This window comes from Cytobacillus gottheilii, from assembly GCF_018582665.1.
Classification (GTDB): Bacteria; Bacillota; Bacilli; order Bacillales; family Cytobacillaceae; genus Cytobacillus; species Cytobacillus gottheilii.
On the sequence record NZ_CP071709.1, the window covers coordinates 2,970,047 to 3,085,389 of the forward strand.

Consider the following 115,343-nt stretch of genomic DNA (forward strand, 5'->3'; position numbering starts at 1 on the left):
AAAGGATTGAGCATCCACTAATTCTTGAATCACGGCTTTAACATCATACGTTCTTGTACAATCAGAAGGAATGATCTCTGTCAGCTGCTTACGATATTCATCAGATTCGTGATAAGGCAATTGTACTGGCTTTTCCGTATGATTTTGCGGCAAATAGCTTAAAAGAGAACGCACCTGTCCAATGACTTCTGCTTCTGTTTCTCCACAAAAATGCGCATTGCCGCTAATATAATTATGAACATATGCACCGCCTAAGTCGTCTGCTGAAATTTTTTCCCCTGTAACGGTTTCAATGACCTTAGGACCTGTAATAAACATTTGGCTGATCTTTTCTGCCATAAATACAAAATCTGTTAGAGCCGGCGAATAAACAGCTCCACCTGCACAAGGCCCCAATATGACAGAAATTTGCGGAACGACTCCAGAATACAGTACGTTCCTTTTAAAAATCTGGCCGTAGCCATCAAGCGCCATTACTCCTTCTTGAATTCGCGCTCCTCCTGAATCATTTAATCCAATAATTGGTGCCCCGTTTTCAGCAGCTAAATCCATTACATGAGCGATTTTCTTGGCATGCATTTCTCCAAGAGCACCGCCAAAACAAGTAAAATCCTGAGAAAATAAAAAAATAGGGCGGCCATTTACCTTTCCATATCCGGTCACTACTCCATCACCTGATATCTTCTGCTGATCTAAGCCAAACTCCTGGCTCCGATGCTCCATAAAAGGATTCAACTCTACTAATGTGCCGGGATCTACTAGTAACTTGATTCTCTCACGGGCAGTAAGCTTCCCTTTTGCCTGCTGGTGGGACAATTGTTCTTCACCGCCGCCTAGCTCAGTTTCTTGGCGGCGCTTGTTTAGTTCGCGGATTTTTTCATAGATGTCAGCCAATGGACGATTTCATTCCTTTCTCTCACATAACTCAACTAATACTCTGCCAGTAGATTGCGGATGCATAAACGCAACAGCAGCTCCCCCGGCTCCTGTTTTTGGCTGGCTGCTGACCATTTTGATTCCTTTTTCATTTATTTCTTCTATTCTTTCTTCAATTGAATCTACCGCAAACGCAATATGATGCATTCCTTCACCATATTTACGAATATAACGCGCTACAGCACATTCTTCATTTATCGGTTCTAAAAGTTCTATTTTTGTTTCACCAGCCGCGATAAAAGCAATCTTTACTCCTTCGCTCTCCACTTCCTCAATATGCAAAAGCTCAAGCTGCATAATGTCTATATAAAAAGGTAATATTTTTTCCAGTGATGACACGGCAATGCCGATGTGATCGATCTTCTTAATCATGTCTAGTCACCTCTTTATGCCAGTTGGAGAAAAAGTTTATTACAATTATGTTAATATGTACCAAAACAGCCAATATCATTCATCCAGACATAAACAGAATAAGTTTTGCCCACAACTCTTGCGATTTTCTCAATACCTAGTAAAATATAATTATCATAATGATAGGAGGATGACCGTTGTCTAAAAAAGCACAAAAAATTATCGTTTACGTTATGATCTTTATCATGCTCGCATCCACATTACTTATGGGATTATCGATGCTATTTTAATAAAGGCAATTTCACTGCCGGAACTAAATGAAAATACTCGTATGTAAGGAGCGTGAATTCACATTTGAATCACGCTTTATTTTTGTTCTGAAATAAAGGAGTGCTGTTATGTTGAATGCACAGGACAAAGTTCAGGCTGAACAAGTATTAAAGCATCTTTTTATGGGGACGCAAGTGGACGGATTACAATTTGGCTTGTCCTCTTCGACAAATAAGCTTTATTTTACAAACTACAAGGAGATTGAGGATATTGGCGGCCAATTATACTTGAATATTGAAACAAAATGGTGCTTATTCGAGAATTCGCCTATAGAATACCCAGCTAATGAAAATGAAATAGAAGATTATACTGAGGCTGAACAATATAATAGGATTTACCAGATCCGAAGGCAGAAAGTGACCAATGTACAATTAGGAGAAACAGCTCCCCATTTGCTGCTTACACTAGAGAACGGCTATACGATTTTTATAAACGGTTGTAATGATATGTATGAATGCTGGCAGGCTGGTGTGGAAGATGAGGAGGAGTTATGGCTTGTTGTTGCTGCACCAGGAAATGAAATTGCCTTTTGGGTTCCAGATCGGTTTCAATGGTAGCTCAGAAAGTGTAACTAAACCCATGATTTTCCGTCTATAAATAGAAGGGAGGGTTCCGTTTGAAAAGCAAATTAATTCTATTGCTTATATTTTGCTCTTTCATTACAGGATGTGGATTAGAAACAAAAACACTTTCCGAATTTTATGAGAACAGTCTGGAAGATGTAAATCAAATTAACATTCTTGATGGAAGTACGGGATATAAAAAAATCATAAAGGATAAAGAATTGATAGATGAGTTTTTAAGTGAGATTAAAGATACTAAGTTTATACCTGATAAAAACCAAGAAGATCGAAGTGGTTTTACGTATTCTTTGTCACTGCATCAAGATGGAGAAGCCCCTTTTATATTTTCGCTTAGTTCAGTAAATGACCATTACTATTATACAGAGCCAGATATATTTCCAATTATAGATGACTTCTATCAAAAACTGGACATTCAAGAAGAGTAAATCTTTACTAACACCTGGTACAAAATTAGAGAAATAAAAAAACCGCTCAGCGTCTCAAGCGGTTTTTTCGTGTGGGATATATGGTATGAACCGAATATACTCTTTATTGCACTTTCATCATTTTATTGCTCCATATTCTCTCGCGATTTCCTCAAAGTCTTTCTCTGCTGAAAGAACCAACACCTTGGTACCTAGAGGCACTACATCATAAAGTGCTTCAACATGTTCATTTTGCAGCCGTATACAGCCTAAAGATGCATATGTGCCGATTGATGAAGGATTATTCGTTCCGTGTATTCCGTATGTTCGCCCATCTGAATTTTCTGCGTCAAAGCCAATCCAGCGAGTTCCAAGCGGATTGTTCGGATCGCCGCCCGGTATATCTTTCTTCCGATAATAAGGATCTGAGGCTTTAACAGTTATCGTAAATAAACCTTCAGGTGTTAATTCCTCTGTTTTGCCTGTGGCAGCACGATATACAGTTTGAACTTTATTTTCATTTATATAAGCGGCTTCATTCGTTTCTTTATTCACAATAATAAAAGGATCGCCTGGGAGCGGATTCTGTCCAAGGGGCCATACAGGTGAAATCACTCCTAATAGTAGCAAGGATGTAAGGAATTTCAACATACGATTTCACTCCATCCATTTTTCTCCTAGTTTGCTTCATTTACCTGTTTTTGATTCAGCCCCTTTTTCATTTTTAACCCTTTAAAATTACTTTTAATGATCAAATATTGTTCCATCTCTTGTGTAAAATGAAGCAAGGCAGCACGTGCTTCAAATTCTTCACGTGTTTTTGGAAGTTCCATATTCTGAAATTGAAGCCTCATGCGCAGCAGCTTTTCGATATACACAATCGCCGTATTGCCTGGATGAATATGCTCTGAAAGCTCTTCAATGAAATCAGCAATCATTTCTCCCTGCTCAAGCTGAAGTGAGATGGAGGTGATGCTTGGCAATACCCGCTCAATAATCTCAAATTGCTTCTCTCTCATACGAAAATAACTATAATATAAATTCTCCTGCTGAATAAATCGATTTTCCGTGTCTCTATTGGCTAGTGCTCGAGCTTCTTCAATCAGGGCATAGGTCTCGGTCAGTTCACTTCCATCCCAATTGCTTTCATTTGTTCGTAAATATTTTACAATTTCGTCAAAAATAATTTTAAAGTTTTCTTCAATTTGCTGCTGATATTCAATCAGCTTTCCATCCAAGCTTGGCATATATAGGTTCGCCAGCAAAGCCACTCCAATACCAATTGTAATAAGACCTAATTCATTGATTAACAGTTCTCTTGTGACTTCACCCGCGTTGTAAATATGCAAAATAATAACTGAGCTTGTAACAATCCCGTCATTTACCTTCATCATGACTGTAACTGGAATAAAGAACAGCAGCAGCAGTCCAATGACTAGCGGATGAAACGCGATCAATTCAAAGAAGAGGGAAGCAAAAACCATTGACATCAGGCATGCAAAAAATCTGGCCCAAGACGCCATTAATGATTTTTTCTTCGTCACTTGAATGCAAAGTATGGTTATAATGCCGGCTGATACATAATTTTCTAACCCAAACATTTGCGCGATCATGATCGCAATTGATGTGCCAACAGCCGTTTTAATCGTTCTGTAGCCAATTCGAAACTTCATAGCAAAACTCCCATATGTTCATTAATGAATGTATTTATGTATTTTATAACTGAAGTCAAATGTCTTGACCACACTTTTTTGCAAAGGATAACCTTATATGTATTTTATGATTAATTACAGAAATTAGCCTATTGTTCAGTTAAAAACCACAATTAATGTTGCGTTGTGGCTAAAAAACGCAAGGCAGTAAAAAGCAAAAAGATGATCATCATCTGACCATCTTTTACTATAAGCATATAACCATTACAACATTTTTTGCAAGAAATCTTTTGCACGATTTGTTGCTGGATTTGAGAAAAATTGAGAAGGAGGAGCATCCTCAACAAGATTGCCTCCATCTAAAAACAGAACTCGGTCTGCAACTTCACGCGCAAATCCCATTTCATGCGTCACAATAGCCATTGTCATACCTGTATGTGCAAGTGACTTCATTACATCTAACACTTCTTTTACCATCTCTGGATCAAGTGCAGATGTTGGTTCATCAAACAGCATGAAATCCGGCTCCATAGCAAGCGCCCGTGCAATGGCAACCCTCTGCTTTTGTCCGCCTGAAAGACGGTTTGGATATTCATTTGCCTTTGCTGCCAAGCCGACTTGTTCGAGCAGCTGGAGTCCTTTTTTTTCTGCTTCTTGCTTGGACTTCCCTTTTACCTTCATTGGTGCATATGTTAAGTTTTCAAGTACTGTTTTATGAGGGAACAAGTGAAAATGCTGAAATACCATCCCTACATTCTCGCGTACCTTCATAATATCCGTTTTTTTGTTTGTAATATCCTGTTCATTGATCCAAATGTTTCCGCTTGTTGGTGTTTCCAGTAAATTAATGCAGCGAAGAAACGTCGATTTTCCAGAACCAGATGGCCCGATAATCGCGACAACTTCTCCATCATTAATCGTTGTAGAAATCCCCTTTAAAACATCCAGAGATCCGAAACTTTTATGCAATTTTTCAATTTTAATCACTGCGCTTCATTCTCCTTTCGACGAGTTTGCCGAGGAAGGTTAACGTAATAACCATAATATAGTAAATCAAACCAGCTAATAATAACGGCTCAATAAATCTAAATTTATCAGCACCAATAATATAAGCTCTGCGCATGATATCCATTACACCAATCGTTGTCACAATAGCTGATTCTTTTGTAAGTGTAATAAACTCGTTCATTAGAGCCGGTAAAATGTTTTTCATTGCCTGCGGCAGGATAATATTCAGCATCATCGGACGATAAGGCACTCCTAGCGCCATCGCCGCTTCGCTTTGCCCCTTGTCCACAGCTTGAATGCCTGCACGAATAATCTCTGAGATATATGCAGCTGAATTCAGTGCAAAAGCAGCTACAGCTGCAGTAACTGGTTCAATTTGATAGCCGAATATTTGCGGCGAACCAAAATAAATAATCATCAGCTGAAGTACTAATGGTGTGCCCCGAAAGATGGATGTATAAATATCTGCGATGACGCCAAGAACCTTAATAGAACTAATTTTAAATAACGATAAAATAATACCGAGTATAAACCCAATTACTCCTGCCAAAAGGACAATTTGAAGCGTGACCAAAATTCCCTTTAAGATAAACGGCAGGGACGGGAGGATAGATGTAAAATCTAATGTCATGTTAATAATCCTCTCATATTGAAATAATGTAATTAGAAATTCTATGACAGCTCAAATCCTATATAAATGCTACATTCGAATTTGCATAGGATTTGAGCCGGACTGTTTATATAGGAATTTCCAAAACCAGCATTCTTTCTTTCAAGGGAAAACGTTCAGAAGAGAAAACTCTCCTGAACGCTGCTGATTATTATTCCCCTTCAAACCATTTTTTAATGATTTCATCAAGTTCACCGTTATCGATCATTTCTTGAAGAGCACCATTAAATTCTTCTGTTAATTCACTATCCTTTGGAAGAGCAATTGCATAACCGCCATCTGCATCTTCTACTGTAAATCCTTCAAGATCTTCATTTTCCTCAAAGTAGCCTTGTGCTACAGTATCTTCAATAATTGCAGCATCAAAGCGGCCCGCTTTGATTTCCTGAATAAGCTCAGGGATACGGTTTCTGCTTTCAATCGTCATATCTACTTCTTCAGCCAGCTCATCCCCTTTGCCCTCCTGGATAGAACCTAACTGTACACCAACCGTCTTACCTGCTAAATCCTCTACTGATTCAATGCCGCTTCCAGCTTGAGATACGATCATATGCTTAGAAGTATAGTAGATTTCACTGAAATCAACACTTTCTTTACGCTCATCTGTTGCTGACATGGCAGAAAGAACAAAATCAACCTGACCAGATTGCAATGCTTGAATAAGACCAGCAAAGTCCATATCTTTAACTGTAAACTCATAACCTAGCTTTTCTGTCACTGCCTTTGCAATATCAACATCAAGACCAATGATATCATCGCCTTCAGCTGTGTCAATATACTCAAACGGCGGATAGTCAGCTGATGTTCCCATAACTAATTCTTTCTTTTCAGCATCATCGCCATTTGTACCGTTGCTAGAATCTCCTTCATCAGTTCCACATGCAGCTAAAATACCTGCAAATAATACGCACATTAGCATTAATGATAATAGCTTTTTCATTATAATTTTCCCCCTAAATATTATATGATTAAAATAATTTTCATGCATAAACATGTAATAAATATTCATCTAAGTGTATTTTAACACATGTTTATATTTATGCAATATAATTTTAATAATATAAATAATAATTGAACATTCAGATAATAGCAAGCAAAATCCTTTCTATTTATATGTTTAAATTTCATCATTTAAGAACTTTTTTCTGATTGGAAATTGAAAGAAGTTGAGAATGAAGGAATGCCTTATAGTCTCTTATAAATGAAAAGTTGACTAGGAATTTTCTACTGTTATGCTTATTTCTGCTTTCTGTAAATGAAATAACAAAAAAAATCTCCATACAGAGATTTTTTTTGTTTACCAATATTAAAGTTCTGAGCAATGTGTTTCAAATGCACTTTGCAGTTTATGCACAACTTCCATTGGCTGGTGTCCTTCGATTTCATGACGCTCAACCATTGTACATAGCTTGCCATCCTTTAATAATGCAAATGATGGTGAGGACGGGGGATAACCTGTAAAATAAGTGCGCGCAAGCTCTGTTGCTTCTTTATCCTGACCCGCAAATACAGTTACCAGATGATCTGGACGCTGATCGAAATGCACAGAATGAGCAGCAGCAGGACGAGCGATGCCGCCAGCACAGCCGCAGACAGAGTTTACCATTACAAGTGTTGTGCCCTCTTTTGCAAACGCCTCTTTTACTTCATCAGGTGTTTTTAATTCTGTATATCCTGCCGCAGCAATTTCTTTGCGAGCCTGCAAAACGACGTCATTCATTAAAAAGTTAAAATCCATATTCATATTTCCAGCACTCCTTTATCCTTATTTACATTATCTATCATACCAATTTAACGACTGTTTTTACAATGAAGAGAGTTTTTTGCCACAAAAGTTTAACATCCTCTTGATCGGGGAAGTATATATGTACATCAAGATCCATACCCCTAATACTCCCTAGATTGACCAGTGCTTGCAGAGGCACTGGTCTTTTTTTTCATTTCATGAAAACTTAAAACGACAAGACAATAGATGAATAAGTTTTTTATTCTAAATTAGCAGATGGGCTGAATCTACTTCTATCCTGCTAAAATAATAAAAACCGCTGCAGAAAGCAGCAGTTTTTCTATTAATAAACAGACGTATTCTCTTTTGAAATGTTTTCAAGAATTTCTTTCACACGCTGTAAGAATCTTCCGCATACAAGGCCATCTAATACACGGTGATCAAGTGACAGACATAGGTTAACCATGTCACGGACAGCGATCATGCCATTGTTCATGACTACTGGGCGTTTGACAATTGACTCAACCTGTAAGATTGCAGCTTGAGGGTAATTAATGATACCCATTGATTGGACAGAGCCAAAAGAGCCGGTATTGTTAACTGTAAATGTGCCGCCTTGCATTTCTGCTGATGTAAGCTTGCCGGATCTAACCTTTCCTGCAAGTTCACCGATTTCACGGCCGATTCCTTTAATCGTTTTTTCATCGGCATTTTTAATAACCGGCACAAACAAAGCATCTTCTGTGGCAACGGCAATTGAAATATTGATATCTTTCTTTTGAATGATCTTGTCGCCTGCCCACATGGAATTCATTTGTGGATATTCCTTCAGTGCTTGTGAAACTGCTTTTACAAAGAAGGCGAAGAATGTTAAATTAAAGCCTTCCTTCTTTTTGAACTCATCTTTAATAGAGTTTCTATATTCTACAAGATTTGTAACATCTACTTCCATCATTGTCCAAGCGTGTGGTGCTTCATGCTTGCTGCGCAGCATATTAGCAGCAATTGCTTTTCTGACACCAGTAACAGGAATTTCAATATCCCCAGGGACAACAGGCACATTGGCTGCTGGTGCTGTTGTTTTTGGTGCCGGAGCAGGAGCTTCTGCTTTTGTCTCTGCAGCCTGCTGTTCTTTCACTTCTTCTTTCGCTGCAGTCTGAGTCTGAGTTGGAATTTGGCCGGATTCAATGATTTTCATTAAATCTTTTCTTGTAATCCTTCCTTCTGCACCCGTACCAGCTACTTGATTTAAGTCAATGCCATGTTCCTGTGAAAGCTTTAAAACGGCTGGAGAATAACGGACCTTGCTTCCAGGAGAACGATCCTGTTTTACAGCTGGCGCTTTCTCTGCTGCCGCTTCCGTTTTAGGTTCTTCCTTTACTGGTTCTGAGTGATTTGAAGCAGCATCTGAACTTCCTGCAGCTTCTGTTTCAATCGTCATAATTACTTGCCCGACTTCATATGTTTCGCCTTCTTCTGCGATAAGTTCTTTAATCACTCCTGCAAAGGATGAAGGCACCTCTGCATTTACTTTATCTGTCATGACCTCTGCTAATGGATCATATTTATTTACTTTGTCCCCAACAGCAACCAGCCACTTGCTGATTGTTCCTTCGGTTACACTTTCCCCTAATTGGGGCATTTTAATTTGTTCGATTGCCAATGCTTTGACCTCCTATGCCGCTTGTATTTGACCTGCATTCCGATTCTATTTAAAATTCAGCTAGCTCTCTCATTGCTTTTTCTACTTTATCTGGGTTTACCATAAAGTATTTTTCCATTGTTGGAGCATATGGCATTGCCGGTACATCTGGACCTGCTAATCGCTTAATCGGTGCATCCAGTTCAAATAAGCAGTTTTCTGCAATAATAGCAGCCACTTCACCCATAATGCTTCCTTCTTTATTGTCCTCAGTAAGAAGAAGCACTTTCCCAGTCTTCGAAGCAGCTTCGATGATTGCTTCTTTATCGAGCGGGTAAATGGTTCTTAAATCAAGAATATGAGCGGAAATGCCGTCCTTAGCCAATCTTTCAGCCGCCTGCAGTGCAAAGTGGACACATAAACCATATGTAATAACCGTTATGTCTTCACCTTCGCGTTTTACGTCTGCTTTGCCAATTGGCAATACATAATCATCAGCAGGCACTTCACCTTTGATCAAACGGTACGCACGCTTATGTTCAAAGAATAAAACTGGATCTTCATCTCGAATGGCTGCCTTGAGCAAGCCTTTCACATCGTAAGGAGTAGAAGGCATGACAATTTTCAATCCTGGCTGGTTAGCAAAAACCGCTTCAACGGATTGAGAATGATATAATGCACCATGCACGCCGCCTCCATAAGGAGCACGGATAACCATTGGACAGCTCCAATCGTTATTAGAACGATAACGAATTCTGGCAGCTTCCGAAATAATTTGGTTAACAGCAGGCATAATAAAGTCAGCAAACTGCATTTCAGCAATCGGACGCATGCCATACATTGCTGCGCCAATCCCAACCCCTGCAATAGCAGATTCAGCCAAAGGTGTATCAATTACACGCTCTTCGCCAAACTGATCATACAATCCTTGAGTCGCTTTAAAAACTCCACCTTTTAACCCTACATCTTCACCTAATACAAATACCTTTGAATCTCTTTCCATTTCTTCGCGGATTGCCATTGTTACCGCATCAATATAAGAAATAACAGCCATGTTTTCTCCCCCCTGCTATTCAGCGTAAACGTATTTTAATGCATCTTCTGGATTTGCATATGGCGCATTCTCCGCGTAATCCGTTGCTTCATTCACCAGTTCCATAATACGGTCATTGATCTCTTTTTCCTTTGCATCATCCATGATGCCATTTTCTTTTAAATACGCACCAAAAGTAATGATAGAATCCTTTGTTTTCGCTTCAGCTACTTCTTCTGGTGCGCGGTAGCTGCGGTCATCGTCATCCGAAGAGTGCGGTGTTAAACGATAAGAAACAGTTTCAACTAATGTTGGCCCTTCTCCGCGGCGTCCTCTGTCAGCTGCTTCTTTTACAGCTTCATAAACCGCTAATGGATCATTTCCATCAACCGTAACGCCTGGCATCCCATAGCCAATAGCACGATCAGATACTTTTTCACATGCCAATTGCTTTTCAATTGGAACAGAAATTGCATATTTGTTATTTTCGCACATAAAAATGACAGGAAGTTTGTGTACACCTGCAAAATTGGCGCCTTCATGGAAGTCACCCTGGTTGGAAGAACCTTCTCCAAAGGTTACGAACGTAACAAGATCTTTGCCTTCCATTTTGCCTGCCAATGCGATTCCGACTGCGTGCGGCACTTGAGTTGTAACAGGCGAAGATCCTGTAACAATTCGATTTTTCTTTTGTCCAAAGTGTCCTGGCATCTGGCGGCCGCCTGAGTTCGGATCCTCTGCCTTAGCAAATCCTGAAAGCATAAGCTCTCTTGCAGTCATGCCAAAAGCTAATACCACGCCCATATCGCGATAATAAGGAAGTGCATAATCTTTTTCACGATCTAAGGCAAATGCTGCTCCAACTTGTGCAGCTTCCTGCCCCTGACATGAAATAACAAAAGGAATTTTACCTGCACGGTTTAAAAGCCACATCCGCTCGTCGATTCGGCGAGCAAGCAGCATTGTTTCATACATTTCAAGAACTTGTTCATCACTTAACCCTAATGCTTTATGACGGTTTTTATCCATTATATAACCTCCTAAATATATGTAATGTCGGTACTAGCCGTGAATAGCCTTGCCTTCAACAGCAAGAGCAGCTTCCCCGATTGCTTCTGATAATGTTGGATGCGGATGAATCGTATGTGCAACCTCCCATGGTGTTGCATCTAATACCATTGCAAGACCAGCTTCAGAAATCATATCTGTCACATGCGGCCCAATCATATGCACGCCTAAAAGATCGTTTGTTTCTTCATCAGCAATGATTTTGACAAAGCCATCTGATTCACCATATACGAGCGCTTTTCCAATCGCACGGAAAGAGAACTTGCCGGTTTTCACTTTATATCCTTTTTCCTTCGCTTCATCTTCTGTATAGCCAACACTTGCCGCTTCCGGTGAACTATAAATACATTTCGCAATCAAACGGTAATCCAGCGGTGAAGGATTTTCTCCGGCAATATGTTCAACTGCAGTAATGCCTTCGTGTGAAGCAACATGTGCAAGCTGCAAGCCGCCGATGACATCTCCAATCGCATAAATATGTGATTCTTTTGTTTGATAGTATTCGTTGACAAGAATAGCACCTTTTTCAACCTGAATATCGGTATTTTCAATGCCGATTCCCTCAGTATTTGCCTGTCTGCCGACAGAAACCAGCAGTTTTTCAGCCGAAAATTGTTTCTGTTCGCCCTTTACTTCAGCAGAGATGGTTACTTGATCACCTTGTGAAAGTGTTTCAGGCAATACTTTAGCATTTGTTACGATTTTAACGCCTTTTTTCTTCATCAGACGCTGCATTTCTTTTGAAATCTCTTTATCTTCTGTCGGAATAATGCGGTCTGCATACTCAATAACCGTCACTTCAGCCCCAAAATCCGATAACATCGATGCCCACTCAATCCCGATTACACCGCCGCCGACGATGATAATAGAAGAAGGAATTTCCTCCAGCTTAAGCGCCTCATCAGATGTCATAACATTTCCGCCAATTTCTAATCCTGGCAATGTGCGTGGACGGGAACCTGTAGCGACAATCACATTCTTAGGAATCAGCATTTCATTTTCTTCGCCATTGTTCATCTCTACGGAAATGGTCCCAGGCATCGGTGAGAAGATCGATGGTCCCAATATACGGCCAAGACCTTCATACACATCAATTTTTCCTTGCTTCATTAAATGCTGAACCCCTTTATGAAGAGTCTCAACAATTTTCCCTTTACGTTCTTGTACTTTGCCGAAATCTACTGTTACATCACTTGTCATAACACCATATTCATCGCTGCGCTTTGCCGTAGCATATACTTCAGCACTTCTTAACAAAGCCTTGCTCGGAATACATCCATTATGCAGACATGTACCCCCAAGCTTTCCTTTTTCAACTAACGCTGTCTTTAAACCAAGCTGAGATGCGCGGATCGCTGCTACATAACCGCCTGTACCTCCGCCAAGAATGACCAGATCATATTCTTGTGCCATGTTCGTTCCTCCTATTTTACAGCCGTTCTGCTTGATATTGTACCAGGATAATCTTTCGCTCTCTCTTCCCCGCGCAATACCCGCAATGCCCCTTCTGCCAGAGCCTGCAGTTCGTTTTCTCCCGGTTTAACAATCACATCTGCAATCCAGCTGATGCGATTGCTTATTTCCTTCACAAAATCCTTGCCGTAAGCCAAGCCGCCTGTAATAATGATGGCGTCAACCTTGCCGCTGAGCACAGCACCGGCAGATCCAATTTCTTTCGCCACCTGATAAGCCATGGCATCATATACAAGCTTAGCCTTTTCATCGCCATTTTTAATCATGTCTTCAACTTTAATGGCATCATTTGTACCTAAATAACCCACAAGTCCGCCTTGACCTACTAACATTTTCATAACTTCCTCGCGGTAATAGCTGCCGGAATAGCATAAAGAAATAAGATCACCAGCCGGCACCGTACCGGCACGTTCCGGGCTAAATGGACCATCTCCATGCAGTCCGTTATTTACATCAATAACCCTGCCGTTTTTATGTGCGCCAACCGTTATCCCGCCGCCCATATGTGTCACAATTAAATTTAACTGCTCATAAGGCTTTCCAAGCTCCTTTGCCACTCTGCGTGCAACTGCTTTCTGATTCAGAGCATGAAAAATACTTGTTCTTTCAATGGGGGAGAAGCCTGAGATTTTTGCAATTGGTTCTAATTCATCCACAACAACCGGATCAACGATAAATGATGGAATATTCAAGCCTGAAGCAATTTCAAACGCTAAAATTCCGCCCAGGTTTGAGGCATGCTGTCCCGCAAATCCTGCACGCAGGTCTTTTAACATTTCGTCGTTAACAGAATATGTTCCGCCCTCAATTGGACGCAATAATCCCCCGCGCCCGCATACTGCGCTAAGCTTGGAAATATTCATTCCTTCGCTATCTAAGGATTCTAATATGGCATTTTTGCGAAATTCATATTGATCTATAATTTGTTCAAACGCACTGATTTGTTCAGTGTCATGCCGAATAGTTTTTTCAAAAATAGATTGATCATTATCGAAAACGCCAATTTTCGTAGATGTAGATCCCGGATTAATGACGAGGATTCGATTTATATGCTCCTGCACGGTTAAACCTCCAATGAATTCGCGGCAATAATCCGCATTTATTTATTCAAAAGACAAAGACGCTGAAATTTAGTTCAGCGCTTTGTATTTTAATCTTGAAGCTAGCCCAATTAGCGACGGCTTAAGATATTGTGGCCATTTTGCAAAAATTGGCTGCGGGAATTACGCATTCTTTCAATTCTTTCTTCCGCCATGCGATCTGCAGCTTTATATGTTGGAATGCCATCACGTTTAGAAATTTCCATTACCTTGGCGATCGTGTCATAAAGACCTTCTACTTTTTTCATCGCACGCTCAGCGTTGTAGCCATATAGCTCATCTGCAACGTTGATAACTCCGCCAGCATTAATAACATAATCTGGAGCATAAACGATGCCCATTTCGTGAATCAGGTCACCATGGCGTTCTTCTTTTAGTTGGTTATTGGCAGAACCAGCAATCACTTTCGCTTTCAGCTGTGGAATCGTTTCATCGTTGATTGTTGCACCAAGTGCACAAGGTGCATAAATATCACAGTCAACACCATAAATTTCATCTGGCTCAACCGCTTTGGCTCCAAAATCATCTACTGCACGCTGAACTGCTTCTTTATTAATATCTGTTACGATTAATTGTGCGCCTTCTTCATGAAGATGCTTGCATAAGTGATAAGCAACGTTTCCAACGCCTTGTACAGCTACAACTTTGCCTTCTAATGAATCTGATCCGAACGCTTCTTTAGCAGCCGCCTTCATGCCCACATAACAGCCATATGCCGTTACAGGAGAAGGATTTCCTGAAGAACCGAAAGCTGGAGAAATACCTGTTACGTAATCTGTTTCTTCATGAATTAAATCCATATCTGCAACCGTAGTACCAACATCCTCTGCCGTAATATAGCGGCCATTCAGTCCTTGAATATAGCGGCCAAAGGCACGGAACATTTCTTCATTCTTGTCTTTGCGCGGATCTCCAATAATAACTGTTTTTCCTCCGCCAAGGTTTAATCCAGCTGCAGCGTTTTTATAAGTCATTCCTTTTGCAAGACGCAATGCATCTTCAATTGCATCTTCTTCGGATGCATATGTCCACATGCGCGTTCCGCCAAGCGCTGGACCAAGTGTTGTATCATGTATAGCAATAATAGCTTTAAGTCCAGATTGCTTATCCTGACAAAAAACGACTTGTTCATAATCATATTTTTCTAGATATTTGAAAATTTCCATTTGTAAATCCTCCCCAGGAAGTTTTATTAAGTATTTAAGAACAAAAAATTGTGATTAATCTTATGTTCAGCAAAGCATTTTAAATTTTATTTTTGTACAGAGCAAATGGCAAGAGCTAATGAATAGAGCTTGCTTTCAGCTGAATCTGCTCTTGAAGTCAGAACAATTGGAGCTTTTGCTCCTGCGATGATGGCGCCAACCTTGGCCTGCGCAAAATAAATAAGTGATTTATAAAGAGTATTCCCAACTTCAATGGTCGGTACAAGCAAAATATCAGCCTGGCCAGCTACACCACTTTGAATGCCCTTTTGTTCGGCTGCCTGCAGTGAAACAGCATTATCAAGTGCCAGCGGCCCATCAATCAGGCAATTTTTTATTTGCCCGCGCTGATTCATTTGCGTTAAAGCTGCAGCATCAAGTGTTGCTTGCATAGCAGGATTGACAACCTCAACTGCTGCAATGGCTGCCACTTTAGGCAATTCAATTCCAATGCTTCTAGCAATACTGACAGCATTATTTGTGATCTGCACCTTCTGGTTTAAATCCGGTGCAAGATTCATTGCAGCATCTGTAACAATTTTTAAAGATTGATACCCTGGCACTTCAAAGAGTGCTACATGGGAAAGAACATTACCTGTTCTAAGACCAAACTCCTTGTTTAATACAGACTTTAAAATAACTGCTGTACTGACATGACCCTTCATGAGCACATCAGCATCTTTTTGGCTTACTGCCCTTACTGCAAGATCTGAAGCTATAGAAGCTGTATCAGCATGAATGATCTTTACCATGTCATTCGTAATCAGCGTGTCGTCTATTTGACGGAGAATATTTGCAATCTTATCTTGATTACCAAAAAGCAAAAAATGAGCAAGGTTCCTTTCAAGCGCATCTGCTACAGCCTGCAATACCTCGTGGTCCTCGGCAGCAGCGACAGCTACAGTTTTCCCTTCAATTTGGGCAGCCTTTGTTAAAAGCACATCCAATTTCAATTGCTTCAACCCCTAACATGAAAATAAGTATCAGTTTTTGTTGTGCATATCTTATGAGAAAAACGAGAGGTTGTTATCACCATTAAAATAATATGCAAGAAGCGTGCCAACTTAAAAATCGTTGAAAACGCTTTATATCCACTTATATTTCCATGAAGTTTTTTGCACGGTATGCAAATTATTGCATGCTATTATTTGCAAGATTATACTTTTCCATCTTGTAATATAGATTACGGACTGACAAACCAAGCATTTTGGCGGCAAGCGTTTTATTGCCATTGGCCTTCGAAAGGGTTAGCTTGATTTGTTTGGCTTCAAAGTCCTCAACAAGCTGTGATAAGGTCAATTTTTGATCAATTGATTCATGATATACTTCTTTGCCCTGAGATTTAGAAAAGCTGACAAGCACGGGAACATGTGAAGCATCAATTTCCGTTTCATGATAACCCATGAAAATAATGGCTCTGCCCAGGATATTATCTAGCTCCCGCACATTTCCAGGCCAGTCATAAGCCATAAGTTTTGTAATGGCTCCCTCTGTCAGTCCTTCAACATTGCGGCCATATTCCTGATTGATCTTTTGCAGCAAATGTTCACATAATTGCGGAATATCCTCTTTTCTCTTTCTTAAAGAGGGAATATGAATAGGCATTCTGTTTAAACGATAATAGAGGTCCTCTCGAAAGGTTCCATTAGCTATGGCTTTTTCCAGATTAACGTTTGTTGCAGCTATGATCCGAACATTAATTTGAATCGGCTTTGTACTTCCTACTCGAGTGATTTCACCCTCTTGCAGTACTCTCAATAGTTTGGCTTGGGTATTGGCTGTTAACTCGCCAATTTCATCCAGAAAAATACTGCCTTTATCTGCCTCTTCAAAAAGGCCTCGCTTTCCGCCTCTTTTTGCACCGGAAAATGCTCCTTCTTCATAGCCAAATAATTCACTTTCCAGCAGTGACTCAGAAATTGCCGCGCAATTGACACGTACAAATTTGTTATATTTCCGATCACTTGCGTTATGTATGGCATGTGCAAATAACTCTTTTCCTGTTCCTGATTCGCCCCTGAGCAGCACAGTTGCAGGAGTTTTCGCCCCCAGCTTTGCCTGTTCAATCGCTATTGTCATTTCCTCAGAGCTCCCAATAATATCCTGAAACGAATACTTGGCTTCCAATGTACGAATCAGCTGTCTTGCTCTTGAAAGCTCTCTGTTAAGATTCTGCATTTCAGATACATCATGAAGGACACCGACACTTCCCTTTAGAACTCCGTCAACAATAACTGGCGCCACGTTCACAACTACTTCTTTTTCCTTCGGTCCAACCCGCATCGCAACTCCTCTAACCGCTCTTCTTGTTTGGAGAACTTTCATATGAACACTTTCTCCTTCAGATATGTCAGCAGTTGCAGGTTTGCCAATGATCTCTGTTTCTGACAGTCCCGTTATTCGGGAATAGGCAGGATTAATCATCATCCCTTTTCCATTCTCATCAACAACAGATATGGCTTCATCGCTAGATTGAATAATCGCCTGAAGCATTGTCTTTATTTCTTTTAAATCCGTTATTTCTTCAGCCAGGCTAACCATCTCAGTAATGTCTTTAAAAATAGCAATGGCACCAATTAATTCTTGTTCGTCACCAATAATCGGAATTCTGGATGTGATAATTTTTTGCCCGTTATTAAGTGTAAATTCCTGATTTACTTCTGCTTTTCTAGTTTTCAGTATGTATGGCAATCGACTTTCTTTAATCACATCCGTTATGTTCTTGCCAATAACGGCGTCCTGCTTAACTTCAGTCATATTGGCTGCACTTTTATTAAAGAGAATGATTTCTTCATCTCTATTGATGACAATCATTCCATTGTCGGTTGAGTTAAAGATTAAATCAAATTTATGTGTTTGATTTTTCAGCCTTGTAATCAAACTTTCTTTTTCTTCCAAAAGCTGCGAAATGAGAAAAGCTACCGTACCGGGAATCAATACTGTATTTCTGCTGCGGGCATCACGCAGATCAGTAAACACCTTTTCATCCCCAGTTACTTCTACAATGATGTCAATATCCTGGTGAATATATGCTTTCCAATCTGTTCCCGTAGAAATATTTTCGCTTTTTGCCAGCAGAATACCCGGTGCATCATGATTCTTATCAATCACTGCGACGACTTGAAGGACACTGAGTGATTTAATCAATTTCAATATGGCTGTTCCGCCTTTACCGGCCCCTACAATCAATACCTTTTGCATAAATGCACGATCCTCCAGCTTGAAATTTTTTTCAAGATGCTGCGCAAATCTTTTCACAGTATATTGTATCCTTTTAGCAGGCACTTGACAAATGACAGCATTGATTTATCATTTTTACTATATAGAAAAATTCTAGATGATAATTGAGGGAAAATCGATATGATCCGAATAATTGCACTTATCGTACTGCTCATACCTGGCGCGTTAGCCGCCTATGGAATTAAACTGATGCGGGATATGGTTTTTGGAATCCTGCAAGCTCCATTTCCGTATTTATGGATGCAGTTTATTGCCGGTCTCATCCTTTTTATACTGGGTCTTGGGTTTGTGGCAGGTTTTATATTGCATCGTGACCGCAAAAAAAATAAAGTTCAAACACGCTTTCAAAGACCTAGCGGGAGGGAACGAAATTCATGAGACCACTGCAAATTAGTCCTGATACTGCCTTAAAGCTGGCTGAAAGACTAAATCTGCCGCTCGAACAAATTATGCATATGCCTCAGCATATCTTAATGCAAAAACTTGCAGAATTAAATAAAGATGCCTCCGAGATAAACGATCGGAAGGAGTAAGATCAAGTTTCACTGCTGACTTTCACTCAAAAGATACAAAAAGCATCATGCTTCCATCAGGAAATGGAGCATGATGCTTTTTTAGTACGTATAAAAATATAAAGACAATTTTTGTGTATGATTAATTCTTACCCTCTCAAGAAGCTTTATGCTCAAGGCGTAATTTATCAGCAACCATTGCAATAAATTCTGAATTCGTTGGTTTTGCTTTGGACATGGATACAGTATAGCCAAATAAGGAAGAAATAGAATCAATGTTACCGCGGCTCCATGCAACTTCAATGGCGTGTCTGATCGCACGTTCCACTCGTGAAGCCGTTGTGTTGTACTTCTTTGCAATATCAGGATAAAGAACTTTCGTAATGGATCCAAGCAGTTCAATATCATTGTAAACCATAGAAATGGCTTCACGCAGATATAAGTATCCTTTAATATGAGCAGGGACACCAATTTCGTGGATGATACTTGTAATGCTTGCATCAAGATTTTTTGGCTTTGCTTCTGTCTGGTGTGAAGAACGGAGTACTGATGAAGGCTTTCTCATCACAGGGCTTGTTTTTCCGCTGACCTGACGGATATGACTCGCAAGATAATCCATGTCAAAAGGCTTTAATATAAAGTAAGAGGCTCCAAGATCAACTGCTTTCTTTGTTACATCCTCTTGGCCGAAAGCTGTCAGCATAATGACATTAGGAAGCGGCTTATTCAGCTCACGCATTTTTTCAAGAACTGCTAATCCGTCTAAATGAGGCATAATGATGTCAAGAACAAGAACATCAATTTCTGTATCTTCAATGATATTTAGACAATCTTGGCCATTATGGGCTACTCCTACCACTTCCATATCTTCCTGTGATGACATATACTCCTCTAATAAAGCGACAAGCTCGCGGTTGTCGTCAACTACGCACACCTTAATATTCTTCACTACTTGTTTCCTCCTCGATCCATTTGTGGTCTCTTTTTTTACACTTTATAAATATTGTGATTAGCAGCGCAGAAGCAAAACTGGGAAGTAGCTAATTTATTTTCGTATAAAGTGCAGTTAAACCTGCACCACTGTTTGAGCAGTAAGCAAAAAGCAGACGGCAAGTTTTTTTATTTATATATTTTATTCTAAAGTACAATTTCGACAATGCAACATAAAATCCTCTAGTTTTTTTATTTTTTCTTAAAAAACCTATAAAATCTTTTATTTCCTTCTATTTTCTCTTATTTTCGACCTTATTCGCTATTTAATTCAAAACGATTGGCGCTTTGTCGAAAAATCTTTATTTCATCATAGCATAGGTGGAATAAATTGAATAGATGCCTGCTGATATAACATCAGATCAAACACCCCATTCTCCTTTGCGATTCCGTGTTCTCACTGAAGTCCACACGTCCACCTAACAGCATATTCCCTAAAAGCAGCAAATTTAATAATGAAATAATAAAAATAACGGGGAATATTCCCCGTTATTTTTATGAAGCCTTTTCTTCAGGCTGTTCGTATATGTTAATGCCTGCTTCATTTAACATCCACTCAATGTGAACACCATACCCGCTTGTTGGGTCATTAACGAATACGTGTGTGACCGCTCCGATTACTTTATCATTTTGGATAATGGGACTTCCGCTCATTCCTTGAACAATTCCGCCTGTCTTATTTAAGAGTTCGTCATCAACAACCTTAATGACCATACCCTTTGTAGCTGGAAATTTCTGCGGAATGGTGCTAACGATCTCAATATCGAAAAGTTTCACTTCATCATTTTCAACAACCGTCAGAATTTTAGCAGGTCCTTCTTTTACTTGGTGTGATAGAGCAATGGGCATCGGCTTATCCATAATGCCATTTTTAATGCCGCGATTCAGTTCACCAAAGATGCCAAACGGACTGTTTCTGACAATGTTCCCAATTACTTCTTTATCTGAGGAAAATCTGGCCAGCTTTTCACCAGGATTTCCATTGCTTCCTTTTTCAATGGATGTGACCGTTGATCGAACAATCTGGCCATCATCAACTACGATTGGCTTTTTCGTATCCATATCAGATATGACATGGCCAAGTGCGCCATATTTTTTTGATTGAGGATGAAAGAATGTCATTGTTCCGATTCCTGCTGCTGAATCTCTTATATAAAGGCCCAGCTTATACAGTTCTTCATTTTCTTCTTTAAGAGGAGTTAATTGTGTTTTTACCTTACCATCTTCTCTAGTTACAATGATCTGCAACGGGTTGCCCGACTTACCGGCTTCTTGAACAAATGGAGCTACATCAGCCATTTTTTCAATTGTTTTGCCATTAATTTCAGTGATAATGTCTCCAACCTTAATTCCTGCTAGTTCGCCTGGAGACGTTTTGCCATTGCTTGTGTTAACCTGGTGATGTCCAACAACTAATACGCCTACCGTATTGAGTTTGACACCGATGGATTGGCCGCCAGGTATTACTTTAAAATCCTTTAAGACGTTTACATCAACTTTTTTAACCGGAAAGCCTGCAAGTTCAAGCAGCATTTCATTTTTGCCGTTTTCCAGCCCATTTATAGCGATTGAATCAGTACTCTGCTCAATGGAGACACTATTTTGTGGCTGTGCCAATGTTCCGGTAACAGGTCTTGCTTTTGAAAATTCCAATTGATCTCCTTCAAACATGGTGATGCTTTTTGGAATTTGAATATACTCCTGAAAGGGTTTAGAAAAACCAATTGCAATTAATGAAACAAGGAGAATTCCACCAACTATTTTTCGCAAAACATCATATGACAATTTAATTCACTCTCCTCGCTTCTAGTCCAACACGAAATGGCTACATCTATAATTTTGCCTGCTTCACTTGCATTTATAACCCCCAAGCCGATAAAAAAAGCTACCCACCTTTGGATAGCTTTTCATGGTATTTTAATTTGACGGGCAAGCTTCAGTAATTCCTTGGCATGTTCCTTCGTTAAATCCGTAATTTCAACACCTGAAATCATTCTTCCAATTTCTTTTACCTTCTCTTCATCAGTTAAAGGCTTTACCGTTGTTTTGGTTCGTCCATTTTTTGTATTTTTCGCAATAAAGAGATGTGTATCTGCCATCGCCGCTACTTGCGGAAGATGAGATATGCAGAGCACCTGTGAGCCAATGGCAACATGATGGATCTTTTCAGCAATCGATTGAGCAACCCTTCCGCTTACACCGGTATCCACCTCATCAAAAATGATCGAGGTAACGCCCTGATGTTTGGAAAAGATGCTTTTTAATGCCAGCATAATCCGCGACAGTTCTCCGCCTGAAGCAATTTTCGAAAGCGGCTTTAAAGGCTCGCCAGGATTTGTTGATATATAAAATTCAGCTTCATCTATGCCATTTTTATAAAATCGGTCTTCTTCATTTGAAAAAACAACCTCAAATACAGTCTTTTCCATATATAACTCTTTTAATTCCTTATGAATTAATTTTGTTAGCTGGACAGCTGCATTTTTTCGCAGTTTACTTAGTTCTGCCGCTTCCACTAAGAGATCTTTTTTAAGCATGGCAGCTTGTTTTTCGAGCTGATCAATATGTGTTTCTTTATTGAGGAGCGTTTCAATTTCTTCTTCAATTTTGGAGGCATATTCTAAAATATCAAGAACACTTTTACCATATTTCCTCTTTAATTGATGAATTTCATTTAATCTTTCCTCAATTTCATTGAGCCGTCCAGGATCAAATTCAAGATAATCCAATTCATTGCGAATGGTTCTGACCGCGTCTTCCATTTGATAAAAACTGCTTGAAACAGATTCTGCTAACTCTTTGTATTTCGGCTCTAATTCAGCAGCAGTCTCCAAATTGCTGACAGCAAGGCTCAGCCAGTCAATTCCTCTTTGCTCTCCCTGCAGTGCATTATAGCCAGTCTGCATGGCATCGTAAATGCTTTCAAAGTTGGCCAGCTTCCTTTTCTCTTCAATCAGTTCTTCATCTTCATTTAATTTTAAATTCGCTGATTGAATTTCTTCTAATTGAAACTGAATTAAATCCAGACGATGGGCCATCTGCTGTTCATTTTCATTCAGACTTTTTAGTCTTTTATTTGTCTCCTCATATGAGTGGTAGATGTCCTCATATTCATGAATGGCTGCACGGATTTTTTCTCCGCCAAATTGATCCAGCAAGTTCAAATGCAAGGATTCGTCCATAAGCTCCTGATGCTCATGCTGGCCATGTATATCAATTAATGCACTTCCGAATTCTCTTAATGTCGAAATCGTCACAAGCTTACCGTTTACACGGCACACACTTTTGCCGGATTTAGAAATATCACGGCGCAAAACAACCATGCCATCGTCAATGTCGATCCCAAATTCGGCTGCTTTTTTGTAGCTGGGATGATTTTTGTCATCGAGAAGAAAGAGTCCTTCAATTTCGGCTTTATCTTCCCCGTGTCTGACAAATTCACTCGAACCCCTGCCTCCAACCAGCAAGTGAATAGCATCAATTATGATTGATTTACCTGCTCCTGTTTCTCCAGATAGTACGGTTAACCCTTTTTCAAACGAAATTTCCAAGCCTTCAATTATAGCAAAATTTCTTATACAAAGCTCATTTAACATGTAACCTCACCCCAAATTACAGCATATCTAAAAAGCGATTTGAAATCGCTTCTGTGTCTTCAGGAGTTCTACAAATGATTAAACACGTATCATCTCCACAAATGGTGCCGAGAATTTCATCCCAGTCTAGATTATCAATTAAGGCACCGATCGCCATGGCATTACCCGGTAATGTTTTCATGACCAGAAGGTGTCCTGCCATATCAATTCGTACAAAAGCATCCATTAGGTTTCTTTTGAGTTTTTGCAGCGGATTAAAGCGCTGATCAGCCGGCAGACTGTACTTGTATCGTCCATCTAACAATGGCACTTTCACAAGATGCAGTTCTTTAATATCTCTTGAAACAGTTGCCTGTGTTACGTTATACCCTGCATTCTTTAATTCATCCACTAAATCATCCTGTGTTTCAATATCATTCATGGTAATGATTTCCCGTATTTTTATATGGCGCTGTCCTTTATTCATGAAACTACCACCTCAAGATTCTTGAAATTTTTCTATATATAAACTGTATTGTGTACAAGTAAAGATCGTTGCCTTTATTACATATGTTAGCCGATTTTAGCAATATTGTACAATAATATTAAAGAACAAGAAGGGAAACTATTCAAGAGTGCAAGATAAAAAAATGGCCGATTGGACAACAGCAAGTTGAAAAAAAGACTTAACTGCTCTTTGCTTTATTTTCTAATTAGAAATTTCATCTTATCCTTATTTTTTCTTATAGCATGAAAAAGGATAAGCCCTAGACGGCTTATCCTTCATCACTCTTCTTCTTAGATTTCAGTTCGTCATGTGCAGTTTTAACTACTTCTTCTACATTTGTCATTAAGTCATTTTGTCCAGTTTCTTTTTCGCCTGACCAATACAAATGAAGCAGAAATTCAATGTTGCCATCTCCGCCCGTAATAGGCGAGAAGGATAATTCCTTAACATCATATCCAATATTTAAAGCGAATTGAATGATTTTTTCAACGACACTATTGTGTACCTTCGGATCCCGGACTATGCCTTTTTTGCCCACTTGATCTCGGCCAGCCTCAAATTGCGGCTTTACAAGAGCCACAACGTCACTGCCCTGAACAAGGAGAGTTTTAAGAACAGGCAAAATGAGTTCCAAAGATATAAATGAAACATCAATAGATGCAAAATTCGGCATTCCTTTTGGAAGGTCAGCAGGGGTCACATAACGGAAATTGGTTCTCTCCATAACATGTACCCGTTCATCCTGACGCAGTTTCCATGCGAGCTGGTTATAACCGACATCTAAGGCATAGGACATAACCGCCCCATTTTGCAATGCACAATCTGTGAATCCGCCTGTTGAAGCACCGATATCCAAAAGAATTTTGTCTTTCACATCTAAATCAAACACTTGCAATGCTTTTTCGAGTTTTAATCCGCCGCGGCTGACATAAGGCATCGCTTTGCCTTTAATCATCAGCGGGATCTCTGAGTCCACTTTTTCCCCGGGTTTATCGAGCCGGGTTTCATTGCTGAAAACAAGACCTGCCATTACTGACCGTTTGGCTTTTTCTCTTGTTTCCGCAAGACCTCTTTCAACAAGAAGTATATCTAAACGCTCTTTTTTATTTTTCATCCGTTAAGCCCTTTTTTGTTTTTTTCCGGCAAGCATCACTAATCTCTTCACTACTTCATCGGTAGTCATGCCAATTTCCTTTAAGAGTTCATTCACACTTCCATGCTCAATGAACTCATCCGGAATTCCAATACGATCTATTTCAGCATGATGGAATCCTTGTTCATGTGCGTATTCAAGCACAGCACTTCCAAATCCGCCCTGCAGCACAGCTTCTTCTATCGTTAAAATTGGCATATTGCTGCCCAATAGCTCGGACATCATTTTTTCATCAAGCGGCTTAATGAATCGTGCATTCACTACTTTAATCGAATAGCCTTGTTTTTCAAGAAGAACTGCTGCTTCCATCGCCATCGGAATTGTCGTTCCAAACGTTAGGATGGCTGCATCTTTTCCTTCCTTCAAAACTTCCCAAGAGCCAATTGGGATTTGCTTTAAGGTTTCGTCCATTGGTACTCCAATGCCGTTTCCACGGGGAAATCTCATTGCAATTGGGCCATCTTCATAGGAAAGAGCTGTATTAACCATATGCTGTCCTTCATTTTCATCTTTCGGCATCATCAATACCATGTTTGGCAAATGGCGCATGAAAGCTATATCAAAGACACCTTGGTGTGTTTCACCATCAGCCCCAACCAAGCCGGCACGGTCAATGCCAATAAAGACATTTAGGTTCTGACGGCAAATATCGTGCAGCACTTGATCATAAGCTCGCTGCAGAAATGTTGAGTATATCGCTAAAAATGGCTTCATTTTCTGCGTAGCCAGCCCAGCTGCAACAGTTGCAGCGTGCTGTTCTGCAATTCCTACATCAAACATTCTGTCAGGAAACTCACTGGCAAACCCTTCTAGCTTTGAACCGACAGGCATTGCAGGCGTAATCGCTACAATTCTTTCATCCTTGCGAGCCAGCTTCCGAACTGTTTCACTGACAAGCTTGCTCCATGCCGGAGGAGGATTTACAGGCTTTACAAAATCACCTGTCTCGATTTTATATGGGCCTGTACCATGCCATGTTCCAACGGTATCACTCTCAGCCGGGTCGTAGCCCTTCCCTTTTTTCGTAATGACATGCAAAAGGACTGGACCTTCAGTTTTCTTAGCATATCTTAAGTTTTCAAACAGTTCTTCATAATTATGCCCGTCAATTGGTCCTAAATAAGTGAAACCCATCTCTTCAAAAAACATACCTGAAACGAACAAGTATTTTAAGCTATCCTTTAGCCTTTCAGCAGTGGAAGCTAATTTCCCGCCAACAGCAGGTACTTTTTTAAGGAGCATTTCAAGCTCATCTTTCACCCAATGATATTTGCCGGCTGTTCTCAAACGCCCAAGCACATTATGAAGCGCTCCCACGTTTGGTGCAATGGACATTTCATTATCATTTAGGATTACAATCATATTCTTTTGTTCATGTCCAATATGATTTAATGCTTCCAGAGCCATTCCGCCTGTTAGCGCTCCATCACCAATGACAGGTATGATGTGTGAATCTTCCTTTTTCAGGTCACGCGCAATGACCATTCCCATTGCAGCAGAAAGTGAAGTTGAACTATGTCCTGTTTCCCATACATCATGCTCACTTTCAACCATTTTCGGAAAACCGCACAGTCCTTTATATTGTCTTAACGTATCAAATTGACCAGCGCGCCCGGTAAGAATTTTATGAACATACGATTGATGTCCAACATCCCATAGAAATTTGTCCTTAGGGCTGTCAAAGCACTTGTGCAGGGCAATCGTTAATTCAACTACTCCCAGGTTGGGGCCAATATGCCCTCCTGTTACAGAAAGCTTTTCAATAAGGAATGAACGAATATCTTCGCTTAACGCCTCGAGTTCCTTAATAGAAAGGTCTTTTAGGAATTTTGGGTCTTTAATGTCTAAAAGATCCATGTATGGATCACTCACTTTCATCATCTTATTCATACAGTATCCGGGCTTCTGCTATTCACTTTTTCATTACGTTGAATAAACAAGTTCCACAGAGTGTTTATATAGATTCAGTATCATTAGATTACATGATTTCGCTTCAATTTCCAAATAGAAACTTTTATACTAGTTGTCTCTTACAGCAATTAAGTCGGTAATGTCTTCGAGATAAGCTGTGTCTAGAGCTGTTTCCTTTAGATATTTTTTCGCTGCACTAATGTGTTCCTCTAGGGCTTTTTTTGCTCCTTCCATTGATAAAAGAGAAGGATAAGTGCTTTTATGGTTATCTTCATCACTGCCAACCGGTTTCCCAATCATTTCTTCGGTTCCTTCGAGATCAAGAATATCATCCCGGATTTGGAAAGCCAGTCCTAAGTGGAAGGAGAAGGATCTTAGCTTATCAATTAAACTGTCATCAGCTTCAGCGAGCAATGCGCCAGCAATTACACTATAAGCAAGCAGCTTCCCTGTTTTGTGTACATGAATATATTCAAGTTCTTCAAGATTTAATTGCTTTTCTTCCCCCTGCATATCGGCTACTTGTCCGCCAACCATGCCTTCAGCACCAGCAGCTTTAGCAAATTCAGCAATTAAAGCAAGTTTCGTGTCTGCAGTTGTCTGCGCAGATTGAATGGTAGAGATTAACTGAAAGCTGTATGTTAATAATGCATCACCGGCCAGAATAGCGGCTGCTTCTCCGAAAACTTTATGATTTGTTGGCTTACCTCTGCGCAAGTCATCATCATCCATACTTGGCAAATCATCATGAATAAGCGAATAAGTGTGTACCATCTCTATTGCTGAAGCTGTCTCAAGACCCATTTTAGGATCCTTATTAAAAGCAGCCAATGTAGCAAAAAGTAAAAGAGGACGGATTCTTTTTCCTCCAGCTTCTAAAGAGTAGATCATTGCATCCTTTAAAATCTGCGGTGTTTCCAGTGTTTGCATTTCTGCCCGGAGATTGCTCTCCAGCAGTTCTTTATATTGTTTAGAAAACTCCTTAAACGTTTCCCCCATAAAACTATTCCTCCTCAGCGATGGCAAATGGCTCTCTCTTTCCATCCTCGGTAATCATTTCTGCTATTTGAGCTTCTACATTTTTCAGCTTATCATGGCATAGCTTAGAAAGCTCCATGCCTTTTTTATAGATGTCGATGGCTTCCTCTAGAGGAACATCGCCTTCTTCGAGCTGTTCGACAATCTCCTCAAGCTGTTCCATTGCTTCTTCAAATGTTACCTTTTTATCAGCTGTCATATGGATTTCCCCTCCGTATCAACGACAGTACACTCTGCCGATCCATCCGAAAATTGAATTTTCACCTTGTCATTCACATTTACTGCCTTTACCGATTTTGCTAACTCGCCGTTTTCAGAATATACGAGACTATAGCCTCTATCCATAATTTTCAGCGGGCTCATCGCCTCTAAAGAGGATAGGATATGTTTAAAGTCCTTCTGCTTAGAATGCAAAATAGCTGTCATATTTCTCGTTAAGTATTTATTTGAGTTTTCATAGCGCTGTTTTGCTTCCTGCAGCAGTTCTTGCGGTCTGGCACGATCTAGCCTTTTAAGGAGGAGCTTTTGTTCTTCCTGTTTTATAAGAAACAGTTTTTCTGCCCCGCGTTTTAGCTGTTCAGCATATTTATCAACTTGCTCTAATTTTTGCTCGTACAACTTTTGAGGATTCCTGAAAGCATAGGATTTACGAATCCTTGTTAGTCTGATATTTTGCCGCGACATGCTTTCTCTCATCGTTCTAATAAGCCTTGATTGCCGATTCCATATTCTTTCAGCCAGCTCATCTATATGCGGAACAGCTAATTCTGCCGCACCTGTTGGTGTTGGAGCCCGAAGATCAGCAACAAAATCAGCAATCGTAAAGTCTGTCTCGTGCCCTACTGCAGAGATTATCGGAAGCTCTGACTTATAGATCGCACGAGCCACAATCTCCTCATTAAATGCCCATAGCTCTTCAATCGAACCGCCGCCTCTTCCAGCAATCAGAATATCAGCTTGTCCGTCTGCATTTGCTTGTTTAATGCAGTTAACGATTGATGGCGCAGCTTGATTTCCTTGAACCAAGGCAGGATACACAATGATTTTCGCAATTGGATAGCGCCTTCTTATCGTCGTTATAATATCCCTTACTGCCGCTCCTGTAGGTGAAGTAATGACTCCTACACATTCAGGGTATTTCGGTATATCCTGCTTCGCTTTTGGAGAAAATAGGCCTTCTGTTTCAAGCTTTTCTTTTAGCTGTTCATATGCTAAATACAATTCTCCAATTCCGTCCGGCTGCATTTCTTTTATGTAAATTTGATATTGGCCGCTCTGCTCATAAACCGTCAGATCGCCCCTAATAAGAACTTTCATCCCGTTTTCAGGCTGAAACTTCATATTTTGATTATAGCGGGAGAACATGACAGCTAAAATCCGTGCTTTTTCATCCTTTAGCGTAAAATACATATGCCCGCTCGAGTGCTGTTTAAAATTAGAAATTTCACCTTTTACAAACACGTCCTGGAGATGAGGATCCTTGTCAAACTTTCTCTTAATATATTTTGTTAATGCAATGACAGTTAAATAACGCTCTGTACCCATCATACCCTCCTGGCATATGAAATGATCGCCTTACCTGGCACAAATTCAGCCCACAAAAGCAGATATTTGGGGTATCATTTTACATTTTTGGCTGACACCCCCAAACATCAGTATACGTGTCACTGCATATCTGCTTTAACTTTTGATAAGACACCATTAATAAACTTAGGTGATTTGTCATCACCAAATAATTTAGCCACTTCAATGGCTTCATCAAGTACTACATTAACAGGAACCGCTTCTTCCGTATATTTGAATTCAAAAATAGCTATTCTTAAGATGTTGCGATCAACAGTTGCCAGCCTTTCAATCGTCCATTTCTCAAGATGCTTCTGAATCAGCTGATCAATTTCATCACGATGTTTTATAACTCCTTCAACAACCATCGTTAAATATTGATCATGAGGGGCTCCATCAAGTACATGTTCAATTGCTTCGTTTATATCCGTTTCACTAACATCTATTTGAAATAATGCCTGTAAAGCTTTTTCCCTTGCTGTTCTTCTTTTCATTTAATATCATTAACCCCTTTTATTTCACATAATTTACGCGTCATCGAAAAAAACACATAACAAGATAATAGCATATGTCACCATTATGCGCACTTATGTACTTAATTTCTCCATGATTATCATTTTTAGCATAGCGTTATTTCTTTAATAACATAATGAAAGCCAAAGACACTATTGGTCCTTGGCTTTCGGGATCTTACATTTCCTGATCGTATTCCGGCTCTTGCTTTTGGTTTTCGAATAATACACCAACAACGTGAATATTTACTTCACTTGCTTCAAGTGCCGTCATATTCAGGAGGGCTTGCCGAATGTTATCTTGAATCTTTTGAGCGACATTTGGGATGGATATGCCGAACTTCATTAAGCAATAAATATCCACCTTAATGCCAGCTTCAGTCAAATCTACTTTGACACCCTTGCCATGATTTTTCTTGCCCAGTCTTTCAACGACACCAGTTGCAAAGTTGCCGCGCATTTGTGCAACTCCTTCAACCTCTGCTGCTGCAATCCCGGCAATTACTTCAATTACCTCTGGTGCAATTTCTACTTTGCCTAAACCCGTATGCTCTTGATTCATTTCCAGCATTTGATTTTCACTCAATCTAAAGCACCTCCAATTATTCTTTACCACCCATTACATCATAAATGTCCAAGAATTTCGTATTAAAATTTCCTTCCACAAATTGGTCATGATTTAAAAGCTTTAAGTGGAATGGAATGGTTGTGTGAACACCTTCAATAATAAATTCACTCAGTGCTCTTTTCATTCGGGATATTGCCTCTTCTCTAGTATCGCCGTAAGTGATCACTTTTGCAATCATTGAGTCATAAAATGGCGGAATCACATAACCAGGATAAGCAGCGGAATCTACACGAACACCTAAACCGCCTGGAGGAAGATACATATCTATTTTTCCAGCTGAAGGCATAAAGTTCTTTTCCGGATTCTCTGCATTGATTCTGCATTCAATCGACCAGCCGGAATACGTGATATCCTGCTGATTAAATGCCAGTTTTTCTCCAGATGCCACTTTAATTTGCTCTTTAATTAAATCTACACCTGTTACCATTTCAGTTACGGGGTGTTCCACCTGAATACGCGTATTCATTTCCATAAAATAGAATTTTCTATTTTTATAGTCATAAATAAACTCGATTGTTCCCGCTCCAGTATAATTAACTGCCTGTGCAGCTTTAACTGCAGCATTCCCCATCTCTTCACGTGTTTCACCATCTAATGCAGGTGAAGGCGTTTCTTCAAGCAGCTTTTGCAGTCTTCTCTGAATACTGCAATCACGTTCTCCTAAGTGAACCGTATTTCCATGGGAGTCAGCAAGCACCTGGATCTCCACATGACGGAAGTCTTCAATGTATTTCTCGATATAAACGCCAGGATTACCGAAGGCTGTAAGTGCCTCCTGCTGGGTGATCGTAATTCCTTTAATAAGCTCCTGCTCATTTTTAGCGACGCGAATCCCTTTTCCTCCGCCGCCGGCAGTTGCCTTAATAATCACTGGATATTCAATTTGATTAGCCAGCGCTATCGCATCTTCTTCATCTTTAATGATCCCGTTTGATCCAGGAACAATAGGAACTCCAGCTTCTTTCATTGTTTCACGGGCAATATCCTTTGTGCCCATTTTTGAAATGGCTTCTGGTGTCGGTCCTACAAATATAATGTTGCACTCTCTGCAAAGTTCAGCAAAGTCAGCGTTTTCTGCTAAAAATCCATAGCCCGGATGAATTGCGTCACAATCCGTCAGCTTAGCTACACTTATAATATTTGTAAAGTTTAAATAGCTGTCTTTAGACAGTGTTGGTCCAATACAGTACGCTTCATCTGCAAGCTGTACATGCAATGCATTCTTATCTGCCTCTGAATATACAGCAACAGACTCGATGCCCATTTCTCTGCAGGCGCGAATAATCCGAACCGCAATTTCTCCTCTATTTGCAATTAATAACTTTTTAATCATTGTATTCATCCTGTCAGCACCCCTTACTCAGGCTTCACTAAAAATAATGGCTGACCGTATTCTACTAACTGTCCGTCTTTTACAAGAATCTCAACAATTTCACCATTAACTTCTGCTTCAATTTCATTAAATAACTTCATTGCTTCAACGATACATACAATCGTTTCTTTATACACTTTGCTGCCGGCACTTACATATGGACCAGCTTCTGGTGAAGAGGATTGATAGAATGTACCAACCATTGGAGAAACGATTTTATGAAGATTACTTTCATTGCCTGCCTGTGTGTTTTGCTGTTCAGCTTCTTTGGCAGGCTGAGCTTCAACAGCTGCTGCAGGCTGTACAGATGGCTGAGTATGTACTTGCGGCGCTTGCGCAATTGGTTTGAAAGACTTGGCAGACACAATCGTTTCGGATGTATTTTTCTTCATTTTTATTTTGGAGCCTTCATGCTCATATACAAACTCATCAATCGTTGAATCGTCAACAAGCTTAATTAATTCGCGAATTTCTTCTACTTTTAACATTTAATGCACCCCTTGTTCACTTGGCACTTCACTTCAATCAAAAGCTTAAAGAAGAAGTGCATAATTTATGACTAGCTACTATAATCATACGATAAGACCTTATGTTAATTCAACTGTATTATTGTTCTCTTATTATTTTCTCTATTTTCTATCATGATTCCTTTGGTGTTTGTAAATTCCTTAATTTATGGTGAATACGGTTTAAATTTGCCTATTTTCTCTTAAACAAAAAGCAGCTGACGCGACCGCCAGCTGCTTTTAAACCATTTTATTTTACTTGAAACTCAACAGCTACTGCTCCTAGATTTTCAATTTCATTCTTTGCTGCACGGATAATTTCATTTGCCGCTGATTTAGAATGCTCTTCAGCTTTTACAGTGATTCTTACTTCTTCACCCTCAGCACGGACGAGCACGTCTTCATAGTTCATGGATTTGATCAGCATTTCTAATGTGTGTTCTTTGGTGGCAATTTCATTCAATTGCTCAATCTGATCCTTCGCTTCACTGATTTGGGCAGTTGTAGCTTCACTTGAAGCAACTACAGCTGTTAATGCCTCTTTCTCTTTGCTTCTTTGGTCATCTAAGTCCAAACGCAGCTGAACAAACATTTCATCTGATTCTACTGTTGAAACAGTTGCATCTGCATTTTCACCCTGCATCTCAGCTTCTTCTTCGACAGTTCCTGTTTCTTCTGCATTTTCTTCAGCATTTTCTGATTCCTCAATTCCTGCTAAATCCTGGCTGCCTTGTTCTGGAGACGTAATGTAATACACCGATAATACCACCACTAAACTTAACATTGTTAATAACCAAACCGTTTGTTTTTTTAATAACATCTATGATTCCTCCTCTTATTTTTTAGGCATTACAGATACTCTATGGCTAGGCACATCAAGTGCTCTTGTTACTGCTTCGATAATCATTTTTTTCACTTGGATGTTTTCGGCTCCTTTGGCAACGATTAGGACCCCTCTGATGGCTGGTTTCTTCGTTTCTATCACAATAGGAACCTCTTTTTCTCCTTCACGGATGATGACGAGCTGTTCTTCCTTAGAAGTATCTTCAACAACCCTCTTTCCGCCTTCGCGATCCGTTTCGTCTGTTGTTTGAGTCTGGCTTGTTCTATTTTTTTCAAGCACTTTTTTCTCTGTTGCATCCACATTGACGACAACTGCTACATCGTCAACCCCTGCAATGGTGTCGAGCGCTTCTTTTATTTGTGATTCATACATCTTTTCATAGTCCGTTATAGCACCTGTACTTTCTCCCTGCTTCTGGCCAAATGTGGCTACATCTTCTTTGCTGCTATCTTCTTCACTGTTATTAAACACCGGAAGCTCTGAGGTCGACTCTTCCTCACTGAAAAACATATTGCTTACCAGCATGATGGCTGCTCCAAAAAGGAGAACAAGCAGTAGATAATGGTATTTTCCAGGCTTTTTATCAGGCTGATTTTCCTTTGAGAGCCATTTTTTCAACAACGATATGGGCCCTTTATCTTTGTCCATTGCTGTTTATGCCCCCCCTTCCACCAATACTTCGATTATTTTTCCATCTACATCCCATGATTCGGAGAGGAGTGAGGCAATACGATCAGAGTTATGATCCTCCGAACGTGAAGGCAGTGGTTTTCCGGTATTGATATCAACCGGTTCTACCGCTTCAACTGCTTCGCTTTCCTCTTGTGCCTGCTCCAGCTGCACAATCAGCTGCTGCAGGACAGGAATGTCGTTTTCATCCTTTTCATCAGATATTATTTCGATATGAGCGATTTGCAGCCCGTATTGTGCCATCAACTCCTCCTCTGCGTCCATTTTCAGTTGGACAGCCATGTTTTCTAAAATATATGCATCATGTGAGGCTTGTATTTCTTTTTTTTTCATTTCTATCGAATTTTCCATATTATTTTCATTTACAGCCTGAAAGGAGGGCACATCAGCAAATGCCTGCTCAAAATCCTTTGATATAAATTGCAGGATTGGAGTAAGGATTATCGCAATTAATAGCAGTCCGGTGACCATCTTCGTATATTTCTGCAGCTTTGTATTCGGCAGCAGCATATCTATGACTGTTGCAATGAGAATAAATAGGATAATATTTGTAATCCACTCTTTAATAAAGTCCATCATCTGCCTCCTTACCGGATCATCATCGTTAAATTTCCTGCGGCAATGATAACGGTTAAACTAAGGAAAAACATTAAAGAAACAACCGCCAATGCTGCAAACACATAAATGACACTTTTGCTGATAATATCCAGACAAGTGATGATTGGCCCACCGCCAAGGGGCTGGAGAATGGCTGCAGCAAATTTATAAATGAAGGCGATCATTAAAATTTTGATTGCCGGAAATGCTGCAATAATAATTAAAATCGCTACTCCTGCGATGCCGACTGTATTTTTCAAAAGAACCGAAGCACTAATCACTGTATCTGTTGCATCTGTAAACATCCGACCAATAACCGGGATAAAGTTTCCAGTGATAAACTTGGCCGTTTTGATCGTAATGCCATCTGTTACTGCTGAAGATGCACCCTGCACAGAAATAACACCTAAGAAAACCGTTAAAAACAGACCGAGCAGACCAATGCTCCAATTACGCAATAAATTAGCCAGCTGTGTTACTTTATATTGATTAGATAAAGCACTGACAATACTTAATATTGCTGATAATAACAACAGCGGCAAAATCACATACTGTATAAGCAATCCGCTGATATTCATTAGAAAGAGAATAACGGGATGAAAAAATGCTGCTGATACAATTCCTCCCGATGTAGCAATCAATGCCAAAAGCAAGGGAATCAGTGCCATGATAAATGAAATCATTGTGCTAATGGCATCTTCTGTGTATTGCATGGCAACATGAAAGCTGTTTAACGCAATAATCATCAGAACCATGAACACGATCGCATAAGCAACCTTGCTGATCGTACTTTGTTCAAAAGCGTTCTGCAGAGATTGCAGAAACATGCTAAAAACCGTTAAAAGGATTAAAGTTCCGAGCAGCTTTCCATTCACAATTAATTCATGAAAAGCAAACTTTAGAGCCCCTTTAGCCCATTCCTGAAAGGAAAACTGCTTGTCCCCTTTAATAAATTCATACAAACTGCCTTTTTGACTCTCTGGCAGAAAGCCTCCGTATGTGGTGCTGATCTCTTCCCAGAATGTCTTTAATTCATCAAGATTCAAAGATTCTATTTGGCTATCAAGCAAGTCTTCAGCATGAATGGCTGCTTCGGCATGATCTGTCTGCGGGGAGGCTTGTACACTCGGAATGAATAGGAAAAAAGCAAAAATACTTAACATCAGCACGTTCCGGATATAGTGCTTCATATGGACACCTCTTTAAAGGAATTACGACTATTGCTGCGTCTATTGGTGCAGTGCTTCAAACTAATTAGGGATCATCTGAACAATTGTTTCGATTAAAACGGTTAAAATCGGAATTGCCATGGCTAATATTAATATTTTCCCTGCCAGTTCAATTTTGCTGGCGATCGCTCCCTGGCCGGCATCCTTTGTCATTTGTGAAGCAAACTCTGCAATATAAGCAATGCCGATGATCTTTAAAATCGTTTCCAAGTAAACCATATTAACGTTTGCATTCACAGCAATCTTTTCAATCATCATGATGATGGCATGTACTTGGTCGATTAAAAATAAAAAAATGGCGCAGCCGGCAAACATAACGATAAAAAAAGCAAAATTGGGCTTTTGCTCTTTAACAACCAGAACTAAAAACGTTGCAACAAGACCGAGACCGACTATTTGAAGAATTTCAATGGCAGCCGCCTCCCTTAGCCCTGGAATAGAAAGACCGATTTAATTTTTTGAAATAGGTTATCGACAATCGAGGCAACCATAAACAAAATATAGATAAAACCAAATAATGTAACCCACTGGGCATATTCCTTTTTGCCAACTTGATCAAGAATGGTATGAAGAAAGGCAACGACAATTCCTACACCAGCAATTTTAAAAATAATATCAACTTCCAAGCCCATTATTTACTCCTCCTAAGCTCTCGCCCTCTTGGTTCATGTAGATGATTTGAAGAATTTTATATTAATAAGATGATAATGAGCAGACCAGAAAGAAATCCAAAGCTTTTGGCCATTCTTTCATATTTCGCCTGTTTTTCATGTGCATCATTGACTTCTCTTTCCAAATGAGCAAGCGCAAGCATGATCTGCTTTTGCTGAGAAATCCGATCATGTCTGCCCAGCGTTTCACCAAACTGTTTCATAATCTCAAATTCCCCTTGCTTTAATGCTGTCTTGCTCCAAATCTCTTTTAAGCTATCCTCCCACGCGTCTCTAACCGTCGTCTCTGTCTCTGTTAACCTATTAGAAAATGACGAGAAAAATGAAGCCAATGGATTAGATAGCTGAGCAGATAGCCTTCTTGCCGCTTCATGCAAAGGCGTATGGCCATACATGATCTCTGCATCCAGCGACTGCAAAGCTGATTTCAGCTGTCTCAGCTGCCGTGGCCTTTCACTAAGATGCCTTGAGGCTTCAAAGCCGATCCATGAGGTAGCAAGTATGATTAAAATGGCACCGATGACCTTTACCATTTTGCCATCGCCAGCTTTTCAGATGTCACAAGCAGACCTTGTCCATCTCTAATTGCCTTAATGCCGCCCGGTCCATGCTTCCGATCCAGTTCAATAAATCGCTCAAATATGCCTGCTTCTATGATCGGGGCTAAGGTAGGACGCTGCCTGATTTCTTTATAGGAGGTGCCATGTGTAGTCATAATCAACTTAATTCCAGCATTTACAGCTTCCATGATCGCTTCTTTATCTTCATGAGATCCTATTTCATCCACGATTAATACGTCTGGGCTCATGGACCGGATCATCATCATCATACCCTCGGCCTTTGGACAGCCATCGAGAACATCAAGACGGTGTCCAAAGGTCATTTCTGGAATACCATTTACACTCCCGGCAATCTCAGATCTCTCATCAACGATCCCCACTTTTTGAGCCTGAAACCGCCCAGAAGGATCTCCACTTGAAATGATCCTTGCAATATCACGGAGCAGGGTTGTTTTTCCGGTTTGCGGCGGACCGATGATCATTGAATGCTGCCAGCACCCGTTATAAATAAAAGGAATTAATTTTTCTGCTATGCCAAGCTGTTCTTTGGCAATCCGAATATTGAAAGAGGAAATATCTCTTATGGCTTTCACCTTCCCTCCTTCAAGAATGACCTTTCCGGCTAGACCAATGCGATGACCGCCTTCGATCGTAATAAAACCTCTCTTCAACTCTTCTTCTAATGTGTAGATCGAATGGTGACTGATTTTATTTAAAAGCTGAACAGCATCATCATGTGTAGCAATATAGGGCAAGAAGCTTGTCTCACCTTTCCAAGTCAATTCCAGCGGTCGATGAATGCGAACGCGTATTTCTTCAAGCTGTGATAGATGGTCTGGAGGAATATGTCTGCAATGATCTGAAATATTATTTGGCAAATAGGCTAGAATGTTTTCCAAAACGCAATGCCTCCCTTTAAAAATTCAACAGCTATTGGACTAGCTTTCATTACTTAAAATGTATGCTGGGGAATGGACTTTATGACCTTGTTTGAATTTTTTTAGGTGGATATTAAGGATAGGCGGTGTTGATGCATTTTTAAACGTAGCAATCCTTCTTATGAGAAGGGGTGTGACTGAAGGCAGAGGAAATTAGAAGATATTCATTAAAGGAAAACAAAGACATCTACCTGAATAAAATAGATAAGACCAACAATACATCACAAGTGGAGGAGAGAGAATGGTATACGGACAATCATTTTATCGGGAAACTGGACATTCTGCTTCAAAGAAACGAATAACGGTTGTCGGCGTGGGAGAATGGAAAATACAGCCGACCGAGGCACAAATCCAGCTGGGCGTGAGGGAGGAACAGAAGACACTAAATGAGGCTCAAGCGATCAGCACATCTACGATGACAAGAATTATACAAGGACTAAAAGAACAAGGTATTCCTGAGGAACAAATTCAAACGGCAAGTTATCAAGTGTTCCCTGTTTATGACTATGATGAAGGCACACAAGTTCTGCGGGGCTATCAAGTTGAACATCTTCTGCAGATTACAGTAAAGGAATTAGAAAAAACTGGAGAAATTGTTGATACAGCTGTACAGAACGGTGCAAATATAGTGAACAGCATTCAGTTTACTTCTTCACTTCCAAATACCTATAAGCAGCAAGCACTTTCCATTGCCGTATTTAATGCTGTTGAGAAAGCAGAAGCTATTGCCAGGAGCATGGGTGTTCAATTGAATCAAACACCGCTGCGTGTCTCAGAACAATTACAAACTGATGGAATAGCCCCTTTCAGCAGTACGACTCTAATGGCTAAAGCAGAAGCAGTTCCAATTCAGCCGGGAGAAATAACAATAAAAAGCAGGATCATCGCAGAGTTTTCTTATTATTCATAAACAGAAAATCCCGAGGGGCAATAACCCTCGGGATTTTTGTCTGATGCTATTGATTATGCACGAGAAACGTAAGAACTATCAGTTGTATTAATGATCAGTTTGTCGCCTTCGTTAATGAAGAATGGCACTTGAACACTTAAACCAGTCTCCATAATTGCTGGCTTTGTACCGCCTGAAGCAGTATCCCCTTTGATGCCCGGCTCTGTTTCAGTTACAACAAGTTCCACTGTATTTGGCAGTTCAATTCCAAGAGATTCGCCTTGGAACATCATAATATGAATTTCCATGTTCTCTTTCAAAAACTTCAATTCGTACTCAATTGAAGTTGCAGGAAGTTCGAGCTGCTCATATGATTCATTGTCCATGAATACATGCTGATCACCGTTTGCATATAAATATTGCATTTTACGGTTATCAATTTGCGCTTTTGCTACTTTTTCTCCACCACGGAATGTTTTTTCCTGGATTGCACCTGTACGCAGGTTTCTAAGCTTTGAACGAACAAAAGCAGCACCTTTCCCTGGCTTAACATGCTGGAAATCCAGTACGCGCCAAATGCCGTTATCTACTTCAATTGTCAATCCTGTACGAAAGTCATTTACTGAAATCATGCAAAAAATCCTCCAATTTTCATTACAAAATAATTAAATCTTTTTTAGAATGAGTAAGCGATTCATTATGATCAGCTGTAATAATCGTATCATCTTCAATACGAACGCCGCCTACGCCTGGAATGTAAATTCCTGGTTCTACTGTTACAACCATGCCCGGCTCTAGAACTACTTCTGATTTACTGGAAAGTCCTGGGCCTTCATGCACTTCAAGACCGATCCCATGACCTGTTGAATGTCCAAAGTATTCGCCAAAGCCTTTTTCAGTAATATGATCACGAGTTAAGGCATCAACTTGTTTTCCAGTAAGACCTGGCTTAATTCCATTCATTCCTTTTAATTGTGCTTCTAAAACCACGTTATAGATTTCAGCAAGCTGATCTGACGGCTGTCCAACAGCAACGGTACGAGTGATATCTGAAATATAGCCGTTATACAGTGCACCGAAATCCATTGTGACAAAATCACCAGTTTCAATGACTTTATCACTTGCCACACCGTGCGGATAAGCTGAACGGTATCCTGAAGCAACAATAATATCAAAAGAAGAAGAAGTAGCACCAGCTTTTCTCATAAAGAATTCCAGCTCATTCGAAACCTCAATTTCCGTTTTGCCTGGCTTAATGAAGTTTAATATATGCGAAAAAGCATCATCCGCGATCTTCGCAGCTTCCTTTAATATCTTAATCTCAGATGCATCCTTAATCAAGCGCAACTTTTCAATAACACCTGAAATCGGTACAAGTTCGGCTGAAACAGCTTTTTCATACGTTTTAAAACTAGCAAATGAAACATAGTCCTGTTCAAATCCAAGCTTTGTTATGCCCAGCTCTTTCACCTGTTCCTCTACTTCAGCAGGGATCACGCCAGTATGCTGAACAATTTCATAGCCTTCGCATTGCTTGCCTGCTTGTTCAACATAACGAAAATCAGTGATAAAAAGTGATTTTTCTTCACTTATTAAAACCACACCAGCACTGCCAGTAAAACCTGACATGTAACGGCGATTATACGAACTCGTAATCAGCATCCCATCAATGCCTAATTCACTAAACTTTGAACGCAATTTTTCAATTTTCCCCATGTTTCTCTCTCCTTTATAAATCCAATAATGCAAGAAGCGCCAGCTCATAGCCTTTTATCCCTAAGCCAGCAATCTGTCCCTTACTTACAGGTGCAAGCACGGACGTATGGCGAAAAGATTCTCTTGCATGGATATTTGATATATGTACTTCGATAACAGGAACTTGTATTCCTGCAATAGCATCCCTAAGGGCATAGCTATAATGTGTATAAGCACCAGGGTTAAAAATAATGCCTGTACACTCAGAGGCGTTTGCTTCCTGCAGCTTATCAATTAAAGCTCCCTCATGATTGGACTGAAATGCAGAAAGCTCGGCTCCATGCTTTGCTGCAGCTTCTTTCATTTGCTCTTCGATCTGCAAAAGAGTGACAGCACCATAAATACCAGGTTCTCTTTTCCCGAGCATATTCAGATTCGGTCCATTCAGCAACAGAATTTTTTTCATTCCCCACACCTCTGCCATACAATTTATACAACACTCTTATTTTATCACAATTATGGCAATTGAATAAAAAAGAAAGTTTGAGACACGAAAGAATGTTCAAAACAGCTATGAATTATTAGAAAGACTACCAGTTGGCATTAGACGGAAACTGAAAAATTACAGCAATAGCTCCAGATTTAAAACGTGCTTATCATTTAGATCTGACCTGTCCTGAAACGATTTTCAGAACAGGTTTTTCTCTGCTTCCAAAGACCTTTAACCACGCGCATCTGCTTCTTCTGCCTTTTGTTCCATTTTCTTTAGCTCGCTATTTTCATAAGAAATTGAATAACCAACAAACACTCCATATAAAATGTATAAACAGCCTGAAGTTATAATTGTATTCCTTTCCAGCTCCCCGAACGGAGGAATCCCTGGAAAAATTGGATTTAACACCAAAAATACTAATAAAAATAAGACAATTCCGTACCCCATTCCGATCCAGATACTGTAGAATCTTCTTAATAGAACATAATAAATGAGAGCAGCTACAATGGAGATCGCTCCCATCATTAAAATAGAGATGACGATTCCCAGCCAGCCGTCTTTCCAATCTCCAATTGTCCATGGCTCTAATATTGTATTTGCAGGTATCTCTGTAAAATTAAAAACATGTGCAATATAACCTACACCACTCCAGAGTATCCCGCCTATCAGGCCAGTTAAAACCGTCATCATTAAAATTGACATCGGCTTTTCTTTTTGATTTTGCTCCAGTTTTTTGTTATCTTTATCAGCCAAAATAAACACCTCCACACCTAGTATGCCCCGCTGCAATTATTCCTTTGCATGCTCAATAGAATTTAATAAGGCATGTGTTTGGTGTGCATGATGATCGGATGACATGAAACGAGCATTAAACCTCTTTTCTTAAACATATTTTTATTTCTTCTAAAGGTTTTGACGCAGGAAAAGAGAATTTATTATAATAACGAATACAACCTTCATTTTTATCGTTTAAAAATGTCTTTTATGGAAAAAATATATAGAAGTATATCGTGCCAAAAATTGTTATGCAAAATAATTTTTGAATAGCAAGTACCTAAGGAGGTGGCATTCTTGAAGAATCGAGTTTCATTTTACGTTGTTGCAGCACTCATTGTATTGGGGGTATTGGGAATTGCCGTCAGTGTATTCTCTGATCCAGCTGGCGTTTTGCGCACAGTCGCCATATCTGCGATTGTCATCGCAATAGTCTATTTTCTGATTACGCGTGTAACCTCCAGTAACTCTGGCAATAAGGAAAACCGTGCGTTTAAACAAGCTGCCAGAAAATCAAAAAAACGGTTTATGAAAAAGGACGCGACTTCAAGTGCAAGCCGCAAAACAAAAACTGCTTCCCTAACCTCTATCAAAAAACCAAAGAAAAAATCATCTGTACAGCTCACTGTTATAGAAGGAAAAAAAAGCAAAAGAAAAAATCGGGCATCTTTATAAAGAAGCCCGTTTTTATGTTTTAATAACTCCACTTTGAAAAAAACTGCTGAGCACACTGTCTACCCAGTTCAAGCAGATCATTTCTTCTTTCCTCTGTCAATTCGAATTCCGTTGCCAGTACGCCATCTGTCGGTATAAAAATAATATTTTGCGCATGTTTCCTGGAGATATAACGAGCATCATGTGCATCCTTCATCGTTTCAAACAATGCTTCATACAACTTAAAAGCATTATTAATTTTCTTAGGCTCACGCTCATTTAAATTATGGCTTAACTTAACGCCAAGTACCGGCCGCACTTTCTTAACATTTTCTTTATCAAAAAGCCACATTGGAAAATTGCTTAATACACCGCCATCTACCATCAGACTTGTTTGATTCTGGGCATGCAATTTAACAGGTTCAAAAAAATAAGGAAGACTGCAGCTCATTCGGATTGCTTTTGCAACAGAAAATGACCCTGGATCGATCCCATAATTCGGGAGATCATCTGGCAAAACAACAAGTCTGCCGTTCGTTAAATCAGACGCAACCACCCGAAGAGCCTGTGGCGGCAAGTCAGAGAACGTCTTAATTCCTCTGATTGCCAACTTTTCTGCCATCCACTTTTCAAGCTCTGCTCCTTTGTAAAGCCCCAATCTCCAATACAAAAAAATCCACTTTGTCACCGCAAACGGAATAAGTGCCTTCCGATCATCCATAAATGTCTTAACATCCAGTTCCTTCATTAATTCAGCGATTTCATCACTTGTATATTGAGCTGCAATTAAAGCCGCCACGATTGAGCCGGCACTTGTTCCAGCTACCCTTTTAAAACGGAAGCCCCGCTTCTCCACTACCTCATAAGCACCAACTAACGCAAAACCTTTAATGCCTCCCCCTGAAAACACGCCATCAATAAACATGTTTGCCACCCCCTGCGCAGAACTCGCCTATTACATCTTTAAGCAGAGGTCATGGAAAATAGTACGATTTTATTTAATCAGCATTAGAGTGATATTTAAATTAAAAATATAAATTGGTTCAGTGGCTTAAGTGAGGAAATCCTAAAGAAAAAGAGAGGCTGGAACATGATCCTCCAGCCTCTCTCGGTTGCTATATTATCTTTTAAAGTTCCACTCATCGCTTTCATATCGTTCTTTTGCAATTTTGTGGACGTATGCCAATTCTTCTTCTGTTAGCTCATAAGGCTCAAGTTCAATATCCAGGCCTTCCTCAAAACCTGCTTTGAATGCTTTTTTCGCCATTTCAATGGTTACGTTCTCTTTAGCAATTTCATTGATTGCTACTGCTTTGCTTTTGAATGCTTTTTGCATTCTTTCTTTTACGCGCTCATTGGGATATTTAAATAAGCTAAAGAGTTTATCTTCATCAAGGTCAAGCAAAATCGAGCCATGCTGGAGGATGACCCCTTTCTGTCTCGTTTGTGCACTTCCAGCTACCTTACGTCCTTCTACAACTAGCTCATACCAGCTTGGTGCATCAAAACATACAGCAGAACGGGGGTTTTTTAATGATTCGCGGTCTGCTTCTGTTTTTGGAACGGCAAAATAAGCATCCATCCCAAGATTGTGGAATCCTTTTAAAATTCCTTCTGAAATAACACGGTAAGCTTCTGTAACTGTTTTTGGCATATCAGGATGTTCCTCTGAAACAATAACACTATATGTAAGTTCATGCTCGTGCAAGACACCTCTGCCACCAGTTGGGCGACGCACAAAACCAAGCCCATGCTGTTTGACCATGTCCATATTTATTTCCTTCTCGACTTTTTGAAAATAACCAATCGATAAAGTCGCTGGTTCCCAGCCATAAAAACGGATAACCGGCGGGATTTTCCCTTCGCTGTTCCAATCAAGAAGCGCTTCATCAAGCGCCATATTAAATGCTGCTGAATGATTTCCTGAATCGATAAACCGCCATACTTCCTTTGCCATTTTAAACCCTCTTTTACGAATTGTTATTTACTTGCTGTCAAACCAAAGTTTAGCAAACTTCCATTTAGAAAAAAAGCAATTGAGTTTCAGATAAAAATTTATCTGTTTTTCTTTACTCATATAGTGATGCCTTATATAATTATACTTGTCTTATCATATGTGTGAAAGGAGAAAGACACATTGGATATCCTTTATTTCTTTTTGATTATGCTTGGTGCGATTGTTGTTTATTCTGTCGTTAACTGGCTAATTCAGAAGAGAATCGTTAAAACACTTACAGAGGAAGAATTCCGGGAAGGCTACCGCAAGGCACAGCTGATTGATGTCCGCGAGCCAAACGAATACGAAGCTGGACATATTCTCGGTGCAAGAAACATCCCATTATCACAGCTTAAAACGAGACTTCAGGAACTGCGTCCTGACAAGCCTGTTTATTTATATTGCCAAAGCGGCATGAGAAGCGGCAGAGCGGCTCAACTTTTAAACAGAAAAGGCTACAAAAACCTTAGTCATCTGCAGGGCGGTTTCAAAAAATGGAGCGGCAAGGTTAAGAAAAAATAAACTCGTGCATATTGCACTTATACTTCATATTTGAAATTTTGTTTGTCAGGAATTTTATTTTTTGAAAGTATAAAACAGCAAGAGGCTGCCTTTTCTGTGAAGGAGCCTCTTTTGCATTTATTTTTTAAAACAGTGATATTGTAATTTCCTCTTCTGAACAAGAACCGAAAACAATCCTAAAGGGGATACTATTGTGCGTTTTATTCGAAAAATCCATCAATTTTTTACCGATAAACCAATTCACAAAGGAACCGTGCTAAACCAGCACTATGAAATATTGAATATAATAGGTGCAGGCAGTTATGGACTTGTGTACTTATGCAATGACCGATTAACACACGAGAAAAAAGTGGTTAAACAGCTGCGTCCAAGTAAATATCAGAACAAAAAGGAAGTAGAACTATTTAAAAATGAGGTTTCTATTTTAGGCCGTCTCGACCATCCTTATATCCCAAAGGTTTATGATACGTTTGCAAGTAATGGCTCTCTGTTTTACGTTATGAACTTAATTGAAGGAGATAATTTAGAGGATCTCATATTTAGGAAAAAAATGACCTTCAATGAAAAAGAATCCCTGCTGGTTCTTAATCATCTGCTTCATTTCATAAACTATCTTCATGAAAAAAACATTTACCATCAAGATATACGGATCCCCAATATCATTCACAACAAAGAGGAGTATTATTTAATCGATTTAGGATTAGCACAGTCACCCAAAAATCACGATGACATGCTGGAAATGAAACTGCAGGATTATTATGATTTAGGAGAAATCCTATTATATTTACTTTATACCACTTACACATCTAAACAAAAAAAGCTCTTCCATGGACAGAAGAACTTTCAATAAAATCGGAAACAACTCTCTTGTTGAAGAGGCTTTTGCAAATTCAGGACCCATACGGAAACATTGCTGAAATCTCTGCCGATCTTCAATTAGCATTAGAAGCACAGACGCCTCCCGATTAACTGCTGCTTCTGCCTTTCCGTTTATAATATTTGCTTCCGCCCAGCGGATTGCGTTTGTAGCCACGGCTGCTGCTGCTTCCCCGGCCAAAGTATTTCCGGTCACTGCTGCTGGAGCGGCGATAATGGCGTCTGCGGTCACTGCTGTCACGGGACATCTTTGTAATCTGCTTTAATATTTTTTTAAACATAAGTACCCTCCTCTTCTGATTGAATGCAGTCTTTGTGTTTTTTCATATTTTATTAGCGGTATACATAGTTAGTCTAAAGTCACTTTATGATATTAGGCAAGTTTTAAGTAGATATACAAGCTCAACTCTTCATTTGTGTTGATCAGTACAGTTCACATATCGATCTCCTGATCACACAACGCCCCTTGTTTTACATATTGAATAATCTTTATACATTCGCTCTTCACACGCTGTCTGCCAATATCACTAAGGAACCAGTTATCTTCCCTTGTATTCTGATCTTCAGCAAAGCACAGGGTGTATTCGATCCAGCTAGGCATATACGTTTTTAACGTTAGATGCAGCCGTCTCATATGCCAAGAAGCTGTGACAACCAGCAGCCGCTTCATTTTATACAGATGAAATTCTCTATTTAATAAAAGAAGTGAGGCAAGAACATTCTCTAATGTATGTACGGACACGTCTTCTACTAAAATATCTTTTTCTGGTATCCCTAATTTAATGGCTTCTTTTTTTAGCATTACTGCTTCTGAATCACTGTTTCCATTCCACTTTACTCCTCCTGCAAAAAGTAATTTATTCGCCCGGCCGGCACGATATAAGTCAACAGCTTTTGGCAGACGATACTGAATTGCCTTGCTGCTGCCTGCTACAAATATACAATCTCCATTTTTCTGATCATCTTCAATACCCGAAAATAACAATTTGGACATTTGAAAATCTGTCAGCTTTTCAGCATCTAATTCGGAAATGAGCATTTGCCACCTCTATTTTTTATAAATTAACATATTTAGTAATTTCAACAATTTTGGCTGTAATCCTTCATTCATCTTTTGACCGCCACTGTAATTATGGATTGGCGAGCAGCTGTATTATACTATTCCCTGTGCCCTAAGCTTTTACTGTTAAAATTCAGGTTGGATATCATTTCCTTTTCAAATAATAGCATTTATAGCCAGACTAGTAGTATACTAATACTTTAAATTAATGGGTATGCTTACTTATAACTAACAAACTATATAAAAAGGGGCATGGTTATGAAGAAAGAGATTTTATCCGTGTACTATCTAAGAGTATTCGCTATGCTTTTTGTGGTATTTGTTCACACTACTGCTCAATATCGGCACTTATTTACAGTAGATTCGATCCAGCATCAGTTTTATCATTTTATGAATAACTTTGTTCGTGTTGAAGTTGGAATTTTTATTATGCTGGTTGGGATTGTTTTTTTCTATATTTATAGAAACAAATCATTTACCCCACAGGAACTTTATAAGTATGGGAAGAAACGTGTCGTCTTTATATTGGTGCCATATATCATTTGGTCCCTTATTTACGAGATGGAGCAAATATATTTGGGCACAAGGGTTTTTGGTATTAATAATATATGGGAGAATATTTTAACCGGGGGCAGCAAGTATCAACTGCATTTTATTTATTTAGTCGTTCAATTTTATTTACTGCTTCCCTTTATGATCATGATTGTGAAAAGATCTCATCTGCTAAAAAAATACCTTTGGCTCATTGGGATTATTCTCGAATTCTTTTTCTTTATGATGAGGATGAATTATGGCTGGGATAATTTCCGTTTTGTTAATTCGTTGGGTGCATTTTTACTTGGGGGCTGGATTGGTCTTCATTATGACGAAATAAAGGCTAAAGTGACAAATAAGAAAATGTGGACCTTCGCGGTTCTATTTTTAGCATGTAGCATATCAGTCATATACATTCGTTACCAAAATTCGTTCATTGAACAGATTGCCATTCCTGATAGTGTCTATAAATTACTTGTTATGGGTTTTTATGTTGGAGGAAGCTTCTTTTTCTTTTACATGTCAGAACGATTCAGTACAGCATTTAGTGAGACCACGACAAAAAGATTTAAAAATGTAGCATCATATTCATTTGGTTTTTACCTGCTTCATCCACTTGTGTTATATCAAGTAATGAATTTTCTCCCAACTAGGGGAACGGGCCTATCTTTTCATATCATGATTCCATTACAATATGCCATTACCGTTATTTTGTGTTACTTAATCATCTTGTTTGTTCATTCATATGTTCCTTTTGCAAACTTCTTATTTGGAAAGCTGCCCCAAAAACAAAAACCAGTTTGGAAAATTAAAACGAAGGAACCAGTAAGTTAATCGTTTTTAGTAAGAATTGATACAGTTCTCTTCTATCCTGTAAAGCCCTGCTGAATCTAACCTCTGCAGGGCTTTTTTATATTCAAATTCAACAAACAGCTTGTTACATAAGGATTTCAGCAAAGAAAAATTACGAAAAGCTAACATGTATGAACGGTTTTTTCATACAATATTTTTAGAGGTGATCACCGTGACAAGAGTGAGGTATACCAGCAAAGACATTGATTTAATTGCAAGAATGATGAGAGCAGAAGCTGAGGGTGAAGGACAGCTTGGAATGCTGATGGTTGGAAATGTTATTGTCAATCGAGCTGCAGCTGATTGTTTAGATTTTAGGGATGTAAGAACGATAAGGGATGTCATTTTTCAAGTTCAAGGCGGCAATTATTCTTTTGAAGCAGTACAAAAAGGCAATTTATTTTATAACCCCGCAAGAGAGGTTGAAAGAGAATTGGCACGCAGAGTAGTGAAAAATTGGCGGCAGCATCCTTCAAAATATGCTCTTTGGTATTTTAATCCTTATGCGCCATGTCCTCCAACATGGTATGGCCAGCCATTTGCCGGGCAGTATAAACAGCATTGTTATTACGAGCCGCAGGCAAATACATGCGAAAGTGCTTATAGATAATTGTTCATTAAGAAGTAGAGGGATGCAGCATGATGCAGCATCCCTCTTTATTATTATTGTTTTACATACTTCAATACTGGTTTTCTGGCTGCAAGCGTTTCATCCAGGCGGCCAATAACCGTTGTATGAGGAGCTTCCTGCACAATTTCCGGATTCTCCTCTGCTTCTCGCGCAATTTGCAGCATTGCATCAATAAAACTGTCGAGCGTTTCTTTTGATTCTGTTTCTGTCGGTTCGATCATGATGCACTCCTCGACATTAAGCGGGAAGTATATGGTTGGCGGATGATAGCCAAAATCAAGCAGGCGTTTGGCAATATCAAGTGTACGTACTCCAAGCTTTTTCTGTCTTTTTCCGCTTAAAACGAACTCATGCTTGCAATGTCTGTCAAATGGCAGATCATAAGCAGAAGACAATCTTCTCATCATATAGTTTGCATTTAATACTGCATATTCCGTAACAGCCTTTAATCCATCTGGGCCCATTGTGCGGATGTACGTATAGGCACGTACGTTAATGCCAAAGTTTCCATAGTAAGGTTTTACACGGCCAATAGAATCCGGTCTGTCATAATCAAATGTAAATACATCATCTTTTTTCACAAGAACAGGCTTTGGCAAATAAGGAATCAGATCTGCTTTAACACCAACTGGGCCAGATCCTGGACCGCCGCCGCCGTGCGGGCCTGTAAATGTTTTATGAAGATTAAGGTGAACGACATCGAAGCCCATATCTCCAGGACGAGCTTTAGATAAAACGGCATTTAAATTGGCTCCATCATAGTAAAGCTTCCCGCCGGCACCATGAATGATTTCAGCCATTTCAAGAATATTTTCTTCAAACAATCCAAGGGTATTCGGATTCGTCAGCATAAGTGCCGCTGTGTCATCTCCCACTACACGCTTTAAATCTTCCAAATCCACTAATCCATGTTCATTCGATTTAACTGTAACTGTCTCAAAGCCAGCAACGGTTGCAGAAGCAGGGTTTGTTCCGTGTGCTGAGTCTGGCACGATCACTTTTGTGCGGTTTGTATCGCCATTTGCTTCATGGTAAGCACGGATCATCATTAAGCCAGTCCATTCGCCATGTGCTCCGGCAGCAGGCTGAAGTGTTACTTCATCCATCCCTGTAATTTCCTTTAAGTGCTCCTGCAGGTCGTACATTAATTCCATTGCACCTTGAACAGAGCTTTCATCCTGGAGCGGATGAACATGTGCAAAGCCATTAAAGCGCGCAACATTTTCATTGATTTTCGGATTGTATTTCATTGTGCAAGAACCTAGAGGATAAAAGCCTGAATCTACACCATGATTCCGCTTTGATAAGGCCGTATAGTGGCGCATGATATCAAGCTCCGAAACTTCCGGAAGATCGGCTTCTTCCACGCGCACGTATTCTTCCGGCAGCATTTCGCTCATATCAACCTCAGGTATATCCATTTCCGGCAAGCTGTAGCCAATACGTCCTGGCTTTGTTAGTTCAAAAATAAGCGGCTGATCTTCCTTATGCATGATAATCCCCCAATTCTTGTACAAAAGTATCGATTTCTTCTTTTGTTCTTAATTCTGTCACTGCAACCAGCATATGATTAGCCATCTCTGAATAATCTCGGTGCAGATCATATCCGCCGATTATTCCTTTTTTCAATAGCTCAACATTCGCTTCTTTAACAGGTTTATTTAGCTTTACCACAAATTCATTAAAGGAAGGTCCTTCGAAAGCAATCTCAAATCCAGCTTTTTTGAATTGATTTCTAGCATAAAAGGCCTTTTGCATGTTCGCGGCAGCCATCTCTTTAATGCCCTTTTTGCCAAGTGCAGTCATGGCTACTGAAGCTGCCAGTGCATTTAATGCCTGATTAGAGCAAATATTAGATGTAGCTTTATCGCGGCGGATATGCTGCTCACGTGCCTGCAATGTTAAAACAAAGCCGCGGCGGCCTTCCTCATCCACTGTCTGCCCAACTAAACGACCAGGTACTTTACGCATTAATTTGCTGCTGACTGCAAAATATCCGCAGTGTGGTCCCCCGAATGCAGTAGGAATGCCAAATACTTGTGCATCTCCTGCTACAATATCTGCTCCAAAGGCACCAGGCGGCTTTAGTGCACCAAGCGCAAGAGGGTTGCTGGATACAACAAACATTGCTTTGTGTTCATGAATGATCTGCTCAAGCTCCTGCATCGGCTCAATTCGGCCAAAGAAGTTCGGATACTGCACGACAACAGCTGCAATTTCATCATTCATCAGATTGCTTAATGCTTCAAGATCTGTCACACCATCTTTATGAGGAATTTCAATTACTTCAACATACTGGCCTTTTGCATATGATTTAACAACTTCCTTGGATTCTGGATGCACAGCACTTGAAACGAGCACCTTTTTGCGGCGAGTTTGCCCTGTTGAAAGCATGGCAGCCTCTGCTAAAGCTGTTCCGCCGTCATACATAGAAGAGTTCGCTACATCCATACCTGTTAACTCACAAATCATCGTTTGAAATTCAAAGATCGCCTGCAGTTCACCTTGTGAAATTTCAGGCTGATAAGGTGTGTAAGCTGTATAAAATTCAGATCGAGACAATACATGGTCAACGATGACAGGCATATAATGATCGTAAACTCCTGCACCAAGGAAACTCGAATGTGTTTTAAGATCAGCGTTTTTTTGTGCCAGTAATGTCAGTTCCTTCATTAAAGCTGTTTCCGGTTTTGCAGGTTTAATATTGTATTCACCTTTAAAACGAACTCTTTCTGGTATATCACTGAATAACTCATCTACTGAATGAACGCCGATTGCTTCGAGCATGGCATTTTTATCTGACTCTGTCATCGGTAAGTAGCGATGTTTCATGTGTTTGGCCCCCTATTATTTCTTCTCTCTTTTATAAAAAGGTGTAGCGGCAACCTGTGCTTTTACACGCTTTCCGCGAATTTCCACTTCTACTTCTTCATTTACAACAGCATGTTCTGTCTGTAATAAGGCTAAGCCGATATTTTTCTTTAATGTAGGTGATTGTGTACCCGTTGTTACTTCGCCGATTTTTTCATCGCCTTTGTAAACAGGGTAGCCATGGCGGGGAATTCCCCGCTCAATCATTTCAATTCCAACAAGCTTGCGCGGGATGCCGTTTTCTTTTTGACTTTTTAGAGCTGCTTTTCCAATAAAGTCAGCTTCTTTATTTAGTTTAACAGCAAAACCGATGCCTGCCTCAAGCGGTGAAATATCTGCGGAAAGCTCTTGCCCGTAAAGTGCAAGATTGGCTTCAAAACGCAAAGTATCCCGGCAGCCTAGTCCGCATGGCAAAACACCATCTTCTTTACCAGCCTCTAAAATATCTTTCCACATAGCAGCTGCATCTTCTGTTTTGCAATATATTTCAAATCCATCTTCACCTGTGTAGCCTGTGCGTGAAACAAGCGCTTGTTTACCATTTACATCGACATTTTCCTGAAATTTAAAAAATCCGATCGCGGATAAATCATCGCTTGTCAGCTTTTGCAGGACTGTTTCTGCAAGCGGTCCCTGCAGTGCCAGCTGTGCGTATTGCTCTGATAAGTTAATAACCTCTACATTTCCTTCTTCATGCTGTTTCAGCCAATCGTAATCTTTATCAATATTTGCTGCATTAACTACCAGCAAATAGTGTTCCTCTTTTAATTTATAAACAAGTAAATCGTCAACTGTTCCGCCGTTTTCATAGCACATGGCTGTATATAAGGCACCATCCGTTTTTAGACGCGAAACATCATTTGTCATCATTTTTTGAAGATAGCTTAGGCTGTCTGGTCCTTTCACTTCAATTTCTCCCATATGGGATACATCGAATAGTCCAGCTTTTGTTCTTACTGCTTCATGCTCTTCTTTAATGCTGGAAAACTGGACAGGAAGATCCCAGCCTCCAAAATCAATTGTTTTCGCACCATATTCCTTATATACATCAAACAAAGGTGTGCGCTTTAATTGTGACATTTACTTGTCCTCCTCTAATTTGAAAGTGAAAACTCAGAAAATTCAGGAACAGCTAAATTCATCAAAAAAGGACAGAAAATCCCCTCATATAATTTGAGAAGACCTCTGTCCTTTCACCTGAAAGTTTAACCATATGTATGGCTGTCCTCTTGGGTGGCCCTTTTATGGACTCTCTCCAGAGATGCGTCAAGCAAGAGTTCTTTTGCCTGAGAGATTCACATGTGGATGCTTGCTCCTTCGGCGCTGCTTAAATAGCAGTCTCTCCCCTTGCTGTCATTCGCATTATAAAAATTTTCCAAGATGGTCATACTGATAGATAAGCAAAAATGTCTCGTATGAAATAACGCTTGCATTAGCATTCTAAATTTCATACTGGTCACTTTAAAGTTGATGGAATCAATCATGATTTCATAAAAAAAGATGTCAGCCATTTTTCATAATGTGACAAATTTCAAAACTTTCAAAGCTATTTACATCCTAACACCTCCATGTAAATTGAGCAACAATTTTATCAGGAGAAATTAAGAAAATCATCCGTAATCTCTTAAATTTATTCATATTTATAGATATCATAACAAATATTAATAGTAAAACACGAACATTTAAATGATAAAACAAATAAATATTCGCGAATAAACTCTCATATATCTATGTTCTTCATCTTTGCTTCATCTGAAAGGAGAGAATAATTTTTATGTCTGTGCAAATTGAGTTTGATACATCTTGGCAAGAAGAATTTTTTAAGAGAATTGATTCTGATGGACCCTGGGGGAATTGGGAACTTTACAAACTAGCAATTGAGGTAGAAAATCATACAACCATTCCGGAATTTGAGGGCTTGCAGGCACCTGAGCATCTTCCGAATTTAACGCCGCTTCCCCATCAGCTGGAAGTCGCCAAGCAGGTTGTAGAAAATATGAATGGCAAAGCAATTCTTGCTGATGAGGTCGGTTTAGGCAAAACGATTGAAGCAGGTTTAATACTAAAAGAATATATGATTCGCGGGCTTGTGAAAAAAGTATTGATCCTAGTCCCAGCTTCCCTTGTATCTCAATGGGCAATCGAGTTGAACAGTAAATTTTTCATTCCTGCCATTGCCCAGAAAAAAAGCTATGTTTGGGAGCAATGTGATGTCGTTGTTTCCTCGATTGATACAGCTAAACGAAACCCCCACCGGGATATTATTAATAATCTTGATTATGATCTCATTATTATCGATGAAGCTCATAAACTGAAAAACAATAAAACAAAGAACTATGAATTTGTACAGGGCTTAAAGAAGAAATTTTGTTTACTGCTGACAGCAACACCTATTCAAAATAGAATCAGCGAGATTTTTAATCTTGTTTCACTCTTGAAACCAGGACATTTAGGCAATGAAGCCGCGTTTTATGAGAAGTATAAGAAGGACGCACGTTCGCTGGACGACCATGATCATTTGAAGGAACTCGTCAATAAAGTCATGATCCGAAACCGCAGAGCAGATACAGGCATTGAATGGACAAAAAGGCATGTGGAAACAATACCCATAGAGTTTTCGGAAAAAGAAAGAGCCCTATATGATGCTGTGTCGGCTATTCGCTCAGATGAAACAATGTCATCCAGCCAGTTCTCTATCATGACGTTGCAGCGTGAGGCATGCAGCAGCAGAGAAGCAGTCTACTACACCCTCAGAAACATGCTGACCAAACAAGAAAATCCATCTGCTCAGTTTCAAGGCAGCATACAAAGACTGGTTTCCATGGTGGAAGCGGTTGATAAAAATTCGAAAGCAGAAAAAGCACTTGAATTAATTCAAAAAATTGACGACAAAGTCATTATTTTTACCGAATATCGCTCAACACAGCTTTACCTGCAATGGTATCTCAAGCAGCATGGAATTACATCTGTACCCTTTAGAGGCGGCTTTAAACGAGGCAAAAAAGACTGGATGAGAGAGCTTTTTCAAAAACATGCGCAAGTTCTTATTGCAACAGAAGCCGGCGGAGAAGGAATTAACCTTCAATTCTGTAATCATATGATCAACTTTGATCTTCCTTGGAATCCAATGCGTCTTGAGCAGCGGATCGGCCGTGTTCATCGCCTTGGTCAGGAAAAAGATGTTATGATCTATAACTTTGCCATTAAAGATACGGTTGAGGAACATATTCTAAAGCTTCTTCACGAAAAGATACACCTATTTGAGAAGGTGGTTGGTGAACTGGACGATATCCTGACGAAACTTGAGTTTGGTAATATTGAAGATCATTTGCTTGATATCTTTGGAAAATCTTCTTCTGAAGGCGAGATGAAGATTAAAATGGATAATCTCACAAGCATGATTCAATTCGCAGAAGATATGAAGGAAGGGAATATACATGCAGCAACATGAAATACATCGTTTCCTCGTTAAGTACTTTCAGGCCAATGAATGCGACATTATTGAGCAGGGTCCTGGTTTTTTACGAGTACAGCTGACGATTGAGCTTGATAAAGAATTAATGAACAGGCCGTTTTATTGGCATTATCTTGAGAAAACAGGCGGAATACCAAATCCTATGCAGCTAACATTAATCACAAATAAAATGCTGGCACCTGAAAATATGCAAGGCGAGGTCATCCATTTTGGCTCGCCTCGCTTGCATCAAATTTTCCAATCAGCCAGAAGCTTAGCTGGCTATATCCGCCTATATGAAAACCATCATCATCAAAATGGGACCCAAATACCGCTGCGTCCATGGCTTGGGATGAACGTCCGTATTTCGTATCAATGTGACCGTAAAAAAGATATCTTCAAATCCATTGGACTGCAGCTTATTAATGGCCAAATGATTGAAAACTTTCATGATAGGCTGCTAACAATGAACTTAACACCTAAAATCCCTGACTATTCTTTCACTCTTTCGCCCATTATTATGCCAAAAAGCGGGATGACAAGAGTAGCGGGTTTCTTACAGAACAGTATTCTGCAAGAAGACCATACATGGGCAGATGAAGCGAGAGAACGGTGGAACAAGGACCTTGATCTGCTCGAGCATTTTTATGAGGATGAGGAAGAAAAAGCTGACAGCTATGAAATTGAAAAAAAGGCACTGCAGGAGCAATATGAACCAAAGATTTCGATATCAATGGTCAATGGAGGATTGTTTTATTTAACAGATCATGCAGTATCATAAGAAAAAGCAAGAATGCTGTTTATGGCATTCTTGCTTTTATATGAAATTCTATTTTTAATACTAATTTTTCCGTTTCGTTTTCAATCCATAATAAAACACATACGGAATGACACCAAACCAGCGAAATAAAAAGGGTTCTTTTTCAACCTTCTTCTGCTGACGATTTTTCTTTCGTTCATCTTTTGGCTGATCCATATATTTAACGAAGGTTTCTGTCATAAACTTCACATAGTCATTGGACTTCATTTTGTCACCTGCTTTGCAGAAATAAATAGTGCAAATTGTTCCCCATATAGTAACAAGTATGTCCACGTCTAATTTTTCTAAACAGCTAAACCATCTTTCCCGGGAAATAGTGGCTAATTTCGCTCAATCCATCTTGTCATCTGCTTTGTATCCTGATCATAATAGCTATAAGCTGTAAGCTGATATTCATCCTCCAAATTCAGTTCATATATTATTCTGAGCTGATTATTGTTCATCTGTTCTGTATGATAGGCAACTCGTCCATGATTAAAAGCAAGAACACCATTCATGTTGTGATTCTTCGTCTGCAATAATTCCTCCACATGATGGAAAGTACGAAAATAATAATATTCCTGCTGCAAAAGTGCATTTTCTTCAACAATGATCCGTTTTTCATTTAAATATAACTCCAAATGCAGAGTAAGCAGAAACGACACTAACAGCAATAATGCTAACGTAAGAGGATACGTAAACCCGTTCTCTTCTCTGATCATTGGGATGCTCCATTAATAAAAGGTGTTATTAAAGTGGTATGTGTTTCATCCCTTGTATCTATCATTCTAATTTCCATACTTTTTCTCTGTTCTTCGTATATTACATCTCCCACATTTTGCAGTACAATTTCGTGTCCAGTTCCATTAACCCGCCTTCTAATATTACTTCCGTATTTTTCATAGCTGATTTGCTGCTGATTCTTTCTTACAATCAATTTTCCGTTTGCAATCTCAATTCCTTCTGATAAGCGCACTTCTTTTTTCAGCTGCTGAACAAAGATATTCCACTCCATTTTGGCAATGATCTTATCTGTCTCGGAACTTTGAATAATATGATTCATGGTTAGGGGAATTAAGCTCATAATAAGCAGAAAAATAGTAAAACCGTATAGAGCATCAACCATTGTAAATCCTTTTTCATTGATGGATTGATTCACATACTTGCCCAGCAGCTTCTCCGTTCCTTTCATAGGACACACACACCTCCCCCTTATTTAAAATTAGGCTGTATACTACACCATCTTTCAAAAAGGTTTCCGAACGGGGAGACATCATTGCAGCCTCACTTTCCATCAAGCTTTCATATAATAGCTTGACCGCTATATGATGGCTTTGAACATTTTGCTGTGACTCATAAATTTTTGTTAATAACGGCATCAATAACGCACCAATAAGAAAAAGAGCTGAGAGGGACAAAAATAAATCTGTTAGAATAAAGCCATCACATTTCCGCAACATAAAATCGTCCTCTCCCGATTAAAAAGGTCATCTTAAAGCTCTTTTCGTTGAAGAAAATATAAAACTGGCCAAATTGATTGACATTCCCATCTGACAAAAAGGAAAAATACAAGTCCATGCTCCCTTCTTGAATGGAAATATCTTTGGAATACTGTCTGCTAAATAGAATTTCTTCACTGTTTTCTATTACGTAATACATATGGTTTTCAGGCTGAATAAACACGCGGATTTGCTTTTGGTGAGAAATAGCGTAGCTTTGAGCGAAGAGGAGATCAGATTTCAGCTGAGAAAAGAACTGCTTCTCTAAAAGTGTGTATGTCATTGGACTGATTTTTACAACTGAAGCTGTTAAGATGATTAATACAATAGAGAATACAATTAATGATTCTATTAAAGTGAAACCAGACTCAGTATGAAGTTTCATGATGAGGGCGATTCAGATGATACTACTCCATCAGCGGAAATGACTATTTCATCACCATTTTGGCACTTTAGCTGATTTTCATTTAAGTATTCTTTATCAGCAAGCTCTTGAATCGTTGCCGGCAATTCCTTTTCATCCATTTCGTATGCTTGGACTTGAGCCTGCACCATCTGAACAAAAGCATCACAGCCTTTAGAATTAATTTTTGAATTATGCTGTGTTACATTTGGTACTGTGATAATTAATAATACAGATATCACCAGCAGAACAATCATCATTTCAATCAGAGTAAAACCACGCTGATTTTTTAACATTAAAATCCCTCCATTAAATGAAACATAGGTAATAAAACCGCCAAATACATAGAAACAAGCAGAAAGCCAATAAAAGAATAAATGATCGGCTGTATCGTTTTAATCGTCTTTTCCACCTTTTCTTCCAATCTCTCCATACAATGCTCGCCAAAAAAAGCAAGCTCCTCTGCCAGCTTTCCGTTTTTCTGTCCATGTGCAATGATTCGGGAAAGCTCAAAGTCAAAAATAAAATACTTTTGAATTAACATTTCAAGCGCTTCCCCTCTTAATAAGCCGCTCTGCAATTCACAACCCAGTTCCTGATAAAGTGGCTGCTTTTCATTCTTTTCGAATAGCTGCAGAGCCTCAAATACAGACAATCCTGCCTGCAGCAAATAATGAAGCTGTACCGAAAAATAATGTGAATAGAATAGTTTTAAAAATATCCCGAAGACTGGAATGGATGAGATCATTGTCTTTTGCTTTAAAAACGTTAAACGTTTAAAGCGAAAGGAATAATAACATAGGAGCACAATGACTAGAAGGAAGGTCACAATCAGCATAATAGGAAATAAGTTACCGAAGCCATACACTATGTTTGTGAAGAAATTAGCCTCCAAATCCAATGACAGAAACAAGGATGAAAACTTAGGAAGCAGGATTTGTATAACAAACAAAAACAGTACAATCGTAACCAATATCAAAAAAATGGGATACATAAGCAGCTTCTTAAGTTTTTGCCAATTTTCATCCCGCTTTAAAATCATCTCACTTCCATCTTTAAATGCATCTGCCAATCCGCCATGCTGCTCTGCAAAATAAACATACCCAATGACATCTTCATTAAATTTAAGTTTTGAGAAGGCATTATATAAGGAATAGCCTTCACGCAATTCTGATAAGCATAGCTCCATTGCCGGCCTTTTGTGATGCGGCAGGTGCAGAATGACTGACTCAATCGCCTCGGATAATGGATAACCTCTTTTCAGAAGGTCACCAATCCATTTTAATAGCAGCCCCTGCTCCTGAAGGCTCCATTTATTCTTTTGCATCATCCATCACCCACCGTTCATATTCCGATCCCTTTACATATCCAAGGGCAATTCCTTTGCGGATATAATCCTTCAATGTCCGATATTCAACTAATGTTCCTCCATCATTCATATGATTGATGACACTATGCAGCGCTTTCCCTGTTAAAAGTTCAAAAATAGTAGCACGTTTTAACTGTCCATAACTCAAGCAATAAGGAGAACACTCTCCCCCGCAATAAGGGCAAGTCAGCTCCACTAGCCGCTGAGCTGTAACAGCAATCAGTGTTTGCTGAATTTCCAGTAAACTCACACCAAACTCCTGCAGTCTTACAATCGCTCCCTGTGCATCTCTTGTGTGCATCGTTGTTAATACTAAATGTCCTGTCAACGAAGCTCGCACCGCTATTTGAGCAGTTTCAGCATCCCTAATTTCTCCAACCATAATAATATCCGGATCATGGCGCAAAATGGCCTTTAAACCGGTGGCATAAGAAACTCCTGCTTTTTCATTTACCTGCACCTGCATAACCTGATCATTTTCTTTTTCAATTGGGTCTTCTAATGTGATTACATTTCGATTGTAGATATGTGAGGTTTCGTTGAGGAGTGAGTATAAGGTTGTTGTTTTGCCGCTGCCTGTAGGACCTGTTAAAATAATCAGTCCATGAGCATGTTTTAATAGTGCCAGCATTTTTCTTGTCGTCTCAGGGAATAATGAAATGTGATAGTAAGGGATATTCTGATGTGCGGGAAGGATGCGGATAACAAGACTTTCTGAAAACCGGGAAGGTAGACTGGAAAAGCGCAAGCCAATCTGATAACCATTCATCGTGTAAGAGCTGGCTCCATTTTGCGGACGTCTCTTTTCACCGATATCCATGGATGCAGTGAATTTAAAGTGAGAGATGAGACGGTCACAATCCTCTCTTGGCAATTGAATTCTGGGGACAAGTTTGCTGGCTAAGCGAAACTGAATCAATGTATCGTTTTTGCGGGGAAGAATATGAATATCTGTCGCCTGTTTTTGGACAGCATCACGGATAATACTTTCTGCGAGCCTTTCAATATTGCTCACCGCTGTTGTACACCACCTTCTTATTTAGGATGATATTAAATTTCGACAGTTTCCTGCCTTTCCCTTCTTTTTTCTTGAGTTTTTTTCAACATTCTTCAAAAAACGTGAAGATGTGAACATTTTCTAAACTTATGGTGAAAACAGTGTTTACTTCAAATGGCTGTATTATAATGGAATAAATACTCAGTCTGAGGTGAATTCTAGTGGAACAAACATTAAAGATCACGAATGTATTATCTGATCCAACCCGCTATTATATATACCAATATATCTCTGAAAAACATCGTGATGTGACGGTGCAGGAGATTGCCGACAATTTTTCCATTCATCCAAACGTTGCAAGACTGCATTTATCAAAGCTCGAAGATGTAAATATGATTATTTCTGAAACAAAGAAAACCGGAAAAGGCGGACGCCCTAGCCGGCTATATCGCCTTTCTGATGAAGTTATTCAGCTTCAGTTTCCTTTCAGAGATTACCAGCTCCTTTCAGAGATTGCACTTGAAACCCTAATGTCACTTGGAGAAGCAGGCAAAGCTGCCTTATATGCGACAGGCAAAAAGTTTGGCCAGCGCTTAATGGATCAGGAAAATCAGCGTCCGCACAGTAATATGGCTATTTCCAGTTTTGATCAAAAGCTGAACTTGATTAAAAACGCAGCAACGCTATCTGGCTTTCACCCTGAATTTGAAGTCAATGAAGATGGAACATCTGTTTATTTTCAAATTTACAATTGTCCGTTCAAGGAAATTGCTGCAGCACATCCAGAGTCCGTCTGTCACATGCATTATGAATTCTTAAATGGAATGTTTTCATCTGTCTTTCCGGATGTGGAGCTAACTGAAAAATCCAATATCCTTAAAGGCTGTGATTTTTGCTCCTACCAGACGGTCTTGACAAACTGATAACATGTTATTTACTTTTATCTAACATTTACCTTATAATAAGATCGTATGCAATTGTATGCGTTTTAAAGGAGGGATACATATGGATCGTATGTACAGAGTACTGGGATTCTGGACTGGCATATTCGCGATAATGTTCTATGTAGGCGATATGTATACTACGTCCTTAATCTTTTTCGGTCAAACAGGATTTTTCCTGCTTCTAAGCTATTTAAAGCTTTCCGAACGTATGTATATCTATGTATTTGGAGCTTATTTAACAGTGTTTTTCGTTGGGTTTACGTACTGGTCAACATTTATGATGATCCCGGGTTCAGGCGGCCACTAATCAGATTGACTTAGTGCGCAGCAATTGAACCGGCAAACTGCACTAATAACTTCGATGGTTACCGTGCGTTATTGCTTTTGTTCTAGCTTCTTTAATCCAAAAAGCACAAATAAAAAAACGATGATGATCTCATCGTTTTTTTATTTGCAGTAAGCTAACCTCGATTAAAATCCGTTTAAAAATGGATTAGAATCCATTTCTTGTCCAATAGTCGTTGCAGGTCCATGTCCTGATAGTACGATTGTTTCTTCCGGCAGTCCCAAAAGCTTATCATGAATACTTTTTATCAGTTGTGCATGGTTGCCGCCCGGCAAATCTGTTCTTCCAATACTTCCTTGAAAAAGCGCATCCCCAGAAACAGCAATTGATGATTCTGGAAAATAAAAAGTCACACTGCCAGGTGAATGTCCAGGTGTCTCAAGTAACTGGAACTTAAAGTCACCAATTTGCATATGTTTTTCTTCTGTAAGGATATGATCTGCTGGCTTCATTCGTATCAATGTGCCAATTTGAAAAAATTGTGAGCCATTTAGAGATGGATCAAAGAGCCATCCTGCCTCTTGTTCATGTATATAGACAGGGATATCAAAGTATTCACGCACCTCATCGAGAGCACCGATATGATCAAAATGGGCATGTGTCAGTAAAATCGCCTGTGGCTGATATTTTTTTTCATTTACAGTGCTGATTAGCCTTTCAGCATCTCCGCCTGGATCTACAATTAAACAGTTTTGATTGTCTATAGCCAAAACATAGCAATTTGTCTGTAAAGCACCTAAAGGAATACAATGCCATTTCATGTTCTCTACCTCCATCTAGTCCGTTTGTTCCCTTCATTTTACACTAGATCATACAAGATGTTAAAGAGAAGCATGCAGATATAAGCGCTCCTCATTAGCCATATATGCCATTAAAACTTTAAAATCCTTCTCAAAGTGACATAATGCATTGCCCTAAAGACAAATAAGTGTCATTTTTAGACCTCGACAAATTCTCGAAAAACTTATAAAATAATAACGAATGCAAAATGATAGTAAGGTAAATACTTCTTAAAAAATGCAGTCATCCATTGCCGTTTTGTAAACGTTTAATTTAAGCTTTCTTCACTGGAATACATTGAAGGAATTATAAACGTTTAGCTATGGCACAAAAAGAGTACATAGTAGAACTGTACAAGGCTTTCGCCTGCTGCAAAAACATAAAGGAGGCTAACTGAATGGGACTTGTAATTATTTTTGCTTTAACAGCACTGCTGGCACTATTTGGAACAATTAGTGCACTAAAAAACAAAAATTTACTTGGAATTGTCTTTGGCGGAGGAACACTAGCTGTTTTTGGCTGGTTCGCGGTTATGACTTTAATCAATAGCGGGTATCCTGCTGTACACTAAGACATTAAAAAGAAGAGGATTGCCACGATGGCAACCCTCTTCTTTTTATTCTTCCAATAAAGACTGAACTCTCTTTACCTTATCCTCCATCTTCCTTTGAATATCACGGCGATCATCAATTCGAATATTAGTAGCAACCCGTTCAATATTATGCTGAAAAGGAGCTTCATGGATTTTTTGAATGACTTCAAACAATACTGGAAGTTCCCCTTCAATAATGGTATTCATCGGCGTCAGCTGGAAATGAATTTTCCCGGCTTCCTGATAGGAAGCAAGGATTTTTTGTATTTCTGCTACATACTTGCTTACACTTGGTGTTTTCGTTCCAATTGGAATGACTGTTACATCAACTATTGCCATTTTATTACGTCCCCTTCTTATAAAATTTCCTCTTTCATTAAAGAGATAATCTCACCGCTCTCCAGGTGGATCAGCTTCTCAAAATAATAACCATACAAACAAGCTTTGCCATCAGGTGAACAGCTGAGCGGCTCATTTTCTGCGTTTTCGAGCAGGATTTCCTTTTCTCCGCTGCTCAATTTTGTGTTGATTAGCTGAAATCCGTCCTGATATAAATCTGCCTCAGAGCTATGTAAAGGCTGGAAAGAGAGGAAAGATTCATTCCCGATGAAGTCAGAGTATGGAATTAGCCAATCTGAATAGTTCGTTAATTGCGGGACAGAAAAGGAGGATAATACTTCAAATTGTTCTGTCATAAACGTATAGACCGCTTCGTCCATTTTACCATTTTCAGCAGATATCGTCATAACTCCTTGATCAAATCCCTTTACTTGAAAAATGTGATCAAGAATCGTTTCATTTTGATCAATAAAAATTGAATGCTTAACTAAGGGTGCAAAAAGAGCTGGGTTTTCTGAACTCCAGTCAAGATATACTACCTCTTCACTATTAAGCCAATGCACAAAAGGTTCATTTAAAGTCAATTCACTTAAGCTTTCTTCTTCGATATTCATTAAATAAGGAGTGAAAGTCCAATCCTCTGAAAAAGCAGAAATGAGAATCAGATTCGAATCATAAGGATTCCATGTATAGGTTAGCTCAGCAGCAGTTAAAGATTGCGAATTCAGGACCTTACCTTGCAGATCAATAACAGTCAGCAGTCCTTCATACGTAGAAACGGATGTGTGTATAAAAAGGTTCTTTTCATCCGGACTGATTAAAACATCTACAATGGGCAGTTCTGATGTGTACAATAATGATTTCTCACCTGAATAGAGGTTATATTCATAGATATCAGCGGTGTTGCCTTTTGATACGGTATAAACAACTTTTTCATTCGATAGCCAACCGCTAATTCCTGAAAATTGTCCGTCGTTCACCTCTATAGGAACCAATTCTTTCTTAGATTCTACTGAATTTTCCGGCGCTGCATCGCCATCTTTTTCAAGTTCGCTGTCATCGTCTTTTTGACAGCCTGCCAAAAGAAGAAGAGAAAAAGCCAGAATCAGAAAAAAGCCCTTACACAGATATGTAGCTGTTACAAAACCTCTCGCCTTTTGCCTCTGATTACCGCTCATCTTCTTTCCCCCTTTAATCCGCTATTTATTTGTACGTAAATATGTTAAAAATGTTTCAATTATTTCAAAAATATTTTAAAAAAACAACAAAAAGCCGAAATCGGCTTTTTGTACTAACAGCGATTATAGTTTTTTGTGTCCGTGTACCCTTGTTTATTTGCTTAACTGGACTAGAGTAATAAGGACTTCAAGCTATTATACTTTTCTTCCTCCCTAAAATACAAGCGTAAATTACATATATAATGAAGCTAGAAAGATTCCCAGCACTTCTTCATATATTTCATCAAACTGGGACAATGGCAGCGGATTAATGCCTTTTCCTAACTCAATTGTAAATCCTGGCTTGCGAAACTCTTGAACAAACCAATCTTTATACCCTGCAAAGCTGTCAATATACTGTACGGATGTATATCCGCTGACTCGTTCAAATTCATCTGCAATGACTTGAGATTCTGGAGGTTCAAGCCCTTCATATCCCCAATAAAATTCTTCTCCTTGTGTATGAAAAGCAAGCATTCTGTCAAATTGATTTTCACGGGCAAACTCTGCCATCGCTACAGCCTCAGGCTCTGTTAATGGTGCAGTTCCCGGAAAGTCTCTTGGAGCAGGCGTTTTTTCTTCTTTGCGTTCCTTCTCTACTTCCCATTTAGCTGGATATTGATTATTTAAGTCTACCCCACGGATATTCGCTTTCCAGCCTGAGAAATCTGTACTGCCATTGTTAATCTGCAGAACCTGATCTCTCATCTGGGCAGGAGGTCCTTTCAACACTAGGTTAACACCATCTGGATTAACCATCGGTACAATGGATAAGCTGACATTCTGATAATATGGCAGCACATCTAATCCTCTGATCGGGCGCATATTAGTGAGTGCAAGCAAATAATTGTTAACTAAAGCCATTAAAATGGGCGTTGTAATCCATTCATTTGCATGGAAGGATGCATTGATTTGCACTTTCTTAGGACCAGTTCCTATTTTTATTTCTTGTATAGGTTTCCCAAGAACACTATTTCCGATTGTGTTTATTTGTATAAAAGGAAAAACTCCTTTTAGGGAAGTCAAATCCGTCTGCAGGGATTCAAATGTATAATTCATGCGCCGATTGAGCGACGGAGCGATCATTCTTTTAGGCAAATTAATTACTGATCCAATAACGAGCTGATTTGGATTGATATTTTGATTCAGCAATAATAATGCATCTGCAGAAAGATGCCGTCCTGCACTTAATTTCCAAAATGTATCCCCTCTTTTGACTGAATAACGTTCTATCGAAAAGCCAGGGATTTGAACTTCCTGCCCTATTTGCAGAGCAGATGGATTTATATTCGGATTAGAATCAATAATTAAATTTAACGGAACCATAAACAGTTGGCTATAGTACCATAATGAGTCACCTGAACGAACAATGATCTTCATTCTACTCCCCCTTTCCATCATTCATACTGTATGAAAGAAAGAGAAGAAAAATGACTATGATCAACCATTGGTGCAGGCACTGCTTATGAGGACAAGTGCTTAGAGCGGATAGATTTCAATTGCTATTTATTATTGTTTGGATAAAATCGAAGCAAATCACCATTTATAATGGAATCTGAATATTCAAGCTCACGTTTGGCCTCTTCAATAAATGGTGCGCACTCTCTTTCTCCAACCTGTTCTCCTGTGGTTTGATCATAACAAGTATTCCGGGTATAGACATACTTTTCGGATATAAAGCTGCCATCCCTTAGCACCGTAAACTGAGAACGGTTTTCTGAAAAAAGATCTGAGCCAAAATTGAACCCATTCTTCGTATCAATACCAAGTAAATGCAGCAGTGTTGGCTTTACATCAATTTGGCCAGAAACCTTTGAAATGGTTTCTCCCTTTTGCCCAGGAATATGAATAACTAGCGGAACCCGCTGCAGCTCCATATTCACGAGTGGAGTTACTTCTTTACCTAAAAATCCACTCAATGTGCCATTATGGTGCTCTGATAATCCGTAATGATCACCATAAAGCACAATGATCGAATCTTCATATAATCCTTCATCCTTCAGTTTTTGAACAAAAGTCTTAACCGCTTCGTCTGTATAACGGACAGTTTGAAAGTAATTATCTACAATACTATCCCCTGAACCATAGGATTCAATCAGCTGATCGCTTTCTTTTAATTCAAAGGGAAAATGATTTGTAAGAGTAATAAACTTAGCCAAAAATGGTGAGGGAATTTCTTTTATATGCTCAATAGATTGCTCAAAAAATTCAATATCTTTTAACCCCCAGCCTACAGAGTTATCTTGATTCACCTCATAAGATGGCAATGAATAAAATCGGTCATATCCTAAAGTGCTATACATAATATCGCGGTTCCAAAAGCTTTTATTATTGGCATGAAAAGCGGCTGTTGTATATCCATGATCTCTCAGTATCTCAGGCATTGCTTCATATTGATTACCCGAATGTGTAAAAAAGACGGCACCCCGGTCCAGCGGGTACAATGATGTATCAATTAAAAACTCAGAGTCAGACGATTTGCCTTGTGCGGTCTGGTGATAAAATTGATCAAAATAGTAACTTTCTTTTATAAAATCATTTAAAAATGGTGTAATTTCCTGTCCTTTAACTTCTTGGTCAACCACAAAGCTTTGGACAGATTCCATCGCAATCAGATAAACATTCTTATTTTTAGCTGCTCCAAATAAATGATCATTTGGGAGATCATAGCCAGCATGAATATAATTATCGATATCAGCAAGTTCGCTTCCATCAGCCATTGCACGCTGTGCAGAAGACTTTGACTGCAGAAACAAATCATATACATGATAATTATACGTTCCAATATTTTTCACAAGCACCTCCCGATCAAAGGTGCGGGTCATAAGATCTGACCATTGTGATTCCGCCAAGCCAATATTAAAGAAAGCAAGTGCTGCTGCTGCAATAAAAAAAGCAGCCCTTTTGATCTTCGAATACTTTTTATATAATGCAAATTTTGGTTTTAAAAGAATGATAAGGGCTATTAGGACAACATCAGTAAAATAAAGAAGATCACTAAAACGAAGCAGTTCATTCACACTGCTGCCAAGGTCACTCATATTGCTTGTCTGAAACAATACGGGAAGTGTTATATAATCATTATAAAATCGGTAAAAGACAACGTTTGCAAAAAGAACAGCCGAGATCAGGAAGCTTGATGTCAAAACATAAATATTTCTCGTCCTCTCTTTAAAAAACAAGCCAATACCTAAAACAATTAACAGAAAGCTCAATGGATTTATAAAAAGGATTAACTCCTGTTTCCAGTTATCAATCTGTATATCAAAACTGGTTTTATAAACGATATATGTTTTGAGCCAAAGCAAAACTACTGCAATTGAGATAATTGACATTGCAGGCATTGTTTTTTTGCTCATATCATGCAAACCTCCTTGCATAAGAAATGATCTCTTAAAAACGTTTTCTTATTTAACTTATTTCGATACTGTGCGGTTTTTTCCAAAATAAATACTTTTTAAAAAATGGCTTAATTAATAGACGTTTGAGACCTTAAAAAGTTTCGAATATTACATCATTAATAAAAATAAATAGGAACCTTCTGGCCTTTATACTTTCCTTTTTCAGTATGAAATAAAAGAAAATGAAAAAAAGCACCTTGATCAAAAGGCGCTTGTCTCTTATAGATTATTTATTTTTTGCCAGCCAAGCTGCACCAATGACGCCTGCGTCATTTCCCAGAATGGCTAAATCAATTGTTGTTGTATTTCTGACCCCTGGAAAAGCGTATTTTTGAAAATGTTCAATTACAGGTTTTAATAAAATATCTCCTGCTTTTGAAACTCCCCCTCCTAATACAATCTTTTCAGGATTTAAGGTATTCGCAATATTTGCGAGAACAAAGCCAAGGTGAAAGGCTGTTTCCTTTAACACTTCCGATGAAAGCTTATCTCCGCTTCGTGCTGTATCAAATACATCTTTTGCTGTAATAGCTCCAGCAGTCTGATAAATCGAGAGCAGCTCGCTTTCCATATTTTCATTGATTTTGATTTTTTCGGTCGCCTGCCGAACAATTCCTGTGGCAGATGCAATCGTTTCAAGGCAGCCGGTTTTACCGCAGTTACACGGGGCACCGCCCTCTGGGATAACCGTTATATGGCCAATTTCGCCCCCGGAACCTGCTACACCTTGTACAATATCCCCGTTGGCAATAACTCCGCCGCCAACACCGGTGCCAAGCGTAACACAAACAAGATCCTTTCCGCCATTGCCTGCACCCTTCCACATCTCTCCTAGAGCTGCACAGTTTGCATCATTATCTACCACAACTGAAAGGCCTGTTTCAACTTCAAGCAAGTCTTTTACCGGATAGTTATCCCGCCACCCTAAGTTTACAGAATGGTATACAATTCCTGCATCAAGATCAACTGGTCCTGGTGCTCCCATCCCAATCCCTTGGACCTGGCTTTTTTCAATACTCCATTCTTCAAGCTTCTCATCAATACTTTTAGCTATATTTACGGTAATGTTTCTTCCTTCTTCACTATTATCAGTCGGAATTTCCCACTTATGCTGAATTTCCCCGTATGTATTTAACAGTGCCAGTTTGGTAGAAGTGCCTCCTAAATCTACACCAATCAACCATCTCTCCATAACCCTACTCACCCTTCTGCTGCTTCTCTTTTAATAGCTGTGCTTCATGCCTTAACAGCAAAATCGCACTTTGGTATTGCTGCGGTTCTATTAGCAAGGAGTCATATAAATCTTGTATCTCTGCTTCCATTAACTCCAAATCAGCGACACGATCTCCTATATAAACAAAGATGCCAAATTTCTTCAGCAGCTGCTGAACATCATAAATACTATTCATAGTTGCTCCTTTACTGGAAAAGTGAAGCGCTTTAAACATTTGCATAATTGAAAGAACTTCATCTGAATAAAAATATAAAAATAACGTTATCTTACCATTTCGTGACAAAAAAACCCTTAAAACAAGCCAACTATCACGTTTACTGCTTACCTTAAAGTATAATCGAAAGCTCCTGTGCTCTCAAGGGTTAGAATCAGCTGCTAAATACTTTTTTCCAAAGTAGTAGATTCCTCTTGATTTTTACAAATGAAAAAACTTCCCTTATATAAAAGAGAAGTTTTTAATCAGCATTTTATTTATCTGTCAGGATCTTTGGGATGGATAACCCTAGGTCTTCTATTTTTTAAAGGAATAGGAGAGCGAATTAGGACATCCCGGAAGGCTCGCAGGTTGAAAGGTATAAACGGCCAAAAATATGGAACGCCAAATGACTGCATTCTTGAAAGCATAATGATCAGCAGGACGACCGCGATCATGAATCCATATTCATGGAATAAGCTTGTCATGAGCAAGAGCCCAATTCTAATAAGCCGGTTTGCAAGACTCATCTCATAGCTTGGTGTTGCAAATGTTCCTATTGCTGCGATTGCTAAGTACAATACCACTTCATTAATTAGGAGACCCACATCAACTGCAACGGAACCAATCATTAATGCTGCAACTAAACCTAGCGCAGTTGCTAGTGAGGAAGGGGTATGGATTGCGGCCATCCTCAGCATATCAAGGCCTGTTTCAATCAGCAGAAATTGCAGCAGCAATGGCAGATGTCCTGTATCCTCTGGCACCAAAAATAGAAGTCCAGCTGGCATTAACTCCGGTTTTACAGCAAGTAAGTACCATAATGGCAGTAAAAAAAGGGACGCAAATACAGCTAAGAATCGTACAGCTCGCAAATAGGCACCTACCAATGGCTTATTGCGGTATTCTTCAGCATGCTGTAGATGATGCCAATACGTTGTCGGTGTAATGATGACACTCGGTGAACCATCGACAATAATACAGACATGTCCCTCGTATAAATGGGTGGCTGCTGTATCAGGTCTTTCCGTATAACGCACGAGCGGATAGGGATTCCAATGCCTTCCCGATATAAACTCCTCGATTGTTTTTTCAGCCATCGGCAGTCCATCTGTATCGATTTTGGCTATAGCATCCTTTACTTCTTTTACAATCGCTGGATCTGCTATATCCTCAATATAACTAACTACGATATCGGTTTTTGATCGTCTGCCTACCTGCATATATTCCATCCGCAAGGTTTTGTCTCGAATCCTTCTTCTTGTTAAGGCTGTGTTAAATACAAGTGTTTCAACAAATCCATCTCTTGATCCCCGGACCACTCGTTCTGTATCAGGTTCCTGCGGCCCTCTGACAGGATATGTACGAGCATCGATTAAAATGATTTCGGGAACTCCATCGACAACGAGTGCGGTTGGCCCAGCCAGTACAGCACTTATAGCTGCATCAAGATCTGTTGTTGTCTCAACCTCTACATATGGGATATACGTTTTAACTAATTTAGATAATGTATCGCCTTCCAGCTGTTTTGGTTCAAGGCCAGAGAGCATTTTCATTAAATAATGGAGAATATCATCTTTCACAAATCCATCCACTAAATAAAGCGCCATTTCCCTTTCCGCATATTCCACATCGAGCTGAATAATATCAAAGCTCTTCTCTACACCTAAAGCTTCTTTTAAATATGCGATGTTCTCTTTAAGATTAGCAGAAACTTGTTTTTTCTTTGTTTCTTCCAAATTCTCCACCTCAATATGATTTTCCAGCATTTTCAATGCATATATTCATCAGCATTGACATACAGAAAAAAAATCATACCATCTACTGGTATGATTCGATAAAATGAGGATTATTTTTAGCAATGTATCAGTTTCCGGATTCATATTGATTGATTTGCTCTAAGAGATTTGTATATAACTCTTCACCATTTTCCAATTCAATCGCCCGTGTCACAAGCTCCTTTGCTTCTGCCACATTATTTTCATTTAAATAAATCAGAGCCAAGTTATAATATGCTTCATGAAATTGATCATTTTTCTCTATAACACCCTGAAGATGCTCTTTTGCTTCTGTCATTTTTCCAGTATGAATCTCCGCATAGGCCAGCTGGAACAACACATTAGCTGATGCGTCTTCAGACTGTGCAGGCTCTTCTAATAGTTCTATGACCTTTTCGTGTTCTCCCGCATCAATGTATTCACTTGCGGCAATCATTAAAGATTGTTCATCGACCACTTTGGAATGATCGCTAAATCCGTACCATAAAAGTGCACCAAAGATCAGCGCTGTTAAAAGCAATGCTGGCACTTGCAAACGCATATTTTTCTTTTTAGGCAGATGGACAATCGCTGCGGCGAGGAAGCCTCCAATCATACCGCCGATATGGCCTGCGTTATCAATTCCTGGTATCACAAATCCCAGTACAAGGTTAATTCCCAATACAACAATGATATTCATCCCAATGGTTCTAAAAAATAATTCTTTATACATAAAGCCAAAATAAATCAATGCACCAAAGCAGCCAAAAATGGCTCCGCTCGCTCCTGCAGAAAGACCGTCGCTAAAAATAAAGCTGGCAAGCGTGCCGGAAAAACCAGCTATCAAATAAATTAGAAAAAAGCGGATGCTGCCAAAAATCCTCTCCACTGCAGCACCTAAATAAAATAATGCGAGTGTATTCATCAATAAATGCACCAAGCCAATATGAAGAACAATCGGAGTGAAAAATCTCCACCATTCCCCTTCAAGAATGAGCGGGTTAAACTTAGCACCATATTGAATTAGAGTGGAAGTGTTTGTACTGCCTCCTTTCCATTCGAGTAAAAGAAACATAAGAACTTGAATGGCGATAAAAGCATAGGTAAACAGAGGTTTCCCAGCCCGAAAAACTGCCTGTTCTTCCTTTTCCTTTTTAACTGCTCCTGCTAGCGTTTTTTGCTTAAGGTTCTCTATGTCTTCAGAATCGGTATGTATCTCTGCAGGAATGTCAAATCGAGAAGAGAATAAGCTATTAAGCTTTGCTGTTTCTTTTTCATAAAGAACTGGAGCCATAATCATTGTTGTAACTTCTGTTTTACTGCCTTCCTGGAGTTGAAAAGGTGCCTCCAACCGATATTCATAATCATCAACAGGAGGGTATGGAGAAACATAAATATTTAAAATGCCTAATTGCTTTTTCGCCAGCTGCTTTCTAATTCTTTCACCGTTTGCAGCTGTATGTTCAATATCCCTTTCCATCCAGCTGCTCCAGTCAAGATCATACCGCAGCAATCGAATCACCTGCAGCTGTTTATTTTCCATTTTTTCAAGCCACAGTTCTTTATCGCCTTCCCCTAACTGAACAATGCGAAAATCATGATCTGAAATAAAATACCATGCTAATCTCCAAAACATATACTCTTCTTGCATAAGATCTCCACCACTCTATGTTAACTTTTCGGAAAAACACATTAGACAAATCTTGAAAGCAGGCTTTGATCCTGCTTTTCGATACAGCTTCTAAAAGAACAGGCTGCATGCTGCCTTCGTGTATGTTTAAACATTTTAATCTTGTATCTATACGGCTAACTTATCCTTTAACTATAGAAAAAAACACTTTGTATTGTAAAGCAATATCACCCTTATATGTCTTTTTATAAATTCAGGAAGAAATTTGGATAAAAATGCTGTCTTTCATTCAAACTAATAAAAAAACAGGAGGTTGGATCATGGGAAAATTTGTTTCGATCTTTGTTATTGGTCTTAGCGGCTATTTATTTTTTCAAAATCGCTATCGATTATTAAACTTTGTCTTAAGCAATGTATGGCTGCGCAGATTCGTTGTTGGCTCTTTTCTAAATATGCCTGGAATGCGCGATCGCATGATGAATTCGGTCTTCCGTTAGAATGTAATCTCTTAAAAGAAAAAGGCCAGTGCGGCCTTTTTCTTTTGTCTAACATTATTAATTGTTTGAAAAGAATGGTTTCATGGTTTTCTTAAGCACTTCAGCTGAGTGTGTAAACTTCTCTTGTTCATCTTGATTTAAGTGAAGCTCGATTACATCGCGTATTCCCTTTCTATTCACAATAGCAGGAACCCCAATGTACACATCACTTTGTCCGTATTTTCCGTCCAAGTACGCAGAAACCGTTAAGACAGAATTTTCATTTTGCAGAATGGCCTTTGTTAGCCTAACCAGTCCCATCGCAATGCCATAGTAGGTTGCCCCTTTGCGTTCTATGATATGATAGGCGGCATCCCTTACATTTAAAAATAACTGATCCAGATCTTCTTGCTTATATTGCTCTTTCTTTTTCACCCAATCAGCGATCGTTTTACCGGCAATATCTGCATGGCTCCATACCGGAAGCTCCGTATCCCCATGTTCTCCTATGATATAGCCATGAACATTTCGGGAGTCCACTTGAAAATAGTCTCCAAGCAAGTAGCGGAAACGAGCAGTGTCCAGAATCGTGCCTGATCCGATGACTCTTTCCTTTGGCAATCCGGAATATTTCCAAACCGCATAAGTTAGAATATCGACAGGATTTGTCGCAACAAGAAAAATGCCGTCGAAGCCATTGTTCATCACTTGGTCGACAATACTTTTAAAAATTTTCGTATTTTTCTCTACTAAATCCAAACGGGTTTCGCCAGGTTTTTGATTGGCCCCAGCACAAATCACAACAATATCTGCGTCACGGCAATCAGAATAATCTCCATACCAAATACTTGTGGGAGAAGGAGCAAAAGGCAGGCCGTGATTTAAATCCATCGCATCTCCCTCTGACTTCTCCTTATTCAGATCAATGAGCACTAATTCCTCTGTAACTCCTTGATTCAGCATCGCAAAAGCATAGCTGGATCCGACAAATCCAGTTCCAATTAAAGCTACCCGATTCACTCTTTTTGACACGATATCTCCTCCTTTATATTTCAATCATTGTATCAGATTATTATTAACTATTTGTAAATTGAAAATATATAAAACCTAGAAGAGCAGCAATAAATCCTGATAGAAAGTTTACTGAATCATTGTTAAGAAAAGCAGACCCTTTTTGCAGACTTGTTTTTGTCTGACAATGCACAGTCTTTTCCATTTGTTTTCCACAAATAGTACAAACATAAACAGCTTGGAAATAGGCTCCCATTACAGTATCGAGTAAGTTGCCTATAAAGCCAAATAAAAAGACAAGCCAGAAGGCAGCTAACTCCAGATCAAATAAATGTAAACCAGCAAACCCAATGACAAAAGATCCTGCAATCCCCGCAAGTGTACCCATAACACTCACTGCTCCAGAAGTACCTGCTTGTGCCTGTTTGAATGTTCTAATTGATATGGGGGCTTGCTTACTGAGGGAACCGATCTCTGATGACCATGTATCCGAATTGGCACTCGCTATGCAAATAAGGAATGCAAGCAGCCATGCTTCATCAGCAGTCTGAAAATAAAGCAGACTGGCCGCTGCAGCAGCACCGCCATTGGCAGCAACCTGCTGCCAATCCCGATTGGAGCCTTTTTGTACAATTTCCTCTATAGCAGCTTTTTTTTGCTTCTTATAAAGAGACAATATGCTAGATGAAAGAAAGAACAGACCAAGGATCAGCAAACCTTCATAACCAAAGCTATAGCCAATACTAATCCCTACGACAACAGCACATATGCTACCTGAAAAGGAAAGAACCTTTAACTTATACCCGCCGATTGATGCGGCGAGAATGATGAAGATGAGAATAAGATCATTAGACATGTGGATTGTAAACCTTCGCATCCGTTATTATTTGCATAACAGACTGATCGTACACATCGACTGGCAAAGTTTTCACGATTTGTTCATCAAATGCAAGCGCAATGGTTTTACCTTCATAAAAGGGAAGAAAACGGTCATAGTATCCGCCCCCAACACCTAGGCGCTCACCGCTCGAAGTAAAGGCAAGACCAGGCACAATTAATAAATCAATCTCTTCCGCTTTTTTTGCCTTTGTCTGCTCTTCAATTGGCTCTAACAATTGAAAGTAAACCCGCTCTAGCTGTTTAAAATCTTTAATGGTACGAAAAATCAACTTTCGCTCTTTTGGTTCACATTTCGGAACAGAGACCGTTTTTCCTTCCTCCCATGCTTTTTTGATGATTGCATATGTATCGACTTCAGGCTGAAGAGAAATTGTAATGCCTATACTTGATGCTTTCTCCCATGCCGGCTGCTGAAAGAGTTTATGAGCAATGATTTCAGAACGCTGCATATATTGAGCTTCTGTTAACTGGGCAAGAGTATTTTTTATATACTTGCGTAAATCTTTTTTTTGCTGGTCCAGTTCCATCCTCCAGTCCTCCTTTTATCTGCTATTTCATTTGTTTTTTTACATACAAAAAAAGCAGCAGGAATGACCCCGCTGCTTATTTTGTCTCACGATGTGTAACAGAACGCTTATCTCTTGGGCAATATTTCTTAAGCTCAAGACGATCTGGATTGTTTCGTTTATTTTTTTTAGAAATATAGTTACGATCTCCACATTCTGTGCAAGCTAACGTAATATTCACACGCATGTAATTTCCCTCCAAACTATAGATGACTAGTTCGTTCATACGACTTTTCTATAATATCACTTTTTAGTTTGAAATGCTAGTGTGTTTTTTAAAAGAACAGAATTTAAGTTTTGTAATTCCGTTTTGCTGCTGCCGCTAATAATCCAAGACTCGCCTTCACATGTTTGCCTTCCGTCAAATTCAATTTCTTTTGTATACAGACTGACAGCATTTCCCTTTACCATCGGAAGATATTTTAATCTTCCGCTAGCTGATTCCGCCCATATATTATCGGTATGAATATTCCAATAAGGCTGGATTGTACATTCGCTCATTTTTTCATTTTCCAGATACCCGTTAACTAAGTAAACAGTTTGATCAGCCAAATGGTATACAAGGTTATCAACAGGAGAAACAAAAGAAACATGTTCTCTAGAATGAGTTTCGTGTTTGTATTGAAGCAATACATTCACTTTTCGTGAAAATGGGTAATGGTTTGTGACATACACTTTGTAATAGCGGACCTTTGAATGAATGTGCAATTCTTTCACATGAATCGATAAGCCGATCTCATGGAGTGTCTGCTGAAGCCCTCCGTTTAGCCAATAGGTGACTCCATCGACCCTAATGCCAGGAAACATTCTCAGCTTTCTATTAACACTTTCATATAGAGGATCATGATCAGTTATTCTAAGAGAATTTGTATTCATTTTAGGACACCTTTTTTATTTATTTTTGTATAATCATTTTGCTTTCAATCAATATTTCTTCGTATACACGCTTCGTCAATTCAGCTGTACGATTCCAGCTGAAAAGGCTGTCTGCTACTCTCTTTCCATTTATTCCGAGTGTGATGGCTTCTTCTTTATCCGACAGAAGGAAAGATGCTTGGGCTATCAAGCTGTCCGGATCACCTGGGTTCATCAATAAACCAGTAGAACCATGCTGCACGATCCCTTTTAATCCCCCTGTATTTGAAGCAATGACTGGCTTTCCTGCCGCCATCGCTTCAAGAGCCACAATCCCAAAAGGTTCATAGTTGCTTGGAAATACGGCCATTTCACACATTGAGAAAAGCTCTGCACGCTGCTGATCACTGATAAAGCCTGGAAAATAAAAGCGGTTCTCCAGTTTATACTCTTTTACTTTGCTGCGATATTCTTCTAATAGCGGACCTCTGCCTGCAATAACAAAATAAATGTCCTTAAACATTGCACAAAGCTCATTCGCTGCCTCAATAATCGTTTCAAACCCCTTTTCCTGTACCATTCTTCCAATGGAAAAGATAAGTCTTCCGTTTTCCTGCACATAAGGCATTCCCATAGCAGAGCATTTAGTCTGATGATGAGATACATGTTCTACGCCGTTTGGAATGATCGTCATTTTGTTTTCTGAATGCTGAAACAGATCAATAACTTCATTTTTCATATATACACTGCAGACAATGATGTGCTCTGAGTGTTCAATCAATTGTTTTTCCTTTTTGTGTATAAAGCTTTGCATCTCCGTAAAAATTCCGCCATTTCTGCCTGATTCCGTTGCGTGAATGGTCGTAACGAGGGGAATATTAAGCAGCGTTTTTAGACTCATTGCACAAGCTCCAACCAGCCAATCATGCGCATGTATTAATGAAAAAGAATGTATGAAGCGTAACTCTCTTGCTTTTCTTTCCATTGCCAGATTTAAACCGCCAATCCATCTTAAAAAATCAGGATCTCTGCTATTTAATGGCTCTACACGGTGAATAAAGACTCCGTTTACTGCCTCTGTTTCAGGCAGTTCTCCTGTATTAGCTGTAAGGACATGAACCTCAAAACCTATTTTTACAAGGCTTTCTGCCAGGGCACCAACATGTCTTGCCAAACCGCCAACAAGGTTAGGTGGATATTCCCAAGAGAGCAGAAGAACCTTTCTCTTTTGTTCCTTTCTTTCCAAATGCACTTCTTTTAAAGGATAAAACCTTTTGTAAGAGGACTTATCTATAGTGAGACCTGTTGAGATTCTTCCAGTTGCATCAAGCCATTCATCAATAAGCTCATCCATCATTGATTCATCTTTATGATATGTGGAGTTTCTCTCAACCAATTGCTCCATTTTGTGAACATATGTCCACGAATAGGCCAAATCTTTCGAAAATAGAGAATGCGGAGTCACTTCAGGCAGAAACGATTGACACAAGTGAACATTCTCTTCAGTTTGAGAAAGGTTTCCCTTTTCACTTCCTTGTAATATAAGATCCATTTTTTCAAGTTCTTCCAATCGTGCCAGAAGAGTAGAAATATCGGAATAGATCACTACTTCTTCAGAAGAAGCAGAAGTTTGAGCTAACCAATCTTTCATCTCTATTCTTTGATTGCTGAATTGCTCTGAGAAATCAGTATGAATAGGAAGGATCGTTAAACCATGAGGTGACTTTACAATGCTTCTTCCCTCATGGATAGGTGGGGGATCAGCAAATTTTATGGTTTCAGAGCTTATAAAAGTATGAGAAAATGCCTGGTCCATTAAAAATAAATCTAGTCCAGGTGCATACATTCCGTAAGGAAACCAGAATCCTTCTGGTTTAATCTGCAAGTGCTTCTGCAAACAAGTTAAACTATTTCTAATCTGCAGCTGTGTTCCAACAGAGGTTGTTGCATAAGGAAGGATACCAGTTGAAGTGGCTAAAACTTGTATGCTCTTTCTTTGCAGCAGTGCTGATATGAGCTTATTAATATTTTTATTAAAACCATGCCAATACTCTAGTACCTCTTGATCTTGTTTTAAGTAGGTGTCCATTTCTTTTTGAAATTCAGGACTTTCAAAGATCTGGTAATATGAAGACGATAAGGCGATTTGGATGTTTACATAGTGTCTAGTATTCTCCAGATGATGAAACAACTGCAGAAGCTTATGAACGAAGGGATAAAGGTCCGGCCAGTATTCCACCTGCTTGGGATAATAATGCACATCAGGCTGAAGTATAATCGTAATTGGCTGCTTGTCCATTGTTTAATTCACCTTCGTTTCCTTTTCGTAATAGCTATATGTGCTCACATGCTCAACCCATTTTGGCATTTCATTACGGTTAAGCAGAAATTGCTGAACATCATGACCTAGGTGTCCAGTCTGCTCCATTCTGTTTCTTGGGGCATGAATAGAATTGGACCTTACAATAGGAAAGAAATATGTATCTGAAAACATTATGCCAATCTCAGCAACATAACAGTGATTAGCCTCCAATTCAGAGATGATCCAATGGGAATCCTTCTCCGAGATTCCAATATCAGTAGTTGAATGGGCATTAGAACCATCATAAATGATGCAGGTGACGTCGTTTAACCTAATAACAAGGTTTAAGTCGTTTGGATGAAAATACTGCTTTACAAGGTCTCTCGTGTTGTCACACACATTCCAATGCAAAAACACTTGCTGAGGTGAAATCAAAGACATGGATAAATAGTTATTATCTATATAACTTTCAAAAGTCTGCTGATCGTCTGCAATCTTAAAATCCTTTTCGCCTTTTTTATGATTGATTAGCTTTACCCACTGATATTGTACCTTACCAACCGTTGTATTAAGTTCTTTTGCAATTTTACGGAAGGATAATCCGCTTCGTTTTAACGCAATAATGTCTTCAATCATTTTTGCACCTCACTCTCATTCTCACTTAGCATGTTTACTATATGAAAAGCTGAATTTATTTTGATTTCTATTAATTTTATTTTGTAAGTTAATGTTATCATCGAACAAGCACACCAGCAATGAACGGAATTTGTCGGGAATTGTATGATAGGCACTCGAGGCATACTATATATGCAAAAATATTTTTAACAAAAATCTATTAGGCTGGAAAAAGAAGTTCTTTCGACTAGATCAGCTATTCAAAACGACAGATTCACCCTTTTTTCTAACTTCATTCGAAAATTGTCGTCTTCATATGATAGAATGTTTTTGTCTATAAAACAGAGAGTGAGTTGAAAAACATTGATATATGTCTTAATTGCCTTACTAGTTTTTTCTTTATTGCTATTCGTAGTGTCAATTTTCTTAAAAGATCCCTATAAAACCTTAAGAGAAGATATTGATCAGCTTACCATGCAGCAGGTCCAGGATATGTATGTGGTTAAAAAGAAGCTAAAGGTACTAGAAGAAGAGCTTTTATTGGATGAACAAGTCATGCCACAAATACTGAACACAGTTAAAGCTCAGTCACCTGCCCCGAAACCAGAAAAGAAAGAAATCCATGATATTATTAAAAATCAAGTTCTTGTTCTTAGTAAACAAGGCTTAAGCATCGACCAAATTGCAAGACAATCTTCATTGACGGAAGAAGAAGTTGAAAACATCTTACGGACAATGAAGCTAAAAGGTGATTTTTATGCATAAAAGAAATGTACGTTCCTTTTCATTTGGCATCTTCTTCTCTGTTCTGGTTATTGCTATTTACACGTTTATAGCCGATCCAGAACGTGAAGAAACTGCCTATACAGACAACGGAGCCAAAGCATACTTAGAAGAGGCAGGTTACACTGTTTTGACTGAGGAAGAATTGAATAATGCGATTGACTCCTCTGAAAAACAGACAGAGCAGCCAGACACTGATAGCAACGACGGCGACGAGGCCGGCAGTAATCCTGATCAGCCACAAGGAGAAGACACAGCTCCTGAGGAACCTCCTGTTTCCTTTGAACTGGAGATAAGCCAAGGGATGAATGTTGGGCAAATCGCATCATTATTAGTTCAAGTTGGTTTAGTAGAGGATGCGAGTGCGTTCACACAATATATGGAGGAAAATGGCTATAGCACAAAGATCCAGCTTGGCACATTTGAAATTAAACAAGGCATGAGTATTGAAGAGATTGCTAAAACCATAACAAAAAGCTAAAGGTCAGTGACCTTTAGCTTTTTTACTTACGAATTTAAATCATATTGACGTCCTTTAACAAGGTAGAAAACATGTTCTGCAATATTTGTTACATGGTCAGCTGCTCTTTCTAAATAACGAGAAGTAAAAGAAAGCTGAGTGATTTGCGGAAGACGATCTGGCATGCTAACGCTTATTTTCATCAGATCCATGATGGTTTCACCATAAAGATCATCTACCTTATCATCCATATCTGCCACTTTTTTCGCCTTTACAATATCTTCTTCATTAAAAGCTTCTAAAGATAGCTTGAGCATCTTGATCATAATTGAATACATCTCTTTGATGTGAACAATTGGCTTAACATGCTCCTCAGAACCGATACGAATCGTTGATTTGGCGATATTTACAGCAAAATCTGCGATTCTTTCAATATCTGTTGCAATCTTAATAGCCACGATAATACGACGTAAATCAATAGCCACAGGCTGCTGTTTCGCAATTAAAAGAATGGCAAAGTCATTAATTTCTTCATAAAGCACATCTGCTTTAATATCATCTTCCATAATTTCAATCGCTAATTCGATATTTTTTGTTTCTAGGGCCAGAATTGATTTTGATAAAGCAGACTCAGCAAATTCGCCAAGCTCAATTAATTTTTGTTGAAGACGGATTAGTTCATCATCAAATTTTTCACGTACAGACATAGCGGCCTCCTATTAACCAAATCTACCAGTAATATAGTCTTCTGTTCTCTTATCAGTCGGATTCGAAAAGATCACATCGGTATCTGCATATTCAATTACTTCACCATTTAAGAAGAAAGCCGTTTTATCTGAAATCCTTGCTGCCTGCTGCATATTATGTGTAACGATAATAATACTAAAATCCTTCTTAAGCTCTTGTACAAGCTCTTCAACTTTTAATGTTGAGATTGGGTCAAGTGCGGATGTTGGTTCATCCATTAGAATAACATCAGGTTCAATTGCTAGACAGCGTGCAATACACAGACGCTGCTGCTGACCGCCAGATAAGCCATATGCATTTTCATGGAGGCGATCCTTAACTTCATCCCAAATCGCTGCGCCACGCAAACTTTTCTCCACAATCTGATCCAAGACTTTCTTGTCGCGAATGCCATGGATTTTTGGACCATACACAACATTTTCATAAATTGACTTCGGGAATGGATTTGGCTTTTGGAATACCATTCCTACATGTGTACGCAAATCTTCTACTTTAAAGTTTTTATCAAAAATACTTTTTTCACGATATTGAATATCACCCGAAATCTTCACAATTGGAGTCAATTCAACCATGCGATTTAATGTTTTAATATAAGTAGATTTTCCGCATCCGGATGGACCGATAATCGCTGTAACATCATTTTCCTGAATCTCAAGATTAATATTTTTAAGAGCATGTGTTTCTCCGTACCAAAGGTTCAAATCCTTTGTATTATATACCATACCCTTTTTACTTTCTGTTTTATCTTTCACTGTATTAGCAGCACTATTAGCTGTAAAAGTTGAAACTGTCATGTTTGAATCTCTCCCGTCGTTAGAATCTTCTCTGGAATTTATTTCTGATCAAAACTGCTATCGAGTTCATTATGAATAACACAAGTAATAGAATAACGATTGTTCCAGCAGCAAGATTAGCATACTCTGCAACAAGGGCAGAATCTAATGTCCAGTAATATATTTGCATTGGCATTACAGTGAACTTGTCAAAAATACCGTCTGGCAGCGGAATCAGCAATGCAGGAATACCAAGAACTACTAAAGGCGCTGTCTCACCGATAGCACGAGAAAGTGCTAAGATGACTCCAGTTAATATACCAGGTAGCGCAGCTGGCAGAACCACATTTTTTATGGTTTGCCATTTAGTTGCCCCCATACCATAGGATGCTTCCCTTAAAAATTGCGGCACAGCACGAATGGCTTCCTGACTTGCAACAACCACAACTGGTAAAACAAGTAAACTCATTGTAAGCCCACCTGCTAATACTATATTACCTAATCCAAGAGCACGGGCAAAAACAGTTAAACCTAAAATTCCAAATACAATGGAAGGAACACCAGCAAGATTGGAAATATTCGTTTGAATAAAGGCTTGCAAACGGCCCTTTTTCGCATATTCCTCAAGATAAATTGCTGTTCCAACACCTAGGATCATCGTAACAGGTGCAACTACAACCATTAACCATAATGTACCAGATATTGCACCCATGATGCCAGCTTTTTCTGGATCAGTTGACAGCTTGTTTGTTAAGAATTCAAAATCAATCCAGCCAATACTGTCAGCAACCACCCGATAAATCAGGATCACTAATACCAATAGACCGAATAGCGTTGCAGCTAAGAAAACATTTTTTGCAACTGTATTTGTTGTTAATCTAGATCCCATTTTCTTTTCAACTAGTTTTGTATCAATATGTTTCATATTAATATTCCTCCCTAAATCTACGAGAAATATACTGTGCAATTAAGTTCATGATTAACGTGAAGACGAACAATGTCATAGCAACAGCATATAAACTGTAATAAAGGGTAGAGCCAGCAGGAGCATCCCCGCCAGTAACTTCAACTATATAAGCTGTCATCGTTTGCATGGACTGTGTAACGTCAAAGGTGAAATTCTTATTACTTCCGCTGGCGATTGTAACGATCATTGTTTCACCAATCGCTCTTGAAATCCCCAATACAAAAGAAGCGATAATTCCAGACATTGCTGCTGGAACAATTACTCTCCAAGTAACTTCTAACTTTGTTGCCCCAAGTGCAAGGGCACCTTCTCGCATAGAATATGGCACTGAACTCATTGCATCTTCTGATAAAGATGCCACCATTGGAATAATCATAATTCCCATCACGATCCCCGGACTGAGGATATTCGTGGGCTCTAAAGAAGGAATGATTGCTCTCAATAGAGGAGTGACAAATGTAAAAGCAAAAAAACCATAAACAATCGTTGGAATACCTGCAAGAATCTCAAGTATTGGTTTCAATGCTCTTCTAACTCTTTCAGAAGCGTATTCGCTTAAGTAAATAGCTGTCATTAAACCGATTGGAATAGCCACAAACATGGCTATTGTAGAAGAAATAATTGTACCGGTTAGCAATGGGAGTACCCCGAATTCCGCATTATCTCCCAATGGCTTTAAGACAGTGCCGGTGAAAAACTCAAAAAAAGGTATAATTTTAAAGAATTCAATTGTTTCGCTTAATAATGTAAATACAATCCCTATCGTTGTTAAGATTGAAATTATAGCGATAACTAATAACACTTTAGGCATTATTTTTTCAAAAATAGCAGAAACGGAACGTGATTGCTTATTCTTCGCAACCATTTCACGTACTGCATTTTTTTCTAACTTGTTATTCAAGTTGTGAAACCCCCTTCACCAAAACCATTCATCCAATTTGGTATTTCATACTTAATCAAACAGATAGGAAGATGAGACTTAAGAGCCCCCATCTTCCTATCACCTTTGTTTAATAGATGTTTATTATTGTAAACCTTCTAAAGCTTCAATGTTAGCTTGGATCTCTTCTTCTGGAATTGGAGCAAAACCAGTTTCAGATGCTACAGTTGCAGCATTTTCCATAGCGTAGATTGCAAAGTCAAGAACTTGTGCTTTTTCTTTTGCCATTTCTGGGTTAAGGTAAGTGAATACCGGGCGAGTAAATGGAGAGTAATCAAACTCTTCGCTTTCACCAATTGTCTCTAAGCTTGGAGCAACCGCGCCATTACCGAAATCAACAGATACAGCAGTTAACTTATCAGTGTTGCTTTCATAGTAACCATAACCAAAGAATGCGATAGCGTTTTTATCTTTTGAAACTAGATCAACTAGAGTAGAGTAATCTTGCTGAAGGTTAACACCTTCTACTAAATCTTGACCTTCAAGAATTTCATCAAAGAAGAACTCATAAGTACCATGGTTTTCGTTAGGTCCCATTGTAACGATTGGCTCATCTGGGAAAGATGGATCAACGTCAGACCAGTTTTTCACGCCAGAGCTTGCAAGGAAAATATCTTTAACTTGTTGCTCAGTAAGTTCAGTAGCCCAGTCATTTTCTTTGTTGATAACAACTGTTAAGCCATCTAAAGCAACTTTTAACTCTAAAGGTTCAAAGCCAACTTCTCCTGCTTTTGCAATTTCTTCGTCTTTGATTGGACGAGAAGCATCATTGAAATCAGTTCCGTCTTCAATTAAGAATTTTTCAAAACCAGCAGATGTACCTGCACGGCTAACTTCAACAGAAACATTTTCTTCTTCGTTAGTCATATAGTTTTCAGCCATTTTAGCCATGAAAGGATAAACAGTACCAGATCCGTCGATTACTACGCTTCCTTCTAAAGCTTCTTCTTCATCAGCTGGAGCAGGCTCTTCAGTGTTTTCATCTGATCCGCCAGCGTTTTCTTCTGGTTCTTCCTCTGATTCTCCACCGCCGCAAGCAGCAATGATTGTCATTACAGCTGCAAGCAATAGTAACATGCTAAGTTTCTTCAAGCTTTTCATCTTCTTAATTCCCCCTAAGAGTTATCAATGTTTTGTCCTACAAGTAATAGAATAAAGGTGTTCTGTTAATCTCGTTTTAATCGAATGTAAATGTTTTGTAAACTTCGTTGATTGTTGTGTAAATATGTCGAAATCCGGTAATAATATGATATTTAGGCAGTAAAATAAGTCGAAGATTGACCTATTAGCAAAGTTTTTAGTATAAAAGATGGTTGCTAAATTGCTAGAGCTGAACCTGGCCTTTATGTAAAACATACAAGAATAGTAATCAATTTGATTACTCATATTGTTTTCAGGTTGAATAATATTATGCATTTCCTCATTTAATCTGCTTAAAAATTATATTCACTAATACATAAGAGCTAATTTCCCAGAAAAAAAGACCCGAAGCCTTAGACAGAAAATCTCCTTTTAAGATATCTGCTAAGTTTACGAGTCTATAAACAATTGTATCACTGATGCCCTGCATCTTTCTGATCCGTAACCATTTTAAACAATTTTACTATATTTTGAATTTATTAAGTACAATTTGCAGCTGTGCAGCCATGTCATTGAGCTTTCTCGCAGAATTAGTTATTTCACCGCTAGAAGCCAGCTGCTCTTCCGCTGATGTTGCAACAGTCTCAGAGTAGGAGGAGTTAATTTTGGCCATTTCGGTCAAAACATTCACATTCTCAGCGACCATTTCTGTACTGTTTGAAAATTCGGCAGCCATATCATTCATGGAAAAGATCGTTTTGTTCATTTCTGTAATGGACTGACTAATATTCTGAAATGAGGCACCAGCTTCATTAACAGCTTTAGTACCATCCAAAACTTCATCTGTACTTTTTTTCATAGCAAGTGATGTTACTCGTATTCCATTTTGAATTTGAGAAATCAGGTCCGTTATTTGATTGCTAGACTCCCGAGATTGTACAGCAAGCTTTCTTACTTCATCAGCAACTACCGCAAAACCTCTGCCATGCTCGCCAGCACGAGCCGCTTCAATGGCTGCATTAAGTGCTAATAAATTGGTTTGTTCTGATATATTCGTAATCACATCTGTAATGGTTCCTATCTTTACAGAGTTCTCTCCCAGTTCATCTATATAAGAGGAAACGTTATGAACTGATTCATTAATTTGCTGCATCTTCGAAATAGAATTTCCGACTACATCATTCCCCAGCCTTGACATGTCAGCTACCTGATCGGCAACAGAATCCAGTGTTTGGACAGATGCAGTTAAGATTTGCAGACGATCTTGCAAGTGTTTTATTGTCTCAATTATTTCATTCACTGTATTAAGCTGCTTGCTTGATGATGCGGCGACTTCTTGGATGGACCCTGTAATTTGCTCGGTGCCTTTCATTGTTTCAGATGAACTTGCTGTCAATTCGTCAGCAGAATCGAGCACATGAGAAGTTGTTAAAGTAGCCTGGTGAATCAGCTGTTTTAAATCAGACACCATCCTATTAATTGAAGATGTTAGATCTCCAAGCTCGTCCTTTGAATAAATCTTAATCTCCGGCTGACTAAAGTCACCCTCTGTAATAGTTTGAATTCTTTCAGAAATACGTTTAATTGATAAATGTATAGACCTTGCAAGTAAAATACCAACTAATATAGAAATAATCGCCATCACAACAGTTAGAATCACTGTCATAAAGGTAACTTTTTTCCCATTTGCCACTATCGTACTGCCCAGCTCAGATACATTGTTTTGCTTTTCATCTGCTAACTGTTTCAAGCTTGCCATTGTATCTTGAGCCTGTTCCTGTTCAGCTCCAAGATTTAATAAAGCTTTATGCTGGTCTCCATCATCATAAACTCCAATGACATTGCTTCGCATAAGATCAGTCCAGCGTGCTCCATAGCTAATCAGCTTATGTATTTCTTCTTCGGTATCTTTCCCTTCCATACGCTGAAGAAGCTCTGTTTCAATCTTTTCACTTTCTGCTGCATTTGCTTCAAAATCTTCAATCGATTGCGGTGAACCCTCGAGCAAATAATTCGTCACAAGGCGCAGTCGCTCGGACATATTAAATCGAATATTTTGCATCAAGTTCAATTCCACAGATTCTGCCAGTATTAATTCTTCCGCAAGTTCATTAGACTTAGCAGTATTAACAATGGAATAAGCGGCAAGACCTCCTGAAATGAGCAGTACTAAACAAAAAGTTAGAATAATTTTTCTTTGGATGGTCATTTTGAATGGAATGGAATATGTCCGATTTCTCGTCTTCTGGTACAAATGTGCTAATTTCTGTTTAATAAATTGCAAAAAGACACGCCCTCTCGCTAAAGTTCCCCTTCCATTATCACAGCTTTTTATTAAGATATTGTAAATTCAATGTGAATTTTATATAAACACAGGCTCTTTGACCTATTTTCTTTTAGGTCTAAAAATCCATATAACAGAAAAAACCGCTCCATAGGCAGGAGCGGCTCTTTCCATTATTCTTCTTCTGTATCATCTTCAGTATTTTCAGCGTCCTCTGTATCAGAAGCTTTCTTATCATTTGCTTTCAAGTCAAAGTACGCATCCATTACACGGTTTCCAATTTTCAAATTGGCTCTATGATCCACACTTCCCTGATAGGCCCAAGGTACCAGAACTGCCATTGCTACTTCAGGATTCTCGGCTGGAGCATAGCTCACAAGACTTAAATTCATAACCTCTGGCGGTTCTTTTCCATAATTACTGCGCAACGGTCCATCATAGAAGGCTTCAGCTGTACCCGTTTTTCCTGCGGGTTTATATGCTTTACTGCCAAAAAAGGAATATGCTGTGCCATCTCTTTCTTGCATAACTCGTCTAAATCCTTCTTGGACTAATTTCATCCATTCAGGCTTAGCATCAATGCGATTTAAAACAACTGGAGAAATTTCTTGAACAAGCGGTCCAAGCTGGTCTTCTTCCATAACAGGTTCACGAATTTCTTTTACCATATGAGGCTCCATCCGATTGCCTCCATTGGCAATCGTCGAAACATATTGTGCAAGCTGCATGTTTGAATACGTATCGTACTGTCCGATGGAAAAGTCAAGCATGAAACCAGGCAGACTGCTCGCACCTTTAAATCCCGTTTGCTCGTTAGGCAAGTCGATGCCTGTTCTAACACCTAGACCAAATTGAGCAAAGGAATCACGAAAAGTACTAAAGCCCTCTTCAGTGTTCAATGGAAGCGGCTGATTCGGCTGATATCTCCCTCCGCCAATTCGAATAGCTGTTTCAAACATATAAACGTTTGAAGATACCTTTAAAGCATTCACATCGCTAATCGGACCAAATGTTTTCCATGATTTTTTGGGAGGTGTGTTTTTAATAAGCAATGGTCTGTCAGTAATGACTGTCCCAGGACTTATAACTCCCTCATTGTATCCAGTTAATATGGTTGCACCTTTGACAGCAGATCCAACATTATATGTTGTCGTAATATTGCCTAAAGCATCATCCTGCAATTCTGTTTTGCCTGTTTGCTCGTTTTTAACAAGCCTTTTTCCGGCCATCGTTAAGATTTCCCCTGTGTGAGGGTCCATTAAGACTACATACGCACGATCAAGCAAAGTCGTGCCAGGTGATGTTTTCGCTGCACGAAGTTCTTCTTCTATAATCTTTTCCACTTCAAGCTGCAGTTCCATATCTGTACTCAAAACAAGATCTTTTCCTCTCTGTCCCTCGCTGATCGGAATAGTTTCCAGTACATTGCCGGCTTTATCCGTTACATTTTTAACCTTTGCCTTTTGCCCGTGAAGCACCTCTTCATACTGAAGCTCAATATAGCTTTTGCCAACACGGTCATTACGGCTGTAATCTCTAGCCAAATAATAGTCAAGCTGTTCTGCAGGCACTCCTTCATCAGAAGAAGTAACCTTTCCCAACACAGATTTTAATGTGTTGTTATAAGTGTAAGCTCTTTCCCAATCCGTTGTAGTATCAACGCCAGGCAATATTTGCAGATTTTCACTTACAATCGCAAATTCTTCATCTGTAACATCTTTATTCTTAACGATTTGCGGTGTAAGGGCATAGCCGCTTGAAAAATCACGGTATATCGCAAGAATTTCAATATCTTCAGGTGTTAATTCAGCAAGATCACCTTCTGTAATACGATCTAACTGCAATTGGTACACTTCATTATTGAGTTCAGTGCCCTCATATTTTTCTGCTAACGCATCTGATTCTTTCTCTGACACTTTTTCTTTCGCACGCTCTGGATTTTTTATGATCCAATAATCCTTTTGATCCCGCTCCGTTACCTTTTCTGTATCTTTGTCAATCATCTTAGCCAGTCTTTCGGCAACTTCAAGCATCTCTTCCTGACTCGCACCATTATTAGTATAAGTAATTGCATTTTGCGGTGTATTATCAACAATAATTTGCCCTGTTCGATCATACATCTTCCCGCGCGGAACAGGGTTGTTTACCGTAACATCCTCAGTCCGTTCAATTTCCCGCTTATAATCGTCCCCATAAACAATCTGTACAAATCCTAACCGCAGAATTAAAACAGAAAATAGACCAAATACAACAAAGAAGAGTAAATTCAGACGAAAAGGAACATGATTCTTCTTTTTATTCTTTCTGTTCAAAATGTAACCACACTTCCCCTAAAAAGTTTCTAGTCTTATTTTATAAGAAGTGAGAAAAAAATTCTATTAATAACTAGTCTTTTTCGATGTAATGTTTTCCATTAAGCAGCCAGGTTCACTTTATGAATAAAATAATAAATAAGCGTATGTCCTGTTCCTAGTATGATGATAAGTACAGGAATGCTATTTTCGGGTTTAAAAATGGAGATCCCAGCTAAAAATGCCAGCACAGAAACAACTCTGCCTATATTTAAATATAGCTCTCTTACCACAATATACTCAATCCTCATCTCCCTGGCCTTCCAGGCTGTGCCGATTACATCATAAGTCATAGAAACGTAAGGAACAAACAGAATCGGATATCCTACCGCAATAATAGCCGCATAGATCATTAATTTAGGGAATGTAATGTTTGCCAAGATAAAAAAGATGCTCACATACAACAGAATTCCACCGATTAATATCGCTTTCTTCCTCTGATGTTTCCTTAGCATTCTAGAGACAATATAATAGGCAACAAAAGAAATGCCTGAATTGACAAGACCAAAAGTTCCGAGAGCAAGCTCACTTCCTGTTGAGATAAAAACAAAGACTGAAACGAGAAAGGCAAATGTTCCTTCGCGCAGCCCCTGAAAAAAGTGGGCATTCGTAATCATACGCCAATTAAAGCTATTTTTTCTCTCCTTGAGGATTCTGGTAAACCAGTACCTTCCGCTTGCGGGTCTCCTTTTTAAGAAGAAGCTTAAAATGACTGCCACTAAAAACAAGGTTAGTGAAATACCGAAAATTATAGAGTATCCTGTAAACTTTTCCATCTTCGAAATGATGAATCCGGCAGCAATTGGTCCAGCCATTCCTGCTACAGAATTTAAAATACCGAGAAACCCATTAAAAAAGTCGCGATTTTCCGGTTCAGTAATCTCAAAGGTTAACACATTAAATGCAAGCCAATAAAAACCATAGCCTACTCCAAGCAAAGCGCCTAATAGAAGCAAATACGCCGATGCATTTCCACCTGCAATCAGTACTGCCAAATAAAAGATGCCAAGAAAAATAACTCCGATTCGAAGAACAATTACACGATCAATCTTTTTCGCCCATCTTCCAGCAATGGTAAATGTAATAAGCTGTAAGACAACAATGGATAAATTGTATAATCCGAGGTCGAAATATTCTCCTGATTGTTTCCAAAGGAATATATTCACAAAAGTATTTGAAAGGGCAATACTTAAAGAATACAATCCTCCAATCAGCAGCAATAAAGTTAAATCCCTTGTTACCTCTATATCACCTAGTATCTTTTTAAATCTGCTCATAAAAAAAACTCCCCTTTGGTTCTAAGGGTAGTTTTTAACATAGGGCAATGCATTATGCAAAATTGCCCTTTAGAATTTAAAAAGCACAGCAGAAAATCTGCTGTGCTTGATTTATCGTTATTATTTTGCAGCGCTATAGCGTTTAGAAACTTCATCCCAGTTTACAACGTTCCAGAAAGAGTTGATATACTCAGGACGACGGTTTTGGTAGTTTAAGTAGTATGCATGCTCCCAAACATCTAATCCTAAGACTGGAGTTTTGCCTTCCATTAATGGAGAGTCTTGGTTTGGTGTGCTAGTCACTTCTAACTCACCATTGTTTACTGCAAGCCAAGCCCAGCCAGAACCGAAACGAGTCGTTGCCGCTTTAGCAAACTCTTCTTTGAAAGCATCAAAGCTGCCAAACTTGCCAGTGATTGCATCTGCAAGCTCACCAGTTGGCTCTCCGCCTGCATTTGGAGCAATTACTTGCCAGAAAAGAGAGTGATTAGCATGGCCGCCGCCATTATTGCGTACAGCAGTACGAGCTGACTCAGGAACTGCATCAAGGTTAGAAATTACTTCTTCTACTGATTTAGAAAGTAGCTCTTCGTTCCCTTCTAACGCATTATTTAAGTTTGTCACATATGTGTTGTGGTGTTTTGTGTGATGGATATTCATTGTTTCTTTGTCAATATGAGGTTCTAAAGCATCGTATGCGTAAGGTAATTGTGGTAATTCAAAAGCCATTTTAAATTCCTCCCTATGTATATGAATAGTTTCAGTCTCAAAGCCACTTTATTTTAAGAAACTTCAAGAACTTCAAAGTTAGATTACCAAAGATAGCCTGTTCTTTCAAACAAAACGCTTTGCTGACAAAGTTAAAATACCCCTTTTTTTCGCAAATATTCTCTTAAAAGCATGAAAACGAGCAAATTTCGCTAAATTGTCAAATATCTACTAAATGTTTACACGGCAATATTCTATGCAAAGAATCGTTCATAAACAAGGTAAAACAGCACCTTAACTGTATTGACACCATGACAACTTTTGCTTTAAATCGAGATATAGCATCCAATAAGGAAGTGACAAAATGTCAGATTTTAATATCTCATTTTACAGCCTGCTGATTCAGCAGTTTATAGCAAATGAAAGAATCGTGCATATCAAGGCAGATACAATTCTTTTTCAAGAAAAAGATCCTGTTGATTATATTTACTTGCTCATGTCCGGTAACCTGGCACTAGGCAGGCACCATATTAAGGGCAAAGAATTTATATTAAAAATATTAAAGGACGAAGAAATAATTATTGAGTACCAATTATTTAAAGATAACCCTTCCTATCATTTTTTCGTTAAGGCACTTAGCGACTGTGAACTTCTTAAAATTAAGAGAGAACAATTTGAGGAATACCTCTTAAATGATAAGAAGCTCCTGGCGAGTTTAACCTCCTGGCTTAGCACCCGTTATCTAAAAGCACAAATGAAATGCCAAGACTTAATTATTAATGGAAAAAAGGGCGGTCTATACTCAATGCTGATCCGACTTGCCAACAGCTATGGAGTTCGAAGGGAAGAGGGAATTTTAATTGACCTCATTCTTACACATCAGGAGCTGGCAAACTTAACATTTGGTACTCGCGAGGTTGTGCAGAGACTTCTGAAGGAATTACGTGAAGATGGAATTATCTCCTATGAAAATCAAAAATTCACTATTAAAGATATGTCTCATTTAAAAAGAGAAGTGGACTGTCAGCACTGCCCAATAGAAATTTGTGGAGTTAATTAAATACTTTAAAATGCAAAAACAGGCAGCGTCAGCATACAGCTGACGCCTGCACGCTTTTCACATTTACAAGACGACAAAAAAGAAATAAATAATCATAATCGCTTGAATAATTCCTTTTGTCACGACACTGCTGACAAAGCCAACAACTGACCCAAATCCGATTTTCGCAGCTTCTTTCAAGTTCTTTCTATGAACAGCGACTTCAGCAATAACGGCACCTAAAAATGGACCAATTAATATCCCCAGAACTGGAATAACAAACGGACCAACTAATAAGCCAATCGTACTTCCCCAAATGCCGGCTTTGCTGCCGCCATATTTTTTTACACCAATTAAATTTGCTGCATAGTCTGCCGTAAAAAGCAAAATGACAAAGAGAATTTGAATACTCCAAAACAGCCAGCTAAACGGTTCAAAAGAAAATAAAAATCCATAAAGCACAAAACCTGCCGCTATAAAAAGAACACTTGGAATAATGGGATATACAAGTCCTACAAATGCAATAACAAATAAGACACCAATAATAATCCAATTGATGGCCTCCATCTGATCAGCTCCCTGCCAATAATATCCGATTTAAAATCTTCCTTATTGTACTATTTCATTCATCAGTTGAAAAGTAAGCAGTAAAAAAAGTGCACAAAAAAAGCAAGAGGACCCTCCTCTTGCTTTTCAAGTAATAAGTATTCACCTTTTTTACTTTGCTTCACCAAGTATAGCTTCAGCAATATTGACGGCATGATCTCCAATTCTTTCGAGATTGCTGACAATATCTACATATACGATCCCTGATTGACCTGTGCATAATCCTTCGTTTAAGCGCTGGATATGCTGCTTGCGGAGTTTTCTTTCCATCTGGTCAATTTGTTCCTCTTTTTTGACTACATCGATGGCAGCGTCTTTATCTTTATGATCTAATGCCTGAAGCGCTTCTTTCACAGTAGAAATAGTTAAGCCGAACATCTCCTGCAAATCATTCATCGCTTTATCTGTAATGGACACTTTATTAGCCTTTTTAAATTCGATCAATTCAATAATATTCTCAAAGTGATCGCCAATTCGTTCAATATCACGAACTGTGTCCATCAGCATGGTATGTTCTTCAGATTCATGTTCTGACAGTGAGCTTGTCGACAATAATACGAGATAATCTGTAATCTTTCTGTCCAGATTGTTAATGGCTTCTTCAAGCTGATAAGCATTGTCAGAATGCTTTTGATGTCCATTTGTCAGGAAATCCTGCGTTTCTTCTAACCCTTTAACAGAAAACTGCCCCATCCTTAAGACTTCTTCTTTAGCCTGTCCCAAAGCAATCGACGGCGACTGCTGAATGAATACAGGATCAAGATGCTTGGCTTTATATTCAATAACTGAATCTTCACCAGGTATAAGCTTTGTTACGATATACGCCAGCACAGCTACAAACGGAAGCTGAATAAGAGTATTTGATATATTAAAAATACCATGCGAGAATGCAATCGTCATTTGCGGATTCAGACCCAGAGCAGATTGTAGAACTTCAATTAAATAGGTAAATGGTGTTAATAAAATCAAGAAAATGGTCGTTCCAACGATGTTAAAAATAACATGGACAGCTGCAGCCCTTCTTGCCGCAACAGATGCACCGATAGCAGCTAAAACAGCCGTAATGGTTGTACCAATATTATCACCAAATAAAACAGGCAAGGCCGCGTCCAAACGGATCAGATCTTCTGCAAATAAACCTTGCAGAATACCGATTGTTGCACTGGAGCTTTGAACGATAACAGTAAATACTGTTCCCACCACTACACCAAGAATTGGATTTGAACTCATGCTGACAGTTAAGTCATGAAATGCCTCTAAGCTTCTCAAAGGCTTCATTCCGCCACTCATCAGCTCTAAACCATAGAACAATGCTCCAAAGCCAAATAAAATTTGTCCAAAATTATTGACCTTTTTATTTTTTATAAAGAATATTAGAATTGCACCTACAGCAAGAATAGGCAATGCGTATTCACCGACATCAATTCCAATAATAAATGCTGTAACAGTTGTTCCAATATTTGCACCCATGATGACACCAATCGCCTGGCGCAGTGTCATGAATCCGGCACTTACTAAACCAACCGTAATAACGGTTGTTGCCGAACTGCTTTGTATTAAAATCGTAACAAGTATACCCGCTAATACCCCCATTAACGGATTCGTTGTAAATCTGTCCAGTAAATCTCTTAATCGATCACCAGCGGATTTTTGGAGTCCATCCCCCATCGTTTTAATACCGTAAAGAAAAATCCCGAGTCCTCCAAGAAATTGGAATATCATTTGCTGAACATCTAGTTCCAAAAATTTCAACCCCTACTTTTAATAATCAATCGACAATATTCTTCAAAACCCCTTACAATTATTATGGGTGTACAACCAAAAGTAAAGAATTATTAAGTTAAATTTACATTAGCTTAACATTCGGTGTTTATATTACAAAATGATTACAAACGTTTCATTATTTAGACATTTCCATTTACTTGTACATCATTAATGAACAAGCTAGAATAGGCAGTGAATACGAAAAAGGGTGTGTTTACAACTAAATGAAGATGAATATTTTTAAACAGTTTATTAAAAGCTTATACTCTCCAAAAGATATTAGTTTATTCCGCTTTCAAGGAATTGGAAAAACCATTTTGTATGTATTTTTCCTCACTTTTATCGCTGTCATTCCGACCATTTATTTTCTTAGCACCTCCATTGTGAATAGTGTTGAAGAAATCAAAAACAGCATTGAGAATGAATTTCCTGACTTTTACATTGAAGATGGAGAGCTTCACTCAGATGAAAACAAACCAATAACAATTCCTGCAGATGATATGACCATCCAATTTGATTCCACTGGAACAATAACGAGTGCAGATATTCGTTCTGACCAAAATACGGTTGCATTGTTAAAAGATGAATTTGTTTTTGTTGCTGGCGGCCAAGTACAAACCTATGATTACAGCATGCTGACTGGAATGACCTTCTCTAAACAAGAAGTTACTGAATATTTAGCGGCAGCTGATTCATTCTTAGTTATTGTACTTCCGATTATGGCTATTTTTATTTATCTGTTCTCAGCTGGCCTGCGATTTATTGAGGTATCTATTCTTGCTTTAATTGGCCTCTTGATCAAACGCATGCTAAACCGCAATTTGCAATATCGCCACACTTGGCGCATGTCTGCATACAGTATAACATTATCAACTGTTTTCTTTACCGTAATGGCTTCACTGCAAACCGTTGTCCCTAACGGAGCAATGATCAGCTGGCTTGTGGGAGTTATTGTGCTGCTGCTTGCAATTAAAGAGGTCCCTCAGCCAAAAAAATCTTAACATATTTGATAAAAACGCGCATTGCGCGTTTTTTTGCTGTTTTTTATGAATAAATGGAAAAGGACGGGCATACATATTGGATAAGCACGAATATTATTCCTGGGGGGCCATCCAATATGAAGAGACTATCAGCTTTCATCCTATCCATTCTTTGTATTTACGCTATCTACTTTGACTTAACAAAAGGTACACTTCCAGATCAGAATAAAGAGATAGCCGTAGAAGCCTCTGCAGCGGATCATCAATCAGCAGGCCTTGAATATTTTGAAGAGCAAGTCGGTCCAGGGGAAACTGTTTTAACTATTATGGAAGCCGAGCTGGGCGGTCCTGTTCCTGTTGCTATCGAAACGGTTGTAAATGATTTCCAAACCTTAAATAACGGCATACAGCCTGAGCAAATACAAAATGGGAAAACTTACAAATTCCCTTCTTATAAATAAACAAATAATATTAAGGCAGTGTTAAACATAAGAGTTTCATTGCATCATTCTTGTCAACTTCAGTCTTTCATTGATACAATAAAGTGAACTTTCTTTTCATAGTTCTTTAAATTTATGAATAAAAAAAGGAGCGAATCTCCATTGACTGAGATGATACATCGTACAAAAACGAGACCAGTAAAAGTTGGTCCTTTAACTATTGGCGGAAGCAACGAATTATTTATACAAAGCATGACAACAACAAAGACACATGACGTTGAGGCGACGGTTGCAGAGATTAAACGTCTAGAAGAAGCAGGCTGTCAAGTTGTCCGTGTAGCATGCCCTGATGAAAGAGCGGCTAATGCGATTGCTGAAATTAAGAAGAGAATTAATATTCCACTTGTTGTCGATATCCACTTTGATTATAAGCTTGCTTTAAAAGCGATCGAAGGCGGAGCAGATAAAATCCGAATCAATCCTGGTAACATCGGCAGACGCGAAAAAGTAGAAGCTGTTGTTAAAGCGGCTAAAGCTAAAGGAATTCCAATTCGAATTGGTGTAAACGCTGGTTCTTTAGAAAAAAGAATTCTTGAAAAATACGGCTATCCAACAGCTGATGGCATGGTAGAAAGTGCCTTGCATCACATCAAAATTCTTGAGGATCTTGATTTCCACGATATTATCGTGTCCATGAAGGCTTCAGATGTAAATTTGGCTATTGAAGCTTATGAAAAAGCGTCTATGGCTTTTGATTACCCGCTTCACCTTGGCATCACAGAGTCAGGAACCCTTTTTGCCGGTACTGTAAAAAGTGCTGCTGGCCTAGGAGCCATTTTAAGTAAAGGAATTGGAAATACCCTTCGTATTTCTTTAAGTGCTGACCCTGTTGAAGAGGTAAAGGTAGCAAGGGAACTGCTAAAAGTATTCGGCCTTTCTTCTAATGCTGCAACACTTATTTCATGTCCTACATGCGGTCGTATTGAAATTGATCTAATTTCAATCGCAAACGAAGTGGAAGAGTATATCTCAACAATTAAAGCTCCAATTAAAGTAGCCGTTTTAGGCTGCGCTGTTAACGGTCCTGGTGAAGCTCGTGAGGCTGACATAGGCATTGCAGGGGCCCGTGGAGAAGGCTTGCTTTTCCGCAAAGGAGAAATTGTTCGTAAAGTACCTGAAGCAACCATGGTAGAAGAATTAAAAATAGAAATTGATAAAATTGCTGAAGAATACTTCGCAAAACAAGCCGAAGAGAAAGCAAAAGCTGAAAAAGAAGAAATCATTACTCAATAAACAAGAAAAGAGCCCGGCTCCAAAGCCGGACTCTTTTTTTATCTGCTGTTTAAAAGAATGGCAATATGAACAGACCTATAATAATGGATACTGCTCCAATTCCTATTGCCCATCCTCCGAGGGTTTTAGAACCCTTTCTGCTTGCAACAAAGCCTAAAACAATTCCCGCCGCTCCCATTAAAACCGGCCAGATGAATAGGGAAAGAATTGAAAGGATTAGGGCTGTATAACCAACACCTTTTCCTTCGCCTGCTTTAGGCTGATCCTTAACCTCTGATCTGCTGCTGCGGTTATAAGTTGTGACAGGAGCAGCAATCTCTGCTGCTGTTTCTTCGGTAAAGTCTCCCGCTCCATAGGCACCATATTGCTTTACTTCTCCAACTTCACCAATATCTGTGCCATATCGATGATTTGTTTTTCCATCGAATTTCTGATCTTGATCTGCCATCAAAATCCCTCGCTTTCCTTATCACTGCTGAAGTGTATCAGGTGAAGCAGTTATTATTATGGCCAATTTTGATCGTTTTACAATGCTAAATACTGGCTGTTTATCCACTTTTGAGCCAATATGAACTGAGTTCTTTCGCGTTTACAAATCATTTGTTAAGATATGAGAGGTACTCATGTCTTAAGAATGCCATTTCTAGTCATGAAACGACAACCCTTATAAGGGTTTCTACTACATATAAAAGGAGCAGTACACAATGAAGAAACGTTTTGGGATAGACATTGATGGCACAGTTACCTGTCCAGCCTCGATGATTCCGTTTTTAAATACCTCTTTTCAGTTGAATTTAACGTTAGAGGATATTAAGCAATATGACTTAATGCCGCTTGTTAATGTAAGCGAAGAAGAATTTGCAGAGTGGTTCACCACAAATGAACCGGTGATTTACGAGAAATCCCCAATGGCAGAAGGTGCCGGGGAAGTCTTAACTAAGTGGAAGGATGAGCATGAATTATATTTTATAAGTGCTAGAGGGAGCCATCTGCTTGAGGTAACCAAGAAATGGTTCTTAGATAAGGAACTAACCTTCCACCATATTGAATTAATCGGCAGCCATGATAAAATTGCAGCAGCAAAAAAACACAATGTGGATATATTTTTTGAGGACAAACACGATAATGCCGTAATGATCCATGAGCAATGTGGAATTCCTGTACTGCTCTTTGATACTCCATACAATCGAGATCCAATTCCAGAAGGAGTAATCCGTGTATACAACTGGCAGGAAGCAGAGGACTGGGTGAAAAATTGGCTTGCTGCTGATAAAGTTTCCCGATAAAAACAAAACAGCATTAACCAAACGGTTAATGCTGTTTTATTCAGCTGCACTCCGGGCATTTCCCATAAATCTCAAATTTATGACCCGAAATATCGTATCCTTTTAAGTTTTCGCTCAAGCCTTCCATAGGACAAGTGCCAATCTCTTTCGTCTTGCCGCAATCTAAGCAAATGAAATGATGATGATGGTGATGATGTGAACACGTAAAGCGGAAATGTTTTTCACCTGAAAGCTCGGTCATCTCAAAAATATCCAGCTCCGCAAATAGAGACAGATTTCGATAAATGGTATCAAAGCTAAGTCCCGGATAGTTGTCTTTCATATGTTCAATCACATCTCGTGCCGTTAAATATTTATTACTGGCAGCAAAGAGCTCAAGCATTTCTTCTCTTTTGCCAGTGATTTTATAGCCTTTTTCTTTTAAAAGATCAAGTGCTTCTTGTGTATTCATAGTAATCACCTCTAAAAAAGCATTTCAATAACCTATATCTATCATATATTAAGCAGACCTTGCTGCCATCATTTTTTTTGAAAAGATTGTTAAGATTAAAATACAGACAGCAATGACAACAATCACTCCGCCTGGTGCCAAATCTGCGTAATAAGAAATAACCAGACCGCCAATGACGGATATCTCTCCAAATAGTATAGAATAAAATATCGTTTGTTTAAAGCCTTTTGCAATTCTCATACTAGCCGCAACCGGAATAGTCATTAAAGAAGACACTAATAAAATCCCCACAATCCTCATAGAAGCAGCAATAACAAGAGCAACCATTACAATAAAAATAAAATGAAGACTTTTCACTGACATTCCGGATGCTTTTGCGTGCTCTTCATCGAATGAAAGCAGAAATAATTCTTTATATAAAAGAACAACTATTAGGATCACAAACACACTTATAACTAAAATGGTCCATAAATCCAGTCTGCTAACAGCACTGACGCTGCCAAATAAATAACTGAATATATCTGTGTTAAAGCCGTCCGCCATTGAAATAAAGATCACACTCAGCCCAATGCCCCCAGATAAAATAATGGGAATCGCGAGTTCCTGATAATGTTTGTAGACACCACGCAGCTTTTCAATGAACAAAGATCCTCCAACAGAAAAAACCATTCCCATATACAGGGGATTAAGTCCTGACAATCCAAGAAACTTTTTTTCCAGAAGCAAACTTGCTGCTATTCCTGCTAACGTGACATGACTAAGCGCATCCGCAATAAGAGAAAGCCTGCGCACCACAATAAATACGCCTAACAGAGGCGCAATAATCCCAATAATGATTCCTGTAAGAAAGGCATTCTGCAGAAATTCATACTGCATTAATCCTTCAATCATGCATGGCCACCTCCATGATGGTGATGATGACCATGATCATGGGAAAGAATTTGAACATCATGTCCATAATATAATGACATATCTTTCATATCTAATTGTTCAAACTCCTCAGTTACTCCATGAAAATGCAGTTTTTTATTCATGCATGCAACATGGGAAACTTTATCAGAGACAGCCCCAATATCATGGGTAACCAATAAAAGTGTGATTTGAAGCTCTTTATTTAAATGTTCCAGCATAGCATAAAAGGATTCTACATTCTGTGCATCCACGCCGACTGTTGGTTCATCTAAGATCAGAATTTGCGGGTCGCTGACCAATGCCCGCGCTATAAACACACGCTGCTGCTGCCCCCCAGAAAGTTCTCCAATATTACGATCTTTAAATTCCAGCAAACCGACAGATCCAATCGCCTGCAGTACTTTTTGCTCATCAGACTTTTTCATAAAACGGAAAAGGCCGATCTTTGTAGTCAGTCCGCTTGAAACTACTTCATATACAGTGGCAGGGAAGCCAGTGTTAAACGAATTTGCCTTTTGTGAAACATATCCAATTTTATGCCATTCCTTAAACCTGGCAATATCCTGGCCAAACAGCTTAATTTTGCCACTTTGCAATTTTAAAAGGCCCAGCAGAAGCTTTAATAAAGTTGATTTACCAGACCCGTTTGGACCTACAATTGCTAAAAAAGAACCAGCCTCTACTGTCAGCTGAATATTCTCGAGCACATTTTCTTTTTCATAACGATATGAAACATCATCTATTACAATAATGGAATCTTTATTCCCCATCTAAATCACCTATTATTTAAGAATCATTACGATTTTTAACAAACCGTAGTATACCCCATGCTCTTTTAAAAGTAAAGAAAACCCGCCGAATGGCAGAAGCGCATACCGAATCACTTCGCTTCCTTATATTTTTTCTATCCAAGTTCCTATTTTAGCTATGCAGCACCTGCACGATAAAATTTGTCACGATTTTCAAGCTTATGTCATAGAGTACATTGGGAGGGATGACATTGAAGCTGTTTGAAAACATTATTAATCATAAATTAAGTAATATTACTGGTGCCGAATTATTAAAATATGCGAATCAATTCCAAATTTCCGTTGCAAAAGCAGATGCAGAGAAGATTGCACAATATTTGCGAGGTAAAAAAATTAATATATTTAACGATACTGACCGTGCAAAAGTTATTAAAGAAATTGCCAAAATCGCTGGTCCTGATACTGCAAAACAAGTAAATAAATTATTTTTAATGTTCTCCAAGTAACCCAATACTTACTTAGAATGGGCATACAGCAGTCTGATACGTTTTTATATCGTATTTTAACATGTCTTTGATGCAAGCCTGCTTCGTTCTTTGATACTTTTCAATGCCAAAAAGAGGAAGCCGTATAAGACGACCTCCTCTTTTTCATTATGACCCCTGAATATCAGTCAGCAGATTTTCATTAAAGGCCTGTTCTCTCAGCATTGCGATTTCATGCTTATAAGGCGCCTTTTTGCTGTTTTTATCTTCCCCGACAAATGGTGTCTCAAGTATTTTCGGTATATGAGACAGCTGCGGGTGATGAACAATATAATTTAAAGCTTTAAAACCGATATGGCCAAAGCCAATATTTTCATGACGGTCCTTACGTGCGCCTCTTTCATTTTTGCTGTCATTAATATGAAGCACCTTTAATCGATCTAAACCGACTATTTTATCGAAGCTTTCCAGCACACCATCAAAATCCTCGACAATATTGTAGCCAGCATCATGGGTATGGCAAGTATCAAAGCAAACGGATAAATGCTCGTTATGGGTAACACCCTCCATGATCATCGCCAATTCCTCAAAGTTTCTTCCACACTCAGATCCTTTTCCAGCCATTGTTTCCAAAGCAATCTGAACCTGTTCTTCCCCATTCAGGACTTCGTTAAGACCTTCAATAATCTTTTTAATCCCCTCTTCCGCTCCAGCACCAACATGAGCACCTGGATGAAGAACGATTTGTCTAGCGCCTAAGGCCTCTGTGCGATCAATTTCTGATCGCAAGAAATTTACACCAAGCTCAAATGTTGCAGGGTTTGTGGTATTGCCGATATTGATGATATACGGTGCATGCACAACAATATCAGCCATCCCGTTTGCTTGCATATGCTTAAGACCTTCTTCAATGTTCAAGTCTTCGATTTTTTTTCTGCGTGTATTTTGCGGTGCGCCGGTATAAATCATAAACGTATTTGCACCATAGGATGCCGCTTCCTCACTAGCTGCCAGCAGCATTTTTTTCCCGCTCATTGAAACATGCGAACCAATTTTAAGCATCTTCTTCTCCCCCCAGCTTACTTGCGTTTAATTCTTCTTTCGCGTTTTTTAATTTTATCCATTTCCCACTTCATTTTCTTTTTATAGCCTGGTTTTACTTTTTTCGGCTTTTGAACAAGGGACTGTGCCTTTTTGTCTGTATCGTCTGTCTGTCTTTGACGATTTTTCCGCTTATTGCGATCGTCCAATTCAGTCCAATTGCCATTTTGCAGATCAACATGCTTAAAGGTAATACCCATTTTTTCCAGCTTGTTTAACGCATCCTCGTTTGCTGGATCATAGACAGTCAGAGCAATTCCTGAAAAGCCTGCTCTCCCCGTACGTCCCACTCGATGAATGTAAAAATCAAGATCTGTTGGAAGCTCATAGTTAATGACATGGCTAATTCCCTGAATATCAATTCCTCTGGCAGCTAAATCAGTCGCCACGATATATTGAAATTCTAAATCAACAATCTGCTTCATCATTTTTTTGCGTTCACGCGGATTCAGGTCACCATGAATTCTTCCGACCTTTAACCCCTTGCTCATGAGCCCATCTGCCACTTCATCTGCTTTTTTCTTCGTATTTGTAAAAACGATCGCTAAATACGGGTTATATGCCTTTAAAGCTTCAAATACAAGGTTAACCTTGTTGCGGTGACGTGAAGGAAGCAAAATATGTTCAATTTTGCTGGCAGCCATTTGTTTCGGCTCAACATGCACAAACTTAGGATTTTCCATATATTTCTTTAAAAATGGCTTTAATTTTTCTGGAATAGTGGCTGAAAAGACAAGCATCTGAAGCTTCTCCTGCATTCTTGCCGCGATCACATCTACATCTTCAATAAAGCCCATATCCAGCATTAGATCTGCTTCGTCGACTACAAGCATATGTGCTGTGTGCACAAACAGCGCATTTTCTTTCACCAAATCTGAAATTCTTCCAGGTGTTCCAATTACAATATGAGGCTGGTTTTTTAACTTCTCGATTGTTCTTTGCTTGTCCGTACCGCCAACATAGCAGCGCGCGGCAATTTCTTCGCCTTCCTTACAATGCTTCGTGATCTTTAGGACTTCCTGATAGATCTGATTGGCAAGCTCCCGTGTAGGAGCCGTGATAATTGCCTGCAGCTCCTTTTTAGAAGGGTCGATTTTTTGCAGCATTGGCAGGACATAGGCAAGAGTCTTTCCTGTTCCTGTCTGAGACTGCCCGATTGCACTTTCCCCTTTTAATATGGATGGGATTAGCCTTTCCTGGATTTCCGTTGGCTCATAAAAACCCAAATCCTTAATTGCATCATTAATAAACGGTGTAAATTGAAAACGTTCAAATTTTGTTGACATTATATAAACTCCTTAAGGTTCAATTCTTCCAAAAACACTTCAACAACATATAATGGCTCTGTAGACACTTCTGAATTACGTTCAGATGCAATTCAGGAGGCTAACTTAGCATTTCTCTGTCTAGCTCCATCGGCTAGCCCCTCGAGGTCATAAGCCAATCTGCCCTAAAGGTTAAAGAACAACCTTTATGCCATCTTGTCTTATGCTTGTCGTGGCTGAACAAGCCGATTCCGCTTTTCTTTGTCCAGCTTCATCGGCGAGCCGATGAAGCATTTCTGGTCATCATGTTATTATAATAAAGTTTTGTGTAAATAACCACCTATTCATTGCATATATATTTATGTTGGTCTATTTCTTGTTTTTTTAACAAGAAAAGCTTTTTTTCCGCTGAAACCTAAACCATTCTCATATTGGCGCATAGTTTATTAAAAAGCAGTCATCTATCACAATAGACGATTCACTCTAATTGCGAATAGAAGGTTTGTGAAAGGGGGAAAAGAAATGTTTCCAGGACAACGCGGTCCTTTTCAGGGAGGAATGCCACGCAGTCCGTTTATGGGCCCAATGGGCGGGCAGCCTCAAATGGGGCAGATGATGAGGGCACCAATGCGCGGCCAAGGCGGCGGTGGCGGTGGATTACTTGCAAAAATTCTTGGCGGTGGCGGCAATAAAGCTGGCGGAGCAGCCGGGCTTTTGGGAAGCAGAGCAGCTGGCGGTGCTGGTGCAGCTTCAAGCGGAGGCTTTTTGCAGACTTTGACAAATCCTGCTGCCATTAGCGGATTTCTGAATAATACGCAGAAGGTGCTTCATACTGCAAATCAAATCGGGCCAATGGTCCAGCAATACGGACCAATGGTAAAGAATCTGCCCGCCATGTGGAAGCTGTATCGCGGACTAAAAGATATGCCAGATGCAGATGATACAGTGGAAGAAACCGAAGAAAAACCGGTGAAAAGCAAACAGACGAAAACTTCACAAAATATTGAATTTGCAGGTGAAGAATCTGCAGATTTCACTTCAGATAAAGTGGAAAGTAAAGGCAATTCTATTCCTAAATTGTATATTTAAATTGAACCGCCCTCTTTTTGGCGGTTTTTATTTTTTCGACTACTTCCAAGCTGAAATAGACGATCTTTGAATTATTGCTGTAAGTTATTATATAATAGTGTAGAATTGATCGGTATCACGTATCTTCAGGTTGGAAGCAGCGATCTGAGAGATAGAACGTTTCACTTGGGGAGGAAATAATATGAATCTTATTAAAATATCACCTCGCGGCTATTGTTATGGAGTTGTTGACGCAATGGTGATTGCGCGCAACGCAGCCCTAGATAAAACGCTGCCGAGACCTATATATATACTGGGAATGATTGTCCACAATAAACATGTAACAGATGCCTTTGAAGAGGAAGGGATTATTACATTAGACGGAAAAGACCGGGAAGAAATTCTGGAGAAGGTTGAAAAGGGAACCGTCATTTTTACAGCTCATGGTGTCTCTCCACAAATTCGCATACGAGCGAAGGAAAAAGGATTAGTGACAATTGATGCGACTTGCCCAGATGTCACTCGAACACATGATTTAATTCGAGAGAAGAAAGACGAAGGCTTCCAAATCATTTATATCGGGAAAAAAGGCCATCCTGAACCTGAGGGTGCGATCGGTGTTGCACCAGACATTGTTCACCTTGTTGAAACCATTGAAGATGTGAACAAGCTGGATCTGCTGGGTGAGAAAGTGCTTGTAACCAATCAGACAACGATGAGCCAATGGGATGTTGGTCATGTAATGGACCAGATCAAGGAAAAATTCCCACACGCTGAATTTCATAAAGAAATCTGCCTGGCAACACAGGTCCGCCAAGAAGCTGTTGCTAAACAAGCTGGAGATGCAGATGTTGTCATTGTTGTCGGAGATCCGAAGAGCAATAACTCTAATCGTCTCGCTCAAGTATCCGAAGAAATTGCAGGCACTAAGGCATATAGAATTGCTGATCTTTCTGAGCTTCAAATTGACTGGATTAAAGACGCTGAGACAGTAGGGGTAACATCTGGTGCTTCTACTCCTACACCTATTACAAAAGAAGTAATCAACTTTATTCAGCAATTTAATCCGCTTGACGAGTCTACATGGGTCACAGAAAAACAAGTTCCGCTCAACAAAATACTGCCAAAAATTAAACAAGTAAAATAATAAAGGTGCCCTGAAACAAGGGCACCTTTTTCCTTTACAAAAACTGGAATGGATCTGTATTCAGAGCGGATGGGAAAATCTTTACATTCCAGCCTTTTAATTCAGCCATCTCAGTAAGCTTTTGTGAAACCCCTTTTTTCATGACTTTTTCAATATTATGGCCTGGATCAACGATATTTAAGCCTGCAAGCATCGCATCATGTGCAACATGGTAATACATATCGCCTGTTACATAAACGTCTGCTCCCTTATGTTTAGCAGACATGTAGTACTTGTTGCCGTCACCTCCGAGTACTGCGACCTTCTTAACCTTATCGTTCAGGTCACCAACGACTCTTACCCCTTTAACCTCTAAGCGGTCCTTCACATACGCTGCAAACTGCTCTAACGTCATTTCTGCTATTTCACCGATCCGGCCGAGACCAAGTGTTTCTCCTTTATTGGCAAGTTCATACAAATCGTATGCTACCTCTTCATAAGGATGAGCTTTAAACATGGCCCGCAGGATACTTTTTTCTAGGTGCTCTGGAAAAATGGTCTCAATGCGTTCTTCAGCAACAGATTCAAGAGTGCCTACTTTCCCGATATGAGGATTTGCATCTCCATTCGGCAAAAATTGCCCCATCCCTGAAGAAGAGAAGGTACAATGGCTGTATTTACCGATGGCTCCAGCGCCAGCATCACCCAAGGCTTGTCTTAAAGAAGCTGCATCTTCAGCCGGAACATACACAACCAGCTTTTTTAAGACAGTTTCATATGTAGGGTACAGCACTTCTGTATTTTGAAGACCAAGCGCTTCAGCCAGAAGATCGTTAACACCGCCGACTGCCACATCTAAGTTCGTATGAGCAGCATATACAGCAATATCATGCTTAATTAATTTTTCAAGCAGCCTGCCAGCAGGCGTATCCATATTTATTGCTTTTAGCGGTCTAAAAATCGGAGGGTGATGAGCAATGATAAGCTGTACATTATTAGCGATTGCTTCGTCCACAACCTCTTCGACAACATCTAAGGCAATCATCACATTTTCCACCGTTCTGCTCAAACTGCCAAGCTGCAGACCGATTTTATCGCCTTCCATCGCATAAGATTTCGGAGAGTATTGTTCAAATAGGCCAATGATTTCATGTCCGTTCACTTTTTTCATTGCTGTATTACCTCCTCTGTGTAGTGGATTTTTTTCTGCAGTGCTTGTTTTTTCTCTTCATTTTCTTCACTGCCGGAAGCTTTTTCTAAATTCACAAGGATTTTGCGCCAGTTCGCTAATTCCCCTTCCCACTTCTTCATAAACGCAGGAGATTTTTCATTCATTAAAAACGGCCCAAAGAGCAATTCCTTTTCTAAGTGATGATATGGTGCTTCAGGATCACCTTTTTCTGCCACAAGAATTTCATAGATCTTTCCATCTTCTTCTAAAATCTCTTCAGCTATAAGCTTCCAGCCATTCTTTAACAGCCATTCACGAATGGCGATCGCGCTAATATTAGGCTGCAGAACTAATCGTTCTTTTCCTGTAAGCTTATCTTTGCCATCTTCTAAAATAGAGGCAATTAACGGACCTCCCATGCCTGCAATAGTAATGCAATCAACTTCACCAGCTTCAATTACTTCTAAGCCGCTGCCTTTTCGCACAGCAATCCTATCTCCAAGCCCTTCGTTCTGCACCTGCTTCTTTGCTGATTGAAATGGACCTTCTACCACTTCACCGGCAACCGCCCGTTTGGCAAGTCCTGTTTTCACCGCATAACAAGGCAAATAGGCATGATCTGAGCCAATATCCGCTATTGCCGAGTCTTCTATTATGTAATTCGCAACTGATTCAAGCCGCTTTGATAACTTATCCGTATTCATTATGCCACCACTTTACTATGTAGTTCGTCTGCTAAGCAGTCCTGTTTCAATCCTATAAATGATCCCTTCTCTTGTCAACCCGCCGCCCGTACATACGCTTTGGAACGCAAAAAAGCCCTTCACGAGAAAGGACTTTTTATTTTGTATCAGGGCAGACAGCATTGCACACTGCGATAAGCTAGACAATGCCTGTCCAAATGATATTCTTAGTCTTACTGCAATTCAGAAAGCCACTCTGCCATAGCTGTTTCATTTCCGGAAACTAACCCGCCAGGCATAGCGCCTTTACCATTTGTTAAAATGTCAACGATTTCATCTTGGGACAGCCTATCACCAACACCCGTTAATGCAGGACCTGCACCACCTTGATATTGATCACCGTGGCAGCCGATACAGCTTTGCTGGTAAATTTCCTCAGGATTTGCTTGAGCAGTTTCCTCAGTTGTTTCTCCACCTTCGCCGCTAAGCTCCGCTGCAAGATCTTCATTGTCACCGATTCCTTTAAATGAAAGCAAGAACATAGCACCAATTCCAATGACCATTATAAGGACGAAAGGAATAATTGGATTACGGTTCATCATTTAACCCCCCTTATGTAAGAAGCACATTCAATAAAGTTAAGCACATACAAACAAACTCTATTTTACTTGAAAATGACGTGAAGGAAAAGACCTAAAGTGAAAGTTGTCACTACTTATTCATAAATTTGACAAAAAAAACTTGCCTAGCGGCAAAGTCTGCAGTACTTACCACCAGGCTTAGCTGCACTTGTACCACATTCCTGGAGGAGCTACTGCGCTCGTGATTTTATCTTTGCTGCTCATTTATAATTTTGTTCGTACAAAAAACTCTACCGTTACCAGTAGAGTTTTCAATTTCCATAAAAATATACAAATTTCAGCAGCCGATTTGACGGGCTATTACCATTCTTTGAATTTCAGAAGTCCCCTCGCCGATTTCTGTCAGTTTCGCATCGCGCATATAGCGTTCCACATGATATTCCTTCATATAGCCATATCCGCCATGAATTTGAACAGCTTGATCAGCTACCTCCATGCTAATTTCCGAGGCATAAAGCTTACACATTGAAGCTTCCTTAGAGAACGGCTTCCCCTGATCCTTCAGCCATGCAGCTTTATATACCATATTTCGTGCTAATTCGATTTTAAGGGCCATATCAGCAAGTTTAAATTGAATCGCCTGAAAATACGAAAGGGAACGGCCAAATTGCTGACGCTCTTTAGCATATTGCAAGGCTTTTTCATAGGCAGCCTGAGCAATGCCCACAGCCATAGCCCCAATTCCAATTCTGCCGCCATCAAGTGTGATTAGAAACTGTTTAAAGCCTTCACCTTTTTTCCCGAGCAACTGCTCAGTCGGTACCCGGACATCTTCTAGCACCAGCTCAGTCGTGTTAGACGCATGCAGGCCCATTTTTTCATAATTATCGATAATTTTAAACCCTTTAGCTTTTGTGGGGACAATAATGGCACTAATTTCCTTGCTTCCATTATGTTCACCAGTTACAGCAGTAAGTGCCAAATGTTCTGCATAGCTAGCATTCGTTATATAACACTTATTGCCATTAATGATATATTCGCCGTCTACTTCAATCGCTGAAGTCCTTGTTCCTCCCGCATCTGATCCAGCATTAGGCTCAGTTAATCCGAATGCGCCAAATGATTCTCCTGTACAAATTGGGACTAAAAATTTCTGCTTCTGTTCCTCAGTGCCAAACAAATTTAATGGAGCACCACCTAACGAGATATGAGCAGAGTATGTAATCCCTGTGGAAGCGCAAGCCTTGCTCAATTGCTCTGTTACGATGGCAAAGCTAATTGTGTCTGCTCCTGCTCCCCCATACTCTTCTGGAAAAGGCAGCCCCATTAGTCCTAAGTCCGCCAATTTCTTAAATATTTCTTCAGGAAATGCTTTCGTTTTGTCCCGCTCAAGTGCTCCAGGAGCCACTTCTTCTTCCGCGAACTCCTTTATCGTTTTATAAATCATTTCTTGTTCGGATGTAAAATCAAAATTCATCTGCGTCCCCCTTAGTTTTTGTATACGCTTTCATTATTATTATATAGGGGAATGATGAATTTTCTCAACATTTAAAAATTTTTAAAAATAGAATATTATATAAAGATAGAAACAAGCACGGTTACAATACCCAGTCCACCAGAGATCGACAAATACACAAGGCGCCACTTCCAGCCAATAAGAATCCAAATAAGGCAATTGCAAATTAGGTTGATATAGAGGGGCAGCGATTGATTCGGAAAAAATGCTGCCGTCAGGTCAACAGAATAAAATAGCAAAATCAATGCCGAAGTTATAATGGGAATATGTAAAATGATTTCTTTTCTAGAAAAATAAAAAAATAAGGCTGCACCTAAAAAAATAAATAAAATAGCAAAGGCAGTTTGCAAAATGATAGATAATTCAGTAAAATATAATAAAAACACAGACATTGGAATAAGCAGCAAGAAAAGAAGGTTAGCACTTTTCAGCAATTTCCCATTAACGTCTTTTCTATCTTCCTTCGGCTGATTCCCTTCAGTGTAAAAGGCAAGTAAATAATCACAATACTGTTCAGGCAAAAGCCTGTTCTTCTTCCAATAATTAATTTCGTTAATAATGATGCTTTTCCTTTTATGCTGCATGATGTACACACCCAATCTACTTTAGCTGTACTGCTTTATTTTCTTAAAAATAAAAATAGTTTACTTCTATTGTAAGAAGTAAACTATTCTAAGGCAATCATAATTTTTTATTGATCAATAGGTGCATTTTCCTATTCTAAGAAGTCCTTAAGTCTTTTGCTTCGACTAGGATGTCTAAGTTTGCGAAGTGCTTTTGCTTCAATTTGGCGGATACGCTCACGAGTTACCCCGAATACTTTGCCGACTTCTTCAAGCGTTCGTGTACGGCCGTCGTCAAGACCAAAACGAAGTCTAAGCACATTTTCTTCACGATCGGTTAATGTATCAAGAACGTCTTCGAGCTGTTCCTTCAATAATTCGTAGGCAGCATGCTCAGAAGGTGAAGTTGCATCCTGATCTTCAATAAAGTCGCCAAGATGTGAGTCATCCTCTTCACCAATCGGTGTTTCAAGTGAAACAGGTTCTTGAGCAATCTTTAGGATTTCACGTACCTTTTCGGGTGTTAAGTCCATATCTTCCGCAATTTCTTCTGGTGAAGGTTCACGGCCAAGATCTTGAAGCAGCTGGCGCTGTACTCGAATTAACTTGTTAATCGTCTCAACCATATGCACAGGAATCCTGATCGTTCTTGCCTGGTCTGCAATCGCACGCGTAATAGCCTGACGAATCCACCAAGTAGCATAGGTGCTGAATTTGAATCCTTTACGGTAATCAAATTTCTCAACAGCTTTAATAAGACCCATATTTCCTTCCTGAATTAAGTCCAGGAATAACATACCGCGTCCGACATAACGCTTGGCGATACTAACTACTAGGCGCAAGTTGGCTTCTGCAAGACGGCGTTTTGCTTCTTCATCGCCTTCTTCAATGCGGTTTGCCAATGAAATTTCTTCCTCTGCAGTCAGTAGGTCAACACGGCCAATTTCTTTCAGATACATGCGGACTGGATCGTTGATTTTCACCCCAGGAGGTACACTTAAATCATTAAGGTCAAATTCCTCTTCACCTTTGGCAAGTTCCTTTACGTTTGGATCTGCATCGTCATTATCACCGACAAGTTCAATTCCCTGATCTCCAAGGAACTCATAAAACTCATCCATTTGGTGTGAATCCAACTCAAAGTTGGCTAATCTTTCTGCTATATCGTCATAGGCGAGAACACCAGTCTTCTTTCCTACCTCTAACACTTGTTCTTTTGCTTGTTCAAGGGTCAATTCTGAATCAACCTCTTTTGAACGGGCCGATTTTTCAGCCATTTGTCCCCCTCCTTCCAAAAATCACACACCGCGATTGTGAACCGCAATGTCTTCATACCATTAATGCCATATAGAAATGAGCTTTCACTCAAAACTTCTTCTACTGTGTTTCCGTAATTGATAAAATATATATTAAACAGCTGATTATAATGACTTTTGCAGCTGAATAATTTCCATGCTGATTAATGCAGCTTTGACATAATCCTTTTGCCTTTCAGCTTCTTTTGCCTCAGCCTTTTTTTCTTTTATCTTTAACATCTTTTGATAATTCAACACCTGCTTAATATAATCAGACAGCTCTTGTTCACTTACTTCATCATTAATGGTCACTAAAGCAATCTCAGCACAAATCTTACGAAGCTTATCATCGTTAATAAAATGTATAAATGCACTAGTATCTGGCGAATGACCGCTTTCAAAGTACCCTAATAAATAAGTGAAAATCGCCTGGTGTTCATCGATATTAAAGGTATTTTCGCCAAGAAGGTTCTGAACCTTAAAAGCAATGTCTGCATCCTTCATCATATGAGAAATGAGATTTCTCTCTGCAGTATGAAAAGCAGGCCTGATTTTAGAGGAAGCTGGAGCTGGATTCAACATGACGGGTGTATTTGAGCGTCCAGCATGCTCTTTTTGAGCTTTGCTGCTGGAGTGCTTCTTTTCCATTCCCGCAAGCTGTTCCTTCAGCGCATCGAGTGAAACAGAAAATTCCTCTGCCAATTGCCTTATATAGAGGTCTTTCTCTACAGCTTTATCAAGCTTGGCAATCTCCTTTAATACTTCTTCTATATAAAGAAGACGATCTCCTTCATCCTGCAGCCTTTTCCCCCTGCGCAAATAAAGAATTTTAAAGGCCATGAGCGTCAAACTTCCATCAATTACTTCATTTCTGAATTTTTCGGCCCCGTTTGCCTGAATATAGTCATCAGGATCTAATCCATCCGGCATCATTGCCACTCTAATTTGAAATCCTGCGTCAGAAAGCATGGTTGAGGCTCGAAAAGCAGCTTCCTTCCCAGCATTATCAGAATCATAACAAATGGTGATGGATTGTACTTGTTTTTTTAATAAGGCAATATGCTCGTCAGTTAGAGATGTTCCCATTGTGGCAACACCGTTTTCTACTCCAGCACGATCGGCTGCAATCACATCTGCAAACCCTTCAAACAGAACGGCTCTCTGCATTTTTTTCATGTGAGCTCTTGCCGATTGAAAATTATATAAAATTTTGCTTTTATTAAAGATTGGCGTTTCTGGACTATTTAAATATTTAGGATCATCGTCCCCTAGTGCTCTTCCAGAAAATGCAATCGTATTTCCGTTTCGATCATTAATCGGAAACATGATTCGATCACGAAAACGATCGAAGTAGCTGCCATCTTTTTCCCGTTTAATGATTAGTCCGGCACGCTCCATTAACCCTTCAGGAAACTTTCTTTTTGTTAAAAACTTATAAACAAAGTCCCAAGAGTTTAGACTGTAGCCAATTTGAAACTTATCAATTGACTCTCTTGTAAAGCCCCTATTCAGCAAGTACTCTAAGGCATGCTGACCGTCTTTTGTATTTACGAGCAAATGATGGTAGAATTTACTTAATAGCTGATGTGCTTCAAACATCTGCTGAAAATCAGGTGACATGGACTTAGCCGCCGCCGCCGGAGCTTCAATATCGAGTTTCACATTGCCTTTTTCAGCAAGTTCCACTGCAGCTTCCTGAAAGGAATATCCTTCAATGTCCATTAAAAACGAAAAGGCATCCCCAGCTGCGTGACAGCCAAAGCAATTATAAATCTGTTTGTCTGTTGATACAGAAAATGAAGGTGTATTTTCACCATGAAAAGGACATAATCCAAAATAATTGCGGCCCTTTTTAGTGAGCTGGACATATTCGCCGACTACATCAACAATATCTACAGACCTGCGAATTTCATCAATTTTTTCTGATGCAATAAGATCTGCCATAAGAACAACTCCTACTAGTTCTAAGAGGTATTCTATAAAAGTTATGGAATCCCTTCAACTTTCGACAAAATTTTTGTTAATGTGTTAATAAAATGTATTCGATCCTGTTTCGTAAAAGGTTTAGGGCCTTTTCCATAGATCCCTTTTTTGCGTGCTTTAGCAGAGAGGTATCTCATATCAAGCATCGTCCGGATATTTGATTCTTCGTACAGCGTTCCTCTAGGAGACAGCACATACATGTTTTTAAGAAGCAAAGTAGAAGCCAGCCCGATATCCTGAGTAATGACAATATCGCGAGATGATGTATGGTTCATTATGTAGAGATCGGCTGCTTCCTGATCACAATCAACGAACCTCCATTCTGCTTCCTGAGCTTCATTCTTCATGTGAGCATATGAAGCAACAAATACAACTTTAATTGAAAAAGCTTTTGCAATTTCGACAATTTCATCTTTAACTGGACAAGAATCTGCATCCACAAAGATGGCAGTTGTGCCTAATGACTTATTAATTCTACATCACTCCGCATTTTCCTTCTTACTGGCTTAATTTTTCAAAAGGGATATTTGTCGAATTTTTTTTCGGCTGGTTCCTTGACATCTTCCTTTAAATAGTTTATTCGTTCACTCTCAACTCTAAACCTATTTAGAAGACATTTTTATCACAATTTTTTATTATAGTACATAATTGCTGGTTTTTCCATTAATAAATAGATGATAATTGCAAATTTCGTCATTTTTTTTAATTTAGACGACTTGATCTTCCAAACTGCTTCACTTCATTAAAAAGAGCACATAATGAATATGTGCTAAGTAGCTGGAAATCTTTTACGATAATGATTCAATATAACATTGGCTGTTTCTTCCACGGCTTTATTTGTTACATCAATGACAGGGCATTGCAGTCTGTT

124 protein-coding genes and 1 riboswitch (2 of these 125 running past the window's edge) are annotated in these 115,343 nt (G+C 39.2%); of the genes, 27 read left to right on the forward strand and 97 right to left on the reverse strand.

The genetic code is table 11. The features are described from left to right. Together J1899_RS14705 and mce are read right to left on the reverse strand one after the other, a co-directional pair. On the reverse strand, nt 1-894 hold the 5' portion of the coding sequence (locus J1899_RS14705; protein ID WP_214474884.1) for an acyl-CoA carboxylase subunit beta. It extends 657 nt beyond the left edge of the window; the window shows 894 of its 1,551 coding nt (coding positions 1-894); the start codon lies at nt 892-894; its stop codon lies off the left edge, out of view. 9 nt (nt 895-903) lie between these two features. After that, nucleotides 904-1,308 carry a methylmalonyl-CoA epimerase gene (gene mce, locus J1899_RS14710; protein WP_214474892.1) on the reverse strand — a complete coding sequence of 135 codons (405 nt, stop codon included), beginning with the start codon at nt 1,306-1,308 and terminating at the stop codon, nt 904-906. A 176-nt stretch (nt 1,309-1,484) separates the two neighbouring features. On the opposite strand from mce, the gene prli42 reads away from it, so the two are divergent. The 3 genes from prli42 (at nt 1,485) to J1899_RS14725 (ending at nt 2,626) form a co-directional block, all read left to right on the forward strand. Further along, entirely contained in the window at nt 1,485-1,577 is a 93-nt protein-coding gene (gene prli42, locus J1899_RS14715; RefSeq protein WP_139785591.1) for a stressosome-associated protein Prli42, read from the forward strand. Nucleotides 1,578-1,688: 111 nt separating this feature from the next. After that, a complete protein-coding gene (locus J1899_RS14720; RefSeq protein WP_214478857.1) occupies nt 1,689-2,174 on the forward strand; it encodes a hypothetical protein in 486 nt (161 codons plus the stop codon). Nucleotides 2,175-2,233: 59 nt separating this feature from the next. Next, nucleotides 2,234-2,626, forward strand: coding sequence for a hypothetical protein (locus J1899_RS14725; protein WP_214474894.1), 393 nt, complete (start codon nt 2,234-2,236; stop codon nt 2,624-2,626). A gap of 117 nt (nt 2,627-2,743) precedes the next feature. Here J1899_RS14725 and J1899_RS14730 read toward each other — a convergent pair whose 3' ends face one another. From J1899_RS14730 to J1899_RS14795, 14 genes are all read right to left on the reverse strand, one after another. Beyond that, nucleotides 2,744-3,256 (reverse strand): L,D-transpeptidase, encoded by a 513-nt coding sequence (locus J1899_RS14730; RefSeq protein ID WP_214474896.1) that lies wholly within the window; start codon nt 3,254-3,256, stop codon nt 2,744-2,746. A 26-nt stretch (nt 3,257-3,282) separates the two neighbouring features. Then, on the reverse strand, nt 3,283-4,278 hold the full coding sequence (locus J1899_RS14735) for an aromatic acid exporter family protein (protein WP_214474898.1): 996 nt from the start codon (nt 4,276-4,278) through the stop codon (nt 3,283-3,285). A 243-nt stretch (nt 4,279-4,521) separates the two neighbouring features. Then, the gene (locus tag J1899_RS14740; protein ID WP_214474900.1) at nt 4,522-5,244 is read right to left on the reverse strand and encodes an amino acid ABC transporter ATP-binding protein; all 723 of its coding nucleotides are present in this window, start codon (nt 5,242-5,244) and stop codon (nt 4,522-4,524) included. Further along, the gene (locus tag J1899_RS14745; protein ID WP_066443831.1) at nt 5,237-5,896 is read right to left on the reverse strand and encodes an amino acid ABC transporter permease; all 660 of its coding nucleotides are present in this window, start codon (nt 5,894-5,896) and stop codon (nt 5,237-5,239) included. Before J1899_RS14745 ends, J1899_RS14740 begins: the two co-directional genes overlap by 8 nt. A gap of 190 nt (nt 5,897-6,086) precedes the next feature. Continuing rightward, nucleotides 6,087-6,875, reverse strand: coding sequence for a transporter substrate-binding domain-containing protein (locus J1899_RS14750; protein ID WP_066443829.1), 789 nt, complete (start codon nt 6,873-6,875; stop codon nt 6,087-6,089). 366 nt (nt 6,876-7,241) lie between these two features. Further along, nucleotides 7,242-7,679: a BrxA/BrxB family bacilliredoxin gene (locus J1899_RS14755; protein ID WP_214474906.1), complete on the reverse strand. Its 438-nt coding sequence runs from the start codon at nt 7,677-7,679 to the stop codon at nt 7,242-7,244. Between the two features lie 325 nt (nt 7,680-8,004). Then, nucleotides 8,005-9,324, reverse strand: coding sequence for a dihydrolipoamide acetyltransferase family protein (locus J1899_RS14760; protein ID WP_214474909.1), 1,320 nt, complete (start codon nt 9,322-9,324; stop codon nt 8,005-8,007). A gap of 49 nt (nt 9,325-9,373) precedes the next feature. After that, nucleotides 9,374-10,357 (reverse strand): alpha-ketoacid dehydrogenase subunit beta, encoded by a 984-nt coding sequence (locus J1899_RS14765; protein WP_066443819.1) that lies wholly within the window; start codon nt 10,355-10,357, stop codon nt 9,374-9,376. Between the two features lie 15 nt (nt 10,358-10,372). Next, complete coding sequence (locus J1899_RS14770) at nt 10,373-11,365, reverse strand: thiamine pyrophosphate-dependent dehydrogenase E1 component subunit alpha (RefSeq protein WP_066443817.1); 993 nt, start codon at nt 11,363-11,365, stop codon at nt 10,373-10,375. Nucleotides 11,366-11,398: 33 nt separating this feature from the next. After that, nucleotides 11,399-12,817: a dihydrolipoyl dehydrogenase gene (gene lpdA, locus J1899_RS14775; RefSeq protein WP_066443814.1), complete on the reverse strand. Its 1,419-nt coding sequence runs from the start codon at nt 12,815-12,817 to the stop codon at nt 11,399-11,401. 11 nt (nt 12,818-12,828) lie between these two features. Then, nucleotides 12,829-13,938, reverse strand: a complete 1,110-nt coding sequence (buk, locus tag J1899_RS14780) for a butyrate kinase (RefSeq protein WP_214474911.1) — start codon at nt 13,936-13,938, stop codon at nt 12,829-12,831. 110 nt (nt 13,939-14,048) lie between these two features. Continuing rightward, complete coding sequence (bcd, locus tag J1899_RS14785) at nt 14,049-15,143, reverse strand: branched-chain amino acid dehydrogenase (RefSeq protein ID WP_214474919.1); 1,095 nt, start codon at nt 15,141-15,143, stop codon at nt 14,049-14,051. 86 nt (nt 15,144-15,229) lie between these two features. After that, nucleotides 15,230-16,135 (reverse strand): phosphate butyryltransferase, encoded by a 906-nt coding sequence (gene yqiS, locus J1899_RS14790; RefSeq protein ID WP_214474920.1) that lies wholly within the window; start codon nt 16,133-16,135, stop codon nt 15,230-15,232. A 178-nt stretch (nt 16,136-16,313) separates the two neighbouring features. Beyond that, nucleotides 16,314-18,383, reverse strand: coding sequence for a sigma-54 interaction domain-containing protein (locus J1899_RS14795; protein WP_214478858.1), 2,070 nt, complete (start codon nt 18,381-18,383; stop codon nt 16,314-16,316). Nucleotides 18,384-18,542: 159 nt separating this feature from the next. Here J1899_RS14795 and J1899_RS14800 point away from each other — a divergent pair, with 159 nt between their 5' ends. Next, the gene (locus J1899_RS14800; protein ID WP_066443801.1) at nt 18,543-18,800 is read left to right on the forward strand and encodes a DUF2627 domain-containing protein; all 258 of its coding nucleotides are present in this window, start codon (nt 18,543-18,545) and stop codon (nt 18,798-18,800) included. Next, on the forward strand, nt 18,797-18,955 hold the full coding sequence (locus J1899_RS14805) for a YycC family protein (RefSeq protein WP_214474922.1): 159 nt from the start codon (nt 18,797-18,799) through the stop codon (nt 18,953-18,955). The genes J1899_RS14800 and J1899_RS14805 overlap by 4 nt, the downstream gene beginning before the upstream one ends. 136 nt (nt 18,956-19,091) lie before the next feature. On the opposite strand, the gene spo0A is transcribed toward J1899_RS14805, so the two are convergent. The 21 genes from spo0A to spoIIIAA form a co-directional block, all read right to left on the reverse strand. Continuing rightward, nucleotides 19,092-19,883: a sporulation transcription factor Spo0A gene (spo0A, locus tag J1899_RS14810; protein WP_214474924.1), complete on the reverse strand. Its 792-nt coding sequence runs from the start codon at nt 19,881-19,883 to the stop codon at nt 19,092-19,094. A gap of 536 nt (nt 19,884-20,419) precedes the next feature. After that, entirely contained in the window at nt 20,420-21,709 is a 1,290-nt protein-coding gene (gene spoIVB / locus J1899_RS14815) for a SpoIVB peptidase (protein ID WP_214474926.1), read from the reverse strand. A gap of 122 nt (nt 21,710-21,831) precedes the next feature. Beyond that, nucleotides 21,832-23,520 carry a DNA repair protein RecN gene (recN, locus tag J1899_RS14820; RefSeq protein ID WP_066443790.1) on the reverse strand — a complete coding sequence of 563 codons (1,689 nt, stop codon included), beginning with the start codon at nt 23,518-23,520 and terminating at the stop codon, nt 21,832-21,834. Nucleotides 23,521-23,536: 16 nt separating this feature from the next. Then, on the reverse strand, nt 23,537-23,986 hold the full coding sequence (gene ahrC / locus J1899_RS14825) for a transcriptional regulator AhrC/ArgR (RefSeq protein ID WP_066443788.1): 450 nt from the start codon (nt 23,984-23,986) through the stop codon (nt 23,537-23,539). A gap of 289 nt (nt 23,987-24,275) precedes the next feature. Continuing rightward, nucleotides 24,276-25,121 (reverse strand): TlyA family RNA methyltransferase, encoded by an 846-nt coding sequence (locus tag J1899_RS14830; RefSeq protein WP_214474928.1) that lies wholly within the window; start codon nt 25,119-25,121, stop codon nt 24,276-24,278. 3 nt (nt 25,122-25,124) lie between these two features. Further along, nucleotides 25,125-27,017 (reverse strand): 1-deoxy-D-xylulose-5-phosphate synthase, encoded by a 1,893-nt coding sequence (gene dxs / locus J1899_RS14835; RefSeq protein WP_214478859.1) that lies wholly within the window; start codon nt 27,015-27,017, stop codon nt 25,125-25,127. Nucleotides 27,018-27,179: 162 nt separating this feature from the next. Beyond that, the gene (locus tag J1899_RS14840; protein WP_066443782.1) at nt 27,180-28,070 is read right to left on the reverse strand and encodes a polyprenyl synthetase family protein; all 891 of its coding nucleotides are present in this window, start codon (nt 28,068-28,070) and stop codon (nt 27,180-27,182) included. Between the two features lie 4 nt (nt 28,071-28,074). Further along, the gene (locus tag J1899_RS14845; protein ID WP_066443781.1) at nt 28,075-28,308 is read right to left on the reverse strand and encodes an exodeoxyribonuclease VII small subunit; all 234 of its coding nucleotides are present in this window, start codon (nt 28,306-28,308) and stop codon (nt 28,075-28,077) included. Continuing rightward, nucleotides 28,305-29,654, reverse strand: coding sequence for an exodeoxyribonuclease VII large subunit (gene xseA / locus J1899_RS14850; protein ID WP_214474930.1), 1,350 nt, complete (start codon nt 29,652-29,654; stop codon nt 28,305-28,307). Before xseA ends, J1899_RS14845 begins: the two co-directional genes overlap by 4 nt. Before the next feature lie 119 nt (nt 29,655-29,773). After that, the gene (nusB, locus tag J1899_RS14855; RefSeq protein WP_066443774.1) at nt 29,774-30,166 is read right to left on the reverse strand and encodes a transcription antitermination factor NusB; all 393 of its coding nucleotides are present in this window, start codon (nt 30,164-30,166) and stop codon (nt 29,774-29,776) included. A gap of 196 nt (nt 30,167-30,362) precedes the next feature. Next, a complete protein-coding gene (locus J1899_RS14860) occupies nt 30,363-30,770 on the reverse strand; it encodes an Asp23/Gls24 family envelope stress response protein (RefSeq protein WP_066443772.1) in 408 nt (135 codons plus the stop codon). 16 nt (nt 30,771-30,786) lie between these two features. After that, entirely contained in the window at nt 30,787-32,145 is a 1,359-nt protein-coding gene (gene accC, locus J1899_RS14865) for an acetyl-CoA carboxylase biotin carboxylase subunit (RefSeq protein WP_214478860.1), read from the reverse strand. A 23-nt stretch (nt 32,146-32,168) separates the two neighbouring features. After that, nucleotides 32,169-32,672, reverse strand: coding sequence for an acetyl-CoA carboxylase biotin carboxyl carrier protein (accB, locus tag J1899_RS14870; protein WP_214474932.1), 504 nt, complete (start codon nt 32,670-32,672; stop codon nt 32,169-32,171). 268 nt (nt 32,673-32,940) lie between these two features. Further along, nucleotides 32,941-33,510: a SpoIIIAH-like family protein gene (locus J1899_RS14875; RefSeq protein WP_066443767.1), complete on the reverse strand. Its 570-nt coding sequence runs from the start codon at nt 33,508-33,510 to the stop codon at nt 32,941-32,943. A gap of 15 nt (nt 33,511-33,525) precedes the next feature. Then, nucleotides 33,526-34,182, reverse strand: a complete 657-nt coding sequence (gene spoIIIAG / locus J1899_RS14880; protein WP_066443765.1) for a stage III sporulation protein AG — start codon at nt 34,180-34,182, stop codon at nt 33,526-33,528. Between the two features lie 6 nt (nt 34,183-34,188). Beyond that, nucleotides 34,189-34,803: a stage III sporulation protein AF gene (spoIIIAF, locus tag J1899_RS14885; RefSeq protein ID WP_343216721.1), complete on the reverse strand. Its 615-nt coding sequence runs from the start codon at nt 34,801-34,803 to the stop codon at nt 34,189-34,191. An 8-nt stretch (nt 34,804-34,811) separates the two neighbouring features. Continuing rightward, complete coding sequence (spoIIIAE, locus tag J1899_RS14890) at nt 34,812-36,011, reverse strand: stage III sporulation protein AE (RefSeq protein WP_066443761.1); 1,200 nt, start codon at nt 36,009-36,011, stop codon at nt 34,812-34,814. Between the two features lie 60 nt (nt 36,012-36,071). Continuing rightward, nucleotides 36,072-36,461: a stage III sporulation protein AD gene (gene spoIIIAD / locus J1899_RS14895; RefSeq protein WP_240056581.1), complete on the reverse strand. Its 390-nt coding sequence runs from the start codon at nt 36,459-36,461 to the stop codon at nt 36,072-36,074. A 14-nt stretch (nt 36,462-36,475) separates the two neighbouring features. Next, nucleotides 36,476-36,682 (reverse strand): stage III sporulation protein AC, encoded by a 207-nt coding sequence (gene spoIIIAC / locus J1899_RS14900; RefSeq protein WP_009332905.1) that lies wholly within the window; start codon nt 36,680-36,682, stop codon nt 36,476-36,478. 56 nt (nt 36,683-36,738) lie between these two features. Continuing rightward, entirely contained in the window at nt 36,739-37,254 is a 516-nt protein-coding gene (gene spoIIIAB / locus J1899_RS14905) for a stage III sporulation protein SpoIIIAB (protein WP_066443755.1), read from the reverse strand. Then, nucleotides 37,248-38,180 carry a stage III sporulation protein AA gene (spoIIIAA, locus tag J1899_RS14910; RefSeq protein ID WP_214474934.1) on the reverse strand — a complete coding sequence of 311 codons (933 nt, stop codon included), beginning with the start codon at nt 38,178-38,180 and terminating at the stop codon, nt 37,248-37,250. The genes spoIIIAB and spoIIIAA overlap by 7 nt, the downstream gene beginning before the upstream one ends. 280 nt (nt 38,181-38,460) lie before the next feature. Between spoIIIAA and J1899_RS14915 the strand changes: the two genes are divergently transcribed. After that, on the forward strand, nt 38,461-39,129 hold the full coding sequence (locus tag J1899_RS14915) for an SIMPL domain-containing protein (protein WP_214474942.1): 669 nt from the start codon (nt 38,461-38,463) through the stop codon (nt 39,127-39,129). Between the two features lie 53 nt (nt 39,130-39,182). Here J1899_RS14915 and efp read toward each other — a convergent pair whose 3' ends face one another. The 4 genes from efp to J1899_RS14935 form a co-directional block, all read right to left on the reverse strand. Then, nucleotides 39,183-39,740, reverse strand: coding sequence for an elongation factor P (gene efp / locus J1899_RS14920; RefSeq protein ID WP_066443744.1), 558 nt, complete (start codon nt 39,738-39,740; stop codon nt 39,183-39,185). A 22-nt stretch (nt 39,741-39,762) separates the two neighbouring features. Then, entirely contained in the window at nt 39,763-40,824 is a 1,062-nt protein-coding gene (locus J1899_RS14925; protein ID WP_214474944.1) for a M24 family metallopeptidase, read from the reverse strand. Between the two features lie 13 nt (nt 40,825-40,837). Beyond that, nucleotides 40,838-41,269, reverse strand: coding sequence for a type II 3-dehydroquinate dehydratase (gene aroQ, locus J1899_RS14930; protein WP_066443738.1), 432 nt, complete (start codon nt 41,267-41,269; stop codon nt 40,838-40,840). Between the two features lie 255 nt (nt 41,270-41,524). Further along, nucleotides 41,525-42,049 carry a YqhR family membrane protein gene (locus J1899_RS14935; RefSeq protein WP_082851650.1) on the reverse strand — a complete coding sequence of 175 codons (525 nt, stop codon included), beginning with the start codon at nt 42,047-42,049 and terminating at the stop codon, nt 41,525-41,527. Between the two features lie 309 nt (nt 42,050-42,358). Here J1899_RS14935 and J1899_RS14940 point away from each other — a divergent pair, with 309 nt between their 5' ends. Next, on the forward strand, nt 42,359-42,745 hold the full coding sequence (locus J1899_RS14940; protein ID WP_246586494.1) for an SA1362 family protein: 387 nt from the start codon (nt 42,359-42,361) through the stop codon (nt 42,743-42,745). Nucleotides 42,746-42,764: 19 nt separating this feature from the next. Here the strand turns inward: J1899_RS14940 and J1899_RS14945 are convergent, their stop codons facing one another. After that, entirely contained in the window at nt 42,765-43,649 is an 885-nt protein-coding gene (locus tag J1899_RS14945; RefSeq protein ID WP_214474949.1) for a patatin-like phospholipase family protein, read from the reverse strand. Nucleotides 43,650-43,844: 195 nt separating this feature from the next. Continuing rightward, nucleotides 43,845-44,681 carry a lipoate--protein ligase family protein gene (locus J1899_RS14950; protein ID WP_066443723.1) on the reverse strand — a complete coding sequence of 279 codons (837 nt, stop codon included), beginning with the start codon at nt 44,679-44,681 and terminating at the stop codon, nt 43,845-43,847. A 180-nt stretch (nt 44,682-44,861) separates the two neighbouring features. Between J1899_RS14950 and J1899_RS14955 the strand changes: the two genes are divergently transcribed. Together J1899_RS14955 and J1899_RS14960 are read left to right on the forward strand one after the other, a co-directional pair. Further along, entirely contained in the window at nt 44,862-45,242 is a 381-nt protein-coding gene (locus J1899_RS14955; protein WP_214474951.1) for a rhodanese-like domain-containing protein, read from the forward strand. A gap of 193 nt (nt 45,243-45,435) precedes the next feature. Beyond that, nucleotides 45,436-46,092: a serine/threonine protein kinase gene (locus J1899_RS14960; protein ID WP_246586495.1), complete on the forward strand. Its 657-nt coding sequence runs from the start codon at nt 45,436-45,438 to the stop codon at nt 46,090-46,092. 115 nt (nt 46,093-46,207) lie between these two features. Here J1899_RS14960 and J1899_RS14965 read toward each other — a convergent pair whose 3' ends face one another. After that, a complete protein-coding gene (locus J1899_RS14965) occupies nt 46,208-46,399 on the reverse strand; it encodes a hypothetical protein (protein WP_214474953.1) in 192 nt (63 codons plus the stop codon). Between the two features lie 152 nt (nt 46,400-46,551). Continuing rightward, complete coding sequence (locus J1899_RS14970) at nt 46,552-47,157, reverse strand: YdcF family protein (protein ID WP_214474955.1); 606 nt, start codon at nt 47,155-47,157, stop codon at nt 46,552-46,554. A gap of 279 nt (nt 47,158-47,436) precedes the next feature. Between J1899_RS14970 and J1899_RS14975 the strand changes: the two genes are divergently transcribed. Both J1899_RS14975 and J1899_RS14980 read left to right on the forward strand, forming a co-directional pair. After that, nucleotides 47,437-48,546 carry an acyltransferase gene (locus tag J1899_RS14975; RefSeq protein WP_214474957.1) on the forward strand — a complete coding sequence of 370 codons (1,110 nt, stop codon included), beginning with the start codon at nt 47,437-47,439 and terminating at the stop codon, nt 48,544-48,546. A 190-nt stretch (nt 48,547-48,736) separates the two neighbouring features. After that, entirely contained in the window at nt 48,737-49,174 is a 438-nt protein-coding gene (locus J1899_RS14980; protein ID WP_066443711.1) for a cell wall hydrolase, read from the forward strand. A 53-nt stretch (nt 49,175-49,227) separates the two neighbouring features. Here the strand turns inward: J1899_RS14980 and gcvPB are convergent, their stop codons facing one another. From gcvPB to gcvT, 3 genes are read right to left on the reverse strand one after another with little or no spacing between them, the layout of a single operon-like run. Next, complete coding sequence (gene gcvPB, locus J1899_RS14985; protein ID WP_214474961.1) at nt 49,228-50,688, reverse strand: aminomethyl-transferring glycine dehydrogenase subunit GcvPB; 1,461 nt, start codon at nt 50,686-50,688, stop codon at nt 49,228-49,230. Beyond that, entirely contained in the window at nt 50,681-52,027 is a 1,347-nt protein-coding gene (gene gcvPA / locus J1899_RS14990; protein ID WP_214474963.1) for an aminomethyl-transferring glycine dehydrogenase subunit GcvPA, read from the reverse strand. The genes gcvPB and gcvPA overlap by 8 nt, the downstream gene beginning before the upstream one ends. A gap of 15 nt (nt 52,028-52,042) precedes the next feature. Then, entirely contained in the window at nt 52,043-53,146 is a 1,104-nt protein-coding gene (gcvT, locus tag J1899_RS14995; protein WP_214474965.1) for a glycine cleavage system aminomethyltransferase GcvT, read from the reverse strand. A gap of 184 nt (nt 53,147-53,330) precedes the next feature. Further along, nucleotides 53,331-53,423: riboswitch (glycine riboswitch) on the reverse strand. Between the two features lie 417 nt (nt 53,424-53,840). Here gcvT and J1899_RS15000 point away from each other — a divergent pair. Together J1899_RS15000 and J1899_RS15005 are read left to right on the forward strand one after the other, a co-directional pair. Then, nucleotides 53,841-55,517, forward strand: coding sequence for a DEAD/DEAH box helicase (locus J1899_RS15000; protein WP_214474967.1), 1,677 nt, complete (start codon nt 53,841-53,843; stop codon nt 55,515-55,517). Beyond that, a complete protein-coding gene (locus tag J1899_RS15005) occupies nt 55,504-56,301 on the forward strand; it encodes a YqhG family protein (protein WP_214474969.1) in 798 nt (265 codons plus the stop codon). The genes J1899_RS15000 and J1899_RS15005 overlap by 14 nt, the downstream gene beginning before the upstream one ends. 60 nt (nt 56,302-56,361) lie before the next feature. Here the strand turns inward: J1899_RS15005 and J1899_RS15010 are convergent, their stop codons facing one another. The 7 genes from J1899_RS15010 to comGA form a co-directional block, all read right to left on the reverse strand. Then, complete coding sequence (locus tag J1899_RS15010) at nt 56,362-56,547, reverse strand: YqzE family protein (protein ID WP_066443687.1); 186 nt, start codon at nt 56,545-56,547, stop codon at nt 56,362-56,364. Nucleotides 56,548-56,660: 113 nt separating this feature from the next. Next, a complete protein-coding gene (gene comGG / locus J1899_RS15015) occupies nt 56,661-57,041 on the reverse strand; it encodes a competence type IV pilus minor pilin ComGG (RefSeq protein ID WP_066443683.1) in 381 nt (126 codons plus the stop codon). Next, the gene (gene comGF, locus J1899_RS15020; RefSeq protein WP_082851648.1) at nt 57,038-57,511 is read right to left on the reverse strand and encodes a competence type IV pilus minor pilin ComGF; all 474 of its coding nucleotides are present in this window, start codon (nt 57,509-57,511) and stop codon (nt 57,038-57,040) included. The genes comGG and comGF overlap by 4 nt, the downstream gene beginning before the upstream one ends. Nucleotides 57,512-57,762: 251 nt before the next feature. Beyond that, entirely contained in the window at nt 57,763-58,203 is a 441-nt protein-coding gene (comGD, locus tag J1899_RS15025; RefSeq protein WP_214474973.1) for a competence type IV pilus minor pilin ComGD, read from the reverse strand. Then, nucleotides 58,200-58,517, reverse strand: coding sequence for a competence type IV pilus major pilin ComGC (gene comGC, locus J1899_RS15030; RefSeq protein ID WP_066443675.1), 318 nt, complete (start codon nt 58,515-58,517; stop codon nt 58,200-58,202). Before comGC ends, comGD begins: the two co-directional genes overlap by 4 nt. Beyond that, nucleotides 58,517-59,551 carry a competence type IV pilus assembly protein ComGB gene (comGB, locus tag J1899_RS15035; RefSeq protein ID WP_343216722.1) on the reverse strand — a complete coding sequence of 345 codons (1,035 nt, stop codon included), beginning with the start codon at nt 59,549-59,551 and terminating at the stop codon, nt 58,517-58,519. Before comGB ends, comGC begins: the two co-directional genes overlap by 1 nt. After that, nucleotides 59,535-60,605, reverse strand: coding sequence for a competence type IV pilus ATPase ComGA (comGA, locus tag J1899_RS15040; RefSeq protein WP_214474975.1), 1,071 nt, complete (start codon nt 60,603-60,605; stop codon nt 59,535-59,537). Before comGA ends, comGB begins: the two co-directional genes overlap by 17 nt. A 203-nt stretch (nt 60,606-60,808) precedes the next feature. Here comGA and J1899_RS15045 point away from each other — a divergent pair, with 203 nt between their 5' ends. Continuing rightward, complete coding sequence (locus tag J1899_RS15045) at nt 60,809-61,510, forward strand: helix-turn-helix transcriptional regulator (RefSeq protein WP_214474977.1); 702 nt, start codon at nt 60,809-60,811, stop codon at nt 61,508-61,510. An 82-nt stretch (nt 61,511-61,592) separates the two neighbouring features. Continuing rightward, nucleotides 61,593-61,838, forward strand: coding sequence for a DUF2626 domain-containing protein (locus J1899_RS15050; RefSeq protein ID WP_066443663.1), 246 nt, complete (start codon nt 61,593-61,595; stop codon nt 61,836-61,838). A gap of 164 nt (nt 61,839-62,002) precedes the next feature. Here J1899_RS15050 and J1899_RS15055 read toward each other — a convergent pair whose 3' ends face one another. Continuing rightward, a complete protein-coding gene (locus J1899_RS15055; RefSeq protein ID WP_214474980.1) occupies nt 62,003-62,638 on the reverse strand; it encodes an MBL fold metallo-hydrolase in 636 nt (211 codons plus the stop codon). A gap of 416 nt (nt 62,639-63,054) precedes the next feature. Here J1899_RS15055 and J1899_RS15060 point away from each other — a divergent pair, with 416 nt between their 5' ends. Further along, nucleotides 63,055-63,228, forward strand: a complete 174-nt coding sequence (locus J1899_RS15060; protein ID WP_066443657.1) for a DUF2759 domain-containing protein — start codon at nt 63,055-63,057, stop codon at nt 63,226-63,228. Nucleotides 63,229-63,273: 45 nt separating this feature from the next. Here J1899_RS15060 and J1899_RS15065 read toward each other — a convergent pair whose 3' ends face one another. The 8 genes from J1899_RS15065 to J1899_RS15100 form a co-directional block, all read right to left on the reverse strand. Continuing rightward, the gene (locus J1899_RS15065; RefSeq protein ID WP_066443655.1) at nt 63,274-63,588 is read right to left on the reverse strand and encodes an MTH1187 family thiamine-binding protein; all 315 of its coding nucleotides are present in this window, start codon (nt 63,586-63,588) and stop codon (nt 63,274-63,276) included. A gap of 17 nt (nt 63,589-63,605) precedes the next feature. Then, on the reverse strand, nt 63,606-64,766 hold the full coding sequence (locus J1899_RS15070) for a YqgU-like beta propeller domain-containing protein (RefSeq protein ID WP_214474982.1): 1,161 nt from the start codon (nt 64,764-64,766) through the stop codon (nt 63,606-63,608). A gap of 231 nt (nt 64,767-64,997) precedes the next feature. Next, on the reverse strand, nt 64,998-66,185 hold the full coding sequence (locus J1899_RS15075) for a M14 family metallopeptidase (RefSeq protein WP_214474984.1): 1,188 nt from the start codon (nt 66,183-66,185) through the stop codon (nt 64,998-65,000). A 122-nt stretch (nt 66,186-66,307) separates the two neighbouring features. After that, nucleotides 66,308-68,164 carry an LTA synthase family protein gene (locus J1899_RS15080; protein WP_214474986.1) on the reverse strand — a complete coding sequence of 619 codons (1,857 nt, stop codon included), beginning with the start codon at nt 68,162-68,164 and terminating at the stop codon, nt 66,308-66,310. A 268-nt stretch (nt 68,165-68,432) separates the two neighbouring features. Next, on the reverse strand, nt 68,433-69,398 hold the full coding sequence (locus J1899_RS15085) for an ROK family glucokinase (RefSeq protein ID WP_214474993.1): 966 nt from the start codon (nt 69,396-69,398) through the stop codon (nt 68,433-68,435). 4 nt (nt 69,399-69,402) lie between these two features. Then, nucleotides 69,403-69,615 carry a YqgQ family protein gene (locus J1899_RS15090; protein ID WP_066443644.1) on the reverse strand — a complete coding sequence of 71 codons (213 nt, stop codon included), beginning with the start codon at nt 69,613-69,615 and terminating at the stop codon, nt 69,403-69,405. A 296-nt stretch (nt 69,616-69,911) separates the two neighbouring features. Beyond that, nucleotides 69,912-71,402, reverse strand: coding sequence for a spore germination protein (locus tag J1899_RS15095; RefSeq protein WP_425515012.1), 1,491 nt, complete (start codon nt 71,400-71,402; stop codon nt 69,912-69,914). 97 nt (nt 71,403-71,499) lie between these two features. Continuing rightward, complete coding sequence (locus J1899_RS15100; protein ID WP_214474996.1) at nt 71,500-73,041, reverse strand: rhomboid family intramembrane serine protease; 1,542 nt, start codon at nt 73,039-73,041, stop codon at nt 71,500-71,502. 299 nt (nt 73,042-73,340) lie between these two features. Between J1899_RS15100 and J1899_RS15105 the strand changes: the two genes are divergently transcribed. Beyond that, nucleotides 73,341-73,517 carry a hypothetical protein gene (locus J1899_RS15105; protein ID WP_180320201.1) on the forward strand — a complete coding sequence of 59 codons (177 nt, stop codon included), beginning with the start codon at nt 73,341-73,343 and terminating at the stop codon, nt 73,515-73,517. 57 nt (nt 73,518-73,574) lie between these two features. Here J1899_RS15105 and J1899_RS15110 read toward each other — a convergent pair whose 3' ends face one another. The 7 genes from J1899_RS15110 to J1899_RS15140 all read right to left on the reverse strand — a co-directional run bounded on the left by J1899_RS15110 (nt 73,575) and on the right by J1899_RS15140 (nt 79,766). Then, entirely contained in the window at nt 73,575-74,528 is a 954-nt protein-coding gene (locus tag J1899_RS15110) for an L-lactate dehydrogenase (protein ID WP_066443634.1), read from the reverse strand. A 43-nt stretch (nt 74,529-74,571) separates the two neighbouring features. Beyond that, nucleotides 74,572-75,363, reverse strand: coding sequence for a DUF92 domain-containing protein (locus J1899_RS15115; protein WP_214474998.1), 792 nt, complete (start codon nt 75,361-75,363; stop codon nt 74,572-74,574). Next, on the reverse strand, nt 75,356-75,928 hold the full coding sequence (locus tag J1899_RS15120) for a 5-formyltetrahydrofolate cyclo-ligase (RefSeq protein ID WP_214478862.1): 573 nt from the start codon (nt 75,926-75,928) through the stop codon (nt 75,356-75,358). The genes J1899_RS15115 and J1899_RS15120 overlap by 8 nt, the downstream gene beginning before the upstream one ends. An 82-nt stretch (nt 75,929-76,010) precedes the next feature. Further along, nucleotides 76,011-76,160 (reverse strand): 50S ribosomal protein L33, encoded by a 150-nt coding sequence (rpmG, locus tag J1899_RS15125; protein ID WP_066443624.1) that lies wholly within the window; start codon nt 76,158-76,160, stop codon nt 76,011-76,013. Nucleotides 76,161-76,216: 56 nt separating this feature from the next. After that, complete coding sequence (locus J1899_RS15130) at nt 76,217-76,849, reverse strand: hypothetical protein (protein ID WP_066443620.1); 633 nt, start codon at nt 76,847-76,849, stop codon at nt 76,217-76,219. A gap of 19 nt (nt 76,850-76,868) precedes the next feature. Continuing rightward, on the reverse strand, nt 76,869-79,127 hold the full coding sequence (locus tag J1899_RS22640) for a glycosyltransferase (protein ID WP_246586496.1): 2,259 nt from the start codon (nt 79,125-79,127) through the stop codon (nt 76,869-76,871). Nucleotides 79,128-79,130: 3 nt separating this feature from the next. Further along, nucleotides 79,131-79,766 carry a DUF4912 domain-containing protein gene (locus J1899_RS15140; protein ID WP_214475000.1) on the reverse strand — a complete coding sequence of 212 codons (636 nt, stop codon included), beginning with the start codon at nt 79,764-79,766 and terminating at the stop codon, nt 79,131-79,133. A gap of 342 nt (nt 79,767-80,108) precedes the next feature. Between J1899_RS15140 and J1899_RS15145 the strand changes: the two genes are divergently transcribed. Continuing rightward, a complete protein-coding gene (locus J1899_RS15145; protein WP_066443616.1) occupies nt 80,109-80,510 on the forward strand; it encodes a hypothetical protein in 402 nt (133 codons plus the stop codon). Beyond that, nucleotides 80,503-81,009 carry an endolytic transglycosylase MltG gene (locus J1899_RS15150; protein WP_214475002.1) on the forward strand — a complete coding sequence of 169 codons (507 nt, stop codon included), beginning with the start codon at nt 80,503-80,505 and terminating at the stop codon, nt 81,007-81,009. The genes J1899_RS15145 and J1899_RS15150 overlap by 8 nt, the downstream gene beginning before the upstream one ends. A gap of 26 nt (nt 81,010-81,035) precedes the next feature. Here the strand turns inward: J1899_RS15150 and phoU are convergent, their stop codons facing one another. From phoU to J1899_RS15195, 9 genes are all read right to left on the reverse strand, one after another. Continuing rightward, entirely contained in the window at nt 81,036-81,695 is a 660-nt protein-coding gene (gene phoU / locus J1899_RS15155; RefSeq protein WP_151573243.1) for a phosphate signaling complex protein PhoU, read from the reverse strand. Nucleotides 81,696-81,707: 12 nt separating this feature from the next. After that, nucleotides 81,708-82,529, reverse strand: coding sequence for a phosphate ABC transporter ATP-binding protein PstB (gene pstB / locus J1899_RS15160; RefSeq protein ID WP_066443609.1), 822 nt, complete (start codon nt 82,527-82,529; stop codon nt 81,708-81,710). Nucleotides 82,530-82,548: 19 nt separating this feature from the next. Then, nucleotides 82,549-83,433, reverse strand: coding sequence for a phosphate ABC transporter permease PstA (gene pstA, locus J1899_RS15165; RefSeq protein WP_066443607.1), 885 nt, complete (start codon nt 83,431-83,433; stop codon nt 82,549-82,551). A gap of 1 nt (nt 83,434) precedes the next feature. Then, a complete protein-coding gene (gene pstC / locus J1899_RS15170) occupies nt 83,435-84,340 on the reverse strand; it encodes a phosphate ABC transporter permease subunit PstC (protein ID WP_066451503.1) in 906 nt (301 codons plus the stop codon). A gap of 159 nt (nt 84,341-84,499) precedes the next feature. After that, a complete protein-coding gene (locus tag J1899_RS15175) occupies nt 84,500-85,516 on the reverse strand; it encodes a PstS family phosphate ABC transporter substrate-binding protein (protein WP_214475003.1) in 1,017 nt (338 codons plus the stop codon). 502 nt (nt 85,517-86,018) lie between these two features. Next, nucleotides 86,019-87,779 carry a methyl-accepting chemotaxis protein gene (locus J1899_RS15180; protein WP_214475004.1) on the reverse strand — a complete coding sequence of 587 codons (1,761 nt, stop codon included), beginning with the start codon at nt 87,777-87,779 and terminating at the stop codon, nt 86,019-86,021. 173 nt (nt 87,780-87,952) lie between these two features. After that, a complete protein-coding gene (locus tag J1899_RS15185; protein WP_214475005.1) occupies nt 87,953-90,091 on the reverse strand; it encodes a peptidoglycan D,D-transpeptidase FtsI family protein in 2,139 nt (712 codons plus the stop codon). A gap of 101 nt (nt 90,092-90,192) precedes the next feature. After that, nucleotides 90,193-91,407, reverse strand: coding sequence for an MFS transporter (locus tag J1899_RS15190; RefSeq protein WP_066443597.1), 1,215 nt, complete (start codon nt 91,405-91,407; stop codon nt 90,193-90,195). Nucleotides 91,408-91,527: 120 nt separating this feature from the next. Continuing rightward, the gene (locus J1899_RS15195; RefSeq protein WP_066443594.1) at nt 91,528-92,136 is read right to left on the reverse strand and encodes a superoxide dismutase; all 609 of its coding nucleotides are present in this window, start codon (nt 92,134-92,136) and stop codon (nt 91,528-91,530) included. A gap of 343 nt (nt 92,137-92,479) precedes the next feature. Between J1899_RS15195 and J1899_RS15200 the strand changes: the two genes are divergently transcribed. Further along, complete coding sequence (locus tag J1899_RS15200) at nt 92,480-93,175, forward strand: Crp/Fnr family transcriptional regulator (protein ID WP_214475006.1); 696 nt, start codon at nt 92,480-92,482, stop codon at nt 93,173-93,175. 63 nt (nt 93,176-93,238) lie between these two features. Here J1899_RS15200 and J1899_RS15205 read toward each other — a convergent pair whose 3' ends face one another. Together J1899_RS15205 and J1899_RS15210 are read right to left on the reverse strand one after the other, a co-directional pair. Beyond that, on the reverse strand, nt 93,239-93,721 hold the full coding sequence (locus J1899_RS15205; RefSeq protein ID WP_066443587.1) for a DUF456 domain-containing protein: 483 nt from the start codon (nt 93,719-93,721) through the stop codon (nt 93,239-93,241). Nucleotides 93,722-93,871: 150 nt separating this feature from the next. Further along, complete coding sequence (locus J1899_RS15210; RefSeq protein WP_214475007.1) at nt 93,872-95,503, reverse strand: Na/Pi cotransporter family protein; 1,632 nt, start codon at nt 95,501-95,503, stop codon at nt 93,872-93,874. Nucleotides 95,504-95,748: 245 nt separating this feature from the next. Here J1899_RS15210 and J1899_RS15215 point away from each other — a divergent pair, with 245 nt between their 5' ends. The 3 genes from J1899_RS15215 (at nt 95,749) to ispG (ending at nt 98,237) form a co-directional block, all read left to right on the forward strand. Then, nucleotides 95,749-96,525, forward strand: a complete 777-nt coding sequence (locus J1899_RS15215; protein WP_306806920.1) for a DUF1189 domain-containing protein — start codon at nt 95,749-95,751, stop codon at nt 96,523-96,525. A 116-nt stretch (nt 96,526-96,641) separates the two neighbouring features. Further along, on the forward strand, nt 96,642-96,965 hold the full coding sequence (locus J1899_RS15220; protein WP_066443584.1) for a hypothetical protein: 324 nt from the start codon (nt 96,642-96,644) through the stop codon (nt 96,963-96,965). Nucleotides 96,966-97,115: 150 nt separating this feature from the next. After that, a complete protein-coding gene (ispG, locus tag J1899_RS15225; RefSeq protein ID WP_180320278.1) occupies nt 97,116-98,237 on the forward strand; it encodes a flavodoxin-dependent (E)-4-hydroxy-3-methylbut-2-enyl-diphosphate synthase in 1,122 nt (373 codons plus the stop codon). A 49-nt stretch (nt 98,238-98,286) separates the two neighbouring features. On the opposite strand, the gene J1899_RS15230 is transcribed toward ispG, so the two are convergent. Beyond that, a complete protein-coding gene (locus J1899_RS15230; protein WP_066443579.1) occupies nt 98,287-98,685 on the reverse strand; it encodes a hypothetical protein in 399 nt (132 codons plus the stop codon). A 256-nt stretch (nt 98,686-98,941) separates the two neighbouring features. Here J1899_RS15230 and J1899_RS15235 point away from each other — a divergent pair, with 256 nt between their 5' ends. Continuing rightward, nucleotides 98,942-99,523 carry a 5' nucleotidase, NT5C type gene (locus J1899_RS15235; RefSeq protein ID WP_214475008.1) on the forward strand — a complete coding sequence of 194 codons (582 nt, stop codon included), beginning with the start codon at nt 98,942-98,944 and terminating at the stop codon, nt 99,521-99,523. A 40-nt stretch (nt 99,524-99,563) separates the two neighbouring features. On the opposite strand, the gene J1899_RS15240 is transcribed toward J1899_RS15235, so the two are convergent. Genes J1899_RS15240 through J1899_RS15250 form a run of 3 tightly spaced genes read right to left on the reverse strand, consistent with a single transcriptional unit; the run spans nt 99,564 to nt 101,656 of the window. Then, nucleotides 99,564-99,974 carry a Fur family transcriptional regulator gene (locus J1899_RS15240; protein ID WP_066443572.1) on the reverse strand — a complete coding sequence of 137 codons (411 nt, stop codon included), beginning with the start codon at nt 99,972-99,974 and terminating at the stop codon, nt 99,564-99,566. Between the two features lie 48 nt (nt 99,975-100,022). Beyond that, nucleotides 100,023-100,865: a metal ABC transporter permease gene (locus J1899_RS15245; protein ID WP_214475009.1), complete on the reverse strand. Its 843-nt coding sequence runs from the start codon at nt 100,863-100,865 to the stop codon at nt 100,023-100,025. Then, a complete protein-coding gene (locus tag J1899_RS15250) occupies nt 100,862-101,656 on the reverse strand; it encodes a metal ABC transporter ATP-binding protein (RefSeq protein WP_214475011.1) in 795 nt (264 codons plus the stop codon). Before J1899_RS15250 ends, J1899_RS15245 begins: the two co-directional genes overlap by 4 nt. Before the next feature lie 230 nt (nt 101,657-101,886). Between J1899_RS15250 and J1899_RS15255 the strand changes: the two genes are divergently transcribed. After that, nucleotides 101,887-102,141 carry a DUF2624 domain-containing protein gene (locus tag J1899_RS15255; protein WP_066443564.1) on the forward strand — a complete coding sequence of 85 codons (255 nt, stop codon included), beginning with the start codon at nt 101,887-101,889 and terminating at the stop codon, nt 102,139-102,141. Between the two features lie 147 nt (nt 102,142-102,288). On the opposite strand, the gene J1899_RS15260 is transcribed toward J1899_RS15255, so the two are convergent. Together J1899_RS15260 and J1899_RS15265 are read right to left on the reverse strand one after the other, a co-directional pair. Further along, entirely contained in the window at nt 102,289-103,182 is an 894-nt protein-coding gene (locus tag J1899_RS15260) for a deoxyribonuclease IV (RefSeq protein WP_214475013.1), read from the reverse strand. Between the two features lie 17 nt (nt 103,183-103,199). Then, nucleotides 103,200-104,510 (reverse strand): DEAD/DEAH box helicase, encoded by a 1,311-nt coding sequence (locus tag J1899_RS15265; RefSeq protein ID WP_214478864.1) that lies wholly within the window; start codon nt 104,508-104,510, stop codon nt 103,200-103,202. 498 nt (nt 104,511-105,008) lie between these two features. On the opposite strand from J1899_RS15265, the gene vrrA reads away from it, so the two are divergent. Both vrrA and J1899_RS15275 read left to right on the forward strand, forming a co-directional pair. Next, entirely contained in the window at nt 105,009-105,575 is a 567-nt protein-coding gene (vrrA, locus tag J1899_RS15270; RefSeq protein WP_214475015.1) for a VrrA/YqfQ family protein, read from the forward strand. A 181-nt stretch (nt 105,576-105,756) separates the two neighbouring features. Continuing rightward, nucleotides 105,757-106,701 (forward strand): 4-hydroxy-3-methylbut-2-enyl diphosphate reductase, encoded by a 945-nt coding sequence (locus J1899_RS15275; protein WP_214475017.1) that lies wholly within the window; start codon nt 105,757-105,759, stop codon nt 106,699-106,701. 34 nt (nt 106,702-106,735) lie between these two features. Here J1899_RS15275 and J1899_RS15280 read toward each other — a convergent pair whose 3' ends face one another. The 9 genes from J1899_RS15280 to J1899_RS15320 all read right to left on the reverse strand — a co-directional run. After that, nucleotides 106,736-107,851, reverse strand: a complete 1,116-nt coding sequence (locus J1899_RS15280; RefSeq protein WP_214475019.1) for a Nif3-like dinuclear metal center hexameric protein — start codon at nt 107,849-107,851, stop codon at nt 106,736-106,738. Further along, entirely contained in the window at nt 107,848-108,555 is a 708-nt protein-coding gene (locus tag J1899_RS15285) for a tRNA (adenine(22)-N(1))-methyltransferase (protein WP_214475021.1), read from the reverse strand. The genes J1899_RS15280 and J1899_RS15285 overlap by 4 nt, the downstream gene beginning before the upstream one ends. 212 nt (nt 108,556-108,767) lie before the next feature. Next, entirely contained in the window at nt 108,768-109,133 is a 366-nt protein-coding gene (gene cccA / locus J1899_RS15290; RefSeq protein ID WP_066443545.1) for a cytochrome c550, read from the reverse strand. 319 nt (nt 109,134-109,452) lie between these two features. Beyond that, a complete protein-coding gene (locus tag J1899_RS15295; RefSeq protein WP_214475023.1) occupies nt 109,453-110,592 on the reverse strand; it encodes an acyl-CoA dehydrogenase family protein in 1,140 nt (379 codons plus the stop codon). A gap of 95 nt (nt 110,593-110,687) precedes the next feature. Further along, nucleotides 110,688-111,215, reverse strand: coding sequence for a hypothetical protein (locus tag J1899_RS15300; protein WP_214475025.1), 528 nt, complete (start codon nt 111,213-111,215; stop codon nt 110,688-110,690). A 131-nt stretch (nt 111,216-111,346) separates the two neighbouring features. Continuing rightward, entirely contained in the window at nt 111,347-112,471 is a 1,125-nt protein-coding gene (gene rpoD / locus J1899_RS15305; protein ID WP_066443537.1) for an RNA polymerase sigma factor RpoD, read from the reverse strand. A 144-nt stretch (nt 112,472-112,615) separates the two neighbouring features. Continuing rightward, nucleotides 112,616-114,433, reverse strand: coding sequence for a DNA primase (gene dnaG, locus J1899_RS15310; RefSeq protein ID WP_214475027.1), 1,818 nt, complete (start codon nt 114,431-114,433; stop codon nt 112,616-112,618). A gap of 41 nt (nt 114,434-114,474) precedes the next feature. After that, nucleotides 114,475-114,912 carry a YaiI/YqxD family protein gene (locus J1899_RS15315; RefSeq protein WP_082851645.1) on the reverse strand — a complete coding sequence of 146 codons (438 nt, stop codon included), beginning with the start codon at nt 114,910-114,912 and terminating at the stop codon, nt 114,475-114,477. A 329-nt stretch (nt 114,913-115,241) separates the two neighbouring features. Then, nucleotides 115,242-115,343, reverse strand: the end of a protein-coding gene (locus tag J1899_RS15320) for a pyruvate, water dikinase regulatory protein (protein WP_066443529.1). Its footprint extends 717 nt past the window's final position; only the last 102 of its 819 coding nucleotides appear in the window; its start codon lies beyond the right edge, outside the window; the stop codon is at nt 115,242-115,244.

Bases quoted from the DNA above. Each gene is read 5' to 3' on its own strand.
- J1899_RS14965 (WP_214474953.1), bottom strand. From the start codon at position 46,399: ATGTTTAAAAAAATATTAAAGCAGATTACAAAGATGTCCCGTGACAGC.
- J1899_RS14735 (WP_214474898.1), bottom strand. From the start codon at position 4,278: ATGAAGTTTCGAATTGGCTACAGAACGATTAAAACGGCTGTTGGCACA.
- vrrA (WP_214475015.1), top strand. From the start codon at position 105,009: ATGTTTCCAGGACAACGCGGTCCTTTTCAGGGAGGAATGCCACGCAGT.
- J1899_RS15295 (WP_214475023.1), bottom strand. From the start codon at position 110,592: ATGAATTTTGATTTTACATCCGAACAAGAAATGATTTATAAAACGATA.
- J1899_RS14805 (WP_214474922.1), top strand. From the start codon at position 18,797: ATGAGACCACTGCAAATTAGTCCTGATACTGCCTTAAAGCTGGCTGAA.
- J1899_RS14730 (WP_214474896.1), bottom strand. From the start codon at position 3,256: ATGTTGAAATTCCTTACATCCTTGCTACTATTAGGAGTGATTTCACCT.
- J1899_RS15085 (WP_214474993.1), bottom strand. From the start codon at position 69,398: ATGGAGAGATGGTTGATTGGTGTAGATTTAGGAGGCACTTCTACCAAA.
- comGC (WP_066443675.1), bottom strand. From the start codon at position 58,517: ATGTTAAAAAATCAGCGTGGTTTTACTCTGATTGAAATGATGATTGTT.
- accB (WP_214474932.1), bottom strand. From the start codon at position 32,672: ATGTTAAAAGTAGAAGAAATTCGCGAATTAATTAAGCTTGTTGACGAT.
- J1899_RS15230 (WP_066443579.1), bottom strand. From the start codon at position 98,685: ATGGCAGATCAAGATCAGAAATTCGATGGAAAAACAAATCATCGATAT.
- J1899_RS15105 (WP_180320201.1), top strand. From the start codon at position 73,341: ATGGGAAAATTTGTTTCGATCTTTGTTATTGGTCTTAGCGGCTATTTA.
- lpdA (WP_066443814.1), bottom strand. From the start codon at position 12,817: ATGGCACAAGAATATGATCTGGTCATTCTTGGCGGAGGTACAGGCGGT.
- J1899_RS15215 (WP_306806920.1), top strand. From the start codon at position 95,749: ATGAAGATGAATATTTTTAAACAGTTTATTAAAAGCTTATACTCTCCA.
- J1899_RS15100 (WP_214474996.1), bottom strand. From the start codon at position 73,041: ATGCAAGAAGAGTATATGTTTTGGAGATTAGCATGGTATTTTATTTCA.
- J1899_RS14845 (WP_066443781.1), bottom strand. From the start codon at position 28,308: ATGACAGCTGATAAAAAGGTAACATTTGAAGAAGCAATGGAACAGCTT.
- mce (WP_214474892.1), bottom strand. From the start codon at position 1,308: ATGATTAAGAAGATCGATCACATCGGCATTGCCGTGTCATCACTGGAA.
- J1899_RS14945 (WP_214474949.1), bottom strand. From the start codon at position 43,649: ATGTTTATTGATGGCGTGTTTTCAGGGGGAGGCATTAAAGGTTTTGCG.
- ispG (WP_180320278.1), top strand. From the start codon at position 97,116: ATGATACATCGTACAAAAACGAGACCAGTAAAAGTTGGTCCTTTAACT.
- J1899_RS15220 (WP_066443584.1), top strand. From the start codon at position 96,642: ATGAAGAGACTATCAGCTTTCATCCTATCCATTCTTTGTATTTACGCT.
- spoIIIAF (WP_343216721.1), bottom strand. From the start codon at position 34,803: ATGATGGACTTTATTAAAGAGTGGATTACAAATATTATCCTATTTATT.
- spoIIIAE (WP_066443761.1), bottom strand. From the start codon at position 36,011: ATGAAGCACTATATCCGGAACGTGCTGATGTTAAGTATTTTTGCTTTT.
- pstA (WP_066443607.1), bottom strand. From the start codon at position 83,433: ATGAAACATATTGATACAAAACTAGTTGAAAAGAAAATGGGATCTAGA.
- J1899_RS15275 (WP_214475017.1), top strand. From the start codon at position 105,757: ATGAATCTTATTAAAATATCACCTCGCGGCTATTGTTATGGAGTTGTT.
- xseA (WP_214474930.1), bottom strand. From the start codon at position 29,654: ATGGGTACAGAGCGTTATTTAACTGTCATTGCATTAACAAAATATATT.
- aroQ (WP_066443738.1), bottom strand. From the start codon at position 41,269: ATGAAAAAAATTCTGTTGCTGAATGGACCGAATCTGAATATGCTCGGG.
- J1899_RS22640 (WP_246586496.1), bottom strand. From the start codon at position 79,127: ATGGACAAGCAGCCAATTACGATTATACTTCAGCCTGATGTGCATTAT.
- J1899_RS15065 (WP_066443655.1), bottom strand. From the start codon at position 63,588: ATGGCAATAGTTGATGTAACAGTCATTCCAATTGGAACGAAAACACCA.
- gcvPA (WP_214474963.1), bottom strand. From the start codon at position 52,027: ATGAAACATCGCTACTTACCGATGACAGAGTCAGATAAAAATGCCATG.
- rpoD (WP_066443537.1), bottom strand. From the start codon at position 112,471: ATGGCTGAAAAATCGGCCCGTTCAAAAGAGGTTGATTCAGAATTGACC.
- J1899_RS15240 (WP_066443572.1), bottom strand. From the start codon at position 99,974: ATGAATACACAAGAAGCACTTGATCTTTTAAAAGAAAAAGGCTATAAA.
- gcvPB (WP_214474961.1), bottom strand. From the start codon at position 50,688: ATGCATAAGGAAGATCAGCCGCTTATTTTTGAACTAACAAAGCCAGGA.
- J1899_RS15285 (WP_214475021.1), bottom strand. From the start codon at position 108,555: ATGAATACGGATAAGTTATCAAAGCGGCTTGAATCAGTTGCGAATTAC.
- J1899_RS15205 (WP_066443587.1), bottom strand. From the start codon at position 93,721: ATGGAGGCCATCAATTGGATTATTATTGGTGTCTTATTTGTTATTGCA.
- J1899_RS14755 (WP_214474906.1), bottom strand. From the start codon at position 7,679: ATGAATATGGATTTTAACTTTTTAATGAATGACGTCGTTTTGCAGGCT.
- accC (WP_214478860.1), bottom strand. From the start codon at position 32,145: ATGATTAAAAAGTTATTAATTGCAAATAGAGGAGAAATTGCGGTTCGG.
- J1899_RS15190 (WP_066443597.1), bottom strand. From the start codon at position 91,407: ATGAGCAGATTTAAAAAGATACTAGGTGATATAGAGGTAACAAGGGAT.
- J1899_RS15260 (WP_214475013.1), bottom strand. From the start codon at position 103,182: ATGCTTAAAATTGGTTCGCATGTTTCAATGAGCGGGAAAAAAATGCTG.
- cccA (WP_066443545.1), bottom strand. From the start codon at position 109,133: ATGAACCGTAATCCAATTATTCCTTTCGTCCTTATAATGGTCATTGGA.
- J1899_RS15075 (WP_214474984.1), bottom strand. From the start codon at position 66,185: ATGAAGATCATTGTTCGTTCAGGTGACTCATTATGGTACTATAGCCAA.
- J1899_RS15175 (WP_214475003.1), bottom strand. From the start codon at position 85,516: ATGAAAAGCTTGAAGAAACTTAGCATGTTACTATTGCTTGCAGCTGTA.
- J1899_RS14950 (WP_066443723.1), bottom strand. From the start codon at position 44,681: ATGGCAAAGGAAGTATGGCGGTTTATCGATTCAGGAAATCATTCAGCA.
- phoU (WP_151573243.1), bottom strand. From the start codon at position 81,695: ATGTCTGTACGTGAAAAATTTGATGATGAACTAATCCGTCTTCAACAA.
- J1899_RS15005 (WP_214474969.1), top strand. From the start codon at position 55,504: ATGCAGCAACATGAAATACATCGTTTCCTCGTTAAGTACTTTCAGGCC.
- J1899_RS15095 (WP_425515012.1), bottom strand. From the start codon at position 71,402: ATGCTGGAAAATCATATTGAGGTGGAGAATTTGGAAGAAACAAAGAAA.
- dxs (WP_214478859.1), bottom strand. From the start codon at position 27,017: ATGGATCTTTTAGACATTAAAGACCCAAAATTCCTAAAAGACCTTTCT.
- J1899_RS15130 (WP_066443620.1), bottom strand. From the start codon at position 76,849: ATGAATACAAATTCTCTTAGAATAACTGATCATGATCCTCTATATGAA.
- J1899_RS15195 (WP_066443594.1), bottom strand. From the start codon at position 92,136: ATGGCTTTTGAATTACCACAATTACCTTACGCATACGATGCTTTAGAA.
- J1899_RS15140 (WP_214475000.1), bottom strand. From the start codon at position 79,766: ATGATTGAAGACATTATTGCGTTAAAACGAAGCGGATTATCCTTCCGT.
- rpmG (WP_066443624.1), bottom strand. From the start codon at position 76,160: ATGCGTGTGAATATTACGTTAGCTTGCACAGAATGTGGAGATCGTAAC.
- J1899_RS14795 (WP_214478858.1), bottom strand. From the start codon at position 18,383: ATGCAAAAGGTATTGATTGTAGGGGCCGGTAAAGGCGGAACAGCCATA.
- J1899_RS15080 (WP_214474986.1), bottom strand. From the start codon at position 68,164: ATGAGCAAAAAAACAATGCCTGCAATGTCAATTATCTCAATTGCAGTA.
- J1899_RS15300 (WP_214475025.1), bottom strand. From the start codon at position 111,215: ATGCAGCATAAAAGGAAAAGCATCATTATTAACGAAATTAATTATTGG.
- comGD (WP_214474973.1), bottom strand. From the start codon at position 58,203: ATGAAACTTCATACTGAGTCTGGTTTCACTTTAATAGAATCATTAATT.
- J1899_RS14745 (WP_066443831.1), bottom strand. From the start codon at position 5,896: ATGACATTAGATTTTACATCTATCCTCCCGTCCCTGCCGTTTATCTTA.
- J1899_RS14750 (WP_066443829.1), bottom strand. From the start codon at position 6,875: ATGAAAAAGCTATTATCATTAATGCTAATGTGCGTATTATTTGCAGGT.
- J1899_RS15070 (WP_214474982.1), bottom strand. From the start codon at position 64,766: ATGAGCGGTAATCAGAGGCAAAAGGCGAGAGGTTTTGTAACAGCTACA.
- J1899_RS15010 (WP_066443687.1), bottom strand. From the start codon at position 56,547: ATGAAGTCCAATGACTATGTGAAGTTTATGACAGAAACCTTCGTTAAA.
- J1899_RS15200 (WP_214475006.1), top strand. From the start codon at position 92,480: ATGTCAGATTTTAATATCTCATTTTACAGCCTGCTGATTCAGCAGTTT.
- J1899_RS14975 (WP_214474957.1), top strand. From the start codon at position 47,437: ATGAAGAAAGAGATTTTATCCGTGTACTATCTAAGAGTATTCGCTATG.
- ahrC (WP_066443788.1), bottom strand. From the start codon at position 23,986: ATGAATAAAGGACAGCGCCATATAAAAATACGGGAAATCATTACCATG.
- J1899_RS14875 (WP_066443767.1), bottom strand. From the start codon at position 33,510: ATGTTATTAAAAAAACAAACGGTTTGGTTATTAACAATGTTAAGTTTA.
- spoIIIAC (WP_009332905.1), bottom strand. From the start codon at position 36,682: ATGGGCTTGGAAGTTGATATTATTTTTAAAATTGCTGGTGTAGGAATT.
- spoIIIAB (WP_066443755.1), bottom strand. From the start codon at position 37,254: ATGGTAAAGGTCATCGGTGCCATTTTAATCATACTTGCTACCTCATGG.
- J1899_RS15280 (WP_214475019.1), bottom strand. From the start codon at position 107,851: ATGAAAAAAGTGAACGGACATGAAATCATTGGCCTATTTGAACAATAC.
- efp (WP_066443744.1), bottom strand. From the start codon at position 39,740: ATGATTTCAGTAAATGACTTTCGTACAGGATTGACAATTGAAGTAGAT.
- pstC (WP_066451503.1), bottom strand. From the start codon at position 84,340: ATGGTTGCGAAGAATAAGCAATCACGTTCCGTTTCTGCTATTTTTGAA.
- comGB (WP_343216722.1), bottom strand. From the start codon at position 59,551: ATGATGCAAAAGAATAAATGGAGCCTTCAGGAGCAGGGGCTGCTATTA.
- J1899_RS14915 (WP_214474942.1), top strand. From the start codon at position 38,461: ATGGTATACGGACAATCATTTTATCGGGAAACTGGACATTCTGCTTCA.
- dnaG (WP_214475027.1), bottom strand. From the start codon at position 114,433: ATGGCAGATCTTATTGCATCAGAAAAAATTGATGAAATTCGCAGGTCT.
- J1899_RS14800 (WP_066443801.1), top strand. From the start codon at position 18,543: ATGATCCGAATAATTGCACTTATCGTACTGCTCATACCTGGCGCGTTA.
- J1899_RS14970 (WP_214474955.1), bottom strand. From the start codon at position 47,157: ATGCTCATTTCCGAATTAGATGCTGAAAAGCTGACAGATTTTCAAATG.
- bcd (WP_214474919.1), bottom strand. From the start codon at position 15,143: ATGGAAATTTTCAAATATCTAGAAAAATATGATTATGAACAAGTCGTT.
- comGG (WP_066443683.1), bottom strand. From the start codon at position 57,041: ATGATCAGAGAAGAGAACGGGTTTACGTATCCTCTTACGTTAGCATTA.
- J1899_RS15245 (WP_214475009.1), bottom strand. From the start codon at position 100,865: ATGATTGAAGGATTAATGCAGTATGAATTTCTGCAGAATGCCTTTCTT.
- J1899_RS14840 (WP_066443782.1), bottom strand. From the start codon at position 28,070: ATGGGGGAAACGTTTAAGGAGTTTTCTAAACAATATAAAGAACTGCTG.
- J1899_RS14765 (WP_066443819.1), bottom strand. From the start codon at position 10,357: ATGGCTGTTATTTCTTATATTGATGCGGTAACAATGGCAATCCGCGAA.
- J1899_RS15055 (WP_214474980.1), bottom strand. From the start codon at position 62,638: ATGAAATGGCATTGTATTCCTTTAGGTGCTTTACAGACAAATTGCTAT.
- J1899_RS15090 (WP_066443644.1), bottom strand. From the start codon at position 69,615: ATGAATAGTATTTATGATGTTCAGCAGCTGCTGAAGAAATTTGGCATC.
- J1899_RS15150 (WP_214475002.1), top strand. From the start codon at position 80,503: ATGCATAAAAGAAATGTACGTTCCTTTTCATTTGGCATCTTCTTCTCT.
- recN (WP_066443790.1), bottom strand. From the start codon at position 23,520: ATGTTAAATGAGCTTTGTATAAGAAATTTTGCTATAATTGAAGGCTTG.
- J1899_RS15115 (WP_214474998.1), bottom strand. From the start codon at position 75,363: ATGTCTAATGATCTTATTCTCATCTTCATCATTCTCGCCGCATCAATC.
- J1899_RS15235 (WP_214475008.1), top strand. From the start codon at position 98,942: ATGAAGAAACGTTTTGGGATAGACATTGATGGCACAGTTACCTGTCCA.
- spoIIIAG (WP_066443765.1), bottom strand. From the start codon at position 34,182: ATGGACAAAGATAAAGGGCCCATATCGTTGTTGAAAAAATGGCTCTCA.
- J1899_RS14830 (WP_214474928.1), bottom strand. From the start codon at position 25,121: ATGAAAAATAAAAAAGAGCGTTTAGATATACTTCTTGTTGAAAGAGGT.
- J1899_RS15050 (WP_066443663.1), top strand. From the start codon at position 61,593: ATGGATCGTATGTACAGAGTACTGGGATTCTGGACTGGCATATTCGCG.
- J1899_RS15060 (WP_066443657.1), top strand. From the start codon at position 63,055: ATGGGACTTGTAATTATTTTTGCTTTAACAGCACTGCTGGCACTATTT.
- nusB (WP_066443774.1), bottom strand. From the start codon at position 30,166: ATGAAAAGAAGAACAGCAAGGGAAAAAGCTTTACAGGCATTATTTCAA.
- J1899_RS15250 (WP_214475011.1), bottom strand. From the start codon at position 101,656: ATGGGGAATAAAGATTCCATTATTGTAATAGATGATGTTTCATATCGT.
- pstB (WP_066443609.1), bottom strand. From the start codon at position 82,529: ATGACAGTTTCAACTTTTACAGCTAATAGTGCTGCTAATACAGTGAAA.
- J1899_RS14770 (WP_066443817.1), bottom strand. From the start codon at position 11,365: ATGGATAAAAACCGTCATAAAGCATTAGGGTTAAGTGATGAACAAGTT.
- comGF (WP_082851648.1), bottom strand. From the start codon at position 57,511: ATGAAAGGAACGGAGAAGCTGCTGGGCAAGTATGTGAATCAATCCATC.
- J1899_RS15000 (WP_214474967.1), top strand. From the start codon at position 53,841: ATGTCTGTGCAAATTGAGTTTGATACATCTTGGCAAGAAGAATTTTTT.
- gcvT (WP_214474965.1), bottom strand. From the start codon at position 53,146: ATGTCACAATTAAAGCGCACACCTTTGTTTGATGTATATAAGGAATAT.
- J1899_RS14925 (WP_214474944.1), bottom strand. From the start codon at position 40,824: ATGGGGAAAATTGAAAAATTGCGTTCAAAGTTTAGTGAATTAGGCATT.